Origin of the sequence: Alteromonas sp. CI.11.F.A3, from assembly GCF_032925565.1 — a bacterium.
Taxonomy (GTDB): Bacteria; Pseudomonadota; Gammaproteobacteria; order Enterobacterales; family Alteromonadaceae; genus Alteromonas.
Window position 1 is genome coordinate 3804244 of sequence record NZ_CP136708.1, and the last position, 115343, is coordinate 3919586.

General features: G+C 43.8%; 88 protein-coding genes, 1 tRNA gene and 1 pseudogene (2 of these 90 only partly in view). 43 read left to right on the top strand and 47 right to left on the bottom strand.

The annotated features are described in order from the left end of the window. The 3 genes from mutS to eno all read left to right on the top strand — a co-directional run. A protein-coding gene (gene mutS / locus R1T43_RS16405; protein ID WP_317355894.1) for a DNA mismatch repair protein MutS crosses the window boundary here: on the top strand, window positions 1–2542 show its 3' portion. Its footprint begins 86 nt before the window's first position; 2542 of the gene's 2628 nt are visible here — the last part of the coding sequence; its start codon lies off the left edge, out of view; it ends in the stop codon at window positions 2540–2542. A 178-nt stretch (window positions 2543–2720) separates the two neighbouring features. Further along, the gene (locus R1T43_RS16410; RefSeq protein WP_317350382.1) at window positions 2721–4352 is read left to right on the top strand and encodes a CTP synthase; all 1632 of its coding nucleotides are present in this window, start codon (window positions 2721–2723) and stop codon (window positions 4350–4352) included. A gap of 59 nt (window positions 4353–4411) precedes the next feature. Further along, window positions 4412–5704 (top strand): phosphopyruvate hydratase, encoded by a 1293-nt coding sequence (gene eno, locus R1T43_RS16415; RefSeq protein WP_013785244.1) that lies wholly within the window; start codon window positions 4412–4414, stop codon window positions 5702–5704. A gap of 367 nt (window positions 5705–6071) precedes the next feature. On the opposite strand, the gene R1T43_RS16420 is transcribed toward eno, so the two are convergent. Continuing rightward, the gene (locus tag R1T43_RS16420) at window positions 6072–9029 is read right to left on the bottom strand and encodes a TonB-dependent receptor (protein WP_317350383.1); all 2958 of its coding nucleotides are present in this window, start codon (window positions 9027–9029) and stop codon (window positions 6072–6074) included. Window positions 9030–9705: 676 nt separating this feature from the next. On the opposite strand from R1T43_RS16420, the gene R1T43_RS16425 reads away from it, so the two are divergent. Next, the gene (locus tag R1T43_RS16425; RefSeq protein WP_317350384.1) at window positions 9706–10500 is read left to right on the top strand and encodes a hypothetical protein; all 795 of its coding nucleotides are present in this window, start codon (window positions 9706–9708) and stop codon (window positions 10498–10500) included. A 181-nt stretch (window positions 10501–10681) separates the two neighbouring features. Here R1T43_RS16425 and R1T43_RS16430 read toward each other — a convergent pair whose 3' ends face one another. Further along, window positions 10682–11671 carry an alpha/beta hydrolase gene (locus R1T43_RS16430; RefSeq protein WP_317355896.1) on the bottom strand — a complete coding sequence of 330 codons (990 nt, stop codon included), beginning with the start codon at window positions 11669–11671 and terminating at the stop codon, window positions 10682–10684. A 502-nt stretch (window positions 11672–12173) separates the two neighbouring features. On the opposite strand from R1T43_RS16430, the gene leuA reads away from it, so the two are divergent. The 5 genes from leuA to R1T43_RS16455 all read left to right on the top strand — a co-directional run bounded on the left by leuA (window position 12174) and on the right by R1T43_RS16455 (window position 18230). After that, window positions 12174–13733 carry a 2-isopropylmalate synthase gene (gene leuA / locus R1T43_RS16435; protein ID WP_317350385.1) on the top strand — a complete coding sequence of 520 codons (1560 nt, stop codon included), beginning with the start codon at window positions 12174–12176 and terminating at the stop codon, window positions 13731–13733. Further along, the gene (leuB, locus tag R1T43_RS16440) at window positions 13734–14831 is read left to right on the top strand and encodes a 3-isopropylmalate dehydrogenase (protein WP_013785249.1); all 1098 of its coding nucleotides are present in this window, start codon (window positions 13734–13736) and stop codon (window positions 14829–14831) included. An 8-nt stretch (window positions 14832–14839) separates the two neighbouring features. Continuing rightward, window positions 14840–16240, top strand: coding sequence for a 3-isopropylmalate dehydratase large subunit (gene leuC / locus R1T43_RS16445; protein WP_317350386.1), 1401 nt, complete (start codon window positions 14840–14842; stop codon window positions 16238–16240). Window positions 16241–16243: 3 nt separating this feature from the next. Beyond that, window positions 16244–16855 (top strand): 3-isopropylmalate dehydratase small subunit, encoded by a 612-nt coding sequence (gene leuD / locus R1T43_RS16450; protein WP_317350387.1) that lies wholly within the window; start codon window positions 16244–16246, stop codon window positions 16853–16855. Window positions 16856–17006: 151 nt separating this feature from the next. Next, the gene (locus R1T43_RS16455) at window positions 17007–18230 is read left to right on the top strand and encodes an HD-GYP domain-containing protein (RefSeq protein ID WP_317350388.1); all 1224 of its coding nucleotides are present in this window, start codon (window positions 17007–17009) and stop codon (window positions 18228–18230) included. 100 nt (window positions 18231–18330) lie between these two features. Here R1T43_RS16455 and R1T43_RS16460 read toward each other — a convergent pair whose 3' ends face one another. Continuing rightward, a complete protein-coding gene (locus tag R1T43_RS16460) occupies window positions 18331–19593 on the bottom strand; it encodes a general secretion pathway protein GspB (RefSeq protein ID WP_317350389.1) in 1263 nt (420 codons plus the stop codon). Further along, window positions 19586–20497: an ExeA family protein gene (locus R1T43_RS16465; RefSeq protein ID WP_317350390.1), complete on the bottom strand. Its 912-nt coding sequence runs from the start codon at window positions 20495–20497 to the stop codon at window positions 19586–19588. The genes R1T43_RS16460 and R1T43_RS16465 overlap by 8 nt, the downstream gene beginning before the upstream one ends. 130 nt (window positions 20498–20627) lie before the next feature. Here R1T43_RS16465 and R1T43_RS16470 point away from each other — a divergent pair, with 130 nt between their 5' ends. From R1T43_RS16470 to hemW, 4 genes are all read left to right on the top strand, one after another. Then, window positions 20628–21797, top strand: coding sequence for a CCA tRNA nucleotidyltransferase (locus R1T43_RS16470; RefSeq protein ID WP_317350391.1), 1170 nt, complete (start codon window positions 20628–20630; stop codon window positions 21795–21797). A 108-nt stretch (window positions 21798–21905) separates the two neighbouring features. Then, entirely contained in the window at window positions 21906–23156 is a 1251-nt protein-coding gene (gene srmB / locus R1T43_RS16475; protein ID WP_317350392.1) for an ATP-dependent RNA helicase SrmB, read from the top strand. Window positions 23157–23438: 282 nt separating this feature from the next. Then, a complete protein-coding gene (locus R1T43_RS16480; protein ID WP_317350393.1) occupies window positions 23439–24041 on the top strand; it encodes an XTP/dITP diphosphatase in 603 nt (200 codons plus the stop codon). Continuing rightward, window positions 24034–25173, top strand: a complete 1140-nt coding sequence (gene hemW / locus R1T43_RS16485) for a radical SAM family heme chaperone HemW (RefSeq protein WP_317350394.1) — start codon at window positions 24034–24036, stop codon at window positions 25171–25173. Before R1T43_RS16480 ends, hemW begins: the two co-directional genes overlap by 8 nt. A gap of 45 nt (window positions 25174–25218) precedes the next feature. Here the strand turns inward: hemW and R1T43_RS16490 are convergent, their stop codons facing one another. From R1T43_RS16490 to R1T43_RS16525, 8 genes are all read right to left on the bottom strand, one after another. After that, a complete protein-coding gene (locus tag R1T43_RS16490) occupies window positions 25219–26028 on the bottom strand; it encodes a DUF2884 family protein (protein WP_317350395.1) in 810 nt (269 codons plus the stop codon). A gap of 201 nt (window positions 26029–26229) precedes the next feature. Beyond that, window positions 26230–26757, bottom strand: a complete 528-nt coding sequence (locus R1T43_RS16495; RefSeq protein WP_317350396.1) for a DUF1566 domain-containing protein — start codon at window positions 26755–26757, stop codon at window positions 26230–26232. A gap of 2 nt (window positions 26758–26759) precedes the next feature. Beyond that, window positions 26760–28484, bottom strand: coding sequence for a DUF1566 domain-containing protein (locus tag R1T43_RS16500; RefSeq protein ID WP_317355898.1), 1725 nt, complete (start codon window positions 28482–28484; stop codon window positions 26760–26762). Between the two features lie 209 nt (window positions 28485–28693). Next, window positions 28694–29185 (bottom strand): PAS domain-containing protein, encoded by a 492-nt coding sequence (locus tag R1T43_RS16505; RefSeq protein WP_057793560.1) that lies wholly within the window; start codon window positions 29183–29185, stop codon window positions 28694–28696. After that, window positions 29185–30180 carry a response regulator gene (locus R1T43_RS16510; protein ID WP_211069776.1) on the bottom strand — a complete coding sequence of 332 codons (996 nt, stop codon included), beginning with the start codon at window positions 30178–30180 and terminating at the stop codon, window positions 29185–29187. Before R1T43_RS16510 ends, R1T43_RS16505 begins: the two co-directional genes overlap by 1 nt. A 184-nt stretch (window positions 30181–30364) precedes the next feature. Then, window positions 30365–31084, bottom strand: coding sequence for an LrgB family protein (locus tag R1T43_RS16515; RefSeq protein WP_317350397.1), 720 nt, complete (start codon window positions 31082–31084; stop codon window positions 30365–30367). Then, on the bottom strand, window positions 31077–31523 hold the full coding sequence (locus R1T43_RS16520; protein ID WP_317355899.1) for a CidA/LrgA family protein: 447 nt from the start codon (window positions 31521–31523) through the stop codon (window positions 31077–31079). Before R1T43_RS16520 ends, R1T43_RS16515 begins: the two co-directional genes overlap by 8 nt. Window positions 31524–31884: 361 nt before the next feature. Beyond that, window positions 31885–32217: a DUF3718 domain-containing protein gene (locus tag R1T43_RS16525; protein WP_317350398.1), complete on the bottom strand. Its 333-nt coding sequence runs from the start codon at window positions 32215–32217 to the stop codon at window positions 31885–31887. 239 nt (window positions 32218–32456) lie between these two features. Here R1T43_RS16525 and R1T43_RS16530 point away from each other — a divergent pair, with 239 nt between their 5' ends. Continuing rightward, window positions 32457–33116, top strand: coding sequence for a hypothetical protein (locus R1T43_RS16530; protein ID WP_317350399.1), 660 nt, complete (start codon window positions 32457–32459; stop codon window positions 33114–33116). Window positions 33117–33137: 21 nt separating this feature from the next. Here R1T43_RS16530 and R1T43_RS16535 read toward each other — a convergent pair whose 3' ends face one another. Then, the gene (locus R1T43_RS16535; RefSeq protein ID WP_159529064.1) at window positions 33138–33467 is read right to left on the bottom strand and encodes a hypothetical protein; all 330 of its coding nucleotides are present in this window, start codon (window positions 33465–33467) and stop codon (window positions 33138–33140) included. Window positions 33468–33752: 285 nt separating this feature from the next. Next, window positions 33753–34550, bottom strand: coding sequence for an MbnP family protein (locus R1T43_RS16540; RefSeq protein ID WP_317350400.1), 798 nt, complete (start codon window positions 34548–34550; stop codon window positions 33753–33755). 337 nt (window positions 34551–34887) lie between these two features. On the opposite strand from R1T43_RS16540, the gene R1T43_RS16545 reads away from it, so the two are divergent. Together R1T43_RS16545 and R1T43_RS16550 are read left to right on the top strand one after the other, a co-directional pair. Next, window positions 34888–34964: transfer RNA gene (locus tag R1T43_RS16545), tRNA-Ile, on the top strand. 335 nt (window positions 34965–35299) lie between these two features. Continuing rightward, window positions 35300–35494: a hypothetical protein gene (locus R1T43_RS16550; RefSeq protein WP_317350401.1), complete on the top strand. Its 195-nt coding sequence runs from the start codon at window positions 35300–35302 to the stop codon at window positions 35492–35494. Window positions 35495–35581: 87 nt separating this feature from the next. Here the strand turns inward: R1T43_RS16550 and R1T43_RS16555 are convergent, their stop codons facing one another. Continuing rightward, entirely contained in the window at window positions 35582–36520 is a 939-nt protein-coding gene (locus R1T43_RS16555) for a PA2778 family cysteine peptidase (protein WP_317350402.1), read from the bottom strand. 6 nt (window positions 36521–36526) lie between these two features. After that, window positions 36527–36898, bottom strand: a complete 372-nt coding sequence (locus R1T43_RS16560; protein ID WP_410549025.1) for a PA2779 family protein — start codon at window positions 36896–36898, stop codon at window positions 36527–36529. A gap of 229 nt (window positions 36899–37127) precedes the next feature. Between R1T43_RS16560 and R1T43_RS16565 the strand changes: the two genes are divergently transcribed. Both R1T43_RS16565 and R1T43_RS16570 read left to right on the top strand, forming a co-directional pair. After that, window positions 37128–38003 (top strand): hypothetical protein, encoded by an 876-nt coding sequence (locus R1T43_RS16565; protein ID WP_317350403.1) that lies wholly within the window; start codon window positions 37128–37130, stop codon window positions 38001–38003. Window positions 38004–38105: 102 nt separating this feature from the next. Further along, on the top strand, window positions 38106–39188 hold the full coding sequence (locus R1T43_RS16570) for a patatin family protein (RefSeq protein WP_317350404.1): 1083 nt from the start codon (window positions 38106–38108) through the stop codon (window positions 39186–39188). A gap of 107 nt (window positions 39189–39295) precedes the next feature. On the opposite strand, the gene R1T43_RS16575 is transcribed toward R1T43_RS16570, so the two are convergent. Further along, on the bottom strand, window positions 39296–40975 hold the full coding sequence (locus R1T43_RS16575) for a hypothetical protein (RefSeq protein ID WP_317350405.1): 1680 nt from the start codon (window positions 40973–40975) through the stop codon (window positions 39296–39298). Window positions 40976–41606: 631 nt separating this feature from the next. Between R1T43_RS16575 and R1T43_RS16580 the strand changes: the two genes are divergently transcribed. From R1T43_RS16580 to R1T43_RS16590, 3 genes are all read left to right on the top strand, one after another. Beyond that, window positions 41607–42389, top strand: coding sequence for a PRC-barrel domain-containing protein (locus R1T43_RS16580; RefSeq protein WP_317350406.1), 783 nt, complete (start codon window positions 41607–41609; stop codon window positions 42387–42389). Between the two features lie 63 nt (window positions 42390–42452). Further along, window positions 42453–42965: a DUF6470 family protein gene (locus R1T43_RS16585; RefSeq protein WP_317350407.1), complete on the top strand. Its 513-nt coding sequence runs from the start codon at window positions 42453–42455 to the stop codon at window positions 42963–42965. Window positions 42966–43279: 314 nt separating this feature from the next. Beyond that, window positions 43280–44872, top strand: a complete 1593-nt coding sequence (locus R1T43_RS16590; protein WP_317350408.1) for an ABC-F family ATPase — start codon at window positions 43280–43282, stop codon at window positions 44870–44872. Window positions 44873–44988: 116 nt separating this feature from the next. Here the strand turns inward: R1T43_RS16590 and R1T43_RS16595 are convergent, their stop codons facing one another. The 6 genes from R1T43_RS16595 to sbcD form a co-directional block, all read right to left on the bottom strand. After that, the gene (locus tag R1T43_RS16595; RefSeq protein ID WP_317350409.1) at window positions 44989–46692 is read right to left on the bottom strand and encodes a patatin-like phospholipase family protein; all 1704 of its coding nucleotides are present in this window, start codon (window positions 46690–46692) and stop codon (window positions 44989–44991) included. Between the two features lie 99 nt (window positions 46693–46791). Further along, window positions 46792–47913 (bottom strand): N-acetylglucosamine-6-phosphate deacetylase, encoded by a 1122-nt coding sequence (gene nagA, locus R1T43_RS16600; RefSeq protein ID WP_317350410.1) that lies wholly within the window; start codon window positions 47911–47913, stop codon window positions 46792–46794. Beyond that, complete coding sequence (locus R1T43_RS16605; RefSeq protein WP_317350411.1) at window positions 47913–48929, bottom strand: BadF/BadG/BcrA/BcrD ATPase family protein; 1017 nt, start codon at window positions 48927–48929, stop codon at window positions 47913–47915. The genes nagA and R1T43_RS16605 overlap by 1 nt, the downstream gene beginning before the upstream one ends. Window positions 48930–49264: 335 nt before the next feature. After that, a complete protein-coding gene (locus tag R1T43_RS16610) occupies window positions 49265–50941 on the bottom strand; it encodes a diguanylate cyclase (RefSeq protein WP_317350412.1) in 1677 nt (558 codons plus the stop codon). A gap of 240 nt (window positions 50942–51181) precedes the next feature. After that, complete coding sequence (locus R1T43_RS16615; RefSeq protein ID WP_317350413.1) at window positions 51182–54853, bottom strand: AAA family ATPase; 3672 nt, start codon at window positions 54851–54853, stop codon at window positions 51182–51184. Next, the gene (sbcD, locus tag R1T43_RS16620; RefSeq protein WP_317350414.1) at window positions 54850–56199 is read right to left on the bottom strand and encodes an exonuclease subunit SbcD; all 1350 of its coding nucleotides are present in this window, start codon (window positions 56197–56199) and stop codon (window positions 54850–54852) included. Before sbcD ends, R1T43_RS16615 begins: the two co-directional genes overlap by 4 nt. Window positions 56200–56844: 645 nt before the next feature. Here sbcD and R1T43_RS20085 point away from each other — a divergent pair. From R1T43_RS20085 to R1T43_RS16630, 3 genes and pseudogenes are all read left to right on the top strand, one after another. Next, window positions 56845–57105 (top strand): annotated as a pseudogene (locus R1T43_RS20085) (PAS domain-containing protein); the annotation flags it as partial. A 6-nt stretch (window positions 57106–57111) separates the two neighbouring features. Continuing rightward, window positions 57112–57687 carry a methyl-accepting chemotaxis protein gene (locus R1T43_RS20090; protein ID WP_410549026.1) on the top strand — a complete coding sequence of 192 codons (576 nt, stop codon included), beginning with the start codon at window positions 57112–57114 and terminating at the stop codon, window positions 57685–57687. Between the two features lie 88 nt (window positions 57688–57775). Next, on the top strand, window positions 57776–58381 hold the full coding sequence (locus tag R1T43_RS16630; RefSeq protein WP_317350416.1) for a YigZ family protein: 606 nt from the start codon (window positions 57776–57778) through the stop codon (window positions 58379–58381). Window positions 58382–58551: 170 nt separating this feature from the next. Here R1T43_RS16630 and R1T43_RS16635 read toward each other — a convergent pair whose 3' ends face one another. From R1T43_RS16635 to R1T43_RS16645, 3 genes are all read right to left on the bottom strand, one after another. Continuing rightward, entirely contained in the window at window positions 58552–59088 is a 537-nt protein-coding gene (locus tag R1T43_RS16635) for a peroxiredoxin-like family protein (protein ID WP_317350417.1), read from the bottom strand. A gap of 137 nt (window positions 59089–59225) precedes the next feature. After that, entirely contained in the window at window positions 59226–61157 is a 1932-nt protein-coding gene (locus R1T43_RS16640) for a M1 family metallopeptidase (RefSeq protein WP_317350418.1), read from the bottom strand. Window positions 61158–61337: 180 nt separating this feature from the next. Next, a complete protein-coding gene (locus tag R1T43_RS16645; protein ID WP_317350419.1) occupies window positions 61338–61766 on the bottom strand; it encodes an organic hydroperoxide resistance protein in 429 nt (142 codons plus the stop codon). A gap of 213 nt (window positions 61767–61979) precedes the next feature. Here R1T43_RS16645 and R1T43_RS16650 point away from each other — a divergent pair, with 213 nt between their 5' ends. Continuing rightward, window positions 61980–62444, top strand: coding sequence for a MarR family winged helix-turn-helix transcriptional regulator (locus tag R1T43_RS16650; protein WP_211069796.1), 465 nt, complete (start codon window positions 61980–61982; stop codon window positions 62442–62444). A gap of 88 nt (window positions 62445–62532) precedes the next feature. Here the strand turns inward: R1T43_RS16650 and R1T43_RS16655 are convergent, their stop codons facing one another. Then, window positions 62533–65130 carry a glycoside hydrolase family 3 C-terminal domain-containing protein gene (locus R1T43_RS16655; RefSeq protein WP_317350420.1) on the bottom strand — a complete coding sequence of 866 codons (2598 nt, stop codon included), beginning with the start codon at window positions 65128–65130 and terminating at the stop codon, window positions 62533–62535. A 463-nt stretch (window positions 65131–65593) separates the two neighbouring features. Here R1T43_RS16655 and R1T43_RS16660 point away from each other — a divergent pair, with 463 nt between their 5' ends. Further along, window positions 65594–68650, top strand: a complete 3057-nt coding sequence (locus tag R1T43_RS16660) for a TonB-dependent receptor (RefSeq protein ID WP_317350421.1) — start codon at window positions 65594–65596, stop codon at window positions 68648–68650. Window positions 68651–68713: 63 nt separating this feature from the next. Then, complete coding sequence (locus R1T43_RS16665; RefSeq protein WP_317350422.1) at window positions 68714–70219, top strand: tryptophan halogenase family protein; 1506 nt, start codon at window positions 68714–68716, stop codon at window positions 70217–70219. A gap of 94 nt (window positions 70220–70313) precedes the next feature. On the opposite strand, the gene R1T43_RS16670 is transcribed toward R1T43_RS16665, so the two are convergent. After that, window positions 70314–71291 carry a helix-turn-helix domain-containing protein gene (locus R1T43_RS16670; RefSeq protein WP_247670586.1) on the bottom strand — a complete coding sequence of 326 codons (978 nt, stop codon included), beginning with the start codon at window positions 71289–71291 and terminating at the stop codon, window positions 70314–70316. Window positions 71292–71799: 508 nt separating this feature from the next. On the opposite strand from R1T43_RS16670, the gene R1T43_RS16675 reads away from it, so the two are divergent. Further along, a complete protein-coding gene (locus R1T43_RS16675) occupies window positions 71800–73485 on the top strand; it encodes a glycoside hydrolase family 9 protein (RefSeq protein WP_317350423.1) in 1686 nt (561 codons plus the stop codon). A gap of 371 nt (window positions 73486–73856) precedes the next feature. Here R1T43_RS16675 and xylA read toward each other — a convergent pair whose 3' ends face one another. Further along, entirely contained in the window at window positions 73857–75176 is a 1320-nt protein-coding gene (gene xylA / locus R1T43_RS16680; protein ID WP_317350424.1) for a xylose isomerase, read from the bottom strand. A gap of 72 nt (window positions 75177–75248) precedes the next feature. Then, entirely contained in the window at window positions 75249–76709 is a 1461-nt protein-coding gene (gene xylB, locus R1T43_RS16685) for a xylulokinase (protein ID WP_317350425.1), read from the bottom strand. Between the two features lie 172 nt (window positions 76710–76881). Here xylB and R1T43_RS16690 point away from each other — a divergent pair, with 172 nt between their 5' ends. From R1T43_RS16690 to R1T43_RS16720, 7 genes are all read left to right on the top strand, one after another. After that, window positions 76882–78096 carry a DNA-binding transcriptional regulator gene (locus R1T43_RS16690; protein ID WP_317350426.1) on the top strand — a complete coding sequence of 405 codons (1215 nt, stop codon included), beginning with the start codon at window positions 76882–76884 and terminating at the stop codon, window positions 78094–78096. 32 nt (window positions 78097–78128) lie between these two features. Continuing rightward, complete coding sequence (locus R1T43_RS16695; protein ID WP_317350427.1) at window positions 78129–79547, top strand: sugar porter family MFS transporter; 1419 nt, start codon at window positions 78129–78131, stop codon at window positions 79545–79547. Window positions 79548–79792: 245 nt separating this feature from the next. Next, the gene (locus R1T43_RS16700; protein ID WP_317350428.1) at window positions 79793–81037 is read left to right on the top strand and encodes a hypothetical protein; all 1245 of its coding nucleotides are present in this window, start codon (window positions 79793–79795) and stop codon (window positions 81035–81037) included. Between the two features lie 8 nt (window positions 81038–81045). Beyond that, the gene (locus R1T43_RS16705; RefSeq protein ID WP_317350429.1) at window positions 81046–81489 is read left to right on the top strand and encodes a hypothetical protein; all 444 of its coding nucleotides are present in this window, start codon (window positions 81046–81048) and stop codon (window positions 81487–81489) included. After that, window positions 81482–83086, top strand: a complete 1605-nt coding sequence (locus R1T43_RS16710) for a diguanylate cyclase domain-containing protein (protein ID WP_317350430.1) — start codon at window positions 81482–81484, stop codon at window positions 83084–83086. The genes R1T43_RS16705 and R1T43_RS16710 overlap by 8 nt, the downstream gene beginning before the upstream one ends. Before the next feature lie 460 nt (window positions 83087–83546). Further along, window positions 83547–84182 (top strand): PAQR family membrane homeostasis protein TrhA, encoded by a 636-nt coding sequence (trhA, locus tag R1T43_RS16715; protein ID WP_317350431.1) that lies wholly within the window; start codon window positions 83547–83549, stop codon window positions 84180–84182. Further along, a complete protein-coding gene (locus tag R1T43_RS16720) occupies window positions 84179–84694 on the top strand; it encodes a hypothetical protein (protein ID WP_317350432.1) in 516 nt (171 codons plus the stop codon). The genes trhA and R1T43_RS16720 overlap by 4 nt, the downstream gene beginning before the upstream one ends. 81 nt (window positions 84695–84775) lie before the next feature. On the opposite strand, the gene R1T43_RS16725 is transcribed toward R1T43_RS16720, so the two are convergent. The 4 genes from R1T43_RS16725 to R1T43_RS16740 form a co-directional block, all read right to left on the bottom strand. Next, window positions 84776–85687, bottom strand: coding sequence for a hypothetical protein (locus R1T43_RS16725; protein WP_317350433.1), 912 nt, complete (start codon window positions 85685–85687; stop codon window positions 84776–84778). Window positions 85688–85703: 16 nt separating this feature from the next. Continuing rightward, window positions 85704–86426 (bottom strand): hypothetical protein, encoded by a 723-nt coding sequence (locus R1T43_RS16730; RefSeq protein WP_317350434.1) that lies wholly within the window; start codon window positions 86424–86426, stop codon window positions 85704–85706. Continuing rightward, window positions 86427–86957, bottom strand: a complete 531-nt coding sequence (locus tag R1T43_RS16735) for a sigma-70 family RNA polymerase sigma factor (RefSeq protein ID WP_317350435.1) — start codon at window positions 86955–86957, stop codon at window positions 86427–86429. It lies immediately after the preceding gene. A 92-nt stretch (window positions 86958–87049) separates the two neighbouring features. Further along, the gene (locus R1T43_RS16740) at window positions 87050–87958 is read right to left on the bottom strand and encodes a hydrogen peroxide-inducible genes activator (RefSeq protein ID WP_211069814.1); all 909 of its coding nucleotides are present in this window, start codon (window positions 87956–87958) and stop codon (window positions 87050–87052) included. A 199-nt stretch (window positions 87959–88157) separates the two neighbouring features. Between R1T43_RS16740 and R1T43_RS16745 the strand changes: the two genes are divergently transcribed. Beyond that, on the top strand, window positions 88158–89156 hold the full coding sequence (locus R1T43_RS16745) for a universal stress protein (protein ID WP_317350436.1): 999 nt from the start codon (window positions 88158–88160) through the stop codon (window positions 89154–89156). Between the two features lie 135 nt (window positions 89157–89291). On the opposite strand, the gene R1T43_RS16750 is transcribed toward R1T43_RS16745, so the two are convergent. The 5 genes from R1T43_RS16750 to R1T43_RS16770 all read right to left on the bottom strand — a co-directional run bounded on the left by R1T43_RS16750 (window position 89292) and on the right by R1T43_RS16770 (window position 96172). Then, window positions 89292–90560 (bottom strand): inorganic phosphate transporter, encoded by a 1269-nt coding sequence (locus tag R1T43_RS16750; protein WP_211069816.1) that lies wholly within the window; start codon window positions 90558–90560, stop codon window positions 89292–89294. Between the two features lie 290 nt (window positions 90561–90850). Next, window positions 90851–91567 carry a phosphate signaling complex protein PhoU gene (gene phoU, locus R1T43_RS16755; protein ID WP_211069817.1) on the bottom strand — a complete coding sequence of 239 codons (717 nt, stop codon included), beginning with the start codon at window positions 91565–91567 and terminating at the stop codon, window positions 90851–90853. A 36-nt stretch (window positions 91568–91603) separates the two neighbouring features. Beyond that, the gene (pstB, locus tag R1T43_RS16760) at window positions 91604–92410 is read right to left on the bottom strand and encodes a phosphate ABC transporter ATP-binding protein PstB (protein WP_057793688.1); all 807 of its coding nucleotides are present in this window, start codon (window positions 92408–92410) and stop codon (window positions 91604–91606) included. Window positions 92411–92418: 8 nt separating this feature from the next. Continuing rightward, complete coding sequence (gene pstA / locus R1T43_RS16765; RefSeq protein ID WP_317350437.1) at window positions 92419–93996, bottom strand: phosphate ABC transporter permease PstA; 1578 nt, start codon at window positions 93994–93996, stop codon at window positions 92419–92421. Then, window positions 93989–96172, bottom strand: coding sequence for an ABC transporter permease subunit (locus R1T43_RS16770; protein ID WP_317350438.1), 2184 nt, complete (start codon window positions 96170–96172; stop codon window positions 93989–93991). The genes pstA and R1T43_RS16770 overlap by 8 nt, the downstream gene beginning before the upstream one ends. A gap of 249 nt (window positions 96173–96421) precedes the next feature. Here R1T43_RS16770 and R1T43_RS16775 point away from each other — a divergent pair, with 249 nt between their 5' ends. From R1T43_RS16775 to ppx, 3 genes are all read left to right on the top strand, one after another. Then, a complete protein-coding gene (locus tag R1T43_RS16775; RefSeq protein WP_211069820.1) occupies window positions 96422–96928 on the top strand; it encodes a glycine cleavage system protein R in 507 nt (168 codons plus the stop codon). Between the two features lie 146 nt (window positions 96929–97074). Next, a complete protein-coding gene (gene ppk1 / locus R1T43_RS16780; RefSeq protein WP_211069821.1) occupies window positions 97075–99156 on the top strand; it encodes a polyphosphate kinase 1 in 2082 nt (693 codons plus the stop codon). A gap of 23 nt (window positions 99157–99179) precedes the next feature. Continuing rightward, window positions 99180–100709: an exopolyphosphatase gene (ppx, locus tag R1T43_RS16785; protein ID WP_211070032.1), complete on the top strand. Its 1530-nt coding sequence runs from the start codon at window positions 99180–99182 to the stop codon at window positions 100707–100709. Between the two features lie 99 nt (window positions 100710–100808). Here the strand turns inward: ppx and R1T43_RS16790 are convergent, their stop codons facing one another. From R1T43_RS16790 to tkt, 5 genes are all read right to left on the bottom strand, one after another. After that, complete coding sequence (locus R1T43_RS16790; protein WP_317350439.1) at window positions 100809–102929, bottom strand: S9 family peptidase; 2121 nt, start codon at window positions 102927–102929, stop codon at window positions 100809–100811. Window positions 102930–103166: 237 nt separating this feature from the next. Continuing rightward, window positions 103167–104066: a fructose bisphosphate aldolase gene (locus tag R1T43_RS16795; RefSeq protein ID WP_057793695.1), complete on the bottom strand. Its 900-nt coding sequence runs from the start codon at window positions 104064–104066 to the stop codon at window positions 103167–103169. A gap of 122 nt (window positions 104067–104188) precedes the next feature. Continuing rightward, window positions 104189–105364: a phosphoglycerate kinase gene (locus R1T43_RS16800; protein ID WP_211069823.1), complete on the bottom strand. Its 1176-nt coding sequence runs from the start codon at window positions 105362–105364 to the stop codon at window positions 104189–104191. Window positions 105365–105441: 77 nt separating this feature from the next. Next, window positions 105442–106452, bottom strand: a complete 1011-nt coding sequence (epd, locus tag R1T43_RS16805) for an erythrose-4-phosphate dehydrogenase (protein WP_211069824.1) — start codon at window positions 106450–106452, stop codon at window positions 105442–105444. Window positions 106453–106469: 17 nt separating this feature from the next. Further along, complete coding sequence (gene tkt / locus R1T43_RS16810) at window positions 106470–108464, bottom strand: transketolase (protein WP_317350440.1); 1995 nt, start codon at window positions 108462–108464, stop codon at window positions 106470–106472. Window positions 108465–108852: 388 nt separating this feature from the next. On the opposite strand from tkt, the gene metK reads away from it, so the two are divergent. Continuing rightward, window positions 108853–109998 (top strand): methionine adenosyltransferase, encoded by a 1146-nt coding sequence (metK, locus tag R1T43_RS16815; RefSeq protein WP_211069826.1) that lies wholly within the window; start codon window positions 108853–108855, stop codon window positions 109996–109998. A 191-nt stretch (window positions 109999–110189) separates the two neighbouring features. Here metK and R1T43_RS16820 read toward each other — a convergent pair whose 3' ends face one another. Continuing rightward, window positions 110190–110717, bottom strand: a complete 528-nt coding sequence (locus R1T43_RS16820; RefSeq protein WP_211069827.1) for a hypothetical protein — start codon at window positions 110715–110717, stop codon at window positions 110190–110192. A 317-nt stretch (window positions 110718–111034) separates the two neighbouring features. On the opposite strand from R1T43_RS16820, the gene R1T43_RS16825 reads away from it, so the two are divergent. Then, on the top strand, window positions 111035–111520 hold the full coding sequence (locus tag R1T43_RS16825; RefSeq protein WP_211069828.1) for a hypothetical protein: 486 nt from the start codon (window positions 111035–111037) through the stop codon (window positions 111518–111520). A 16-nt stretch (window positions 111521–111536) separates the two neighbouring features. Here R1T43_RS16825 and R1T43_RS16830 read toward each other — a convergent pair whose 3' ends face one another. Together R1T43_RS16830 and R1T43_RS16835 are read right to left on the bottom strand one after the other, a co-directional pair. Next, window positions 111537–112067, bottom strand: coding sequence for a hypothetical protein (locus R1T43_RS16830; protein WP_410549027.1), 531 nt, complete (start codon window positions 112065–112067; stop codon window positions 111537–111539). A 213-nt stretch (window positions 112068–112280) separates the two neighbouring features. Next, complete coding sequence (locus R1T43_RS16835; RefSeq protein WP_317350442.1) at window positions 112281–113429, bottom strand: iron-containing alcohol dehydrogenase; 1149 nt, start codon at window positions 113427–113429, stop codon at window positions 112281–112283. 84 nt (window positions 113430–113513) lie between these two features. Here R1T43_RS16835 and R1T43_RS16840 point away from each other — a divergent pair, with 84 nt between their 5' ends. Beyond that, window positions 113514–114428 (top strand): AraC family transcriptional regulator, encoded by a 915-nt coding sequence (locus R1T43_RS16840; RefSeq protein ID WP_317350443.1) that lies wholly within the window; start codon window positions 113514–113516, stop codon window positions 114426–114428. 175 nt (window positions 114429–114603) lie between these two features. Further along, window positions 114604–115343: the 5' portion of an ABC transporter substrate-binding protein gene (locus tag R1T43_RS16845; RefSeq protein WP_317350444.1), read on the top strand. Its footprint extends 436 nt past the window's final position; only the first 740 of its 1176 coding nucleotides appear in the window; its start codon is at window positions 114604–114606; its stop codon lies beyond the right edge, outside the window.

Here is a 115343-nt window from a genome sequence, read left to right on the forward strand (position 1 = left end):
CGATGATGCCAAGAAAGCCGCAGAACTGCTTGATATATCGTTAACCGCACGGGGTAAATCCGGTGGCGATCCTATCCCCATGGCTGGTGTTCCTTACCACGCGGTGGAAGGCTATTTAGCACGCTTAGTTAAACTGGGTGAGTCGGTAGCCATTTGCGAACAAGTAGGCGACCCTGCTACCAGTAAAGGCCCAGTTGAACGTCAGGTTCAGCGCATCGTTACCCCTGGTACGGTTACCGATGAAGCCTTATTAGAGGAACGCCGCGATAATGTACTAGCCGCAGTATGCGGCCACAGTATGCATTATGGCGTGGCTACATTAGATGTGACCAGTGGCCGTTTTGTAGTGGTTGAGTGCGACACCGACGATGCTTTACTAGGTGAACTTCAACGAATTAACCCTGCTGAATTACTTTATCCTGAAGGGTTTGAAAGCTTACCCTTGATTGAACAGCGTAAAGGCTTGCGCCGTCGTCCCGAGTGGGAATTCGATATCGATACCGCCACCGAACAATTAACCGCTCAGTTTCAAACCAAAGAGCTGGCAGGGTTTGGGGTATCAGATTTAACCAAAGGCATTGGCGCCGCGGGTTGTGTACTTCAATATGTGAAAGATACCCAGCGTACCGCGCTGCCTCATATTCGCCGTATTCAAAAAGAACAACAAGACAGCCGTGTACAGCTAGATGCTGCAACCCGCAGAAACTTAGAACTTACCCACAATTTAGCCGGCGGTATTGAAAACACTCTATTTAGCGTAATGGATACTACCACTACCGCTATGGGTAGCCGGTTGCTTCAGCGCTATATTCATTCTCCTATCACCGACCAGCACGAATTACATAACCGACAAGATGCTATAGAAGCACTAATCGACAATGAGCCAGATGCTATTCGCTGCCATTTAAAAACCATTGGTGATATTGAACGCATAATGGCACGGTTGGCATTACGTTCAGCAAGACCTAGGGATTTCGCTAGGCTCAAAAACGCGCTAAATACCCTGCCCGACCTTCAAGAAGCGCTTGGGGAGTATAACGTTGCACAGCTTAATGAATTAAAGCTGGCCATCAGTACCTACCCAGAGCTACAAACCTTATTAAATAATGCAATTATCGACAACCCGCCTGTGGTTATTCGCGATGGCGGTGTTATTGCTGAAGGCTTTAATAGCGAATTAGATGAACTTCGAAAACTGTCTCAAGGTGCTACCGATTACCTTGACGCCATGGAGCAACGTGAACGTGAACGCACGGGTATTTCAACCCTAAAAGTAGGCTACAACCGAGTTCATGGTTTCTTTATCGAGATTAGCCGCGCTAATAGCGACAAAGCACCCGCCGAATATATTCGCAGGCAAACCCTTAAAAATACTGAACGCTTTATTACTCCAGAGCTTAAAGAACACGAAGATAAAGTACTTACTAGCCAAGGCCGTGCTCTTGCCCTTGAAAAACAGCTTTATGAAGCACTTTTTGATGAAGTTGCGCCACGCTTAAATGCGCTAATTGAAACCGCGGCGGCGCTGGCTAAACTCGATGTACTATGCTGTTTTGCTGAGCGCGCGTTAAGTCTTGATTGGCATCGCCCTACGTTAAGTATGGAAAGTGCGCTGACCTACGAAGAAGGCCGCCATCCTGTGGTGGAACAGGTTATGAAAGACCCTTTCATTGCCAATCCATTAACGCTTAACGATAGCCAGCGCATGCTTATTATTACTGGCCCTAACATGGGTGGTAAATCAACATATATGCGCCAAACCGCCTTGATTGCGCTGTTAGCCTATATTGGCAGCTATGTACCTGCACAAAACGCCCATATTGGTAAAATCGACAGGATCTTTACCCGTATTGGGGCATCTGACGATTTAGCCTCTGGTCGCTCAACCTTTATGGTAGAGATGACAGAAACGGCCAACATTCTGCACAACGCCACCAAACATTCGTTAGTCTTAATGGATGAGATTGGTCGCGGCACTAGTACATATGATGGTTTGTCATTGGCGTGGGCGTGCGCCAGCTACCTTGCTCAAAAGCTGAATGCTTACACCCTATTTGCAACCCATTATTTTGAGCTTACCGAGTTACCTGATACTGAAAAGAGCGTGGTTAATGTGCACTTAGATGCAGTTGAGCACGACGATACCATCCGGTTTATGCATAGTGTTCAAAATGGCGCGGCCAGTAAGAGCTTCGGTTTACAGGTTGCCCAGCTTGCGGGTGTGCCTAAACCTGTCATTAAAGCAGCGCAGCAAAAGCTCGCTATTTTGGAAAACGCGCATCTTATTTCTGAAACTGAATCCGGTGCTGATAATACAACTGATACATCATCTGTCACTGCGGACAAAAATGGTAAGCAACACGCTAAAGCAACCAGTAAAAAGTCAAGTTCAAAGGCGTCTACACCTGCTCAGTCTCAGTTGTTATTCCCAGATAAACCGCATCCGGTTGTTGAAGCGTTAGAAAATTTATCACCAGATGAACTTTCACCACGCCAAGCGCTAGACCTCATTTACACGCTAAAGCGTTTAAGTCAGTCCTAAAAAGAAGCGCTTGCGTCAAAAGCAGTGCTCAAATAGGTAAAAGAAGCGATTGTGTGGGCAAACAGATTGTCTGCTCACACTAACTTGCGTATACTATTAACCCGTCCAAAGTATGGGTAGTTTAGTTCCTAAACTACACTCATATTTACCCAATACAACTCAACGTTCTAGGTTTCGCATGACAAATTATATTTTCGTCACCGGTGGTGTAGTTTCATCGCTAGGTAAAGGTATTGCCGCTGCGTCGTTAGCCGCAATTCTTGAAGCTCGCGGGCTCACCGTCACCATGTTAAAACTCGACCCGTATATTAATGTCGACCCAGGCACCATGAGCCCTATTCAACATGGCGAAGTATTTGTTACCGATGATGGCGCAGAAACCGATCTTGATCTTGGTCACTACGAGCGTTTTATTCGCACCCGTATGACCAAGCGTAACAACTTCACTACCGGACGAGTATACGAAGAAGTACTAAAACGTGAACGTCGAGGCGACTATTTAGGCGCCACTATTCAGGTTATTCCACACATTACCAACGAAATTAAACGCCGTGTGGTTGAAGGCGCTGAAGGTCACGATGTGGCTATTGTTGAGATTGGTGGAACGGTAGGTGATATCGAATCACAACCTTTCTTAGAAGCCATTCGTCAGCTTGGTACTGAACTAGGCCGCGAAAAAGCTATGTACATGCACTTAACTTTAGTGCCTTACATGCCAGCTTCTGGTGAAGTAAAAACTAAGCCAACTCAGCACTCAGTGAAAGAGCTTCGTTCGATTGGTATTCAGCCTGACATTTTGGTGTGCCGCTCTGTAGGCGCATTGCCATCTACTGAACGTTCTAAAATTGCCTTGTTCACCAACGTAAACGATAAATCGGTTATTTCGCTTAAAGACGTAGACAGCATTTACCGCATTCCAGCTGCACTTAAAGCGCAAGGTATGGATCAACTTGTGGTAGACCGCTTTGGTTTAGACTGTAAAGAAGCCGACCTATCAGAATGGGAACAGGTACTTTACGCAGAATCTAACCCTACTGCTGAAGTTAACATTGGTATGATTGGTAAGTATGTTGAATTACCGGATGCTTATAAGTCAGTTAACGAAGCCCTTAAACATGCAGGGTTGAAGAACCGCTTAACCGTAAATATTCACCATATCGACTCGCAAGATGTTGAAAGCAAAGGCCCACAAATTCTAGAAAAGCTAGATGCTATATTAGTGCCTGGTGGTTTTGGTGAGCGTGGTATCGAAGGTAAAATAGCCGCCGCACGTTATGCTCGTGAAAACAAAGTACCTTATTTAGGTATTTGTTTAGGTATGCAAGTAGCACTCATTGAGTTCGCCCGTAATGTAGCGGGTATGGAAGATGCCAATAGCTCAGAGTTTGACCCTGAAACGCCTTACCCTGTAGTTGGCTTAATTACAGAATGGCTCGATGAAGCGGGTACCACTGAAGTGCGTACTGAAAATTCAGACTTAGGCGGCACTATGCGTTTAGGTAGTCAGCTTTGTCATTTAATTGAAGGTACTAAAGTGCATGAAATGTATGGCAGTGCTGAAATTTATGAACGTCACCGTCACCGTTACGAAGTGAATAATAACCTTCGTGAACAAATTGAAGCGGCAGGGCTGAAGGTAAGTGGTTTGTCCACTGACAAACGACTTGTAGAAGTAATAGAAATACCTGACCATCCTTGGTTTATTGCGGGTCAATTCCACCCTGAATTTACGTCAACTCCACGTGATGGACACACTTTGTTTAAAGGGTTTGTCGCTGCTGCTGGACAGTATCAAAAAGAGAATCATTAATTTCTAATAAGGGAACACTTTCTCCCGTTGTGTTCCCAAACAATTGTTAAGGAAAAAACATGGCGAAAATTAGTCGCATTATTGGTCGCGAAATTCTGGACTCACGCGGTAATCCTACCGTAGAAGCCGACGTGTATTTAGAATCAGGCGTTATGGGTCGTGCTGCGGCACCATCTGGCGCTTCAACCGGTAGCCGCGAAGCACTAGAACTTCGTGACGGTGACAAGTCTCGTTATTTAGGTAAAGGCGTAATGAAAGCCGTTGCTGCAATTAACGACGAAATTGCCCCTGCGCTTTTAGGTAAAGATGCCCTAGCGCAAGCTGATATCGACGCTATCATGATTGACCTAGACGGCACAGAAAATAAAGAAACTCATGGTGCAAATGCTATTCTAGCGGTATCGCTAGCGGTTGCTAAAGCAGCGGCTTTAGAAAAAGGCGTTGCCCTTTACGAGCACATTGCAGATCTTAACGGCACTCCTGGTCAATACTCAATGCCAGTACCTATGATGAACATCATCAATGGTGGTGAGCACGCTGACAACAACGTTGATATTCAAGAATTCATGGTACAGCCAGTAGGCGCAAAGAGCTTCAAAGAAGCCCTTCGCATGGGTGCTGAAATTTTCCATTCATTGAAGAAAGTACTTTCTGCTAAGGGCCTAAACACGGCTGTTGGCGACGAAGGTGGTTTCGCACCAAACCTTAGCTCTAACGCCGAAGCGCTAGCGGTTATTGTTGAAGCAGTAGAAAATGCTGGCTACAAAATGAATGAAGATATTACGCTTGCACTTGATTGTGCAGCATCTGAATTCTATAAAGATGGTCAATACGTATTGTCTGGCGAAGACAAGAGCTTCGATTCTGAAGCCTTTGGTGATTACTTAGCCGACCTTTCTGATAAGTACCCTATTGTGTCTATTGAAGATGGCTTAGACGAAAGCGATTGGGACGGTTGGGCAAGCTTAACCAATAAGATTGGTGAAAAAGTACAACTTGTTGGTGACGACTTGTTTGTTACTAACACTAAGATTCTAAAGCGTGGTATTGATAACGGTATTGGTAATTCAATCCTTATCAAGTTCAACCAAATTGGTTCACTAACTGAAACATTGAACGCAATTAAGATGGCGAAAGATGCAGGCTTCACAGCGGTTATCTCTCACCGTTCTGGTGAAACTGAAGACGCGACTATTGCTGATTTAGCAGTAGGTACTGCGGCTGGCCAAATCAAAACTGGTTCACTTTGTCGTTCTGACCGTGTTGCTAAGTACAACCAACTTCTTCGCATTGAAGAAGCCTTGGGTGATGCGGCAACTTATAAAGGTCGCTCTGAAATTAAAGGTCAGTAGCCTATTCACAGTGCACTTGAGACAAGAGTGCACTTGAGACAAGAGTGCACTTGAGACAAGAGTGCACTTGAGACAAGAGTGCACTTGATATAAAAGCGTACTAGTTACTTACCTAATTAAAAGCTGCGTAAAGACCCATAATTTTGGGTAACCTTTACGCAGTTTTTTTGTGTCTGTTTGAAGCCCTTTCCTCACGCCTCTTAAATAGCCCACTTCCCTAGCCTCCTTCAACAGCGCCCTTTCAATAACACCCCTTTCATAAAGATGACAATGATTAAGGACTAGCGAGCTTAATTTAAGACAAAAAAATACCCCAGCTCGTGCTGGGGTATTTTATTTTAGTGTTGTTAGTGAAGCTACACGCTAATTAGAAGCGGTAGTTAGCACCTAAAGTCACTCGGCGGTCGGTAAGACCTTGGAAGCACAATAACGCACCTTCATTGATACAAGACTGTTCAACTTCTGATTCAGTAATGTTTACCGCCTCAATACCTATGTTGAAGTCTTCATTAACGTCGTAGTTGATGCTTGCATTAAGCTGGCCACGATCTTCTTGAACCACTGGGAAGCCCCATGGGAAGCTTGATGTGCTACCGAAGTCATCCGAACGATACGCTTCACGCCATGTGTAACGCATGCGCGCTGATAAACCAAACTTCTCATAGTACAAAGTGAAGTTGTACGCGTTTTCAGATAAGTTCAATAGGCCTTGAACTGCTGACACTTCAATATCATCGATACCTGTAGAGGCTGCAAAGACATTTGCCGCACGACTTGTTGCTGTATTTTCAGAATCACCACCATCGAACTCTTGAATAGTGTAGTTAGCAAGTACACCGAAACCTGAAGCCCAACCTAACTCTTTCTCAAAGCTTGAAAGGTCATATTGAACCGCAATTTCGATACCTTTCTGCGTGGTTTCGCCAGCGTCGTTAATCTTAGTTTCTGTGCCTACACAAATACCTGTGCCTAGTTCAGGTCCAAAAACGTTGATATCAGCAATGGGGTTAAACACACCGCCACCTTCACAAGGCGCAGTAAGGTCACGATAGCCAGTTACTGGATCTTCAAATGGGCTCACGATTTGGTCTACGTGCAGTGCTTTACGTGTTTTGTGGAATATACCAACACTCACCACACTTGCTTCAGCAAAATACCATTCAGCCGCTAAGTCAAAAGATGTTACTTCTTCAGGCTCTAAACCAGGATTACCAATGGCTACATTTGGGTTAGGGCTGGTACTGAATGTTACTGACGTAGATAAGTCGTCAAAGTTAGGGCGACGAATATCTTTACCTGCACCAAAGCGAAGGACAACATCGTCAGCCACATCAGCAACAATATTTAAGCGAGGTAGAATGAAATCGTAATCACCGGTATTAGTTACTTGCGATACCAATTCGTTTCCATCACCGTCTACAGTAATTGAGTTACCCACAGAGGTTACGTCTGTTTGCAAATAACGTAGGCCGAAATTACCGCGGAACATTTCATATTCAAAGTTCGCTTGCGCATAAAGAGCATGTGTTTCTTCTTCAATATCGAAGAAACCAGACGAGCTAGATGTTGGGGCATTCAGGGTGGCTGTAGAACCATGCGCTTCCATGGCTTGTTGTAATGAAGCTAATACGCCATCTGGATCTGAAGCCACTAATTCAGGGTTAATGATTAAGAAATCTCGAACGTAAAGTTCGCGACCATCTGCATCGTTAAAGTTGTTCGGACCGGCTACCAGTAATTCAGAGAATAAATCACCTCGAGGGCTGTCTTCCATACTTCTTAAGCCAACACTGGTGTTAACATCGTCACGTGTACTGGTTGATTTATTGTAGCGGTAACCAAAGTCAACTGACGTAATCATCGAGTCTACGTAGTATGAAAAGTCAAAACGAATCGCATCTTCTGAGTTTTCAGTGGTATCTCTACCAATATTCACATCACGTAAAACAACGTTTGAAGGGTCTAAAAGCTGTTCTACTGTTGGCGCATATTCTGCCCCAGATGCAATACCGAACGCTAATGAGCCGCCAGATAAATCATATTCAAACGGAACACTGTTATCGTTACCACCACCAGCATCTAATGGTGCATTAGGGTTGATGAAGTTAAGCGTAGTATTAAAGCTAGGTGTGGTGGTATCTGAAGATGAAGATGCAACTTCAGCACTTACAAACCATTTCTCGCCTTGCCATTCACCACCTAATCTAAAGATTTGGCTTTCTGTAATACGAGAGTTTGTATCAGTCGACAAACGAAGGTTAGGATCGTCGTCATCGTTATCAAGATTCACTGGAATAACACCGCGAAGCGCAGCCTGCATTGAACCTAAATCAGTACCGCCTAATGAACCGAAGTTAATCGTTTCAAATGCATCAGGTACTGAAATATCGTTAAGTGCACTTACGCCTGAAGCCTGAACACGTGAGCTTTCTTGCAAACGTTCTTGGTCGTTAATAATAGCGTCGAAGAAAAACTTAGTGTTGTCGTTTGGCTGCCATTCAAAGGTACCTACGAAGTTTTTCGTTTCATATTCATAGTTGTCGTAATCTTGTACGAAAAACTGAATGGGAAGGAAGTCGAATGACTGGGCACTTGCTACGCCGCTGTCAGAGGCAATTATGTTATCTCGGTCAGCACGTGGTCTAAATGCAGATACATCTTGTTCTGAATAACTACCACTCACTACAACACCAAATTTACCGTGGTCGTTTTCCCAGTTATCACCATACGTCGCTGAAAGACGAGGCTGGAAACCGCTGTCTGTAGACAAGCTACTGTTTTCACCTTGAACGCGAATCGACGTTAATCGTTCAGTCAATTGAAGAGGACGAATTGTCTTAAGGTTGATGGTACCACCAACGGAACCTTCAATTGTTTTCGCATCTGGTGACTTGGTAACTTCTAAGCCAGCAATGATTGCTGCTGACACATCTTCAAAATCGATACCGCTTCGGCCTGCGCCTGAGCCTACCGTTGAAACGCCGTTTATCTCTGTACGGTTGGCATCGGTACCACGGATTTGCACTCCCGTACCAACACCTGCTTCACGAGTAATTTGTATACCCGTGATGTTTTCTAACACTTCCGCCAAGTTTTGGTCAGGCAATTTACCAATGTCTTCAGCTTCAATGACTTCTACTAAATTGTTTGTAAAACGTTTTTCATTTAGAGCACTGGCTAACGAGGCGCGAATACCAGAAACCTGAATAACTTCTACGTCTTTTTCGGCTTCTTGTTGAGCTTCTTGAGCAAGGGTAGAAGTGGCAAAACTCAACGATGTTGCAGACAACATCGCTAATGTGATTTTAGATAATTTGTGTCCCATGTGTGTTTCCTCTTGCAGCGTTTTGAACCGAGCCTTCAGGCTTTCAAAACAGCGTTGCTAAGTTATGTGTGGTTACATCCTGCACTATTAAAGATACACTTCATTTACAAGATGATTACAAAGCTAGACGAAAAACATACAATGGTCAACCTTTGATCACTTAAAAACTCAGAATTATTAACACCAATTGTAATGCCAATTAACAACACCATAACTAACCAATAAAAACACCCACTCCGAAAACCATACACTACCGTTTAATTATCATTGACTTAGCCATTATTGACTGCGTTTTTTAGTTATTTTTTTAAGAGGAAAATATGAGATATATTAAATAATTATTCTTTAGTATTGTTTCGTCAAATGAAGGCTTATTCAAAAGTGGTAATACTAATTGCTTATATAAATATATTCATTGCCACTAGATTGGTAATGTAAAATGTTAATGGCCATTACTCAGTCAGCTAGCTAAATACATTTTTGAGTTAGCTTACATTCATCACATTAAGGCCACTTAACACGTTCAAGACTGTGAACTGCGTGATGCTCTTTATGCTGTTGTACCGCCAACGTAGATGTTTCTATTTATTGGTAGGTCGCATTGGGTTTCTGGATACCTAGCATAAATCCTGCTAACGTAGGTTTATTGCGTCTTTTTTATTGTCTTACCAGTATTATGGCATCCGACGGACATACGTCTTCTTCACAATCAGGCTTTTTTAGCAACTCAGGCGAACTTGGTGGAGCACAACCCCAATTCACTGAAATTTGCACTGCGTTGTATGAAAGAGAGCTTTTGCTAATAGCGCATAAAGGTCCCTCAAATGTGACGATATTGCGCCGAAGATTGGCCGGCCTGCCCCACCACATTCGAAGTGTGGCACGATACCTCATAGACAATACCTCACCGCTAGATATTGATCCCCACAATGGAAGTTGGTTTATCAAGCAACCTGGAAAGTGCCCAGGGCACAGCCAACCTATTGATAAAAAGCATCAGTGGTATGGTCAATATGCAGATTACGGTTTGGTCATACCTATTTGCATAACTACGCTAGAAGGTATGCATATAGAGCTCGACTCAATAGATAGCGTGAATCACGCCACACACACGCTTCATACTAATAAACACGGATGGTTTTCTTTTGATGGCGAGATGGCACATAGTGAAGCTGAAACACGTCAGCACAAAGCAGGGCTCGGCATGACAGGGCTCGGGACGACAGGGCTCGGCACGACAGGGCTCGGCACGACAGGGCTCGGCACGACAGGGCTCGGCACGTCCAGCGTCACCGATGCAAATACGGTATTAAAGCGACAGCTTTTGAAACCTACCACGGCAATTATGGCCTCTGCGTGCAGTGGGCATATGTGGCGTCATAAATCGAAGGGGGCACCGCGAGCACTTTCATTGCGAGAAATGCGTCTGTCCACTCACATAAACTGGAAGAATTTCACCCTGAAAGGTTAAGGCTAGTGCCTATTTTAGGCATTCCTAAGGCAGGCTTGAAGTACAACGCGACCGCGATGAGTTAACTCATCACTCCACAGTTAACTCATCCCGCCACAGTTAGTTTATCCCGCCACAGTTAGTTATCCCGCCACAGTTAGTTATCCCGCCACAGTTAGTCATCCCGCCACAGCGTCGGTATTTAATCCAACGCTTCTTCGTAGCGTTTTATAAAGCGAGAGAAGGCTTCAATGTGTGGTAAGTGTCCCAAACCGTCAAGCTCTTTCACCGTTATGGCATTGTTGCGAGCTTTAACTTCAGCGCCAAGTCTATCGTAACGGCCAAGCTCCCGCGTAACACCTTCTTTTTTCCAACCTCTTCCGGGTCCGGTTCTATCTCGTGTACCTAAAATTAAGGTAACCGGTACTTGGAAGTTATCAAATTCTTCGATAACAGGTTGAGTAAATATCATGTCGTAAGTTAACGCACTCACTTTGGCTAGTTGGGGCCAATCATCACCTTCAATCCATCCCATTAAATGGCTGGCATGGAAGGCATATGTGTCATTCCAATCGCCATCATAATAATTTGTTTTCTGGTATGTGACGATATTTTCAGGCTTCTTCTTCAACTCATTTTGAAGAAAAAACGCGACATCTTTATATTCCACATATTGAAGGTAGTTTTCTAAACCAATAGGATTGATAAGCACAAGCTTGCGCACACTTTCTGGATAATTCAGTGCGAATCGCGACGCCACCATGCCGCCCATCGAATGACCTGTCACAATCACATCGTCAAGGTTCAACGATGTCAGCAACTGTTTGGTGTTGTTCGCTAATGCCGCAAAGCTATATTGATAATTAACCGGCTTATCTGATTTACCAAAGCCAATTTGGTCAGGAATAACCACTCCATACCCTTGTTCATGCAACCAATTGGCTGTGGTTTCCCAATAACTACTGGCAAAGTTCTTACCATGCAACAACAATACTGTGGGTTGCCCTTCCTTTGCCGGTAAATGCATGTATGCCATGGTTAACCCTTGCCCTTGAGATTCAAATGCCATGGTGTGAACATCAAAAGGATACTCGAAGCCAGTTAGATTTTTCGAAAAAGGTTTTGCAAAAACAATGGTTGAAAACGTGAAGATAAGAAACGAATAACTTAAAGAAAAAATAGCGCGTTTCATCATTTTGCTCTAAAGAAGATACTAGGTGATTTACCCTATCAAAATCGCTGAAACAATACGCCTTTGTTAAGCAGCGAAATTCGCTATTCCATCGTAATTTGGCAACTAAATAGACAATACAAGCGCTTTATCAATTTCACGAAATTAGTATATACATCCTAACGACCAGCTCTTCACTCGATGAATTTGAGCAACGTGAAATAAACGCATCAAATAACCCCGAAAAATAGGATAAACACCCTATTTTTAAAAAACCATTATTTATAACCAAATTTTATACCCATTATTCGAATCAAAGGTTGACCTTAAAGGCGTGGATGGGTACATTGTCGCTATCAACTGGTCGGCAAAGAAAATACGCAAATGATGCGCAATCGCTTTCTTCTAACTCTACTCCTTATGGCAGCAAGACTGCACGGGTAGATTGCGACCAGCGATTAATTACACAGAAACCCGTGCTTAGCACGGGTTTTTTTTTAACTTTTATAAACGAGAGAGCGTTATGACAAATCAAGTGAAAATCTTTGATACCACATTGCGAGACGGTGAGCAGGCCTTACCTGCAAGCTTAAGTGCCAAAGAAAAGCTGCAGATTGCGCTAGCGCTCGAACGTTTAGGTGTTGATATCATTGAAGCAGGCTTCCCCGTCTCTTCACCAGGCGACTTTCGCTCGGTACAAATGATTGCAAAAGAAGTTAAAAATTCGGTTATATGCGGCTTATCACGTGCCTTAGAAAAAGACATTGATGCGTGCGGTCAGGCCCTTGGCGTAGCCGAGCAGTTTCGTATTCACACCTTTATCGCCACTTCAGAAATTCACGTAGGTGCTAAATTACGTAAATCTCACGATGAAGTAGTCGATATGGCAGTTGCGGCAGTTAAACATGCCCGTAAATACACAGATGACGTAGAGTTTTCATGTGAAGACGCAGGTCGTACCCACATTGATTACTTATGCCGCATGGTAGAAGCCGCTATTAATGCAGGCGCTACCACAGTAAATATTCCTGATACGGTTGGTTACACTACGCCAACGGAATTCGGCGGTATTATTCAACAATTGTTTAATCGTGTTCCAAATATCGACAAAGCGATTATCTCTGTACATTGCCACAATGATTTAGGGTTAGCGGTAGCAAATTCTTTAGCTGCGGTAGAACAAGGTGCTCGTCAAGTTGAATGTACCATTAACGGTATTGGTGAACGGGCGGGTAACGCTTCACTTGAAGAAATTGCAATGATTTTGCAAACCCGCCAAGCCATGTTGGGCATCAACACAAACATCAATTCTCAGGAAATTTCGCGCACCTCTAAATTGGTTAGCCAATTATGTAATATGCCGGTTCAGGCGAATAAAGCGATTGTAGGAGCTAACGCATTTAGTCACTCATCGGGTATTCACCAAGATGGCGTATTAAAAGCGCAAAATACTTATGAGATCATGACACCGGAAAGTGTAGGTATTAATAAAAACAACCTAAACTTAACGTCTCGCTCTGGTCGCCACGTAATTAAGCATCGCTTAACCGAATTAGGCTACAAAGTAGAAGATTACGATTTAGAAGCAGTGTACGACGCATTCTTGAAATTGGCTGACAAAAAAGGCCAAGTTTACGATTACGACTTAGAAGCTTTGTTGTTCTTCGATAAGCAAAAGCACGACCATGCGCATTATCAATTACTGTACTTACAAGCCAGTTCAGGTCGTGAAATTATTCCAAGCGCTACCGTTAAACTAAAAGTAGGCGAAGAAGAAATTATCCAATCTAGTATTGGTAATGGTCCGGTTGATGCCGCATACAATGCGATTAGAGCTATCTTGGGCCATGAAGATGTTGAAGTTGTAGACTTCAAATTAGATTCAAAAGGCGAAGGGGCCGATGCCCTAGCACAAGTGAGTGTGATCGCCACTTATAATGGGCGTCGTTTCCACGGCATTGGTCTTGCCACCGATATTGTTGAAGCTGGTGTTAAAGCCCTTATTTTTGTACTAAACAACACTTATTTAGCTGATCAAATTGACCAGCAGAAAAATCAACAAGAACGCGTTGCAGGAGTTTAAATGAGCCAGTTCTCAATTGCCGTATTAGCCGGAGACGGTATAGGCCCAGAAGTAATGCAAGAGGCCAACAAGGTCTTAGATGCGGTAGAAAAGAAATTTAACGTAGCCTTTAACCGCACAGCTTACCCTGTCGGCGGTTACGCTATCGATACTGAAGGTGAAGCCCTTCCGTCAAAAACCTTACTAGGTTGTGAGCAAGCCGATGCCATTTTATTTGGTAGTATTGGCGGCCCTAAGTGGGACACATTACCACTAGAGCAGCGCCCAGAGCGTGCCGCATTATTAACATTGCGTAGCCATTTTGATTTATTCAGTAACTTGCGCCCTGCCCGTATTTATCCTGGGTTAGAAGCCTTGTCTCCACTACGTGAAGACATTGCGAAATCTGGCGTAGATGTATTGGTAGTGCGTGAACTTACCAGCGGTATTTACTTTGGCCAGCCCAAAGGGCGCGAAGGCGAAGGTGAAGAAGAGTTCGCTTATGACACTATGCGTTACAGCAAGCGTGAAATTCGCCGTATTGCGGTTGCCGCTTTTGAAGCTGCGCAGAAACGCCGGGGTAAAGTGACTTCTGTAGATAAAGCCAATGTGTTACTTACCAGCCGCTTGTGGCGTGAAGTGACTGAAGAAGTGGCAAAAGACTACCCAGACGTAGAGCTTGATCATATCTATATTGATAACGCGACCATGCAAATCATGAAGAACCCAGCGCAGTTTGATGTGATGCTGTGTTCTAACTTATTCGGCGATATCGTTTCTGATGAATGTGCCATGATGACGGGCTCAATGGGCTTGTTAGCCTCTGCTAGCATGAACGAAGACGGTTTTGGTTTGTACGAACCTGCGGGTGGCTCTGCCCCTGACATTGCAGGCTTAGGCATTGCTAACCCTATTGCACAGGTACTTTCAGCAGCCATGATGTTACGTTTTAGCATGAACCTAACTGATGCTGCCGATGCTATTGAAAAAGCGGTAATTGCCACATTAGAAGCGGGAGTTCTTACAGGCGAACTTCTTCCTGATGATAAGCGAGAAAACGCGTCTACCACCTCTCAAGTCGGTGATGAAATAGTAAAACAATTAATGGCGCAGGAGTAATTAACACCATGGCCAAGACCTTATACGACAAAGTGTGGCAAGCACATATTATCGATCAATTAGGCGAAGACAGCTTAATTTATATCGATCGCCACCTTATACACGAAGTAACTTCGCCGCAGGCTTTTGCTGGCTTAAATGAAAAAGGCCGTAAAGTACGTTGCCCTGAGCGCACTGTAGGTACAATGGATCACAGTATTTCTACTCGCTCGTTGGCGATAGATGCATGTGGTCCACAAAATGCGCTTCAACTTCATACCCTTGCTAACAACTGTGAACAACACGGCATTCAGTTATTCCCTGTTGGTCACCAAAAGCAAGGTATCGTACATGTTATGGGCCCTGAGCTAGGCCTTATTCAACCGGGCATGACAGTAGTATGTGGTGATTCCCACACTGCCACCCATGGTGCATTCGGTGCCCTAGCATTTGGTATTGGTACATCTCAAGTAGAGCATGTATTAGCTACGCAAACCCTTAAGCAAAGCCGCGCGAAAAGCATGCTTATTAAGGTTAATGGCGCGCTTCCTGTGGGCATAACTGCAAAAGACATCATTCTAGCTATTATCGGTAGAATTGGTCACGCAGGGGCCACAGGGCATGTGATTGAATACGCTGGTGAAGCTATTTCTGGTTTAACCATGGAAGAGCGCATGACCGTGTGCAACATGAGTATTGAAGCTGGCGCTAAAGCAGGGCTAATTGCCCCAGATGACACCACGTTTGAATACCTTAAAGGCCGTGAATACGCACCAAAAGGCCAAGACTGGGAAGATGCAGTAGCCTATTGGAAGACCCTTTACACTGAAGAAGGCGCAAGCTTCGACACAGTAGTAGAACTTGAGGCTGCCGACATTGCACCGCAAGTAACATGGGGCACAAACCCAGGCCAAGTTATTGGTGTTGATACACCAGTGCCAGGCCCAGATGATTTTTCTGACCCTATCGAAAAAGAAAGCGCCAAAAAAGCCTTGGGCTATATGGGATTATCAGCAGGCGATAAGCTTGCCGATGTTGCCGTAAACCACGTGTTTATTGGTTCTTGTACCAATGGTCGTATTGAAGATTTACGTGCGGCTGCCCATATTGCCAAAAACGGCAAAGTCGTCGATTCAGTTACCGCCATTGTGGTTCCAGGCTCAGGTCATGTGAAAAAACAAGCTGAAGCAGAAGGGTTAGACAAAATCTTTACCGATGCAGGCTTTGAATGGCGTCTACCAGGCTGCTCTATGTGCTTGGGTATGAACGATGACAAACTTGTAGCTGGCGATCGCTGTGCATCAACCAGTAACCGAAACTTTGAAGGCCGTCAGGGTCGTGGCGCACGTACCCACTTGGTTAGCCCAGCGATGGCCGCTGCCGCTGCGATTACTGGCCGTTTCGCCGATGTTAGAGATTTTCAGGAGTAACCCATGTCTGATTCAACACAAGGTTTTACCGCACATACAGGTTCTGCTGTGCCGCTAGACCAAGCCAACGTAGATACCGACCAAATTATTCCTAAGCAGTTTTTAACGGGTGTGACACGCGCTGGTTACGGAAAGCATTTGTTCCACGATTGGCGTTATTTGGATTTAGAAGAAAAAGTACCTAACCCAGAGTTCTCATTGAACAAACCTGAGTTTGCCGGTGCAAGCATTCTACTTACCCGAGAAAACTTCGGTTGTGGTTCTAGCCGTGAACACGCGCCATGGTCGCTGAACGATTTTGGTTTTAGAACCATTATTGCCACCAGCTATGCTGATATTTTTTATGGCAACTGCATTAACAACCAATTATTACCGGTTGCGCTTGCCAGCAGTGAAATGGATGCGTTATTTGCAGCAGTTGAAGCTAATCCAGCATTAGAAATTACGGTTAACTTACCAGAGCAAACTGTATCGTTTGGTGAGACTAGCTTCAGCTTCGACATTGCCGATCATCATAAAACCAACTTGCTAAAAGGGTTAGATGCTATCGGTCAAACCTTAGAGCTTACCGACAAAATTTCAGCTTATGAAGCTAAGCAACCTGCTTGGGCTTAAAAACTGGGTATTGAATACTAAGCTTCAAACGCTAGGTTTAAACTTTAGTGTGATTCAGCACAATTTTGCCCTCTAGTGATGGCGAAGTACTCCTACTTCGCCTAACTTTAATAAGTAGTTAACACCGCTCAAAAAGTCGAATGGAGTCTTTATGCTGAAAGCAGTACCTATTGATGATCTCAAACCTGGGATGTACATCAACCAAGTACTTAAACAAACTGGCAGCTTACGGATGCGTTCAAAGGGTCTAGTAAAACACCAAACAGTTATCAACACCTTAAAATCCCGCGGGATACAGACTGTTCAAGTAGACTTCGAGAAGTCTCTTAATCACGAACCATCGACCGATTCAGCCCCACTTTCCACACCAGAAGCAAACACTCAAGCGCCTGCTAAAGTAGAAAAAGACCAACAGGTCGCGCAAAACAGCCTTACACGTAACGCAATGAAAGAAGCCAACGGGCTTTACTTTGATGCGGTAAATATACAAAACGGCTTTTTATCCGCGCTTAACCGCGGTGCAGTAAACGACTTAAAGTTAGTGAAAGACCTAGCACAAAGCCTTATCGATAGTATATTTGATAACAAAGATGCCCTGTCTTGCTTAACCCTGATAAAAAACAACAACGCTTACCTGTTAGAACACTCCATCAACTGTAGTATTTTAATGGGCATGTTTACCCAATTTTTAGGCTATGACAGAGAAACCATAGACCAAGCGAGTTTAGGGGCGTTGTTAATGGACGTTGGAATGTCGTCCCTACCTATGGATGTTCATAACAACGTTGAGGATTTGTCAGCGGCAGATTGGGAGGTGATGAAAACCCATGTTGATATTGGTGTTGAGCTTGTGGAGCAGTGCGGTGAGATTTCGGATTTGGTGCTATCGATTATCGCGCAACATCACGAACGCATAGACGGCAGCGGTTACCCTAAAGCACTTAAAGAAATAGAAATTTCCGAATTCGCGCGCATTGCAGGTATTATTGATACCTACGATGCTATGGTGTCTAACCGCCCCCACAAAGAAAGCATTAGCCCTACCCAAGCACTCAAACGACTAACGGAAGATGAAAGACTCGATCAAACCTTAGTTAGCCAGTTTGTTACATGCATGGGAGTGCACCCGGTTGGCTCAATTGTTAGGCTAAAAAGTGGAAAACTTGCCATTGTCAGCCAACAAAACCCACTTAGCACGATGAGCCCCATTGTGATGACATTTTATAGCGTCCCTTCGCAGCAATATGACGATATTACTCGACTAGATTTAAGTGCGAATGATGACGAAATTGTGTCGGGCGTACGACCCGATGATTTCAACGTGAACTTGTCGACTTTCTTTCAAGACGTATTGGTAAATCAAGCGCCAGACTAATTAGCATCCTGACTAATTAGCACCCTGACTAATAAGCCCCCTGACTAATAAGTAAAGGGTATTAACATTCACTTCAATACTCGTTGCTTTTCCTTTGCCATTACCAGTCAGTAAGCGCCGCCATGGTGAAAAGCTCTTCTTCAAAACCTAATACCACCTGCTGCGCTTCAATATTGACAATCTGCACCTTATCGTCAATCCAATCGCCTTCAGTCATTTGTATGCCATTCACTCGCACCCAACGATCATCAGGTCGTGATGCGTACATATGCGCACTGAAATTCATAGAGGGCAACCGCGTTAATAGCCGCACAGGCAACTGATCGACACGCTGAATGTTATCTCGTACCGTCACTTTCGTTTTTGGTTCAAAATCATCATTCTCGGCTTGGGTATCTAGTGCTGCCACCGCTTGATTGAATCGGGCTAAAAGTTCTGGTGAAACTTCAATCTTGTTTTCATCTTGAACGTTCTGAGAGTTCAGTACCCGCCCTTCTTGTTCAGCCGCCGCTAAATCGAAGGTATCATCAGCGTCATTTTGATTCCCCGAAGAAGCTTGGTTTCCCGTCCGTGCGTTGCTTTGCGCCGCCTGAGAGTTTGGGTTGGTATTAGAAGCTTGCGCGATACTATCTGAACCAGCTTCTTGCGAAGCAATTTCTTTAGAAGGTGGGTTGCCGCTAGTCGTTGATACTTGATCAGATGCATTAGGCACCATTGGCGGCATATTCACTGGCGCTGTTGTTTGCCCAGCTCCTTGTACATTTTCTTGCACACTTCCTTGCCCATTTGCTTGCGCAGCTGTCTGTAAAGGAGCCTGTGCTGACTGTTGTGTAGGCTGTTGTTTAGACAACTGGGTGCCCTGCTCCAAGGTAACAGTCGTGTTTGAGGCTTCAGGTTGAATAGATTCCACAACCGACGCCGTAACCGCAGGCCACCATTCACCTCGCGTAGCAACCAGAAACCCTAAGCATAAACCACCTGCGACAATAGCAGAGTAAGTCGCAAGCTCTTTGCCGTATACCTTCCACATGGAAGGCAGCCCTTGCACAGTAGGCAAAAACAAACTGCGATTAAATTGGTCAGATAGCGTTTTGTCGAACTTTGCGCTGGTATCATGTTGGCCACGTAATAACGCTTGGGTTTGCGTGCGATGCCCAGTTCCGGCTGTAGTTGCAGGCGCAATTTCTACCGTTTGGTCAGGATCTATTTCTATTTCCTGAACACCCATTTCTGCTAAGCCTTCCACCATAGCATCGCTAGATACCAAGCCTGATTTTCGAATTTTAACCGGTCCGTTCTGTTGCGTTATTCTAACAATCACCATGCCGGGCTTTAGGTCACTAATACTAAGTATATTAGACATATAAACTCCCTAGGCCATAGCCACAGAACACAGCCACCACAAATGCGCTCGCAAGCCACCATTTGCGATTACCTTGCATACGCTGGCTTACCACATCTTCACCAAGAATTTGCTGTGCTGCGGCGAGGAAAATAGGCTTTTGCACTACGGCATGTTGTTTGGTGAAAGAAAGGGTTAATGCTCTATCACAAAGCAAGTTTATAACTCTTGGAATACCACCGGTTATTTGATGCACTGCCCGTAGGGTAGATTTGCTAAAAATACTCGCATCACCATGCGCAACACTGAGCCTATGCGCTATGTAAGCACTAACTTCTGGAGCGGTAAGTGGCAATAAATGATACCGCGCGGTAATACGCTGGGCGAGCTGTCTGAGCTCGTTTCGCTTCAACAGTTGCTGTAATTCTGGCTGGCCAATTAATACTACTTTTAATAGCTTTTCACGGTTAGTTTCTAAGTTCGTGAGTAACCGTAATTGTTCCAACACTTCTGGCAATAAATGCTGCGCTTCATCAACCATCAACACCGTATTCATACCTTGTTGGTGATTTTCTGCCAACTTAGATAAAATTAAATCGGTAAAGTATTTTAAACTGGCTTTCTCTTCTTGATACTGTAAACCTAGCTCATCACACACAGTGGCGAGTAACTCCAGCGCAGAAAGCGTTGGGTTTAAAATCATTGCGACTTGGGTATTATCGGGCAATTGCTGCAATAACTTACGAGAAACCGTGGTTTTCCCTGTACCTACCTCGCCGGTAAGCATAACAAAACCGCCACTTTCACTTAGCCCAAAAGTAAGGTGAGCTAACGCCTCTTTGTGCCGCGGGCTCATATAGAGGTAATCGGGGTTTGGCGCGATTGAAAACGGATTATCGCTTAACCCAAAGTAATTCAAATACATGGTATTCGCTGTTGAAGTTGAAAACGCGATTTAAACTACCAGAGCGTGAACAGAAGTCAAAGTGTGCTTATGTAAACTGCTTCTGTAATAATACCCATTGGCTTAAGAAAATTTACGATATAGAGGTTACATGCAGGTTTATTTAGTTGGCGGCGCGGTGCGCGACACCCTATTAGGGAGAACAGTCACCGAACGTGATTATGTGGTGGTAGGAGCAACACCAGCGCAAATGCTAGCTAAAGGCTTTACCCAAGTAGGTAAAGACTTCCCTGTATTCTTACACCCTAAAACCTCGGAAGAATACGCACTTGCCCGTACCGAGCGTAAAATGGGCAGCGGCTATACTGGCTTTGAATGTGACGCTTCTACCTCGGTTACTTTGGAAGAAGACCTAAAACGCCGCGACTTAACTGTAAATGCCATTGCCCGAGACCAAGACGGCGAACTTATCGACCCCTATCATGGCCAACAAGATTTACAAAATAAAGTGCTTCGTCATGTTTCAAACGCGTTCAGTGAAGACCCTTTACGGGTATTTCGCGTAGCTCGTTTTGCCACCCGGTATGCCTATTTAGGCTTCACCATTGCTGAAGAAACCTTAAGTCTGATGACCGCCATGGCCAAGTCTGGTGAGTTAACCAGCCTAAGTGCAGAAAGAGTATGGCAGGAAACCAAGCGAAGTTTGCTTGAAGCGACACCTGAGGTATTTTTTAAAACCCTAAAGGCATGCCATGGTCTAGATCACTGGTTTGCAGAATTTAGTAAATCTGAAAGCGCCTTTGATACTGGAATTCGGGCACTTCAACAAATTCAAACACGCACTCAAAGCCAAGGTTCCAATTATACAGCCCCGATAGAAGTTCGATTTGCTGCGCTTTGTTCAGGCTTATCACTTAATCAAGTTCAACAGCTGTGTAAACGATTAAAAGTACAGAATACGGTAAGCGACATTGCCGAAATGGTGAGTGAGCACAAAGCCTCACTTATTGGTAACGATAAACTAGAAGCCGAAACCTTGTTAACGGTGTTTAATAAAACCGATGCATGGCGACGACCTGAACGCTTTAGCCTTTTTCTCAGGGCCTTGCAACCTATTGCGGTGCAGCAGTTAAATACAAAGCACGTCGACACCGCAAATTCGTTGCGTTGGTCAGAACGCGAAGCCTTGATATCTCACGCGTTACTGGCAGCGAATACCGTAGATGTACAACAGATTATTGCACAAGGATTTAAAGGCCCAGAAATTCGCGAAGCACTGAACAACGCTAAATTAGAAAAAATAAGCGAACTCCTTTTATAAGCCAAATTTATAACACGCTTTAGTAAATGACCTATTACGTGTTTTTTTTCTACGTTTTGTACCATAAATGCTACAATACGCCCCATTCAATATAAGCGTTTTTATACTATGACTTTCGAAGATCTCGAATTAGACGAAGAACTCTGCCACGCAGTGGCAGATATGGGCTATGAGACCCCCACCAGCGTACAATCTTTGGTTATCCCCCATGCAATGGACGGGCGCGACATTTTAGCGTCTGCGCCTACTGGCACGGGTAAAACTGCCGCGTTCTTGTTACCGGTTTGTCAGTTTTTACTCGACTACCCGCGAAAGCAACCCGGTTCAACCCGCATTCTTATTCTTACGCCTACCCGCGAGCTCGCGCTACAGGTGTATGAACAGGCTGTTGAGTTAACCAAACACACTGACATTGTTAGCGGTGTGATCACCGGTGGCATTAACTATGGTACCGACAGAGAAACCCTTAGCCAAAGCATTGATATTTTGGTGGCGACTCCAGGGCGTTTGTTCGAGCACATTCAAAATGAAATGGCCGATTGTCGCGATATCGAGTGTCTTATTCTTGATGAAGCTGACCGCATGCTAGACATGGGTTTTCGCACTATTGTTAACCAGATTGCGAGTGAAGCTCGCTGGCGCAAACAGAACATGCTATTTTCTGCCACCTTAGAAGGCGGCGGTGTAAGTAAGTTTGCCAAAGACATCCTGCAAAACCCTGAAGTGATCGAAGCCTTTCCGTCACGCAAAGAAAAGAACAAAATTCATCAGTGGTATCACTTAGCTGATGACTTAAACCATAAAAAGGCATTACTTGTTCATATATTAAAAGAACAAGCGACGACTACGGTTGTGTTCGTTAAAACCCGTGAACGCCTGCAAATGCTAAAAGACTATTTAGCATCGCAAGATATTATGGTGTGTTGGTTACAGGGTGAAATGCCACAAGATAAACGCATGGCAGCCTTAACGCGCTTTAAAAGTGGCGAAGTGCCAGTACTACTTGCCACCGATGTAGCCGCACGAGGTATTGATGTACCTGAAGTTAGCCATGTTATTAACTTCGACATGCCACGTAAAGCAGACGTTTATGTTCACCGCATTGGCCGTACCGGCCGTGCTGGCGCCAAAGGCACTGCAATTTCGTTGATAGAAGCCCACGACTTTGAATTTATTACCAAAGCAGCACGCTACACCGAAGAGCCAATTAAAGCCCGTGTTATTGCAGAACTCCGTCCGCAAAATAAAGCTCCCAAGATTGGCCCAAGAAAGAAAAAGCTAACCGCGAAAGACAAAGCAAAAGCCAAGTCTAAAGCGAAGCCAAAGAATAAAACCAAAGTACGCACCAAAAAGCGCTAACGCGATAAACTGATGCGTGGATAAGTGATGCTACCGTCTGCGTGCTAGACGATGACGAGATTGGCGAAGGCAAGGTTGGCGCGGGCAATCTGGTGTATTGGCTGCTCCGCAAACACGCGGTAAATACATCCCAGTACGCTCCGCCGCCGCCCCCTGCGGCGGAGGGTTTGCTACGCAGCCAACACACCTACTTGACCGCACTAGCTATCGTCCGGCAACACTGAATTCTAGGTTTACTACATCAGCAAACTAGCCAAAAATTAAATTTGTTAAGGTATTTTTATGACTTTTCCTCAAAAGATAGTGCTCGCGTCTGGTAATCAGGGCAAGGTGCGTGAGTTCACCAGCTTGTTTGCTGAATACGGTGTAGGCGTTATTGCGCAGAAAGAATTGGGCGTGAAAGACGTGCCTGAAACGGGCACTACCTTTGTTGAGAATGCCATTATTAAAGCTCGTCATGCTGCCAAGGTAACAGGTTTACCCGCTATTGCAGACGATTCAGGTTTAGTGGTTGATGCTCTTGGCGGTGCGCCAGGCATTTATTCTGCCCGTTTTGCTGGCGAAGACGCTACCGACAGCGACAATATCGATAAGTTACTATCTGAGTTAGCCGGTTCTGATAATCGCAAAGCTCACTTCTTTTGCACATTGGTGTTTATGCGCCACGCTGACGATCCCGTGCCGCTCGTTAGCCAAGGTAAGTGGGAAGGTGAAATTCTTAATGCACGTGAGGGCGATGGCGGGTTTGGTTACGATCCTGTGTTTAACGTGCCGTCTCACAACTGCACTGCTGCTCAGTTAGATAAAACTGAAAAGAACCGTATTAGTCATCGCGGAAATGCCCTAGCTATATTATTAGAAACCATGAGAAACACCTTTGCGTAATCCTCCACTAAGTTTGTACGTGCATATTCCTTGGTGCGTACAAAAATGCCCTTACTGCGATTTTAATTCACACGGTTTAAAGTCTGCACTGCCTGAAAAAGAATACGTGGCTCACCTCCTTGATGACTTAGCCACAGATGCTAAGCGCATTGGCGATAGGCCAATTGAAACGATTTTCATTGGCGGTGGCACGCCTAGCTTATTTTCAGCCGAGGCGATAAGCGACTTAATTAAAGGGATTCGCGAGCGCGTGACATTAGCGGATAACGCTGAAATTACTATGGAAGCGAACCCTGGCACGGTTGAAAGTGGACGTTTCGCGGGCTTTTACCTAGCTGGGGTTAACCGTATATCAGTGGGCATACAAAGCTTTCAGCCTGCGCATCTAAAAGTACTTGGGCGCATCCATAACGACACGCAAGCAATAGAAGCTATTAATCAGGCGCATAGCGCTGGACTGCCCACGTTTAACCTAGATTTAATGCATGGTTTGCCAGATCAAAGTGTGGAAAATGCCATGTCTGATGTAGACAAAGCGCTGGCGTTATCGCCTTATCATTTGTCGTGGTATCAACTCACGATTGAACCGAACACACCATTTTATTCTCGCCCTCCTGAATTACCCGATGATGATATTTTGTGGGATATACAAGAACAAGGGCATGCGCGACTAAAAGCGGCAGGTTACGAGCAATATGAGATTTCTGCTTACGCAAAAGCTGGGCATCAGTGTCAACACAATCTCAATTACTGGCGTTTTGGCGATTACTTGGGTATAGGCTGTGGCGCGCACGGCAAAATTACAGATATCGCCACAGGTACTATTACGCGTACGGTCAAAATTAAGCACCCACGAGGCTATATGGAAATAAGCCGCCCTTATTTAGATACTGAGACACTTGTACCTGCTGAAGACTTACCTTTTGAATTTTTCATGAACCGCTTTAGGTTGGTAGAGCCCTGCCCTATTGAGGATTATACCGCGCTAACTGGTGTTGAACTGACAAAAGTATATCAAGACGCTTTGGATGATGCACAGGCACAAGGACTGCTTGAGATTACCAATACCCATTGGCAGGTAACCGCCAAAGGCAGACGCTACTTAAATAGCTTGTTATCTTGTTTTGTATAGATGGAATCTAGGCTGGATTGGCCTCGCTTAATACGAGGCTAACCACTATTGCGTTTCAGCTGGAGAATGGGAAGTAATAAGGTTATACGGTTGCATGGCCGGAATTGACGTGCGCAGCTTTTCTTCAGCCTCATCTAAGCGCTTTAACTTGTTACAAATCCACTCTGCTTTATTTCGCAGACTTGTTGCTTTGCTATTCATATCCCTTTCGAGCTGTTCGCCTACTGTGCCTAATTGCCGGGTAATTTCAGCCACTTTCTCACTGTTTACTTCATCGCTGTTGGTATTAATTCCACTTATCGCTGACAAGATACCGCCTACCGAGGTGGAAATAGCCTCCTCTAGCTGCGCTTCAATTTCACTATCAACAAAGTCATCTACACTTTCTAGAGAGCCTGGGCCAATAAAATAGTGATTACTAGCATGTCTAAATTTATCTTTAACTCTTACTTTTACTCGCTTCATGGCGCTATTCAAACGTTCGTAGCTATCGTGATCGCTTCCTACTAAGCCTAGGTAAACACTCTCAATAGTATCAACGGCTAAGTCAACGCCTTCGGTAGCTAACACAATCATTTTAGGCACCACATAATGAAGGCCGTGCGCGTACTCACTCAACCACTCGCTTTGTTCAGCAGTAAGGGTTTGCCAACGCCCATCTATAAAAAGTTGGGTTTGGTCGTTAATTTGCACTCGCGTGCGGGACTTTTCCATAACGCGGAGCTGGGTGTCGTTTACAGCTAAGCCGTAAGCAAAATCGATGTTGCACGTAATTTCCGCCGAGGCTGGTTTAATCCATCCAGCAAAAAGCACAATGCCTACAATGCCTAGTAAAAGGCGTTCAAAATATTTCATGAGAGTATTGTGGCTAGCTTACACGCAAATAGGAAGGTGACATGAGTCTAAACTGCGAAAAATCAGGGTGAAGTATCAAGGTAAACATGGATGCCTGTTAGCAATAAGAAAAGCGCACATTATAAGTGCGCGCTTTTACATTTCCTACCTTACAACCTTCGCACTATCCTAAAGTATAAAGCGAAGGTTTGAGCACATTCACTAATCGTTTGTGTACGTTCGCACCAATCTCACGTAAATAAAGCGATCTTTCTCTTTGATTGAATGGCTTGCATTGAAGAATGCCACTACCCAAGCTCTATCTGGATCATCAACCGAAGGTGTTGATGTCCAAAAGTCATCTGGCGGTGTTTCTGGAAACATTGTGCTGTTCACAGCGGGGCGTACACAGTCACGCTCAACAATGGTGGCAAGTTCTTTAACATTTGGTAATCGCCAACCTAATAAGTCTTCGTCACTGGCCGCTTGCGCTAACTTTAATGCTTGCTGCCACGTGTACTTCACGGCTTCGCCATCACAAGTAGAGCCGTCCCACGTTTGGCCTTCCGCACAGCGCTCCCACACTAGGTCGGTTGGCTCATGTAAAACTGTACTACTGGTGATGGTGGTAAAGTCTTCATCCGGTGTGGTTTCAAGCCCATCTGACAAACAGGTTTGTGCTGAAAGGCTAGTCGAAACTAACAAAAGAGAGGCTGCTATTGGTGCTAATACAGGTGCTAAGATTTTCATGATTATCTCCCCGCTCTTACTAAGCGCACTTTTGCCGCCGAGGATTTATTTAAAAAGTTATCTACCCCAGAATCGAAATCCAGCGCCCATGCATTTTGCGCATCATCGCTATTTACGCCGTCGGCGCTAGGTACAGACGTCCAATACCACACTGGGTTTGCTGAAAGTACGCCGGTATAAGGAAAGTAGTCTTCATCAATGGTCATGCTATCAGAGATGCCTAAATGCATGAGCGAGAAAAGCTCTTGATGGGTCGGCATACGCCAGTCGTAAAACCCACATAGCCCTTGGGCATTAAGTGCCGTGACATAGGCTTGGGTATTACAACTGGTCAGCGAGCACACCGTATCGCTACCGCTTAAGTCACCTTCATAGCCACCATTAACATCGTCGCTATACCATGAATAAGTGTAGTCTTTATCTTGCAGTGTGCCGTCGTCGGTTTTCACTTCCCACACTAAGCCCGTTACGTTGTCGCGTACGCATGACCACGTATCTGCACTGGCATCCTGTTCATCACCATTGGCATTTAAACGGGTATAATCGAAGCCCGCTTTGCCCCTTCCTGCTTTCTCAATTAATCCATTTTGCTCAACAACATCTGCGCCACGTTGCCCATCTTGACCTGGCCACTCATTTTGTTGAGCTTCAGTCAGCGCATTATTAGTTGCTTGCTGCAACACGCCAGTATCATTAATTAACGGGGTGGGCATGGGGCGTACGCCCACATTAATGGTGTCTTCTACTTGATTACCGTTGGCATCGGTCACGGTTAATGTGTAAGCCACTACGGTATATTCAGTTACCGCAGGCGCGATAGCAAAAGTAGATAAATCATCTTCATCGTCTATTGCTTGAATGTCTACGTTTTGGCTTAAGGTTGCTGCATCTGCTGCATTAACAGGTAGCGTTGTTGAAGATACGTTATTGCTGCGCTCCCAATCATAAGTAAGCGGTAACGCACTTGGAATACTGGTACTGGCATCGCCATCTAGTACGATAGCTTCACCGCTGAATACGCCTTGCGAAGAACCTGCGTCAACCACGGGTAGTGTATCTGATTCTGACTGCACAAAAATAGTCACAGACTCCGTGTCGGTGGTGCCCTCGCTGTCGGTGACTGTTAGTTCAAAACTTAGGGTCTGCGCATCATTGGCAATAGGCGTGACTATGGTAAGGGTTGATAAATTCGTTTCTTCACCGGTAATAACGTTAGTGCCGTCGGTTTGCGACCAGCTGTAATCAGAGATGGATGCACTTTCGTCGGCGGCGTCATCATCGGTACTGCTACTACCATCAAAAATAACCTCTACGCCACCAGGGAAATTATTTGCGTCTAGTCCATCCCACTCAGGTACTTCAATAATCGCCTCTGGCGCAATATTAACAGGCACTACAGTAATAACCGTTAAATCACTGGCTTCGTTACCCCCAGTGTCGTTCACCGTTACCGTAATCGTATATTCGGTGGCACTAGATACGCTTGGCGCTTCAAAGCTAGCAGCAGAATCGCTCGTGTCTTCGTGCGTGATAGTTAATGAAGGCGATGCAGACCAACGATAGGTATACTCTTCATTCCCGCCACTCACTACCGCACTCAATGAATAGCTTGCGCCCTCGGTAACCGTTGCATCGTCACCGGCGTTAATCACTAAGTCACTATTGCTATTGCTACCGCCACTGCCGCTATCTGAATCACCGCCTCCGCCGCCACATGCTGCTAACATAAAAACCGTAGCGGCTAGAATGAAATGCTTTGTCGAAGCAATAGCTTTTGCTTTCGCCTCTAAAGGCCATAAAAAGGGTGAGAGTAGAAACTGGAAAAACGTTCGCATAATGACTCCGGCAACACGGGGAACTGCAGCCACGTGTCGATTAACTCGAATAATAAATGGGGGATTGGTTCGCACGTTACTTGTAGCGATTAAAGTGAATATTAGCGGGCGAGCTGATTACGCTCTTGTGCTTCCGTCATATGCACTTGTATGGCTTCAAGTTGCTTTTTACCAACCGCAACATCTGTCATGTCGTAAATCATCATACTGATGTACTCAACATTTCCTGTAGCCGATATTAATGGCGACAGTGTGATGTTTTGATACATAAATGACTCACTACCTGTAATCGGCCGGTAGTTAGGAAACTTAAATAAATAAGGGCGCTGTTCCCAGGTCATAAAGGCTCTGGTTTTTAGCTCAAATACCGGTTTAGACTTTTGCTTAAACCAGTCTTCTTTAATGGTAGGAAATAAATCAAAAAGCGACTTATCACGAACGTCACTGGGCAACATACCACTATGACTTTCCATGAAGCCGTTCCAGACTTGAATTTTAAACTGTCGGTTTAGCACAACGATGCCAACATCAACCGTTTGCAGCATATCCATCATCCAATGGAATTCGAGTAAATCATCCAAATGCTGGCTCATTAGAAGTCCTCCAACAAGTGGGCAAGTTTCGAATTCATCATTTTCATCGACTCTTCTGTAAATAACAAAATCAAATCACATTGAACATTGTAACCTTCTAAGCCATAGCTTAGCTCGATGGCGAGGGTTCGTTTCCATCGAATCTGATTCATACTGATAATTTCAGTAATGGCTCTGTGCTGCCCTAAAACAATAGGATGTCCTTGGCTGAAGTTAACATCCATTTGTGTTGCTAGGCCAGTAAGGCAAGTGCCAATAAGAATACTGGCCGCATCCATTAAAAGCTCTAGCTGAAGCTGATCATCCACTTCGCCTTCCACATTTAAAATTTTTGCCACATCTTCAAAGCTAGAGTCACTCAAAATACAAATGGCTTCGCCACTGATTCCCGGCCCTAAAAAGCCCTGACACACGGCGGTAACTTGTTCATGACTTTCAATATCTGAAAGCATCATGTGCAATTCAGATACTTCAATAAGGTTTACGTTGGGGATAGGGAGTCGAACGAACACGTTCATGATACGCGCCAAGTGGTCACCGGCTTGACCCATGGCGATATTCGTTATTTCTTGGTAGCAGTCACGAATGTCGGGATCTAAAGGTGCGGCTTCAACGACAGGCTCTGGTTCACTGTGCAGGATGTCAAATTTATCGAGCACTTCAGCAAGGGTTTGAGGCGATACGGGCTTACGAATAAAGTCCAATGCCCCCAAGGCTGTTACTCTATCGTAGGCTTCAGGTTGAATATCGCCTGAAATTACAATGACCTTCGTGGACAAACCTTCGGCTTTAATTGCTTCTAGCGTGCCATAACCATCAAGTATAGGCATGTTCAAATCAAGCAGCAGTAAGTCACCTTTTCCTTCTTTAAGCGCGACGAGAGCTTCCTGGCCATTCTTTGCAAAATGCACAGCAACTTCCCAGTCCTGAGGCAAACATTTTGCAACTTGTTTTCGAGCGACTAATGAGTCGTCACAGACGAGTACAGAAAACATTGAATAATCTTACCACCTAGCTTTTTGATAACAGTGAAAATTACAATGTGTTGTAATCAATACTGTATCGGCGTTAATACTTCGAACTGAAGCGATAAATTTTGACGGTTCATATATTGACCTGACACGTCGTAACTAACAATAGCACTTTCGAATGAAATGCTTTTATCCATTGTAGTCAATATTAAAGCGATGGTGAGAGAAAACTAAATAATAATGGCAAAATAATAGCGGTAAATATGCCGTTCACACATAAACCGAGTGTTGCCATGGCAGCCACTTCATCGCCCATGTGTAGCGATTTCGCGGTTCCTACTGCATGGGCAACAGTCCCAAGTGCAACACCTTGAGATTGAGTATCGGATACCTTAAAAATACGAAAAACACTTGTTGCCGCAATGGCGCCAACCACACCGGTAGTAATCACAAACACAGCAGCAAGGGCAGGAATCCCCCCTATTTGAGCTGATGCTTCCATGGCCAGAGGTGTGGTAATAGACTTGGCTAACATGGTGAGTTGAATACTGATTGGCGAGTTGAATACCCACAGCGCTGCCCATGCCAAAATAGGCGCTACAATTCCGCCAGCCATAATGCTTAGCAGCAAAGGTAAACCATAGTGACGCAAGCGCTGCCACTGTCGGTAAATCGGCAATGCCAACGCGACGGTGACTGGACCTAACAACCAATGTAGCAAGCCAGCAGATTGCTGGTAATGGGTCATAGCTGTGTTGGATAGATACACAACCACCCCCACACTTAGCGCCGTAAAAATAAGTGGGTGAGAAATCGGGTAACGGTAATATTTTCGGTTTATGGCTAGCCCAATCCAATATAAAAGTAGCGTGATTGCAAGCCAAGCAATACCCGAAAGCGTAGCGGCATTTCTGATAGCCTCAATCATTTTCACTGCCCTTTTTTACGTCCTGTTGCTCGGTGCTTTGTTCGGCTATTTCTTGGTTGGCAGGTACTTGCGAAAAGTGCCCATGACGTGAGGCAAGTAGCTTTTCTGCTATTTTAGCGCTAATCCCCAAGCTAATGCAGGTAGTGAAAACGATGGCGATCCCAATAGCCCACCCGTTTTGTGCTATCTCTTTCCAATATGCGCTAACACCAAGAACCGCAGGTACAAACAATACCGACATATGACTGAGTAAGGGGGAAGCGGCACGCGCTACAAGAGGCTCTGCTTTAGGGACGATAAAAAGCACGGCCAGAAGAATGAGCAAGCCAGTAAGCGCGCCAGGCAATGGCAGCCCTGTTGAGGAAGACAGCCATGTCCCGAGGTAATAACACCCAAGTACTAATATCGCGCCGGTTATCCATTTTTGTAGTCCAACCATCACACTTCTTGTTCTCCTGAAAACACGGTAAATCTGTAGAAGAAGCACTTACCTCTTACCGAAAACAGTCTATCGGCTGAATGAATAGGACGCTAGTAAGACATTGGTCTTTATCGAGGTTTTTCTTTCTAAGCTGAATTAGGCAGAAATAGCCGGGCTATGCTCATTAGGGCTATGCGCATTAGGGTTGTGCGCATGAGAATTATGCCTACAGGATTTGTGCGCAGAGAATATGCGCGAAAAGGTATTGCTCTTTTGTTGATGGATTACGCAAACCATCAAATAAAAAAGAGCTACTGAAAAACAGTAGCTCCAAATCCAGGGATTTAAAATTCAATCATAACGTCTGATTTTCTTGCTATTAACGTTTCGCTGTTAAGACTGATTTATTAGTGTTCAGTCTGCGAGCAAGATAGTCACCTGTTAACGTCGCATTATGCGACTGTGCGAAAGAAAGCATATCTTCGCCGTTACACACTAATCCTTTGTGCAAATCTTTATAACTAATACGACTGCGTTTTACAGCTTTGTGCAATGCTAAACGATTATCTTCTTTTATCGCTTCACAAACTGCAACAAGGTCTTTTTCAGTACTTTCAGGATACCCATTTGCATTGGCTAGGCTTGCAGATAACGCAAGTGTGATTCCAAGACCAAACAAAGCAGGTAATCTAACGTGGCGTGACATATCCATATCAAGTTCCTCAAATGAGATTAGTTAAATGACGCGTCGACAACTACTTTTGTCTTCGCGAGCATAAACTAGTGAAAAAATATGACATTCGCGCTATAAAAAGGTTAAAACTCTGTTACGTGAGACCAAGCGATAAACGGACGATAAAAGCCGATAATTAACCATACTAAAACGCTTACTGGTCGCGGGTTGCACACACTTTGATACAAGTCACTCAGTCATTAGACAAGGAGGTAATCATGTTAGAACAGCAAAAATACCATCATATTAGAGAACAAATGCGCCCAGGCGATATTATCGCTTTTGGCGGAAATAGCCTTTTTTCTCGCTGGACAAAGTTAACTACGCGCTCGGCGGTGACGCACATTGCCATTGTTATGCAGACCAAAATGCGTGATGAAGCGTCTGGTCGATACTTTAATCAAGTGATGGAAGCCACCGTCTATGAAGGTAAAAAAGGCGTGATGACTAACCGATTAAGTGAGCGGGTGCATACCTATGACGGCGACATGTGGTGGCTACCGTTGGGCGAATCAGCTCGCACGATGTTCGAGCAAAATAAATGTGATTTTTTTAACTTTATGTTTGCCCAAGAAGGAAAGGCTTATGATGTGCTGCAACTTTTTGGTTCAGCGGTGGATGCATTAGATAGCCACCCTATATTAGGAAGCATTAGCTACAACCAAGAAGACTTCAGTAGTTGGTTTTGTTCCGAACTCATTGCCGAAGGACTAGAAACCGCAGGGATTATCAATAGCGTAAACGCATCAGAAGTCACGCCAGTAGATATCTGTCGATTCTCGATATTTGAACAACGCTATGTACAACTTAAAGGAGATGCACGCCCGATAGCTGGGTTTAATACTCAACTAGCAGATAACTGGGGTCAAATTTGTTGACCCCATAATACTTTCTAACAATTAGAAAATGCTATCTTGATGGATTTTGATGAACATGCTGGTACCGATTTTTGTGTAATCGATTTTATACTCTTTTCCATTTAGGGTTTGAATAAACACTAAGGTTTTTTCATCGCCGAATACATCGCTTGTTGTAATATCAACAAGTTCCATATCCATCATTTTAGCATCACGCTTATTTTCAGGGATTTTCCCCTCATATTGCTTGATACCTTTATAAGTAACAATAATGGGCGGATGTTCGTCGCCGTTCGTTACTAACAAATCTAACTTTCGAATTTTATGGATAATGGTATTTCTACCGCTTATCAAGAAGGCCTTCTCTGTCATTCTTATCTCCGCGCCAGTTCGCCTTGTTCAGGAATCATTTATTTTTAATAAGATAGCAAATTTTGACACTATGTGCACAGCATAACCAATTGGCGATAGGTTATTATCTCTGCTTAAAGTATAAGCACAAAACATCGTTCACGCGTATAAAAGCACCCAACAGTGAGTAAAAAATACTATTTAGCACGGCTAACGAATATTTTAGCCCTACGTGGGTAATATTATGACCCGCGAACCTCAAGCTCTCTAGTATCCTAAAGTCTACAATAAGTCTTTAATACGCGTTTAATCCCATTTTATCCATGGTCTATTCAGTAAGTTACGCAATAATTGCTTGCATGGTGGTGCTTCGGGGCTTCCAAATTCGCAGCTATCGGCTTCTAAAAGGTCGACCTGAGCGAGTATATTCGAAACCGAAATCTCAAGTTCCAGCTCGCTGTCGAGCTGAGTCATCGGTAAAATAAATTCTACCCTGTTTGTAAAAGCACAAGATGCTTCAGGCGCCGTATCGACGGATTCAGACACACAATTAGCACTGCCTAAATGATACTTCCACTGTTTATCATTTGCCCCCGCATGAGATAAATCTAAGCGTAAGAAACGATGTCCCGACTGTTTGTTTAAAAACATGGTGGTATCACTCAACGGTGATGCTTGAGCTAAAGGATCGGTATGGTTTACATCAAAGGGAAGCCCCATTGTAAACCGAAGGTTAGTCGCCAGCTTTAAAAGCCCTTCCGACACATCTAGCACAATTTTGTTATTTGCATTTTCAGGCGCGCTACATAACGTATGAAACTTCAATAAGGCAGTAGATTGGGTTTGCCATTGCGTTTGCTTAAATGATACTCGCTGCCATTTACCGTCGATACGCACTTCAGGCTTGGTTAAGAAGAAGCCAAAGTAATCTAATTGCCATTTCGTAGGCCCGACTTTTACCATTAATGGGCACGCGCCATTCTCTATGCCCGTAAGCGTAAAGGGTATCTCGCCCACTTCACGTTCGTTAAAGTTTAGTTTATCGCAACCAGACAGCCCTAAAATAACGGCCAATATGACACCAAAACGCGAATGCATTTTCATTTCTATTTGTACTTCCTGTTCTAATTAAATGTGCGAGTGCCTTCGCAAGTGGGGTTGCCCCTCCCTTCGCATTGCGGTGTTAACCAACAAACGGCAATCGCTATTGGTTCATAGTGCTGCTAATAAGGCTGGCTCGTCAAGGATTGAGGTTACCGAGTAAGGTAAAGAAGGTGATAAGAATGCAAATTCATCACAAATGCGCGTAAAGCTGAACAAAAATAAAGCAAACTGTTCACAAAGCCTAACCCTAGGCGTGACAAGGCAAATAAAACTGCTTATACTTGCGCTCGCTTTTCATTGATACGTTTCACGTTATCAAGTGAGCAATTTCAAATATGGCCCCATAGCTCAGTTGGTTAGAGCATCCGACTCATAATCGGCAGGTCCCCTGTTCAAGTCAGGGTGGGGCCACCATTTCTTTTGTAACTTCAATTTGTACTCTTTTACATAATCTCTATTTGCACAACTACGAAATAAAAAGTCTTCGCACGTGAATCGCATTAACGTCGTTTAACAACGACTCGTCAACTAAGCGACTTTAAACGATGTGAAGTGTACGTATTCGGTAGTAATAAAAAATAATCAAAACGAAATCAGATGAACATCAACTGGAATCTCACTCCAGAATCCACATTGCAGAATGAGTCAGCCTCACCGTCAAAAAAAGTTGGCAAGCTATTTGAAAGTTCAAGGGCAAGTATTGAACAAAAGAATGCGTAATACGCACTAAACAACGAGATTTTGACACCATGCGCTTACCTACAAAACAGCTTATCAATAAAATCGAAACGTTATCTAAGGACTTGTCTCACGACCAGCTTTCCAATTTTCTAGATATCATTAACGCGATGACAGCGCTAGTTGAAGACGCTAGCGAATTAGGTAACCCCGATAGCGCAGCAAAAATTAAAGAAGCACCTGTTATTGGGTCAGTTATGCATTAGAGCTTGATTCTGAAGCCCAAGCCTAAAAAGTGTAGGCGCTTTGCAATTAATCATCAGTTAAAGGTAACAATTGCCTACTGGCAGTAATCATTCAGCTGCTTTTATGGTTGACGCGGTTTTCTTTACATTTTCATCGTCAGGAAACCGTAATAAGGCTTCATTAATGATTGTTTGCGCATTCGTTATATTGCCACTATTAGCAAGGGCATAAGCATAATTGTTCATATAAGCTGCTTGATTTTGGCCTACCTGGTATCCCTGCTCAAACCAATGTACCGCTTTGTCTGGCTGCTCATCTAAATAGTAATTACCCAGTAAGAAATAGGCCAGCCATTGATTAGGCCACTGCTTGGTAGCGGTTTGTAAAAATGCCACTGCTTGCTCGCCTTTGCCCACTTCTAACATATCGTACGCAGCACTGACATAAGTAAACGGGTTCATGCCATCGCTGGTTTTATTCGAAGGAACAGGCGCAAGCAACCAATAATTTCCTCTGCCCCACGTTTTTTCAAATAACTCGAAGGACATCGTGTGGTTGGGAGTAACGCCTGTATGCAATGTTATAGTGCGAGAGGTTAAATCGAATCCGGTCACCACTGCATAGTGCCATTGAGGCAACATTTGAATAGATAAATTTTGAAAAACAATAACGGGTATATCACTACTTATTAGTTGCATTAATTTAGTTAGCGTTCCCCGCTCTGTATAGGGCAGAAGATTATACTGGCGCGTCGCCGTAATCATTTCTAGCTGTAAACTTCCTTCTTTATCAGGAATAAATATTTGGGGCGCTAAGTCGCTCGCGCTAACACCGTGGCCGTAATACTCGAACACTTCAGATAATGTAGTGGGGCCACAGTAATACTGTTCTTGAGCATAAAATGGGACATTGTTTATGGTATGGCTTAATGACACCCCAGAAGGTTTTTGTAGAGCGATACGGTCTGCCTGTGGCGTTCCTTGGCACCCGCTTAACAGTAAAAAGCCTGCAAAAAAGCAGGCTTTGAAACATACATTAACCTTCATGTTCGCCTAGCTATTAATTGGACGAATAAAAGGATATACGTCGGTTACGCCTACTAAATCCAAAATAGCAATAATCGCTAGCACCGTCATTACTGCGCCCACTACACCGCCCGCAGGTGCATCATTTAGTTGGTTGTTAAGCTGTGCTATTTCACTGTTAGTCATGCCGTTTATGCGAGAAACAGCATCACCTTGTGATACACCTAAGCTTACCAATTTTTCTTGCACATCAGCACGGTTAACCATTTCAAGAAGCTGCTGTTTGTTGTAAGCATGTGCTTGTGCCTGCATAACATTATGAGAAGATACTGCTTCAGCTTGCACTGTCCCCGTAGTAACAAGGATAGCGGTCGTTGCGCCAACCAGTAATTTAGACATACAATTCATAAAAATTCCTTTTGCCTTTTTACAATCTACAACATTACATTTAGTACATATAACCGGTAGTTTCGGTTCACATATCCCAAAATAACGGCATGGCCTTATTTAAGGCGATGGAGAGTTAGGCGTATATAAACCTCATATGTTTACTATCAAGTATTTTAAAAATAGTGAAATAGGTTTACCCTGCACGAATAACAAATAAGAGTAACCAACTTTTCTCACTATGCGCTTTTTCGCCCTTTCGGTCGTTTTCTTTCTTAGCTTAGTTATTTCAGGATTGGTAAGTGGAAACGATATCAACACATCATCGATAACGCTTCATACTGACGATCACAATTTAACGAGCAGAATTAATCAACCACATGCCCCTTTTTCGGCAAGTGTTGATACTGCACAGCTATTGGTTGATGCCATAGGCTACGATAAGCCTATATTAGAGGTCTCACTTAAACGTTCTTTCCAACAGATAGAAAATGGCGAATCGGTTTGTGTTATCAACAAGATAAAATCAGCCGAGCGAGAAAAGAAGTATACTTTTTCTTTGCCGCTAAACTTCTTTCAAACGCAACAACTGTATCAGCTCGCCTCACTTGTGCCTTTGGCTCCAGAATTACTAAACGAGAATGGCGAAGTAGTCAGCATTCACAAGGCTTTAAATGCATTTAACGCATCAGCTATTGTGCTGCCAGAAACCTATTCTTATGGCGAGCGGGTGGATAAGGATTTACGTAACATTGATGAGAAACAGATAATAACGTTAAGCAACTCTACATTTTTTGCTCGCTTCATGACAATTATTTCTGCAGGTAAAGCGGACTTTGCCCTGATATTCCCAGCCTCGTTGTATCAAGCATTTGGCGACAGTATGCCTGTTAAAATGAGAAGTTATAATATTGCAGACAACCCTACGTTTGTCTCTGGTCATGTCATATGTGGCAAAACACCAGAAGCGCTTGCCTTCATTGATAGGGTAAACGCGGCCATCAAAAGTATTTACGTAAACCCAGTGTTTGTCGAAACACATACAAAATATCTTCCCGCAAAATCAAAACCCTTCATCGAGCAAGTAATACAACAAGAGGTTGCTAGCTTTTTGTAGGTTTTTTCCTATCAGAACGATTCATTCTTTCAATTTTCGCCGCACAGGTACGTCCGTTAAACTTGGTTAAATCAACTAAATAGATTTACACAGGTAACCGTAATGAATTCCTCTGCTGCGCCCACGTCCTTTCCTCTTTATGCCACCAAGTGCAATAAAGTTGCACTTATCGCTGAAGGTGGTGGGCAGCGAGGAATTTTTACTGCAGGCGTATTGGATGCATGGCTTGAAGCGGATTACGACCCTTTTGACATGTTCATAGGTACATCGGCGGGTTCACAGAACTTAACCAGTTTTTTGGCGCGGCAAAAAGGCTACGCAAAACGATTAATTCGTGGCTTATCCAGGCACAAACGTTTCTTTCAGTTAGGTCGCGGGCTCGTGGGTAAGCATATTGTTGATTTAGATTGGTATTTCGACAAAACGAAAGAAGCCAATCGTATGTTAGATTTCAATGCTGCAAAAGAAAACTTAGGTGATCGAGAGCTACTCATTACCGCCACAAATTCTCGTGATCGTAAGCCTTATTTTTTAACCCCTAAAGGTAGCGGCAATCAGTGGCGTGAACTATTGAAAGCTTCTAGTGCACTCCCCTTCCTATACAAGCAGGGAGTAAAACTCACCACCGAACACAATGCGGTTTCGGTAAGTGAAAACATAGCAGCAGCGCTTACTCAAGTACAATCTGAATCAGACTACTACTTAGATGGTGGTTTAGGCGCGCCTTTACCTGTGCGTGAAGCTTATGCCCGAGGAGCCAGAAAAATTGTAGTTATTCGCACTGCTGATGTGAATTTTCAAGCGCAATCGGCATGGTTACATAAATTAAAATCGCTAGTATGCGCAACAGGTCACTGCCCCAAAACCATCAACTACTTGGTTCAACATGAACACGCTTATCAGCAGGAGCTAGCCTTTATTGCTAATCCACCAGCTGATGTAGAAATTATTCAAATATTTGCGGGTACTAAACTACACAGCAAATTGTTAGGTAGTGCCGATAGCGATCTACGTCACGATTATAAAATAGGGGTTGATGCGGGAAAGCAGTACTTAACCCAGCATAAGGGCATAGACTCAATAGCTGTAAACGAATATGCGAAAGGTTCTATTTCAGATTTAGCCGACGTTGCAGGTGCTCAAGTCGCTATTAAACAATTAGAGTCTCAACGCTTATCAGCATAAGCCACCACAGCCGTTCTTCAACGATTAGACAGTAAACTTATCTAGGATTGTAAAGAAAAAAGCGTTTACCTTTCGGTAAACGCTTTTGTATGTACCTCGGTTATTTATTAAATAAGGTTAGTTGCAATTGCACCTGCTACCGTTGCTGAAGCAAGTGACATTAGGGCACTTGCAAACAACCACCACGCTGCTGAAGCAGCAGTGGCTCTAACCGCTTCTGTTTCTCTAAGCGCAACCGTTTTAAGTTGCTCTACACGATTATCAATCTCTGCCTTCATTGCTTCTAATTTCGCAATAATCTCTTTACGCGCGTCTTGGTATTGGGCGATATAAGCATCAATATCATCGTTTGAAAGACTACCGTTATTGGTTAGTAGCGCGCGAAGCGAATTTTCATCCATTTTCTTCATACGACTAAGTGCAATTTCTGGTGCATCACTTGGATTATCTAACATTTCCATAAAGTCAGCTTTAAGGTTTCGGTATCTAAGCTCTGGTCTATCTAAATCATCAAACCAATGCTGAATACGTTGTTCAAGCTGACTGCGTTTTGCAGGAAGGTTATCCACTTGTTCTTCATACGACGCATCATCGCTTTTAAACGTCGACAGCACTTTATCGTAAGTATTAAGCAATTTTTCAGCCTTTGTAGCATCCATTTTTTCATGGTTCTGGATAAGCGCTTTTAGCGAATCTCTATCTAAATTAGACGCTCTATTTAAAATAACCCGCTGCGCATTTTTTGGATTTTCAAAAATAGCATTCATATCATCCTGTAATTTTTCAGGTGTGATATCGTCTTGCTCAGACTCACTAAGATAAGATGTCAATTTAGCGCGATATTGACGCCCCTTCTCTTCATCACCTGGCGACAACTTATCAAATATGGCTGTTGCTCTATCCTGATTAGAACTGTTGTTACTGATAGCGCCTTTAATGTCGTCGTAAGTAGAAGCAATTTGTTTCTTCTGGTTTTCATCTAAAGAAGGTCTACCACTGGCAATATCAAGAATGAGTTTACGGGTAGCGTTTGGATCGTTAGTCGTAAACTCTTCCTTTAGCTCAATCTCATCTATTAGCGTTTCCATTTCTTTACGCAAATCTTTAGCGGTGAACTGAGATTGCGTGGCTTTATCTATGTATTGTTTTACTTTCTTATCAAAATCGGTGGTATTGAATTCGCTTTTCACTTCATCGTGAATAGCTTTAACGGTTTCTCTAGCAAACCCTTGCGCCTTTGCCTGTTCGCTTTTTGAAAAGCCACTCACAACCGTATCGCTTGCACTTGCAATACCTTTACGTAAGAAACTTAAAAGGTTTCCACATACTGCCGTTGTAAGTTTTATATCTACGAATACTGCCGTAATAAAAAATAACGCCCACACAACTACGCCGACAATCGCGCCATTTAATACCGTACCAACTAAACTTAACTCAATAGCTAAGTAAGTAGCGATGAAAAGTGAAATTGACATAGTTACAATGGTAAATACACCTAAAGCCGCTGATAGCTTTTGACCCGCTTTTTTAGTCGAATAAGATGAGTCGCTTGAACTGCTGCTATCACTTGTGTCTTGAATATCGCCTATTGCGCTAATGCCTGAAGCAATAGCCAAGTTGCTTAATAAAAACTGAATACCTATAGCAATAACAACACCTGCAATAACACTTATAAAAAAGTGGCCAGATAAAGAAGTAGTAGAGCTAGTCACAACGGTTTGTGCCGCTGCTATGCTAGGCAGCATTGTTAAAAAAAGAGAACAGAGTAGTAGACCTATTTTGCGCATGGTGAATCCTTATTCCAATGAGAAAAAATCCAATTAAAGAAAATGTAACGTGGTTCAGTCTCTGAGCAGCAAATTCAATACCAGCGCATATCTAAAATTCACATAAAGCGATACATAGTAGCTAAAACCAATATTTTATATAGGGTATAGCGAACTGGAAAAAGTTAATTTTCATGATAGATATTACATGTGGTTACGGCTAACCCTGAAAACTTGAAATATTTACATGAAGCAATTGTAATATTTTTAATTCGATAAATTGAATACACTAATTAATTAAATTACAACCACACCTTTTCCAAAAAATACTTGTAACATAAATAAACCCAGTAAATGTTTTATAAAACCCCGTGAAATATACACACACTCGCAAATTAAAATCTAAAAAATCTAAAAAATTACTCATTTAAAAATTCAATAATTAAAGCTAAATTCAAAAAGAACACTTCACAAAACAAATTTAAAATACAACAAAATCAATAAATTAACACTGTAAATGCAACTTCTAAAATGTCTGTTTTTGGATTATAGAGAGTGTCGGTATATATGTTGCTTTTTCTTCTGTGTCTAAACGATGTAGACAATGAAGATTTTAAAGGTAGTTAAATTTATTTATATAAGGACTCATCTAATGGATATTCGAAATAGACATGGTAAATCAAATTTTTTAAAACCGACTATGTTAGCGAGCATTGTAGCATTCGCAGTAGGCGGTAGCGTATTTTCAGCATCGGCGCAACAAACAAATGATGCGGCAACGAATTCAGAAATAGAAGTGATTAAAGGAAAAACGGACGTGGAAGTTACACAACCGGCTCCTTCTGTACAGGTTGATCAAAAAGACCCCAAAGTAGATGTAGAAGTAGGTCAAGCTGAAGTAAATGTGGAATACCAAGATCCTGAAATCAATATTCAACAACAGCAACCTGAAATTGAATTTGTTCAAGCTGAGCCACAAGTAAATATTAATAGTGCAGAGCCGAAAGTGACGGTTAATCAGGCTGAACCTGAAATTATCATCGAAAAAAGCGAGCCTGAAATTAATATCGTCAGAAGAGATGAGAATGGGGATATCAGGAAAGACAGTGACGCTGCTTATGTAAAACATTTAACCGTACACCAGTTAGAAGAAAAAGATGTAATGAGTGCCAATGGAGAAGAAATTGGCTCAATTGAAGAAGTTGTTCAAAGTAGTCAAAGTAATGAGCTTTCGTTAATCGTAGAATCTGGCGGCGTAATGGGCGTAGGCTCGCGTAAAAGTGTACTGCCTTTAAGTGAAGTTTCATTAGAGGAAGGCGATATTGTATGGGGTTCTGAACGCGATGTAGAACAGCTCCCAGAATACTCTGAAGCTCGGTTTGTTTCTATCCAGCAAAAAAATCAGACAATTGAAGACTTTTTAAGTGAAGAGTAATAGCGGTGAATAGCTAAGCATTTGCAAGTTAGTCATTTTATCAACTTAAGAGGAAATCAAATCATGAAATTACGTAAATTAAATACTATTTTAGCCTTCACATTAGCGGCTTCTTCAACGGTAGTGGTAGCGCAGGAAGTCTCTGGTAGCCAATCAGAGATGAGCGACTACAACGCAGTGATAGAAAAGTACGACGTCAACAATAACGGCGAACTCGACAAAAATGAACTTCAAAATTATATGATGGAAAAGCAGCCTGAGGCTGCAGCGCGTAACGGTGATAAAGTATCGGTAACTCAAAGGCCTGCTATCGTTACGATTAATCAAAAACCTGCGCAGATTACGGTACGTCAGCCTAAGCCTGAAGTGTCGATTACTACCAACGATCCAGATATCTCTATTGAGCAGCCTGAACCAAAAGTTACGGTGTCACAGGCACAGCCTAAGGTAAACGTTAAGTCTGGTAAACCAGCGGTTGATGTTAGACAGGAAGACCCAGACGTTGCGATTAGTCAGCCAGATCCTACTGTTAATATTGAACGTGAAGATGTGGTAGTTGATGTGAACGATAAATAATTATTGTGAAGCTAATAGACCTTTTTAATGACGGGTCTGTTAAACACCATATCGCAAAAACCTGCTTATTTTTCACAACGCCTTACGTTGTAGAATAAGTAGGTTTTTTCTTTTCATTAATCTTAGTTATGGTGATGATGCAAAAGTAATTCACTACAATTATGTGAAGATAAGCCTAATAGCTCAAAATTCCCTCGACACAGCAGCCTTAATTCCTTATAGTGCGCGCCCAAAGCTTACTCGTGTAAAACCTCTATTTTATGTTTATCGACAAGCTATCTTTTTTCTTCTGATTTACCCGCTGGATACCTGTTTTGATTACCACCGCCAATATCACCATGCAGTTTGGTTCTGCACCCTTGTTTGAAAATATCTCTGCCAAATTTGGTAACGGCAACCGCTATGGCCTTATCGGCGCAAACGGTTGCGGAAAGTCTACCTTCATGAAAATTTTGAGCGGTAAGTTAACCCCAAGTGCGGGTAACGTTTCTATGGCGCCAGGTACTAAATTAGGTATCTTAAGCCAAGATCAATTCGCGTTTGAAGAGTTCAGCGTAGTTGACGCCGTGATCATGGGTGACCGTGAATTGTGGGAAGTGAAAAAAGAGCGTGACGAAATATACAGCAAGCTAGATATGAGTGAAGAAGACGGCATGCGCGTTGCCGATTTAGAAACTCAATTTGCGGAAATGGATGGTTACACCGCTGAAGCGCGTGCGGGTGACATATTGAATGCCGCTGGCATTGAAGAACATTATCACTTTGGTTTGATGAAAGAAGTGGCGCCGGGTAAAAAAGTACGTGTATTACTAGCTCAAGCCTTGTTTGCTGACCCTGATATTTTACTACTCGACGAACCGACCAACAACTTGGATATCTACACCATTACCTGGTTGGCCGATGAGCTAAACAAACGTAAATCGACCATGTTGATCATTTCGCACGATCGTCATTTCCTAAATTCAGTATGTACCCACATGGCTGATATCGATTACGGCGAATTACGTGTTTATCCTGGTAACTACGATGCATTCATTGAAGCGTCAATGATGGTTCAAGAGCAGTTGCTTAATGAAAACGCAAAGAAATCTGCTGAAATTGAAGAACTTCAAGGCTTCGTAGCGCGTTTCTCTGCAAACGCCTCTAAAGCGAAGCAGGCTACGTCTCGGGCTAAGCGATTAGAAAAAATCGAGCTTGCTGAAGTGAAAGCTTCAAGCCGTCGTAAGCCTTATATTGTGTTTGAACAACATAAGAAACTTCACCGCTTAGCGATTACGCTAGAAGATGTAGGCCATGGCTACCCTGAGCTTCCATTATTTAACAACGCCAACCTGTTGTTAGAAGCAGGTTCGCGCCTTGCCATTATTGGTGAAAACGGCGCTGGTAAAACTACCCTATTGAAATGTTTAGTTGATGAATTATCACCTGAGCACGGCACTATAAAATGGGCTGAAAATGCCGCTATTGGTTATATTCCACAAGATAGTACCAAAGACTTCGATTGCGATTTAAGCTTGTTTGATTGGATGAGCCAATGGCGCTTACCTAAGCACGACGACCTACAAGTTCGTGGTATGTTAGGCCGCTTATTGTTTAGCTCAGACGACTTTAACAAGAAAGTAGCGGTATGTTCTGGTGGTGAAAAGAACCGGTTGTTGTTTGGTAAGCTTATGCTGCAAGACATCAACGTATTGGTTATGGATGAGCCTACTAACCACTTAGACATGGAATCTATTGAAGCGCTTAACAATGGGCTTTATAAGTTCGACGGCACGGTTATTTTTGTAAGCCATGACCGTGAGTTTGTTTCATCATTGGCCACGCAAATTATCGAAATAAAAGATAATAAGCTTAACCACTTTGAAGGTAACTACGAAGAGTTCTTAGCGCACAGCGAAGGCAAGTAACCCTTTATAGAGTTAATCTTATTGTTAAAGCCCAGCAAGGTAAATTTACCTTGCGGGGCTTTTTGTTTATTGCCTTAAACACACCTTTGAACTAGCTGTCAAAATGGCTTTTTACGCTATAACACCAACACTTTTTTCACCGTTTTTCTAACGATGAAATTCCATGCAAAAAAACGAGCAATACTTGCTATACCGGCGTCTTTTGCGAATGCAAAAAAGCGCGCTTTAACGCGTTTATACGCCAGCTCTCTGTTTTCGTATTTCACATCAGCCATAGATGCATGATTTAAATGCGATGAATCTAAAAACTGCTGAATACTATAATGATCACGCTTCTCAATGTTCAGTGGTAATTGCTTTTGAATAACCGCTTCGTCTTTCTGTTTATCTAAAATACCGTTAATGGTTAGCATGGCGTTTAATCTGCCGCGTTCGTAGTCATACTGGCGAAAGCGCTCGTCAAAAAAACCTAAGAAAGCGCCTAGTAACTCTCCACTAAGCTCATCTTTCTTCGCGGTAATGGTATAGATGGTTTTTAAATTGGTGGGTCCTAACCCCGCGGCATGTTCTAGTACCGCAATCGTATCTATCCAGAGTTTGAAATGGCTTGGCGGAAGCGGTTTCTCTTCAACATCAACGCGATATTGTGTCGCAAGTCGGGCGACATCAGCAGCATATTCAGATGTATTACCACCATAAACCACCGCAATCATTGAATCTATAATAGCCTGTTCTGCAGAAACCTGTTCGCTGGTAACGGTGTACAGTTTTTCGCGTAACGTGTCGGCTTGTTTATCTAACTTGAGAATTTTTTCGTTATCTTGCTCTTGAATCAACCACTCTTGAAACCCGCTTTGTAAAAACACGCTATTAAGCATTTGCTTGGCACTGTCAGCGAAGGACGCTATGCTCGCATCAAACTCTGGATTAGCTGCACTTTCCCTAGGGTTAGGTGAAATGTAAAAGTAAAAGCGGTTTTCGTAATCGGTATAGTTTGTATCATTTTGTTCAGCCAAAGATACTGCCATTCCAAGAGGATAGTTATTAAATGCCCCACCATCCATAAAGCTAAAGGTACTGTTTTCAAACTTAACAGCGCCGCGGCCACTGTAGTCACCGTGTATCCAGTCTCGCGTAAGCGATACCGGTGAAAACGCCACAGGAAAAGCACCGCATCCTCTCGCCGCCGAACTTATCTCACTCCAAATAGCTTTATTATCGGTTGTATTATCTAGCGTAGCGGTATACCTATCTTGATGGCGAGTTTGGATGAACTTCCCCTGCCCCAAGGTTTCAGTTAAATACGCGTACGTATCTACCTCGTAATCTACACCGTTTAAATTAGACATGGCCAACCCCAATTTAATGGAGGTCGCACTGGCAATATGCGGTGTTTGCACTATCGGCGGGGTTTGCTGGGTTTGCTCAGCGCTCAGCGATGGTGACTTCACGTACCGACTATTAATGAGCTTATCAGCAATGGTTTTTACAAAGCCATTTGAGAGCAGTGAGTTTTTGGCATTGTCGCCGGGTAAAGGGGTTAACAATCCGTTGATATCAACCGACTTCACCCATGCCTCATAACCTACATTAGTGTTTTCACCCGATAAAGCATCACCATCATACAAGAGTTTTTGCGCTATCATTGCGGCAGTCATGCCACCCGCGCTAGCGCCTGTAAGTACATCTATTTCAATTTTGGGATTGGAAGGATTTTCGTTGTGTTCTTTAAGCGCGTTGATAATTTCATAAAGCGTACCCGCTTCATAAGAGCCCAAAGAAACGGCGCCTGATATGGCAATTGCAACGCGGTAGGTCATGTTACGCTCCTGAAAATTCAATATTTTTGAATCACCGAGAAAGCAGTCTCAGAACGCTGTTCCACAGCAAACAGGAGTAATATACCCTTGAAGCTTGTGTTATTGAAGCCTTCCTTTCACCCAAATTTTGACCAAGTTAACATTATCATCTACTAATAATACATTCGCATATTGCCCTGCTGCGAGACTGCCTAGCTTATGCTGCATACCCATAAACGTTGCAGGCGTACTACTGGCCATTGCACTTGCTTCGGTTAAGCTTGCGCCCAAGTCATGACAGGTATTTACAACGGCCCCATGCATATCTAAACATGAACCGGCCAAGGTACCATCTGGGGTGGTGAGTTTACTGCCACTACGCTTAATTTCTGTATTGAAAAACGCAAGCGTGTCTAGGTTGCTTCCCACGTGCGCCATGGCATCGGTCACCAACATTATCTTTTCTTTGCCTTTAACCTTTATAGCCAACTCGGCACTTTTAGGGTGTACGTGGTGATGATCCACAATTAACCCACAATACGCATTATCAAACAACAATGCGGCGCCCACAGCGCCTGGCGCGCGAGACGTAAACGCCGACATTGCATTGTATAAATGGGTGAACCCGGTTGCCCCAGCGTTAAGCGCATCGCTCACTTGTTCAAAACTGGCATTGGTGTGCCCTAGTGCAACCACTATCCCTTCTGCCACCATTTCTTTAATAAAACTGGAGCTTACACTTTCAGGTGCCACAGTTAACAGTACCTTGCCAATATCCTTTCGGCACAAGGTTGCCAGTTCACTATCACTAGGCGTACGAATAAAGCTTTCTTCATGCACGCCTTTTTTCGCTGCGCTTAAAAAAGGACCTTCATAATGAATACCTTCAATATTAGGATGGTTGCTGGCAATGGCTTCACTAACCGCATCGGCGGCGCTAGCCATAGTCTGTGCATTATCAGTAATGAGCGTAGGCAACATACTGGTCGTGCCGAACTGCAAATGCGCATTCGCCATAGTTTTTAACGCATCGTACGTGGGCGTATGGTTAAACAGTATTCCCCCGCCACCATTTACCTGAGTATCCACGTACCCCGGAATAAGCGTACCTTCGTACTTATCTGCAAGCTCTTGCTTTGTGGCATCTCGAATGCTTTTGATCACGCCCTGCTCTATGCATAGCGTTTTATTAAACTGAATGCCTGATATGGTCAGTACTTTGTGTGCGGTAATTGTTTCCATTAAGCCAGTGCTGCCTGTTGTTTTACGTATTGAATAACCCCTGCCTGAGGTGACGATTTGGGTTCAATTAGCCTAGCTTGAAGATCAGCACTTATTAATGGCTGATACACATGGCTTAGCCCACCCACTAAACAAAGGGGCAAGTCTTGATTATTGAATGCTTTCTCCCTCGATGTCTTATCGACAATTGTCTTGCCGGTAAGAGTTACAGCAACAGCGTTGAGGTAGCTAGCACCTTGTTGAATAAGTCCCTTAGCTGCGGGGCATCCTTTTTCATAGGCCGCCACAACAGATGGTGCCAGTGCGCCAAACTCTTTTCCTTTAAACCCCGCCACTTTTGTTACCAATTCGTGTGCATTTGTTACGGCCAAGCTATCACAAACTGATGTAAATAAGAGGCTCTGAGGAATAAGTTCATCGAGCACCAATAAGCAGTGCTTAACCGCTTCAAGGCCTAACCAACCACCACTTGCATTGTCGCTAATTGAAAGGCCATAGCCGCCCTTATCATTAAACTGGTGCGAATTAGTGCGGGTGCTAGAGCCACTAAAAACCGTAGCCGCCGACCCAGTACCGCAGATAATCAATGCACCTGGTTGGCCGTTATGCGCCCCAAGGCATGCGGCATGCAAATCGCTGATGACGGTTATGCTTTTGAAGGGGTGGTGTAACCTTAGAAACTCGTTTAACGCGCTGGGGATATTTGCGCCAGCAAGCCCTGCGGCAAGATGTATTTGATTGAGCTTGATTGCTGATCTTTCGCGCTCGCCTGTTGCGCTATCGTGCTTATCTACTGCGCTAATGGGCTTACTTATTGCGCTAATGGGCTTACTTATTGCGCTAATGGCTTTTTCACTAGCGTTGATAATTGACTGCATTGCGACAGCAGCGTTGGTCATGATATTGGCAGAACCTGCTTCGGCGCAGCTTAATACGTTACCTTGCTCATCTTCTAACTGCACTCTGCAGTGAGTGCCGCCGCCATCCACGCCAATGTAATAACTCTGGTCTACCATTTAGTTTCCATTTTCACTTTTATTTTCGTGCTGTCATCAGTGGCAATAGGGTGTGCTCAATGAAGCCATGTGCGTGCTAATATTCTGCGCCGCACTTAATTTATGAAAGCTTCAATTTACGGCATTTTATCATAGCTTTACTCTCAACCAACAAAAAGCAAAAGCCATCCAATTACGCCATTCTCGCATTATTGCGGCAAAAGAAATGCTACCTGAAGATTATTTTAATGGATTGTACAAGTTTGCCGTAGTGAGAAACCCGTGGGACTTACACGTCAGCTCGTATCATCACATAAAGCGCGAACGTCCTCATGTTATGAAAGACCATGAACCTTTTAAATGGGTTGCGCCATTGCACTTTGATGTGCCTTTTTTTGCTCGTACATCAGTGTATCAGCCTGGTCGAGTAACGTCTCTAGGTCGCTACAATGCATATCTGTAATTAAGCCCCCGACACTGGCCGAAACTGGAATTTGTACGTTAAGCGTTTGTATAACTAAGTCACTAAACCTGTGCTGAATACGCTTTACCAGACGCTCAGATTGGCTTCGGCTGTGGCAATAACTTAGCACTACAAACTCATCGCCCCCTAGTCTTCCCACCACATCTTGCTCGCGGCATTGTCCTTTAAGAATTTTTGAAATAATACGTAGTACATCGTCGCCTGATTGATGCCCAAACGAATCATTAATTCGTTTGAAATTATCCACGTCAATGAACATCAAGGTAATGAAGCCGCCATGGTGATTGAATTCATCAAGCAGTACTTTCGCAGACCCTTCCCATCCATCTCGATTAAGAATATGACATAAGGGGTCGGTAGCTGCCCGTTTAAACGCGGCCATCCTGTCGTCATCTAACTTTTTCACTTTTTGCGCGGCAGCAAAAGCAAATATTAAAGCTTCTATCGTGACGGCAATAATAAGCCCGTACCGCTGAAGGAACGGACTATAGTCTTTCAAATAAAACCTGGCGAGCATGGCAAGCATTATCGTCGAGACCCCCAGCAATACTAATTTTGCGCAGTGGACTTTATGATACGCCGCGTAAAGTATTGCTGATAAAATACCAGCCATGATAACCAACGTTAATTTCGACATGACTTTGTTTACCATCATGCTTACATCACTACTTAACACTAACTGCACGCTCACCAAGACTAATATTATTAGCGATAAATAGTGTAGTACGCTGCGTTGCCACTTTTTCAGCAACGCTTTAAAATCGAGTAATTGGTCTAAAAAGCGCAAAGAAGCAAAAATGGTTAGCCCTGCAAAAAGCACACTTAGCTGTACGCTATTTAGAAACTGTATATTGGGTAACAAGGTGTAAAAAATGCCTTCTTGCAACAAGAAAAAGATGGCCGCACTTGCCACGTAAAAACTGTAAGAGTAGAACCCAAAACTTCGCATACTATTACCTAACACCCCAACATAGATAGCCAACGCAAAGCAAAACCCAGCAAATGCACTTAGCGTTAAGGTATGAATAGTATTAAATAAGTGGAAGTCAGGTACTGTGGATAGGCTCGGGTACAGTGCCCTAGCGAATTGCGCATCCACCTTTAAGATGTATGAAGCCGCGCCGGTTGGAAGCATATAAGCCTGCCGGGCGCTAGGCAGCTCGATTGCTGGAGTTAACGTGGGCACTTCTAAGCTCTCTTTTTCGAAGCTGACTATTTGAGAGCTGGCTGTTTCGAAGTCGGCAGTCCCAAAATGATTTGATGTCGGACTATCTGTTTTAGAAGCATCTGTTTTAGAAGCATCGGTTTTAGAAGCATCGGTTTTAGAAGCATCAGCCTCTAGCCGATACAGCACGGCTTTATTCACAAAGTTACGAGGAAAATGAAAAATATGCGGGAGGGCTAAATCACAGTTTAGTGTTAAATGCTGCTCGCCTTTCACCATTGGTATAGGTGTGCCCACTTTGCTTTTTAATGGTGAGGTAATAACGCACGACGCGAACACACTCTCACTTATCAAAATACACAAAGCGGCAATCAAAAATTTCACTCGCCATCTTGCATTCAGGTCGCACATGGAAGGTTACACGCCCCCAACAATCTGTACTTATGCAAGATCCACTTTGCGTGTAATTACCTTATAAACTTCACCCTGACTAAACGATATGCGCCGTTGAAATTACAACACAGCGTAGTCGGCATCACCTTTAAGATCGCAGTGTTGTATGCGATAAATCACTAAAGGCTAAGTTTAGTGTAGTTTCAAAAATTAAAACCTGCCAAATTTCCGTCAAATTTCTGTCGCTGAGTAACATTTTTCCAACGCACTTAACCCTACTCCATTTCGTTTTATTACTTTCAGCTGGGTAGGAATACGCTCTTTCATTGCTTCAATATGACTAATAACACCAATCATTTTACCGCTAGCATTTAGGTTATCTAATGCATCTAACGCAATGTCTAAGGTTTCGGCATCTAGCGTACCAAAGCCCTCATCTAGGAACAGAGAATCTATGCTTGTTTTAAAGCTCACTAAATCAGACAGCGCCAGCGCTAGCGCTAAACTCACCAGAAAACTTTCCCCCCCTGATAACGTTTTAGTATCTCGCACCACATCACCCTGCCACGTATCTAATACACTTAAACCTAAACTGTCTTTTGTGTTGCGGGTAAGTTGATACCGTCCGTGCAACCTATCGAGCTGTTGATTGGCAAGCCGAACTAAATTATCTAGCGTTAGGCCTTGCGCAAATCGCCTAAATTTATCGCCACTGGCTGAACCAATAAGCGAGTGTAGATAAGCAATATCGTCATAAGAGGTTTCAAATTCACGCATTTCATTGATTAAGCTTTGCTGTTTTTCAACCGCTTGCCTATTACTCTCTAATTGTTGAGATAGTTGCCCTTGTTGCGCAAGTAACCGATCTTTTGCCTCACCTTTCTGACTCAAACTGACCTGTGTCGCTTCAACTGCCGATTGCTCCCATTTTGCGGCGCGTTCGTGTGCTAATAGGGTGTTGTGCTTCTGCGTAACGGTACTCAGTAACAACTGTGCATTCTGTTGCTCGCGCTCAATCAACTGTTTCTTTTGAAGTAAACGCTGGCGTTCCTCATAGGGTAATAATGCATTTAAAAACTCGTTTTCATCAGCAAACGGGCTTTGCTGTAATGCGGTATCGAAGGCGACTTGTTTTACTTCTTTAGCTTGTTGTTTCTCTTCTAATTCTACGGTAAGTACTTTTAGCTGGGCGGTAGCATTTTCTAGCGCTCGTTGCGCCTCACGAAGGTGAGTATCACATTCTTTATATAGCTGCTCTTTTGCCGAGAAGGTATGTTGAATTTCACGTCTAGCAACGCCGATATCTTCTTGGGGGAATAAAGCATAACGTTTAGTACGCAGTACTTCACGCTGCGCCTCAGTCTCTTGAATACGCGTGTTGTATAATTGGGTTTCTTTATCCGCAGACGCTTTAGCTTCGCTTAGCTCAACCAATTTGCTTTCAAGGGCTTTTAACTCGTGAGACAAACTATTGTGTAAATGGGTTTTCTCTTGAAACGCTTCCACATCGTTGTGCTTTTGAGTAAGCCACTCAGTTATGTTTGCATCAGGTGTTGACCCCACCCTTTCAATCTCGTCAATAAGTGTGCGACGGTTATTGGCAAGTGCACTTTCAACATTAGATTTTGTATTGTTTAAGTCGTGTAACTGCCCTTCCAGCTGCGATACTTTTGCTGTTAACAGCGCTATCTCACTGTTAATAGCGTCTATTTGCTGTTGATGCAAAAGCGTATCGTTTTTGGCATCGGCCAATTTAGCCTCGCTAGCTTGTAAATTACTAAGCTGTGCGCTTAAACGAGATTGACGCTCTTTGCAGCTACGTTGAAGCTGATTGAAGGACTCAACATCTGAAATTTCAACCCTCGCATTTAACGTTAACATAGCCTGTTGCCAGTCAGCTTCTAGTTGAGAAAAGGCAGCTTTTGCCTCTACCATAACATTCTCGCACTGCTGTTTTTCGAACTCTGCGGTACTGATTTGCTCCCGTTTTTGCGTACCCAACTTTTCGATACCCTCAAGTGTACGGGTTAATTCGTCGCGCTTAGCAATGGTTTCAGGCACATCAATATTCATTAAAGAAGCATCGTGCTCAGTTGCACCGCACAAAGGGCAAGCGTCGCCTGGCGAGAGCGCTTGACGCAAATGCGCAAGCTCGGCATCTAACTTAATTAACGACTCAACATCTTTTAAATGACTTTGCGTTGCTTTATAACTTGCCGCTAACTCTGCCCGCTCTTGTTTAAGGGTTTCAATACTTGATAACAACGTGGTCAATCTTTCGGCTTTGTCTGCATGGCTATTTGTGTAACTGACATAAAGCCGCTGCCATTGTTCACAAGACGCAAGAACAGGCCAGTTGTTATTGAGCGCAGTGATGTCGGCATGAATACTGGCCGCATCGCCATTGCTAAGTAGTTGATTGAGGTTAGCCTCACACTGTGAAACGTTCTCTGCGCTTTGTTGATGTAGCGCCACCACGTTCGTTTTGTTTTGTTGTTTCGCAGTTAGGTCAGCCACCGCGCTGTCTTTAAGCTGCTGCGTTGTTGTTATTTTTTGGGTTAATTCTGCCAAGGTATTTTCGTCATGGCTAAAACGGGCCGCTTTTTCTTTCCAACCACTGATTTCACCTGCCATTTTACCATTTGCCGCATGGGCCTTGAGGTAGGTGGTTAGCTCATCTAGCGTGCGCTTTTTATCTTCAAGTTCATCAGAGTATGCTTGATGGCTTTCTTGCGCCTTGCCCTGCTTTACTTTCGCATCCGCTAATGACTGCTGATTTGTCTCTATACGATCAGTAAGCTTATTGATTTCAGTATCAATCGGAATGACTTGTTCGTTAATCAGAGTTTCAAAGCGCTGCTGGTGGGCTTTCGCAGTCGCAAAGTTCGTTTCACTGTTTTCAAGCTCGGCCTGGCGTGTGTGTTGCTGGCTTTCTAAGTCAGGCACTTGCTGTTGCTTCACCGTGAGATTTTTAGCAATACGCTGCACATCTTCACAAAGCTGACTAAGCGCAGAATGCGGCAAACGGAGTAATTCCGCCGGCTCGCCGGTCTCTAATAGCGCTAATTCGTCTTTTGCCTGTTCATAAACGTTATTCGCTTCAACTAATGCGGCCTTCGCCTTAGTAAGTTCATGTTGATTTTGCTCATACGCCTGTTGCCATTGAAGTTGCTCTTGGAGCGAGACAATCTCTGTATTTATAGTAACTAGCTGGGTTTTGAATTGGTCTAGCTGCGCACTAAGTTCACTATGCTGCGTTTCACTGAGCAAAGCTACGCCTTCTAGCTTTAGTTTGAATTCCCGTTTTGTCGTTTCTGCTGCTTTATATTTCTCGTGAATCGCTTGAGATAACTGGCCATAAATTTCAGTGCCGGTAAGCTCTTCTAGTAATTCAGCCCTGTCGCCTTCGTTTGCATTTAAAAAGGCAGCGAAATCACCTTGGGATAGCATCATCGATTTTGTAAAACGCGCAAAGTTAAGCCCAGTAAGGCGCTCTATCTCTTCGCTTTTAGGCCTCACTTGGGTGGCCAATACTTTGCCAGATTCTACTTCTGCTAATTCCACATCGGCAGATTGCAAATTACCATCAGCCTTTCCTCTAGCACGTCGCATACTCCAAAATGCGCGATACGCTTTGCCCTTTATATCGAACTCAACTTCTGCCAAACATTCTGACGTACCGCGAGTCATAATATCGTTCGAGGTAGCCGAAATAGTGCCCAAGCGTGGTGTTTGGTGATAAAGCGCCAAACATATAGCATCAAGTAACGTTGTTTTACCCGCTCCAGTAGGGCCGGTAATAGCAAACAAACCGTTGTCGATAAAAGGAGACTGGGTGAAATCTATCTTCCATTCTCCTTTTAAAGCATTTAAATTTTTAAGCCTAAGGGTAAGAATCTTCATAGGTTACCCTCATTGGCAGATGCGTTAGGGCTGTTAACATCAGTAGCGTTGATCTCATCAGTAGCCTTGTTCACATCAACTGCATTGGCTTCGTCTGCATCTTCGCTGTCCTCGTGGGATAACTGCACATCGTCCACCACCTGCTCGAACAAGGTTTGAATTCTCTGTTTGCGTTGTTTATCTTCGTCAGACTCAAAGGCTTCCAACGATAGTCTTGCATCAAAAACCTCGCGTACAGACAACTCACTTAAATTAACATTTTCTTCTGCTGAAATAGCGCTGGTTCTTTGTTTGCGCATTCGCTTTAATTGCAAAATTTCGGCAGGCTTGTCGTCTATTAGTGCTTGAATGCGCTGTTGCAGGTCGGTTAAGTAATCTTGGGTTTCTACTTCAATACACAGCCAAGCTGGGTGTTCAGCGCTTGCGCTTTTTACCGCCTCGTTGTGCTGTAAGGCAAGCTCAATCTCTTCTAAGTTGCCTCGCAACACTGCCATCGCTTGAAAACGAGGAATAGGCATACTTTCTACTTCAACTAATGTTTTGTTGTCGAATGTGGCTATCAGTACCTGTTTTTGTGACTTCAGTTCATCAAAGCTTAACGGAATAGGCGAGCCGGAATATCGAATATGATCGCACCCTGCCACTTTTTGCGGGCGGTGAATGTGCCCAAGCGCAATATAATCTGCCGGAGGAAACCCCTCAGCTGAAAAACCTTCTAGCGTTCCTATATAAATGTCGCGCACACTTTCACTCTGACTTACCCCTAGGGCCGTTAAGTGTCCGGTGGCAATAATGGGTACATCGACGCTTAGCTCGCTGCGTTTATCTAATGCGATTTGATAGAGGTTGGCATAGTGCTGCTTAATGGCCTCGCCCAGCGCCTGACGCTTTTCAATCGCTGATTCTCCAGCTTCGCTTTTTAAAACATCCCTAGCACGAATAAAAGGTACAGCGCACAATATTGCGCCTATTTCACCACCTCGGGTACGCAAGGGTAAAACTTGCGTTTCAGTATTGCCATAGGTGCTAGCAATAACGTGGCAGTTTAGATAAGACAATAATTCCTTGCTTTCATTTAATACCGACACCGAGTCATGATTGCCGCCTAACACCACCAAGGTGCACCCCATCCCCTGAAAGTCCCCTACAAGTTGATGATAAAGCTCCCGCGCGTAACTTGGCGGTGTGCCGGTATCAAAAATATCGCCGGCTACCACAACGGCATCTATACTTTCTTGCTCAACCACCCCAAGCAGCCATTTAAAAAACTGCTCGTGTTCATTTTTACGGCTTTTGGTGAAGAAGCTTTGACCTAAATGCCAATCTGAGGTGTGAAGAACTTTCATGTAAATTGACTCTGAAATGCTGATAAGAATGGTTCAAAAAGTGTTCAAGTATGAAAAAACGGTCATCTTGAATATTTAGTTATGAAATGACATACCAAAAAAAGCACCAATTTCACCTATTGTCTAAACGCGCTTTAAAATTAACCGTTCTATACTTCTCTTACTTTATTAGAAGTTAACGGAGCCGTCATGTTTGTATCCAGTTCACGATATAATAAGGAAGTTTCCTCACTCACGGACGAGAATACTGGCTTAGCTACAATGCTAAGTACATTAAAAGATAACCTTGCTTACGCAGTTTATTCTGAAAGAGGAGATTGCCTATATGCATCATCTCCGCTTCTAAACATATTAGCCCGCCCAAATACGGGAACGCCCTCTTTCAACCACACAGATCTTCGTGTTCCAGGTATTCAGAGCGACAACGATTATCGTCTATTTTGGCAGTCTTTGTTAAACGGTGGATCTTACACGAATACCGTTGCGATGAAAGCAGAGACGGGCGAGACAAAGTGGCTGAATGCCAGCTACGTAAATGTACCAAGCGGTACTAACGTTGAAATTCATGCAATTTATCATGATGTTACCGAGCAAGAAAACGCTGTTTTTTCTGGTAGAGCGATTACCGATGCGCTGAATAAATCGATGGCGGTTATCGAGTTTGAACCAGATGGCACCATTGTTACCGCCAACGAAAACTTCACCGCGACAGTGAAATACAGTCTTGATGAAATCAAAGGCAAGCACCATCGCATGTTCTGTAAAGATGACTTTTATCAGAATAACCCTCAGTTTTGGCAGTCCTTAGCAAGCGGCCAATTCTCTTCGGGTACCTACGAACGGATTAATGCTGACAGAGAGACGTTATGGCTTGAAGCCACTTACAACCCAGTGTTTGATGGCAGTGGGAAGGTGGTTAAAGTTATCAAGTTCGCTTCTGATGTAACCGCGCAAATTCAAGAAAAGCATGCTATTTCACAGGCCGCTGAACTTGCCGTGTCAACCGCTGAAGAAACGTCACAAATTGCAGCAGACGGTACAACATCGCTTCAACGCAGTATTGATGTGTTCCAAGTTGCACTAGATGAAGTAGACCAAACCAATAAGCTAATGCACGAACTAAGCGAGCAATCGCTTAAAATTGAAACTATTGTAACCACCATCAGCGGTATTGCAGATCAAACTAACCTATTGGCACTTAATGCAGCTATTGAAGCGGCCCGTGCAGGTGAGCAAGGTCGTGGTTTCGCCGTGGTTGCTGATGAGGTTCGTCAACTTGCACAGCGTACCAGTGATTCAACAGTAGAAATTGAATCGGTAGTTGCAGAAAACCGCAAACTGGCGAATAAATCTACCAGTAAAATGGCGGTAGTGAAGGACAACGTAGATTTAAACAGTCAGCAAATTACCCAAGTTCAAGGTGTGATGGATGAAATCCTTAAAGGTGCGACAAACGTATCGGAAACGGTTTCAGGCATTCTACGTTAATGCCAAGTAGCTTCTAGTAAAGTAGTAAAGCGCAAAACGCTGTTGTACCTGTATTTAGCCAAAGGCGAAACTCAGGTATAATGGCGGTATGTCGTATCCCGTCCCCGCTCAACAGGTTGAAAACCTGTACGAGATTAAAAAAAGCAAGTTTATTGCCTTTGCCGCCTTTGCAGATAGTCGCGAAGCAGCGATGGCACACCTCGCAAATGTGAAGCAACAATATCCAGATGCCCGTCACCATTGTTGGGCGTACTTACTTGGTAACCCTCATTCCCCATCAAGCGCAGCAATGGCCGATGATGGCGAACCGAGTGGCACTGCCGGAAAACCCATTCTCAATGTTTTACAGCACAAAGGTGTGGGCGATGTCATGGTTATAGTTACCCGCTATTTTGGTGGCATAAAGCTGGGTGCAGGTGGGTTAGTGCGAGCTTACTCAGCCTCAGCACAGCAAGCTATGGAACAGCTTCCCACCCGTGAAGAAGTGCGCCTTTATGATATCTCTATTGATATCGACTTTAAGCACGAGCAATTCATCCGGCATTTATGCGAACAATTTTCAGGCAAGATAGTTAGTTGTGACTATGCACAACACGTTACTGTAAATATGCAATTGCCACATCAAGCTATCGATGAGTTTCAAGAAAAAACCGCTGCCATGGCGATTAATTTTACACGCCCTGAGAATAGCTAAGCATTACTGGTATTCCGGCGATTTTCTTGAATATATAACGAGCATTTGTGACCACGTATAAAAAAGCCCGCTGCGCGGGCTTTTTGTTTTTAAACATTCTATATAAGCTGCGATATGACTATCTTTTACAGCTATCTGTTAGAGCTATTCACTAAAGCTAACCATTAAAGCTAGCCATTAAAGGTGCCGCGAATTGGGTAGTCATTTTCCGGGTCGCGAATGAATTCCAAACCGGATACTAGTTGCTCTAAATCAGGGCGTACAAAAGGCGCATTAGCCAACTCACTAATCTGAATAGTGTTATCTTGATTTAGAATAAACAACGCGGGCTCAGCGAAATTGTGATCGGTTTCTTTTTCGCTGCGAGGCACAGAAATATATAAACCCAGCCCTTTCATATCGTCTTCACTCAAACCCGAAGCAATAGGGAACGTAATTGATAAGTCTTCAAGATGCTCTTTCAACTGAGATTGACTGTCAGCAGATACCGCTATTACATCAACGCCAAGTTCTAACAAACGCCCTTTGTAGTCTTCAAGCGCGTTTAAATACTTGGTACAGATAGGACAGTGCTTACCACGGTAAACAACCACCATCTTCCAATCACAACCTTCACGTTTGTTGCTTAATGAAACAGCCTCGCCGGTGCTTAGCGTTACTTGCACATCGGGAAATGAAGAATCAGGTTGTAGTTTTTGCGTATACATACAGTCTCCTTAATTGCGTATTAGCTACATGAACCAATTACATCGGTAATATGCGTCATCAGTAGCGCTAACCATCCCGTTAGTGCTACCGATGATACCTAATTAGTTCTACGCCTTAAGGCTTGTAAAGATCGCTTTTATTCCACAAAGCCTTCGTTGGCTCGAATGGTTAAAGGGTGATAACCCGGCTTTGCTTCTTCAAAGGCACGTTTAGCAAACGCTTTGCCTTCGGGTGTTGCAGAAAGCGAACGATATAGCGGCTTAACTAACTTATTACGGCCAATGTTAACCAGGTACTCGTACAATCGGTCGTAGGCCGGCTTGTATTCATTTGCCACTGCAATCATTAACCAACTGTGGGCTATTTCGTTATTTTGCGTGGTGGTTAACGAGAACGCAGCATCTAATGCAGCCAGTTGCTCTGCGGATAGTTCCTTTGGCATATTGTTCAGGAAATACAACCACTCATGCACTGTCCATTGCTCGGTATCTATATTTACCGCTTCTACCTCACCGGCTAACCAAGCCTTGCGAGTGGTATCGATTTTATCAAAGGCATCCGACTCTGGCACAGGCGCTCCTTCAGGAATACCGGGCTCAAACACCCATTTTTGAATGCGCGCTTTGCTTAACTTATCTGGGTATTGCGCCAACAAGGTTTCATCCAGGTAGGCTAAAAACGTATCAGTGGTAATGCTTTTAAACGCGAAATCTTCAAAGTACTGCATCAAAAACGCATCAAAATTTTCACGACCAATTTTGTTTTCAATTTCACGTAAAAAGAGCGCGCCTTTTTCGTAAGGAATATTTGAGAAAACATCATCTGGATTTCTTCCGCGAAGATCGATAGCTAGAATTTCATCTTCTTCGTTGAGGGCTTGTATATCGTTTTGTAAATCTTGGTATCCCAAAACCGCTTCTTTTTTAAATCGGTCGTGGCCGTATATCATTTCCATAATACGGTAAGTTAAATAGGTGGTGAAACCTTCGTTTAACCACAGATCGCGCCACGTGGCGTTGGTCACCGTATTGCCCGACCAGCTATGCGCCAATTCATGCGCAATCAGTGACACTAAGCTTTTATCGCCAGCGATGACAGTAGGGGTAATAAACGATAAGCGTGGGTTTTCCATTCCGCCAAAAGGGAAAGACGGCGGTAAAATCAATAAGTCGTAACGATCCCATTGATATGGGCCATAGGTTTTTTCCGTTACTTCTAACATGGCTTCGGTATCTTCGAATTCTTTTGCTGCTGCGTCTAACATACTAGGCTCGGCATAAACCCCTGTGCGCTCGCCCATTGGTTTGAATTTCAAATCACCAATTGCTAATGCGATTAAGTACGAAGGTACAGGCTGCGGCATAGTAAACGAGTACTCACCATCACGAGCCGTAGCAGGATCGTTAGAGGCACTCATCACTGCCAATAAAGCTTCAGGTGTATGTATAGTGGCTGTGTAGGTTACTCGTACTTGTGGAGAGTCTTGCAGCGGAATAAAGCTTCTTGCATGCATAGCTTGCGCTTGGGTAAACAAGAAAGGATGTTGCTTTCCTGCGGTTTGTGCTGGCGTTAACCATTGAACACCCGATGCTTCAGGCGAGGTAGAATAGGCAATGGTTAGCTTATCTGCGCCTTCAGGCAATTCAACAGAAAGTGGTGTGCCAAGTTCAGGATCAGCGCTGCCCATATCAAAAGGTACGGGATTGCCGTTAACCGTAACCGATATAATATCCAATGCACGAGTATCAAGAACAACCGTATTAAAGTTAGGCGCACTGCGCTCAACGGTTAACGTAGCACTGCCGGACAATTTTGATGTTTCAAAATCTGCAGTTAAGTCTAAATCTAAATGAGTAACTCGCACTTCTGATGGATTGGCGAATGAGTGGTAATCTTTACCCGCCTCTATTTCACTGAGCACATCTACTTTAGATACTGCGCTCTCGGCAGCAATTTTGCTATCAGCACTATCAGAAACAGCTGATGGTGTTGTCGGTTCTTGTGAGGGTTGTTCGCTACACGCAAACAACATCGGCGCACAAATGGCTACCCAGCTTATATTTTTCATAATACTTCCTGTTATAATTCTGTCTTACCCATAATTCTGTCTTATCTATAATAACAAAGAAGTACCTGAATGCTTAAACCCAAAACGACAAGCAACGACACCAGCGGTTAAATTAACGTTTCCCCCCTTCCCTACCTTTAAAGCGGCTCGAGTGATCTTGGGGAAGAGAGGTATTGACGTCTAGGCTACTGAAATTTGTACATCAATATTGCCACGAGTGGCATTTGAATACGGGCATACTTGGTGCGCTTTAGCCACCAAGCTTTCTGCTGCAGATTTCTCCATATCACCTAAGTCGACGCTTAGTTTTACAGCAATAGCAAAACCGACTTCGATAGGCCCAATAGACACATCACCAGTTACGCTTATATCGCTGCCCAATTTAATTTTTTCAGCCGCAGCCACATGCTTAAGTGCACCAATGAAACACGCTGAATAGCCAGCTGCAAACAATTGCTCTGGGTTAGTGCCATTACCACCCGCTCCACCTAATGCTTTTGGTGTTGAAAGCGTAACATCTAAGTTTCCGTCACTTGATTTTGCTGTGCCTTCACGACCACCTGTTGCAGCTGCTGTACCGGTATAAACCACTTGTTGAAGTGTATGCATTATATAAATCCTCGATTGCTTCGCTCAACTTGAGCATTCTTTATTGAAGCCCAGTAATGAAATTGTGTAATGAACCCGTGTAGTGAAATGTCTAATAGAAAGTAAATGCAATTTATTTTGCATGCAAAATAAATTAACACTAATGCCGCTTGTAGATCAAGTCCTTTGCATGCAAAATATTATTCATGCCTTTTACCTCTTCTAGGAACGCTCATGTCTGACGAAGCTAAGCTTGATGAACTTGCACCCGATACGCTTAAATTAGAAAGCCAGTTGTGCCACCGCTTTTACACGCTGTCTAATGCATTTACTCGTGCCTATCGCCCAATGCTTAAAAGCCTTGATATTACGTATCCACAGTACGTAGTGATGATGGCCTTATGGGAACAATCTAACGTCACCATTGCAGAATTACTGGATAAAACTGTGATAGATGGCGGTGCTATGACGCTGATTTTAAAAAAACTAGAACAAAAAGAGCTGTTAAACGTGGTTAAAGATGAACAGGACAAACGGGTGCGCCGGGTAGTGCTGTCAAAATCGGGGCAAGATGCCAAAATAATAGCACGGGATGTTCCCACCCAAATGTTATGTAAACTAGATGGCATGTCGAAAGCTGAAGCAAAGCAACTTGTTGTATTAATGGACAAACTACAAGGGTGTTTCAACGCTGATTAAAAAGTCAGTGCCATAGCTATAGCACTGACTACTGCAATATAACAAGTATGTTCGTTCATCCATTGACTATGGATAAACGAACATAATATTAGGGAAGATTAATACTGTGTTGCACAACGTTATCGCTACGTTTCACCCCTTGTCCCCCACCAAGCGTCACGAGCAATTTACCTTTATAAGGTTGGCGCTGCCCCTGCGCATCAACATAAACAAGTTGCGATTCATTAATGGTGAACTTCACTGACTGGCTTTCCCCACCCGCTAAGTTTACACGCTTAAAGGCAACCAACTCTCGCTGAGGCGTACGAATTGGTGCATCGGGCATTCCAAGATAAACTTGAACAACTTCTTGAGCACTTATATCACTTTTATTAGATAGCGTGGTGGCAATATTAAGACCCTTTTCAGAGCGAGTGACCTTTAGCTTATCGTAACGGAAGTCTGCATAGCTAAGACCATAACCAAATGGATAAAGCGGAGTTCCCTCGTAATACTTATAGGTTCGATTTACCATACTGTAATTTTTAAAGTCGGGTAAGTCGTTAACCGACTGATAGAAGGTTACCGGTAGTCGGCCGGAAGGACTGGTATCACCATAAAGAAGGTTCAGTAGTGCTGGCCCAGTTTGCTCACCAGGATAGAAGCCTTGAATAATGGCGTTGAGGTTTTTATCTTCCCAGTTTAGCGCTATTGCGCTTCCGCTCATGTTAACCATAACGATGGGTTTGCCCAGTTTATGAAGCGCTTTTAATAGTGATGATTGGCTCTTGGGCAATTTGATATTCGTTCTGTCCCCATGGGAGAACCCATCAATCTCAAGAGGCATTTCTTCCCCCTCCAATTCAGCGCTAATACCGCCGACAAATACGATAACATCAGATTCCTTTGCCACTCTAAGCGCTTCACTCTCTAGATTTTTATCCTCTATTAACCATTTGAAGCTTATTTCTGGTTCTATCACATTACTGTGCCAAAAACGCTGAATAAGTGATTCAGCCTTGAAGTCATAAGACTTGCCTGCTTCAAGATAGCGCCTTTCGTCTGTAAGCTCACCGTCTAGGTAGACCTCGACATCTTTCATTTTAAAGTAATAATTTCCAGATTTTTGAGGGGTAATTTTGCCCGTCCATCGCACCGCGAATTCTTGATTTGATGCTTTGTTGAAAGGTATGTCTTCGCTCGTCAAATTGATGTTCATTTCAACGTGCCGTTTGCTTGGCTGAAGATTGAAATGACTTGAGGGGTAATACTTAGCAACTAAACCTGGTTTTGATTCGCCTAGCATGTTTACATGGGTGAAAACGCTAGAAGGGACAGGACTAAAATGCGTAAAAATGTTTTCAGTTATACTGCTTCCTGGCGCGTAACCAAGTTGGTTTGAAGGTAGTGCCTGCGAAAAGGCTTCTTTCGGTGTAACAGGCTGCACGGGTGTGCCATGATAATTACCCACAAGTATGGCGGGATTGTCAGCATTCGGCCCAATAAGTGCTATTTTACTATTGCGTTTCAGGGGCAATACACCATCGTTTTTAAGTAAAACCATGGATTTCTCTGCCGCTTCTCGTGCCAATTCAATATGTTTTTTTGACCCAACCACTGACATAGGCATTTTGGTATATGCATGTGTACTGCTGTTATCAAACATTCCCAGTTTCATGCGTGCAGTAAGTAGCCGGGTAAGCGCTTGGTCAATATCACTTTCCTCTACCAAATCTTCGCCCACGGCTTCTATTAGGTAGCTAAATGTATTGCCGTGATGGTCTCCGCAGTTTAAGTCTGTACCTGATTTTAAGGCACTGGCGGCTGCGTGAGCAGGGCTATCTACTACATGATGGGAATTTTCATCATAAAAGTCAGCAATAGCGCCGCAATCTGAAACCACGTACCCGGAGAAATTAAATGTATCTCGTAGCGTATCTTGAAGAAGCGCTTCACTACCACAGGCGGGGGAACCATTCACTCGGTTATATGCGCACATGACAGATGATACATTTGTAGCTGTAATCGTGTCTTCAAATGCTCTAAGGTAGGTTTCCGTTAAATCTTTTTCAGACGCTGCGTAATCGTCGCTGTGTCTAGATACTTCCGGGCCACTGTGAACTGCATAATGCTTCAACGTGGCGACCGACTTAAGGTACGTGGGATCATTTCCTTCAAGGCCTTTCACAAAATTGACCGCCATTCGAGAAGTTAGAAACGGATCCTCTCCGTAAGTTTCTTGGCCTCTGCCCCATCTAGGATCGCGAAAGATATTAATATTAGGCGACCAATAAGTAAGGCCTGTGTACATTGCATTGGTATCTTCTCGTAAAAATTCGTGATGCTTAGCACGCCCTTCATCTGAAATTGTAGACGCTATACGATAAATAAGAGGCTCGTCAAAGGTTGCCGCCATACCAATAGCTTGTGGAAATACGGTTGCTTTACCTGCTCTTGCTACCCCATGCAATGCTTCGTTCCACCAATAGTATTCGGGAATGGCAAGGCGCTCTATTGCTGCTGACTTATCAAATAATTGACTCACTTTCTCTTCCAAGGTTAAGCGGTCAACTAAATCTGCGACACGAGTCTCAACCGGCAGTGATTGGTTTTGAAATGGCAGTGTTTCACCATGACTGTGGGAAGTAAGTAAAAAGCAGGCGGATATAAGAATTCGCTCAGGCAGTTTTTTGATTATTCGATTCATGAATTTAAATGTCTCATGGCTTTTCCTAAGGGATGATTACGCTAACCACTTGAAAAATAGAAATCGTCAAACCAATGTCACTTTTGCGTATTTGAACGTTCAATTCACCGCTACTATAGAAGAAAGCGCAATAAATAAACCTACGCTGGCCCTATAGGCTGCAACCCCAATAAAACCGGCACTCCCAACCTATCGCTATGATAAATAAATGTAACAAATATGTTTATTTATTGCCTCACTCAATTTTAAAGGCGTTCATCTATGCGTTTTACATAAACTTGAACCCAAAATTTAAACCAGCAAAATCATTAGGTTGAAGTTAAAACCTTACATTAGAGTAAATTTTTGCGTTCAAATTAGCCAATCGCGACTATGCTGGGCGAATTGTTGTATTTATGTTGTTATTTTTTAAATGGAGATTAAGCACTTCGGTGTTTATTGGAAATGTGACTAGGGAAAAAAAATGAAAACACATAATAAATCAACAATAACTAATACAGTGAGAAAGCCTAGCTTTAAACGCTCACTTGTATCCAGCGCCTTGTTAAGTACGCTATTAGCTTTCCAACCCCAACTCGCTTTTGCGCAGTCGAATTTACCTTCAGAAGACGTTAAAAAAAACCAGACTGACGACGACGTAGAAGATGTTGAGGTCATTGAGGTTCGAGGTATAAAGGAAAACTTAGCAGACGCACAATTACTTAAGCGCTACGGTGATACCTTTCTTGATGCAATATCAGCAAAGGATATTGGCGCATTGCCTGATAGGAGTGTGCTGGAAGCTATCGTTCGATTACCTGGTGTTTCCATTGAACGTTTTGCGGGCGCCAACGACCCAGACCATTTCGGCGTTGAAGGAAGTGGCGTTGTGGTCAGGGGGTTAACCCACACTAGAAGTGAATTTAACGGTCGCGATACCTTTACTGCCGACTCTGGAAGAGGACTTAGTTTTCAGGATGTTCCTCCTGAATTAATGGGCGGCGTAGAGTTGTATAAGAATCAATCGGCAGAGATGATTGAAGGAGGTATTGCGGGTACCGTAAATTTAATTACTCGCAAACCCTTTGATAGTGACAAGCGTATTTTAGCGTTTTCAGCCGATGCCACCTATAGCGATTTTATTGAAAAAACTACCCCAACCTTTTCTGCATTGTATTCGGATGTGTTTGAAAGTGACTATGGCAGATGGGGCTTGCTGCTAAACTTTTCAGATTCCACACTTAAAGCGCAATCGGACGGTACCCAAGTCGGTCGATTTGAAACACAAAACCAATTAGTTGATGGCGAAAGTGTCATGGTGCCTCGCACCACTCGTTTAACCCGGAAACAAGACCTTCGAGAGCGTCAAGGGCTAGCAGCAGCGCTGCAATGGGAAAACGTAGATGACACCATACTCGCTACGGCACAGTTTATACGCTCCGATTCATCTTTGTCGTGGACCGAGCGCGCTATTGAACTGGCAGATGATGCGGTCATAAATGACCTTGTGCCAGCAGAGGGCACAACTTTTGATATCGACGAGCAGGGTTTGTTCGAATCGGGATTAATTACGTCTAACGCGGGTTGGAGAGGAAATGATGCCGAGCGTCAGCCCGGCGGCATTTTCGGTGCTCAACACGCAATGATTACACGTGCCAGAGAGCAACACTCTGTGGTAGATGATATTGGATTAAATGTGCGCTACCGCCCTAATGATGAGTGGGCGTTTAGCGCGGATTTGCAATACGTAGAGTCAACCTCAGATATTGTTGATTTCTCGGTAATGGGCGCTACTCGTACCGTGGTTGGAATTACCAATAACGGAGACAGCACCCCTGATATATTTTTAACCGACCCCGCTAACGCCAACGACGAAATGCATTTCACCAACCCTTATAATTATTTTTGGCGCAGTGCGATGGATCATGTGTCGGCCAACGAGGGCGATGAAGCGGCAGTAGCGTTAGATGCTAAATATACGTTCGAAGACGGTTTATTTACATCTGTAAAAGTGGGCACCCGCTATGCCAAAAGACAACAAACCACCCGCCAATCCACATTTAACTGGGGCTGGTTGTCTGAAGCGTGGGCGGGGAACGGCAATGCTTGGTTCGACGCCCAAGGTGATGAACTTGGCGCAGGGCTAGGTGATTTATACGAAGCCGTGTCATTCGATGACTTCGCAAGGGGTGGTGTTTTGACGACACCTGGCGGCAATACCTTTCTTTTTCCTAATGAGTCGGTTGCCGATAATTATCGTGATGCAGAGTCTACATTCGCAAGCCTTATGCCTGGCTGGGTGGCCTTAGCAAGCAGATCTGGTGCTATCGGTGACTTTTTGCCCAATGAAATAAACGAAACTACTGAAACGAATAACGCCTTTTTCATACAAGGTAATTTCGAGGGGGAAGTGAAAGGGCTTTTTTTCAGCGGTAATGTGGGGGCACGCTACGTTAAAATTGAAAATGAGACGGATGGGTTTATTACATTCCCCGATAATCTGCCTGTTCAAGATGATGATCCTGAGAACTTTTTACCCTCTGATCAAGCCGCGTTCGGTAATGCTGCCTCTACGGAACAAACAGCAGTAAGTGATTACAGTAAGTTACTACCAAGCTTCAATCTTAAACTAAATTTGAACGACGATATGCTGTTGCGCTTTGGTTACTCTAAGGCCATTGCGCTGCCTGATCTTGGAAACCTTCGCAATTACGTTGAAATACAGGGCGATAATTTACAGATTGAATACTCAGGGGAAGGCGACGATAGAGAGATAACCCGTGCGCAATACCAGCGCTATACCGCAAAATCTGGTAATCCCTTTCTTAAGCCGATGGAAGCCAATAACTACGACTTCGCCTTTGAATGGTATTTTCCAGAAACCGTTGGCTCGTTAACCACATCATTCTTTTATAAAGATTTGAGTAACTACTTTATCAACGGCTCCACCGATCGCGTTTATGAAAATAATGGCGTGACGCAAGTCGTCCAAGTTGATGGCGCCACTAATGGCGATGAAGGCAGTGTGAAAGGTGTGGAGATTGCTTATCAGCAGTTTTTTGATTTTCTACCAGGCGCGTGGAGTGGACTAGGGCTTCAATTCAACTACACGTATGTGAAAGATGAGGGCTCACCGAATCCTGGGTTATCGCCAGACAAGCCAGACTCTTCTGAAGGGGAAGGCATTGCCTTTGACAACTTACCGCTTGAGGGGCTTTCCAAAGATAATGTGAACATTGTTGCTATGTATGAGAAGAACGGGTTTAACGCTCGCCTAGCTTATAATTGGCGCTCTGAATACCTGTTAACCACAAAAGATGTTATTACTCAGCTTCCTATTTTCAATGAAGCAAATGGGCAGCTTGATGGTTCGTTCTTTTACCGGTTCTCAGACAACATAGAGTTGGGTTTGCAAGGCACGAATTTAAGCAATACGGTCACACGTACCTCGATGCAAGTTGATGCCGAAGGGAATCAAGTGGGCCGGTCGTGGTTTGTTAACGACCGTAGAATAAGCTTGGTCGCTAAAGGGACCTTTTAACCATTTTGAGAATGAATCAGGTATGCCACAGAAGTGGCATACCTAAAACGTTATGAGGTAGTTATGTCTCAATCAATGTCTATTAAGTCTATCGTGATTGTAGGCGGTGGGTCGGCAGGTTGGATGACCGCAGCAACACTTAGCAAAGTGTTAGACCTCTCAAAATATAGTGTCACGCTTATTGAAAGCGAGGACGTTAAAGGGGTGTCTGTGGGTGAGGCGACCATCCCTCAAATTACACTATTTAACCGAATTTTGGGTATCGATGAGGCGGACTTTATCCGTGCTACTAATGCGACTTACAAGCTCGGTATCGAATTTAAAGACTGGAAACGCAAAGGTCACGCCTATTTCCATCCCTTCGGCACCTTCGGTATTAACATGGAAGCATTGCCGTTCCATCATTTTTGGCTTAAGCGTTTCAACGAAGGTGCAGGTGGCGACCTTTGTTCGTATTCAATTGAAGCGATGGCGGCTAAAAGTGGGCGGTTTGGCAAGGTTAATGCGCAGAACACTTCTCCCCTAGCCAATATGAGTTATGCATATCATTTTGACAGTACCTTATACGCTAACTTTTTACGCGACTTTGCAGTAATGCGTGGAGTTCGGCATATCAAGGGCAAAGTCGAAGCGGTTTCCAAGCATCCAAATGGTCATATCAATACGCTAACGCTTCAAAATGGGCACTGTATTGATGGTGAGTTTTATATTGATTGTAGTGGTTTTCGAAGCTTGCTCTTAGAAAAAGAAATGGGCGCAACGTTTAATGATTGGAGCGACCTATTGCCCTGTGATAGTGCCATTGCTATCCCGTGTAAATCTGCCGATAGCATGTTAAAACCTTACACCCAATCAACAGCGAAAACCGCTGGTTGGACATGGCGAATTCCGTTGCAGCATCGAATTGGAAATGGTTATGTGTACGCGAGTAAGTTTACAGAAAAGGAAGCTGCGCTAGATGAGCTGATGGCGCAATTAGAAGGTGAACCTTTAGCTGAGCCCAATTTCTTAGCTTGGAAAACGGGAATGCGTCCTAGAAGTTGGATAAAAAACTGTTTAGGTATAGGGTTATCGGCTGGATTTGTTGAGCCGCTAGAGTCTACCGGACTGCATTTGATTCAATCTGCGATAGCACGATTGATGACACTCTTTCCTAGCAACCGGTTTTGTCAAAGTGACATTGATATGTACAACCGGCAAACCACAAAAGAGTTTGAACAGATTAGAGACTTTATTGTGTTGCACTATGCTTTAACAGAAAGAAACGATAGTGAATTTTGGCGTTATTGTCGCAACATATCATTGAGTGATTCGTTGGAGCAAAAAGTACAATTGTACAAAGACTCGGGCCGTATTTTCCGCATAGACAATGAGTTATTTAATGAGACATCCTGGCTTGCCGTTATGCATGGACAAGGGTTGCGAAGTGAAGGATACCACCCGCTAGTCGATAGAATGAGTACATCATTAATTGATGAGCGACTTAGCCATATTGCAAGTGTAATAGATAAGTCAGCGTCTGTACTTCCAGAACATGCACACTTTATTGCACAACTTAATGTAAAGTAGCAGTTAGTGGCAAAGTAGCGTTTCAAGTGACGTTCGTGCCACTTACCCCTTGCTACTCAGTTGCATAGCTATGTAGCGATGAACGTATTGCCGTCTATTCCCAGTAGTCTTTTCGATACTGGGTAGGTGTTTTCTCAGTCAACTTCTTAAAAAATGTATTGAACGTGGCTTTACTGTTAAAGCCCGCAGAATCCATTATATCTAGCATAGTCGCCCGGCGATTCGACTCGCTTTCCAATAGCAATTTACTCTCTTCTATTCGGTAATGATTAATAAACTCAAAAAAGTTTTTATTAAAATGATGATTAATAATGTGAGACAGCACCCGTGGTGGAATATCCAGCTGGTTAGCAAGATTTTCTAATGTGAGTAGATGGTTTAAATAGGGTTTATTCAAACGCATATATCGGGTGATTTTATCAACCTGGCGAAGGTCGATTTTCGGCTTTTCTTTTGTGGCTGCAGGCGTCAGTTTACTGTCAATACCTCTAAATATAGTGGAATACCCTGCACTAAAGAATATCAACCCAGATATCATTAACAAGACAGCATAGTTTGAACTTAAGCCTAAAAACTCATGGTCGATGTAGACCCCCAATTCATACGCAGAGATAATGGCAAGCGCTGTTAATACTGCCACAACTCTAACGATTAAAAAGCCCACTACCAGCGCTTTTAACCACGTCAAATCGACACTCTCTGTTTCTGCTACTTGTTGTTTCAGCTGCTTCTGGTAATTATTCAGTTCTATTAAACACAGCACGCCACATGCTACTCGAAAAGCTTCACGAAACAAATGTATTGCCCGTTCTTCGAAGGGAGTATTAGCAATGGTATCTCCCTGCAATGCAGCAATTTTTACTAACTCTTCTTCTAGCCACCAGGTATTCGCAAAATAAATGCTATAGGCAACGAAAGGCAGTAGGAAAAGCAGGTCATAACGCCTGAATTGGTAGTCTTTGTATATTAGGCTTCGAATGTAAAAAAGTAATAATGGCGCTTCCACCCAGTAAGCTAGCCCGAATGAGTAGAAAAGGTTAGGTGAAAAAGACAAAGCCGTAGACCGGAACATTTCACCAAAGTTGATGAGATTATCTAAAGGGATTGCAGCTTGTGAAAGTAAGAAGGCGGCAAGCAATAAATGTGTTTTTCTTTTGCCGCGCTTAAGAGTTACTAAGAAAAGAGCAAATAAAAAACATTGATAAACAGTAAATAGCAACACCAGATCATGTATGTTAAATAAGACGGCTTTCATTAATAACCAAATACTTTTTTGTTGTTTTATAACGTGTTCAATACCGTGACGCAAGAAGCGAATTAACCTAAAGCGTGTAAATAGAATGTTTTTTCTTAGCCTTCAACTAAACATGACTAAATTCGTTTAAATACAGGTATCAAGCGTTTATTTTTACGTTTACTGCCTTTAAAAAGACGACATTTCGTTACATTTTGACAAAAATGTAACAACTAAAAACTATATAACACTAGGGTCTCTCATGTATCGCTTTTTATCTGTTAGTTTGCGTTTTAAAAGCCGAACCTTTTTACTTTTGCTATTCGCAGGTCTGACTAGCTTATTTATGACCGGATGCTCAGATGACAATCGCAAATCCAAATTTCAACAAGCCCGTTCAGAAAAACCATTGAGTATTAAACTTAATCAGGTGGGATACCTGCCAAGTGGGAAAAAGCATGCTCTAGTGCCAACCTCTGCATCAGGAAACTTTGCAATAAAACGCTCAACAAGCGATGACATTGTCTATCGAGGAGAGCTGGAAGAATCGAAGACGTGGGAGCTCAGTAATGACCCATTTTTAAAATTAGCCAGTTTTAGTGACTTCAATGAAGTTGGAGAGTTTTACATTGACGTTGAAGGTGTACCGCCCTCTTTGCCATTTACAATAAGCCCAACCATTTATGACGACGCCCATCGCGCTGCATTAAAGTCTTACTATTTTAATCGTTCTGGTATGGCGCTAAGTGAAGAATATGCAGGGCAATGGAAACGACCAGTTGCTCATCCGGATACTCAAGTAAACGTGCACGCCTCTGCAACTACCTCTTCAATGGATGCCCTTACCACGTTGTCCTCTGAAAAGGGCTGGTATGATGCAGGCGACTACGGGAAATATAGTGTTAATGCTGGCATTGCGACTTACACATTACTTGCTGCCTACGAACATTACCCTCAATACTATCAAGCAGTAGACGTCGCTATGCCAGAATCAGATGACGGGGTTGCCGATTTACTAAACGAAATACGATGGAATCTAGACTGGATGGCCAGTATGCAGCGACATGATGGCGCTGTTTTTCACAAACTCACTACGCTGGAATGGGCAGGGATAGAAATGCCCCATGACGATAAGTCGCAGCGCTTTATGATTGGCGTATCGACGAGCGCTACGTTAGATTTTGCGGCCACTATGGCCATGGCGAGCCGTATTTATAAAGACCTAGCTCCTGATATAGCTAACCAATGGTTACTGCAGGCTGAAGCCGCTTGGCAATGGGCTATGCTCAACCCAGATGTTCGTTATGTTCAACCTGACGATGTACAAAGTGGCGAGTATGGCGATGACAAGTTCGTTGACGAGTTTTTCTGGGCGGCGTCCGAGTTATTTATTGCCACAGGGAATACCCGCTACGTCAGCCCGATTAAAGATAGTGAAGTGAATTTTGGTGTACCTGGGTGGGCCGATGTTGAAACATTGGGCCTCATTTCATTATTAAAGAATGCACAGGACATGCTGTCAGTTTCAGAATTTGCTCGGCTAGAATCTGCTTTTATAACGCTGGCCGAGAATATTACCGAGCAGATACCTACTTCACCTTATTTAGTGCCAATGCAAGAAGATGATTATGTATGGGGGAGTAATAGTGTGCTGCTGAATAAAGCCTTAATTCTATTAACCGCCTACGAACTCAACGGCAATGCTAAATATAAAGATGCCGTCTACGACAGTATTTCTTATATTTTCGGTATGAACCCAACCGGCTATAGCTTTGTTACGGGCTATGGAAGCCTCACGCCTATGTCGCCACATCATCGCATATCAGCAAGCGATGGGGTAAAAGCGCCCATACCCGGCATGCTGGTAGGTGGCCCGCATGCCGGGCGTCAAGATGAATGCGATTACCCCTACCCTAAACCAGCAGACTCCTACATTGACGATTGGTGCAGCTTTTCTACCAATGAGATTGCCATTAATTGGAACGCCCCTTTGGTATATGTGCTAGGTGCTATTAACGCGTTATCAAAGTAAACCTGCTTGGGGATACCTAAATCAAACTGAACGCGCACGGTATCGAATGCCGATTCCGCTGCGCTTTTTGTACTTCACTTGGTGAATGCGACTGCACTAATCTCTGCTATCAAGGTTGTCGAGTGCTCTGTTATTAAGCGCTCTGGCATGAAACGCCCTAAACAACGGTGAGCTTGCGCCAGAGGCCGCGTACCACTAGGTAGGTGTTTTTAATTGGTATAGTAAGTATGAGTTAAAACAACATTTCATAAGCCGTTCTAGGCTAAGGGCTTTCTTATAAGAGCTTGTCAGCTAAGGCTTCTCAACTAAACACTTCTCAGCTAAAAGCAAAAAAAGCTGCCATTGGCAGCTTTTTAAGTTTTCACACCAATTTATTTGTAAATAATTCGGTTTACGTAATTCTCCAAGCCCTCTTGTTTACCAGAGACCGGCTTAGGTTCTATTCCATTGGTTTGCGCATGTTCAGCTAAAGATGCTAAAGACATATTACCATCTAGAATGTTACGCCCCACGGCTGAATCCCATTCAGCATAGCGACTTTTCACATTCTCTGAGAGTACGTCATTTGAAAGCATTTCATAGGCTTTCTTTAAACCTAGCGCACAGGTGTCCATGCCACCTATATGGCCTAAGAACAAATCTTCAGCATCTAAACTTTGGCGTCGTAATTTGGTATCGAAGTTAAAGCCCCCTGATGTGTAGCCGCCATTTTTCAATATCTCGTAGCAAATGAGGGTCATTTCTTCTACCGAGTTAGGGAATTGATCGGTGTCCCAGCCCAATTGCGGATCACCACGGTTCGCATCAATGGAACCAAAAATATCTAGCGCAAACGCTGTCGCTATTTCGTGGTGGAAAGAATGCCCAGAAAGTGTGGCGTGATTCGCTTCGATGTTAACCGCAAACTCTTTCTCTAACCCGAACTCTTTTAAAAATCCATATACGGTAGCCGTATCGTAGTCGTACTGATGCTTAGTAGGCTCTTGCGGCTTTGGCTCGATGAGCAGTAGCCCTTCAAAACCAATTTTGTGTTTATGTTCAACAACCATATTCATGAAGCGACCAAACTGCTGACGCTCTCGTTTAAGATCTGTGTTTAGCAGTGTTTCATAGCCCTCTCGACCACCCCACAATACATAGTTCTCACCGCCAAGTGTCTTTGTTGCATTCATGGCGTGATAAACTTGGGTCGCGGCACGAGTGAATATTTCTGGGTTCGGGTTTGTTGCAGCGCCAGACATATAACGTGGGTGGCTAAAAACATTCGCTGTACCCCAAAGTAACTTCATACCCGTCTCGTCTTGCTTAAGGGCAAGCACATCTGTCATCTCTGAAAGATTGCGAATGTATTCGTTGACTGAATCACCTTCAGGTGCGACATCAATATCGTGAAAGCAGTAGAAAGGTGCGCCTAGCTTTTCAAAAAAAGAAAAGGCCACATCGGCTTTTTGCTTGGCACGCTCCATGGGATCGCCCGCTGCAAGCCAAGGTCTATTGAACGTACCAGCGCCAAATACGTCAGCACCATCCCAACAGAAATTATGCCAATAGCACGCCGCAAACCGCAGGTGCTCTTCCATCGTTTTCCCACCAATCTCTTCTTTCGGATTATAATGTTTGAAGGCAAGAGGGTTTGTCGATTCTGCACCCTCATACTTTATGGCTGGGATATTTTCGAAGTAGTTATTCATATTTTTTTCCTTTCTCTAGAATGCGTAAAAAATGACAATAGGATTTTAATTTTATGTGGCTCGCGTGCGTTGCTACGAGAAAAAAGGCTCTACTGCGTAATAAAGTTCTCTGAATTGTTGGCGCTTGATGAGGTATGCATTGTGAATTTCTTTCTGAGGTGTGTATGACGCCTCAAGATTCGGCTTAAAACAAACTTCACTGGGTGATAAATCCGGGTTGGCAGCAAGCTTTGCTAATCGTGCTGCGCCCAATGCTGGCCCGACATCGCCACCCTCTCGGTACTCTAAGTCGTACCCGCTAATGTCACTGAGAAGCTGTCGCCAGAATATACTTTTAGCGCCCCCTCCAATGAGACTAATAGACGTTGTCGTCACGCCACTTTGGTGTACGGCATCAATGCCATCTGCAAGCGCCATTGATACTCCTTCAATAACAGCGCGAGCCATATGTACACGGCGAGTCGAAACAGATACTCCAAAGAATGCGGCCTTTGCTGCTGGGTTATTGTGAGGTGTTCTTTCACCTGTTAAGTAAGGTAAAAATAGTGGGATTTGAGTATCTAAGTGGGAAGTATTATTCTGCACGTCTGTAATCATTTCGGCTACATTTTCGTAGCCACTTTGCATGCAATACCATTCTAAACAACTTGCCGCACTGAGCATGACGGACATCATGTGCCACCTGTCGGGCAATGCATGACAGAAACTATGAACAGCTTGAGCGGTATTTACTGAAAATCTGTCGGTAACGGCGAAATAAACCCCAGAGGTTCCAAGTGACAACATGGCGTGTCCTGGCTCAAAAATACCACAGCCTATCGCACCGGCGGCATTGTCCCCTGCGCCACCTGCAATCACGACATCATGCATCCCCCAACGCTTAGCCAGTGTAGCTTTCAGTGTGCCGGTGACTTCATTTCCTTCAAAAAGTGCGGGCATATTATCAATACTGAGACCACATGCAGCGAGTAACACTTCATCCCATTGACGAGTCTCGGTATTTAGCCACATGGTGCCGGCAGCATCGGACATATCAGAAGCAAACTCGCCGCAGAGTTGATACCTTAAAAAATCTTTGGGTAGTAGTACTTTTCTTACTTTCGCAAATACCTCGGGTTCGTACTTTTTAACCCAAAGCAGCTTTGGTGCAGTAAAGCCCGCCATAATAATGTTGCCAGTGCGCATAGCTGAATCAGGTACGGCCTTGCTTAGCTCCTCACATTCGGCAACGCAACGTCCGTCGTTCCACAAAATTGCAGGTCTTAGCACGTTTCCTGACTGGTCAAGCAATGTTGCGCCGTGCATCTGTCCACTTAAACCTATTGATTTAACGTTGGACAATTTAATCTGTTTAGATAACTCATCCAAACAATCACACGTTGCCTGCCACCACTCGCCAGCATCTTGTTCGGACCATAACGGCTTAGGCATGGATATATTAAGCGGTCTACTTACTGAGACCTCAATTACCCCCTCCTCATCCATTAACACTGTTTTTACACTGGATGTGCCTAAATCTATTCCTAAGTACATAGTCTTTCCGCGTTTATATGTGGCTATGTCTTAAATATTGATTATTAAAAGCGTCAATATCAATTATGAAATTTTGTAATCGTTTTGTTAATTACCGCTTAGTCGTTTAGTATATTTAAAACCAATAAACGTAATGAAATTTACGTAATTTGTTTATATGCAGGAACTAATTATGGTTGAAAAAGCGCACAGTATTACGCTGCTTTTAAATGCAAGTAAGATATTTGATAGGCAGATAATTGAAGGTATCGGAAGCTATCTACAATCATCAAATGCCGATTGGGATTTGTATTTAGAAGAAGACTTTTTAACTCGTCTTGAACATTTCGAAGAGTGGAGTGGCGACGGCGTTATTGCAGACTTTGACAACCCTGCTATCGAACAAGCGCTGAGTAACACCAAAGTACCGGTAGTGGCGATAGGTGGCTCTTACCAAGATGACGCTAGCTATCCAAATGTGCCCTATGTAGCAACAGACAATTACGCTTTAGTGGAAGCGGCTTTCAATCATTTGCGGCACAAGGGAATTGAAAGGTTTGCATTCTACGGCTCGCCAATCAGTAAAGCGCAGAGATGGGCACAAGAAAGAGAGCAAGCCATGCTGTCTCTCGCGAAACATTATGGCTACGAATGCTATGTTTATCGGGGTCATGCAGTAAGAGCCGAAACGTGGCAATATTCTCAGAAGCGCCTAACCGATTGGCTCAAAAGCCTGCCCTCACCCACCGGTATAGTGGCGGTGACAGACTCCCGCGCGCGCCACTTACTTCAGGCGTGCGATCACCTTGGCTTTCTTATTCCCGAAAGATTTGCCGTCATAGGCATTGACGACGATGAACTAACACGCTTTTTAAGCAGAGTTAGCTTAACGTCTGTGCGACAAGGCAGCTTGGAAATGGGGTATCAGGCAGCGCGATTACTGCATAAACAATTAAACGGAACGTTAATAAAAAATAAGCAATTGCTAGTGCCACCTGTAACGGTAGCAGAGCGTCAGTCTACCGACTTCAAAGCGATAAAAGATCCACTTGTGATGCAAGCATCCCACTTCATACACATGAATGCGTGTAAGGGAATTAAAGTAGACCAGGTGCTAGATCATGTAGGCATCTCGAGATCTAACTTGGAAACGCGATTTCGGGAAGAAAGAGGCCACAGCATTCATACAGAAATACACAACGAGAAACTAAACCGCGCATGTCAAATGCTCAAAGAAACTGATGCTAATAGTGGTGCTATAGCCCAGCGATGCGGCTACCCGTCAGTTCAGTATATGTATGCCTTATTTCGAAAGCACTTTGATAAAACCCCCGTTGAGTACCGCCAGGATTCACAGCCAAATCATTTTGAAAATGAGCCTTGCTCGCCAGTCATAAAAGTCATTTGAAATCGGAACCTCACCTTAAAGAGAATAATAATATGGACACTACAACAAATATTGACCTGCCTATCGAAGCCTCGGGTAATGGCTTCGTTTTATTTATTACTATCGTGGCTACCATAGGGGGCTTCTTATTTGGGTTCGATAGCGGGGTCATTAACGGAACGGTAGAAGGGCTAAGCGTCGCGTTTCAATCACAGAGCGTCGGTACAGGATTTAATGTATCCAGCATGCTACTTGGGTGTGCAGTAGGTGCATTTTTTGCCGGTCGCTTAGCTGATAGATACGGAAGAAAGTCATTGCTCCTTGTCGCAGCGGTCTTTTTCCTTATCAGCGCCTGGGGCTCAGGCATAGCAGGCAGCGGGCTAGAATTCGTTGTATTTCGCATTATTGGAGGCCTTGCTGTAGGTGCTGCGTCGGTCATGGCACCGGCTTACATTGCAGAAGTCTCACCGGCAAAGTATCGCGGTACGCTTGCGTCTATTCAACAAATAGCCATTATTAGTGGCTTGTTCGCTGCTTTCCTAAGTAACTATTTTCTTGCCGACTATGCATCAGGCTCTACGCAAGTGCTTTGGTTAGACTTTGAAGCTTGGCGTTGGATGTTCTGGATGGAAATCATCCCAGCGTTGCTTTTTTTCCTGATGTTACTTTTTATACCAGAGAGCCCTCGCTTTTTAGTGGTTAAGAAAAAAACAGCGCAAGCGAGTGAAGTGTTGCACAAACTTTACGGGGCTAGTGGACAAAATAAACTGGCTGAAATTGAGGCCTCTTTGTCGCAAGATCATAAACCACAATTAAAAGACCTTATCCATAAAAACTCTGGAAAAGTAAGGTCAATCGTTTGGGTAGGGATTGGGCTAGCTGCACTTCAACAGTTAGTCGGCATAAACGTTGTTTTCTATTACGGAGCCGTATTGTGGCAAGCGGTTGGCTTTTCAGAAGCAGATGCACTACTTATTAATGTTATAAGCGGGGCTATCAGCATTGCTGCATGTGTTGTGGCGTTATCTGTTATTGACAAAATTGGAAGAAAACCACTGCTAAAATGGGGCTCTATAGGCATGACAGTGTCTCTTGCCGTGGTCACGTTAGCGTTCCTAAATTCAGAACAACATGTTGATGGAAGGTTGGCGTTGAATAACTGGGGGCCTGTTGCACTTATCGCTGCCAATCTTTATGTTTTCTGCTTCAACTTTTCTTGGGGCCCGGTAATGTGGGTGATGCTAGGCGAAATGTTCCCAAACCAGTTAAGAGGCTCTGGCTTGGCCGTAAGTGGGTTAGTGCAGTGGTTTACTAATTTTGTTATCACCTGGTCTTTCCCAATGCTTCTTGCGGGAATAGGGCTTGCGGGTGCTTACGGTCTGTATGCTTTCTTTGCCTTGCTGTCTATCGGCTTCGTCCTTCGTTATGTTTACGAAACAAAGGGCTTAGAATTAGAAGAAATGAAGGGGTAACCGCTCCGGTGCCTGTATATTCACGGCCGGTTTTAGGAACAAAAGGCGCTACTGGTAAGTTCATACGCTCTTATTTGGTTTATTAATATTTACAATATGATGTAAGTAAGGAAAAAACGGCTGATTTATCAGTCGTTTTTTTTCGTTTCTTTACTATGCTTGAAGTAGCAACAATACTAAAACTTAAGAGCTTACAGGGTGTGTTGGACCACCTTCCACGCTAGGTAAGATAAAGGTAAAGATAAATGATAAAAAAGCAGTTTTCTCTCATTGCCGTAATGATGAGCTTGCTGACAACTTTTAGCGTCTTAGCCGAACAAGAAAAACTCAAAATTAGCGGGTTTGGTACGTTAGCTTCAGCAACCGCCGATACTCGAACTTATCAATTCCGTACCGACCGCTCACAGGCAGAGGCAGCTAAAAAAGACGGTTTGGCCTTTAAACCTTTGAGTTTAATTGGCTTGCAAATCGACTACAGCTTTTCAGCTAACCTCGATTTTGTTGGCCAATTTGTTTATCGAGAGCAAGATGAACAAAACCTAGACTCCATTGCGCAAATGGCCTTTCTAAGATACGACATCACGCCTTCATGGCAAGTAAGAGCTGGAAGACTCGCCGCCGATATCTTTCACTTTAGTGATACCAGAGACGTCTCGATTGCTTATCCTTGGGTGAAAGTGCCTACAGAAGTTTATGGCATTGTGCCAGCCAGAAGTTTTGATGGAGCGGATATCAGCTACCTCAAACCCTATCGCGATTTTAATTTACTAATCAAAACCTTCTGGGGCCAAGGTGAAAGCGACTATACCAGAAACGATTATAGCCCAGTAATCTTTAATGATTTGCGCTCTGTAGGTATTGAACTTGCCTCATTTGATTGGAGTGTTGCATTTAAACACACACGAATTGAAGCTGAAAATGATAACGCAGATATAGCATTTGTTACCTCTGGCGTGGAACAGTTACAGCCGTTCTGGAGTGGTGCCACCGCCTTCGCAGATTCATTGAGCTTACGCGGTGCGTCTATTCAATACACCTCTGTTTATCTAAATCGCTTCTTAGGCGACTGGGAAGTCTCTGGGGAGCTATCTCATATCGATTCTGACTCAATTGCATTGCGGGACTCTTTGAACGGCTTTTTAAATATAAGCTATTTCTATGGGGCACATACTTTCTATGGCTTAGTTTCATTTTCAAAAACAGACACCTATTACTTAAGTGAAGAACAGCCCGGCTTTCCCATTAACGCAAATACAGCCGAGTTAGCCGTTTACGTGGAAGAAGTCGCTAGTACGTTGGCTCATTATCAACATTCGCTCTCGTTAGGGTGGCGTTGGGATGTAAAAGAAAATTTAGCCTTTAAAGTACAAGTTGAAAGAACCGATATAGAAGCGAGAGGCGGCGGCCTTAGAGCCCGAGATGGGTTAGTTGTTGATAGTGGGGACGACGTTGCACATACACTGTTCCTCGCACTAAGCTTTAGCTTTTAGGGGGGGATATGAAACTTTATCGCCTCAGCTCTCTTATTTTTATTGCATTAATAGCCTTTCACAGCTTCACTTGCTTTGCGTACACGCCAGATAAGATTGTCGTCGTTACAAATAAAAAAAACGATGTGGAAGTATTGGATAAAAAAGGCTTAATTAATCTTTTTATGGGCAAGTACTCTGCGTTTCCAAACGGAAAACAAGCTACGCCCATCGACATTGAAGTCGAGGCTAAACTTAAAGCGCAATTTTACCAAGCATTAGTCGGCTTGCCTCCCGCTCGCGTTAATGCCTATTGGGCTAGGTTAAAGTTTTCCGGTCGGGTTAAACCACCTGAAATCGAACTGACAATAGATGACGTTAAACAGCGACTCGAAAAGGATGAGTCCGCCTTAGCTTATGTATACGAGTCGTCTGTTACCGACAAGATGAAGGTAGTGTATCGCTTTGATTAATATTCGTGGTCTAGGTTTTCGTTTTGCGCTTTTCTTGGTGGCTGCCGCCATGTTGGTGGTTTTTACCACCGCGGAGTTTTTTTATCGCGTCACGTACGAGAACGAGATCACTGAAGCGAACTACGATATCGAAGAACTCTATCGAACCGTTGGTGCAACCGCGTCCATAGCTTCATTTCTAGAAGAAGAAGATTTAGCCAAAGAGGCGATAAATGGGTTGGTTAAGAGTGAAAAAATTCTTGCAGCATCTATCAGAAGTGACGCTTTGTATTACCAGCTTAACGTTACCGATGCGATTAACAAAGGCACTGAGCCTCGGGTATTTTTAGTTCGACACCCTTTCATACCCGAAGAATCGTTAGCGGAAGTTAACATATACCCAAACTTTGACCATATCATCCATCAAGCCGAGAAAATCAGTACCGACAATAGCTATTCCCTATACGTAGAAGCGCTTGTAGTCGGTATTGTTGCCTTGATCATTACTTACTACATCATTATTTCACCCATGCTTCGTGTGGGGCGTTCACTACATGAAATTACCCCAGGTACAGCGCAGCGTATTGCTGTGCCTGATTACCACACTGACAGTGAAATTGGTGCATTAGTGCATGATACCAATCAGCTGCTAGGCAAAGTTGAAGAACAGTTCTCTCAAGAACGGCAATTAAGAGAAGAAATAGAATTTCTGGAAAAGCGTTTTAGGATGCTTTTTGAAAATGCGAAGTCAGCCACGGTATTAATGACTGAAAAAGGCATAATTGAACTTAGAAATAAGGCTTTTATCGACCTCGTTATAAAAATCGGTCTTGAAGAAAAACAGGACTATGGCGAACTATTAGAAGAGTTATTTGAAAACCCTGCTGCAATAAAAACCTCACTTCCAGAGGCATTTTCGCGTAACGAGTTTGCCACGGGCGAATTCAAATTAAAGTCAGGAGCCAATAAAACCGCCATTTGGGTTCAGTTGATTGCCAGCCCATTAATTACTGACGACGGGGAGCGTTTTTATCAAATCACCTTCAACGATATTTCAACGCGAAAACGTGAACTGCAAAATCTGGCATTGCAGGCGGACTTCGACTCACTAACCGGAATATACAATCGAAATGGCGGTGAGAAGCTTATTGCTAAGTTGATGAACAAAGGACACCACTTTGCACTAGTGTTAATTGACCTAAACGGATTTAAAGCCGTGAATGATATTTTCGGTCACGATGCGGGCGATGAAGTGCTTATTTTTGTATCTGAGCAATTAAGAGACAAAATCCGTAAAGTTGATGTGGCGGTCCGCTGGGGCGGAGATGAATTTGTACTGCTTTTACAGGCTGAAGACGAAGAGTCTGTTGAAACAGTCATATCTAAGGTGAATGAAGGGGTCAAGCAGCCGTTTTATTTTAATGATGATACTACCCCCACAGTGGTCTCTATGAGCGTGGGCGTGGCGTTTTACCCTCGCATGAGTCGCAATAAGAATACCTTAATAAAGTTGGCAGATATCGCTATGTATAAGGCCAAGCAAAATAAGGTATCTGCCCCAGACGACTATCTGATTTTTGCTGAACCTGAAGGATTAGATAGCAGCAATAACCAGTAAAACGACGTTAATTGAGTTTACCGCTTTACCAACAGTGACCCCCACTCCCAAATAGCTAATTTAAATACTTCTCCTTAATCGCTAGCTCAGACAACCTAAATATCTGGGTCAAATGCCTAATCTTAATACCTAACGTTAATATTTAACCCTAATGCCTAACCTTTAGACTTAAACAAGACGCTGCGTTGAATACTTTTGGTGATTGCCATTCACACGCTATGAGATACGTGGCGAATACTTTTATTATCTAAGATACTAAAAACCACGTTTTGATCATCGCGCCATTTAAAATTGTGATACTCGCTGACTACGCTTCTGTTATACTTGAGCGAACAAGTGTACGCTGAAAGCGTGTGCGCTATATGAATGACAAGCGCCGAGATACCGAAGTGTTAATAAGCACGAAGCAGTACACATGAATCATTATGGGCGCTAGATTAAAACAGAGTTGGAGGAAGTCATGACAAGCATTACGGCAAAAGCCTATTCTGTATTAGAAGAATGGCTTAATAGTATTAGTCATGGTGTGGGTTTTATTGCTGCCATAGTAGGTATGGTATTTTTACTCTACCGCGCAGACAACACCCTAACCATTAGCGCCGCCGCAATATACGGCGCTACGCTCATTCTTATGTTTTTGAGCTCTACCCTTTACCATGCAACATCGCACCATAGAGCAAAGGGTTGGTTGAAACTATTCGACCACAGCGCAATATATTTATTGATAGCGGGTACTTACACACCTTTACTATTAGTGTCGATTGGAGGTGTGCTCGGAATTACTATGACAGCGGTAATTTGGTGTTTGGCACTGGGTGGTGTGGCCTTTAAACTTGTTGCGCAGCACCGCTTTCCAAAAATATCCGTGATGACTTATTTGTTGATGGGGTGGATTGCCATTGGCCTTATTTACCCGCTTTATATTGCGCTACCCAGTGCTGGATTGTGGTTACTGGTCGCGGGTGGTTTATGCTTCAGCCTTGGGGTGTGTTTTTATGTGGCGAAAAAGGTAAAATACACCCATGCTATCTGGCATGTATTCGTATTGGGCGGGTGCAGCTGCCATTACTTCTCAATATATTATTATGTGGTATGAATAAAATCGAATCATCATCTGTATCTAAAGGGGCAAATAGCCAAACTTCCTTGGCGTGGTTTTCACTTAGCGCGGGAAAAATCTGTCTGGGACAAAAACCGACATCAGACACCTATGCAAGGTTGAAAGGGTTGGGTGTTAGCCACCTTGCCACGTTACAAACCGGTGAGGAAGATGCCCCAGTTATTCGCGATGGTGCTAAAGCCGCTGGGTTAGAATGGATTTGGCTGCCTTTTTTGCATCCTTCCGCAGAATCACCTACCGATGATGTTCACTTGCATCAATATCTGCACGAACTGTCGCAGATGCTAACTGAAGGTGCCAGCGTGTATTTACATTGTGATGGTTCACAGCATCGCTGTAGCTTACTGTTTTATGCGTTGTGTCACTACTGCCGCGTACCGTCAAACAGTGCTTACAGTGCTTTGCATAGCTTTGGAGCTAGTTCGGCTAATGGGTTATCCCGTGGTGAACTACAATGGGCGGCTGAGCTTGGTCATACCGCCCCTTAACGTCGCTTTGTTCTCGGTTCGCGCTGTTAGTTAAACGCCGATGTCGAAGCCATAGCTTATGGGTTTAGCTAAAAGCTACAGTTAGAACGTGTAGATAGTGGCACTGGTCAATAGCGCTTCAGCATCAATCCGCTCTTGCACGCAGGCTTTTATATCCGCTTTGCTAAACACATAAATTCGGTCGTGTTTGTTGTTGTCATCGCCGTATTCAAAGTCTTTCAATATCATGCTGACGTGCTCTCCTTCAGGTAACCCCCGAAGTCCTGAGCCGAATCGGCAAAATGTGCTGCCAATACTGGCTTCAAAATTAGCCAAAAATGAACGATAAGCTTGCTGACGGCTCTCCTTTTGTTTAGCTAGCTTCGCCTGTTGCTCACCTTCTAATTGACGCGCTTGCTCTTCCATTTCCGCCGACTGAGCGCTTATGGATGCTAAAGATGACTCGAGTTCCTGCATTTCTTTTTGAAGCGCTTCTTTTCTATCATCGTCGGCTTGTCGTAACTCAAAAGACACATCGCGCTTGCGGCGCTCTAGCTCGCGGGTTTCCCATGCTAATTCTCTAGAGCGAGAGCGGATATCACGTATTTGGTCGTGGTTATCTTCAAAAACTTTGGCAATTCGACGGCTGGCTTCACCAGCAAAATCTTCCCATTCACGGCTTAGCTCAAAAACAATACCACCACCTTCTGGGGCAACTGGTGCTGCTGGAGGGGTTGGCATGCCTTCCACCATGGTTTCAATATCGCGGATCCAATCAGCACTTTTCCCACGAACAGATAGGGTAAACACTGCCCCCTGGCCTGCCAGATAACTGCTTTCTAGTCGCGATACCCGCCACCCTTTTGGGTTGGCGTTTTGACGAAACGCGGTGTTCATTACGCCCGACATAATTTCCAATTCATCTGACAAAGAATCATATGAAGTGGCATTGCTTTGTGCAAAGGTTAAGGTACTAACACTCGTTAGTAAGCATAAATATAATAGTCTTTTCATAAGGGCTACCTATTGGTTATTCGTCTTCTGTAGACACTGAATTTGAATTGGGAAGCACAACGCTATACCCCATACCTATGCCATCAATTTCATCTTGTAATTTACTGAACTGACGGACGTAAAATCGCTGATCATCAATACGCTGATCGTTAATAAATTGAAGTAACTCAGCAAAATCTTGCTTACGTGCATCTCGACTAGAGGCCAATAAATACTGAGTAAGATCGGCACTCGTCTGCTGTTGCTGTACCGCAAGTGATTGCGCATATTCTTTAAACAACACTTGATTCGCTTCTTGGTACATTTCCCGCTGTTTTTCTACTTGCTGCTGCACTTGCACACGTACTTGCTCAGCAACCAAGTTCGATAGCTGCTCAGCATCCACAGTGTTTGGTGCCTGCACCGTTAATGACTTCCCATTATCTTTATTCGGCATACCCGTAAACACTAATACAATAGCAACGGCTGATAGCGCACAAGCCAGGGCGGGGAAGCCTTGCCACTGAAACCAGCTCGATTTATCTTGTGCCGGAAATAGCTGCGCTTTATTCCAATCAGGCACTGGAGGTGCTACAAATTCACTGGCGCTGCCAGCCAGTAAACTGGCATTATCAGCCGCCGCCGCAAAAACGCTATCTTGGGCGTATTTTTTAGAAAACGAGGCTTTTTGTTCTTCGGTAAGACTGTTTGTTACCCACGCGATAATTAATGCTTCATTGCTATGGTCAGGTTGATTCATTTATTCCAACTCCAACTTTAATTTGGTTAGTGCGCTATACAAACGCGACTTGGCAGTATTCACTGAAATATCCATTTGCTCTGCAATTTCTTCAAAGGTGAACTGCCCAAAGAATTTGAGCTCTACCACGGCTTTTTGTGCCAACGGCAAAGCCTGCATAGCTTGCGTTACCGCCCGACTTTGGCGGTCGCTCGTAAGCTGCATTTCAGGGCATGATGTCTCGCACAAAGGCTCTGGAATATCATCAATGTCGGTAAAGGCTTTTCGCTTTCGGTACAACTCCATGCATCGGCAATGTGCTATACGATACAGCCAGCTTTTAAATGTGCCGTCGCCGCGATAATTCGCTAGGCTTCGATAAACCGAGACAAAGATATCCTGCATCAAATCAGAGGCGTCATGGCTACTTCCGGTCATGCGAATACCGTATTGGTACATGGCCGTTTCATAGCGTGATATAAGCGTGAACCACGCTTTTCTATTGCCTTTTAATGCTTGTTGTACGAGCTTTTCATCCCGTTTTATGAACACTGCGTTCCCCGCGATATAGGTGTTTTTTATATTCCCTACTCTTAGAGTCGAAGCAGTGGGCGAAAAAGTTTGAAACTTTTTCGCCAAAAACATTATTTAAGGGTGGGGACAGGTAGAAGTGGAGAGATGATTTCGCCAATACGACGGAACAATTGCATACGCGTGGTCCCTGAACGCCACACTAAACCTATTTCTCTAAAGCCTTGCTCTTCGGCGGCAAAACTTTTTAAGTTGGTATGAGCCAAGATAGATTGGTTAATGGCAAGTTCGGGTAAGAAGGTATAACCCATTTTACTGTTTGCTAGCTGAACCAAGGTGTACAAGCTGCTGGCCGCTACCGAGCTAATTTGATCGCTGTGCTGCAGGTTGCACGCGCTTACCGCGTGGCCGGTCATACAGTGCTCTTGTTGCAGCAAGAAAATACTTTTCTTGGGTAAAGAAGCGATATCGACGGGGTCGGGCAGTTTGTCAGCCATTTCTTCATGGGCCACAAGATGGAACGGGTCGTGCCCCAATACCATTTGCTTACATCCAGGGGTCTCCATGGGTAACGCTAAAATAAGTAAATCTAATCGCCCATCTATTAACTGCTGAAGCAGCTTTTCTGTGGTGTCTTCTTGCATCTCTACGTTGATGTCAGGCAAGAATGCGTTAAATGCTCCCAGCATACCTTCAAACAAAAAGGGCGCGATGGTTGGGATAACCCCTAACTTAAGTGTACCTCGTTGCCAATTTCCCGCATTTTGTGCGTATTCCACCAGCTCACCGGCTTCTTGCAGCAACAACTTGCTTCGCTCAACAATATCTAACCCCAAAGAAGTAAACACAAAGGTTTTGTGTTCCCGTTCAAGCAACTGGCTACCAAAGTGTTCTTCTAGGTTTTGAATTGCCGTGCTCAATGTAGATTGGCTTACATTACAGCGCTGGGCAGCCCGGTGAAAATGCTGCTCTTGATATAGGGTAACTAGGTAATGTAAGTGTTTGAGATTAGGCCACTTCATAACAACTCTTTACTGATTAGAAAATTAAGTTTTAATCTAGCACAAAGATTACAAAGACCCAATAAGAATACGGTTATTACCCTTTTATGAAATCGACCTTTGTTATGATGTAAATCATGCTTTCAAGGTAGCAAGCATGCAATTCAAGCGTTAGGATGAAGTATAAGAACATATAGCGCATTAATAGCTAAGGATTTCTATGGACAGCCATTTTACTAATATTTTATGTGTACTTAGTGACTCACACCGACAAGACGATGTAGTTGCCCAGGCCATTCATATTGCAAAGAGTAATCAAGCATCTTTAACTATCATGCTTACCTTAGAAGCTTTGCCGCCTAATGCCAATATGGTAATGGAGTCTTTTGCCTATATTGACTCACACCAATCTATGGAGTCTCAGGCAAAACATTGGCTAACTGAGCAGGAAGAAACCTGGTCGAAAGAGTACCCCGTGCAAACCGTGGTTAAAATTGGTCACCCACTGATTGATATTGTAACTGACGTGCTAAGGCACGATTACGACTTGGTTATTAAACGAAGTGAAGAAGGCTTTTTAGACCGCCTATTTGGTGGGCTAGATATACGCTTGTTTCGTAAATGCCCCTGTCCGGTTTGGGTGTTGAGTAAGAAGAGCCGTAGCCAATATAAAAACGTGGTGGCGGCACTCGATTTAAATTACCACTACCCTAAACACGAAATATCAATTCGTAAAAAGCTGAATTTAGACATATTACGTCATGCTGCCCGCATCGCCATGTTGGAGTTTGCGCAGCTTCATATTGTGCACGTTTTTGATGCGGTTCCTGAGAACATTGTACGAGATGGTTTTATTAGCGTAGACAACGACCAAATGGAAACCGATCTCGCAAAAATTCATGATGAAAGAGAGCAAGCCCTTGAATCGTTATTGAGCGAATTAGAAAGTGAGCTAGCTCCTGACACTATTGATTTCTTGCAACCTGAAAAACATATCGTGCATGGGTACCCTCGAAGAGAAATAGCGGCTACCACAAAATCACTTAACACTGATGTGATTGTTATGGGTACAGTGGCTCGCATTGGCGTGCCAGGCTTTATTATGGGCGGTACGGCAGAAGAGACTATTCAACAACTTAACTGCGCCGTGGTAGGCATTAAGCCTGAAGGGTTTGACTCTCCCATCAAGCTTGATGAATCTGAACAAGCTGAAGAATAGGCGCTTAAAAGTAGCCACTTAAGCGCAAGTCATACAAAAAGCCCAGGCTACCGCGCTATTCAAAAATAAGCGTTATTTAGAAAAACAAAAAACCGCGTTTAACGCGGTTTTTTGTTTTCAAATTTTAATAGGCAATTAAACGCCGAAGGCTGCCTTTAGTGCGAAGAAGAAAATAATAGAAAGGATAGCACCTGCAGGCAGGGTAACAATCCACGACACCACGATATTTCTTACTATCCCAAGATTAAGCGCAGACACCCCTCTAGCAAGCCCAACACCTAATACTGCACCTACCAAGGTTTGCGTAGTCGAAATAGGAAGGCCAGTGCCTGACGCTATCACTACCGTAGTGGCGGCGGCTAATTCAGCGGCGAAACCACGGCTTGGTGTAAGGTGAGTAATACCTTGGCCGATAGTTTTAATTACGCGATGACCGAATATGGCTAAACCAAGCACAATACCTAAGCCACCAAGCGGTAAGATCCACCATGCTAGGTTGGCACTAGCATTAATTTCACCGCCAGATGTCACCACACTCACTACCGCAGCCAATGGCCCAATAGCGTTAGCAACATCATTTGAACCATGCGCAAAAGCCATACAGCAGGCAGTAACAACCATCAGTAAGGCGAACACTTTTTCCACATTAGCAGCTTGTAAATCAGCGTCTTCTGAACCACTGAACTTCATACGGCCAATAAACCATTTACCAACTATGGCCAACACAATAGCGATAATCACAGCCAATATATAACCGTTAACAGCGCTCACTTCCAAGCCTACATGCTTTAGTCCTTTTTTAATGGTAACTAGCGACATAATGAAGCCTGCTAGTGCCATATAAAACGGAACATAACGCTTGGCATTTTCAAACGGAGATTTGGTTTCAAAGATAAGTTTATGGGCGCTCATGAAGATGAGATAAGCAATAATGCCCGAGATAGCTGGCGTTACTACCCAACTACCAACAATACCACCTACTTTACCCCACGCTACCGCGTCCATACTTACGCCAGTTGCGGTGAAACCGATAATAGCGCCAATAATAGAGTGAGTGGTAGATACAGGCCATCCCAACCAAGATGCAAAGGCTAACCATATACCCGCTGCAAACAAGGAAGAAATCATACCGAGCACAAGGTACTCAGGGATAGCAGAAAAATAATCTGGATCAATAATACCTTTACGTATGGTAGAGGTAACTTCCCCACCCGCTAAGTATGCTCCGGCGAATTCAAAAACCATAGCAATAATAATTGCCTGTTTTATCGTTAACGCTTTAGAACCAACAGATGTTCCCATTGCATTGGCGACGTCATTTGCACCAATACCCCAAGCCATAATGAAGCCGACACCGGCAGCAAGGAGAATAAGAATGAGACCATAACTCTCGAAAAATTCCACGGATAACCGCTCCTGATCTTTACGCGATTTAAGCTAGCTACTGCCACATCACCCGACAAATATGCGGCTGTGATGTAGACAAAAAATGATAGTTACACGGCAAAACGTTTCTTAGCATAGGCTTAGATTATTTTTTGCACGAATTATACTTTGCTGCGGCGCATGATAGCGTAATCGTCTGCAGAGCCATAGTGAAAATCTACGAAAAAACAGAAAACGCAACGGAATTAAATTCATACGATGATAATTTGGGCAAGTATTGCGGTTTTGTGACAGTTTTTGACCAATTTTTAAGTCAAATCTTCTAACTTTTGATGAATGTTTTCTAGTGGCGTATGCCTTACATCTGTCCCTCTGGTTAAATAAACCACGTATTCGCACACGTTTTTACACCTATCACCAATACGCTCTAATGAACGCATAGCCCACAATACGTCTAGCCAATCTTGCATATCTTCTGTGGTTTTTTCCATTTCTGTGGTGGTGTAAGTGAGTAAGCGTTTATACTCGCTGTCTATTCGGTTGTCTTGTTTATATACCGCCAAGGCCGCACTTTCATCCTGACGCGCAAAGGCATCGAACGTACCCCGCATCATCGCCGCTACTCGTTCGCCGATTAACAACATGCTGCTTTTGATAGTGTCAGAGCTAGGTAATTTGTTGCGGGTGACCAGCTTAGCAATACGTTCTATTTCATCGCCCATTCTTTCAATGTCAGTAATGGCTTTAGATATGGTCATGATTAGGCGAAGATCGCTTGCGGTAGGATGGCGCTTGGCAATAATCCGAATACATTCTTCGTCTATCTGAATTTCCATAGAATTAATCTTAAGGTCATTCAACACCACTTTTTCAGCCAAGCCAGGGTGATTTAATTTAAGCGCTTTTAAGGTATCTAGTAATTGCTGCTCTACTTCGCCGCCCATGGTTAACACCGAGTTTCTTAAGTTTTCTAACTCGATATTAAAGGTTCCGGAAATATGGGTATTCAGTGCAACCTGACGCATTGTATCGCTCCTATTCGCTACTGCTGATTTGGCTCATTAGCCGTAGCGGCCAGTAATATAATCTTCAGTCTGTTTCTTCTCTGGCATGGTAAATAGCGAATCGCTGTCTGCATATTCAACCAATCGCCCCTGATGGAAAAACGCCGTGTAATCTGAAACTCGAGAGGCTTGCTGCATATTGTGGGTAACAATCACGATCGTACAACGCTTCTTAAGCTCAGCCATTAATTCCTCAATAAACAAGGTCGTTAATGGGTCGAGCGCCGAGGTAGGCTCATCTAGTAACAAAATATCGGGTTTCAGGGCTAGTGCTCTGGCAATAACTAAGCGCTGCTGCTGACCGCCTGATAACGCATTAGCCGATTCAAACAATCTGTCTTTAACTTCATCCCATAATGCTGCTTCTTTTAATGCACTTTCTACTGCATCGTCTAAGTGGCGTCGGGTTTTGATGCCTTGCAGGCGAAGCCCGTAACAAACATTATCGTAAATACTCATGGGAAAAGGGTTAGGCCGCTGAAATACCATACCTACCTGCGTACGTAGCCGCGATACGTTCACCTTTTTACTATTGATATTACGACCACCAATAATAATTTCGCCTTCGTATTTGCAGCCGTCGTACAAATCGTTAAGTCTGTTAAAGCAGTTTACTAGGGTAGATTTACCGCACCCACTTTGGCCAATTAATGCGGTGATCTTATTTTTTGGAATACGCATTGAAATGTCGTTAAGCACATGCTTATTTCCAAACCATAAATTGAGGTTACGCACATCGATAGCCGTGGTGTCATCTGTGATGTCAGCCACGTTGAGCGTATTGCGTTCAAACAACTTCAGCATGTAAAAGGTTACCCTTGTAAATAGCGCTTTCTTAACCGCGTTCTTAGTATAACTGCAAGCACATTCAATACAAATACCACGATTAGTAGCAGCAAGCAGGCGGCAAACATCATTGAAGAATTCTTCGCATCAGTATGACTATGAAAGGCGCCGTCATAAATGAGTACGCCCAAGTGCATGAATTGTCTTTCTAGATGCAGATACGGGAACTCGCCGTCTATAGGTAGCGTAGGGGCAAATTTCACCGCCCCAACTAACATTAAAGGTGCGACTTCACCAGCTGCCCTCGCAATCGCTAATATAACGCCTGTCATTATTCCAGGTGACGCAATGGGCAGAATGGTTTTAGCGATAGTTTCAACCTTGGTGGCACCAAGGGCATAACTCCCCCGTTTTAACCCCTCGGGTACTCTTCTCAAGCCTTCTTCGGTGGCAACGATAACCACCGGCAAGGTTAAAATAGCCATGGTTAAACTCGCCCAAAATACACCTGGGGTTCCCATGGTGGGTGCAGGCAATTTATCTGCAAAGAAAAGTGCATCTATATTGCCGCCCAAGGTATAAACAAAAAAGCCTAAACCAAAAACCCCATAAACAATTGAAGGGACGCCGGCCATATTACTAACGCTTATTCTTATGGCGGTGGTAAACGGCGTATCAGGGGCGTATTCACTTAAATAAATCGCTGCCAGCACGCCAAACGGCGTCACTATAATGGTCATTAAAAATACCATTAGCACAGTGCCAAATAGCGCGGGATACACCCCACCAGACGTATTCGCCTGTTTGGGTGAATCAGTCAGGAAGGTCGCGATACGACGCAATGCCACCTGCCACTTTTCAAAATAGTTAAGCTGGCTTACATAATCGACGCTTTTAATTTCAGATACTCGAATAGCGTACGCTTGCGCATTGGCAAAAGTAACACTGAGTTCATATTCGTCTCGCTCTTCCTCTAAGTGGATAACTTCGTGCTGCCAGCGTTCGAACTGCGTCTCTAAGCGCTTTCTTGCCGGCGCATTTTGATCCACACCTTTGCTATCTAGTGATGCCAACGACTCATGAATGGGCGATAGTCGCTCGCTTCTGATTTTCTCTATTTGCGCACTTAGTGCCGATACTCTGTCTTGAATGTCTGAAAACAGCGATAAATCTTCCCGCCGACTGTCCGGTGTGGTTAAAAATTCAGGCTGCCCCAATACGAAGCGCCCATCTTTAATTTTTATTTCGGCACTGCCATAAGCAAGTTCTTTGTTGATGATATGCGCGCTGGCCAACTGCATTTGTGAACCATACGGGCTTTTCTCGTCAGCAAAGTGAACTTGATATATTTGCTCGTTTTCGTCAGCCATATAAAGCTGAGCGAACATCCTATTGTCAGACAGAGCGCTTTCATTGGTTGCCGGAACTTTATAAGTCACATTGTAAATGGGCTCGGGCCAAAAATACGCACCGCCACGAAAGGTGATAAGGAATAACACACTGACCAAAGCAATTAATAATAAGCTCGTGAAAAACGCCGTTAACGATATAACTAACGACTGACGATGAACGGCGTTAAAACCTCCATTGAAAATATTATTCATAATAAGATCTACTGCGTAGGCGTTGACGAGTAAATTCAGCAATCGTATTTACAACAAAGGTGAAAACAAAGAGTATGCCAGCGGTAAAGAAAAGAATTTGATAATGCGCCGATGACACATCGGCTTCGGGTAATTCTATGGCTAAGTTGGCCGTTAATGCACGTAAGCCCTCAATTAAGCCCCAACTAGATATCGGCGTGTTCCCTGTCACCATAAGTACAATCATGGTTTCCCCAAATGCGCGACCAAATCCAAGCATTATCGCCGCCATAATGCCCGGAAAGGCAACATGCAATACCACATGCTTGAGGGTTTGAAGCCGCGTAGCCCCTAACGCAAACGAGGCGTGCTTTAATTCATCGGGCACACCACCAATGGCATCTTCAGCAATAGAGTAAATACTCGGTGAAATAGCGACGCCCAGTGCTAGCGCCACCACTATCGTCGTTTTACCTATAGGGCTATCAGACTCAGCGGCTAGCATGTCAAAACCATCTACATTAATGACGCTAAAGAACCACTCTGGCGCCCATACCACACTGATATAACCCAGTATAAATACGCCAAGTAACGCAAAGCCTAACTCAGCACCATGTCGAATTTTAGCCGGCAAGCGATCGGCAACGGGGCGTTGAACAAAGGCTACTGCAATTAATACAAATGGAATAACAATAAGAAAAAAAGCAAAAGAGAAAAGAAATTGTTCGGCCATGGGTGATAGCCAAATGGCGGCGATAAAGCCAATAAGTACACTGGGAACCGCTTCTAGCATCTCAATGGCGGGTTTTAGCGCATGGCGAAGTCGCTCTTTGGCAAAAAAGGCGGTGTAAATGGCTGCGCCGATTGCTACTGGAATGGCAATAAATAACGCCAGTAGCGATGCCTTCATGCTACCTATTATTAATGGCGTAAGACTAAACTTCGCTTCTTGGAAGTCGGTGGCGTTTGTGGTTTGCCACACCGTATCTGCGTCGGTATATCCCTCATAATGTTGCGGTGCAAATAGCGAGCGCCACGTAGTAATACCGCTTAGGTGGTTTGCCTGCCAAATGAAAATAGCGTCATCATTATAGCCGTAAAGTCGGTTACCGAACCAAGAGACTGATTGTATAGGTTCGGGTAAATCTATGGTTGTGACCACTTCACCTGATACTCGGTTGATAAATAGTAGGCGTTGTTTATCAGTAAGCGCTGCCACCACATTAATACTGGCATGCTCTTTTATATCAACCAACCGTTCGCCCACATTTAACGAGAACTGGTAAGTTTCAATGAAGCCAAGCTTGTTAGCATCGCGATGTAATACCCACCGGCTAACCTGATTTGCGTCATCTTGTAAGAAAAAGGTCCTGTCTTTTTCTAGGCTTAAAATAGAAGTGTCGTGGCTGTTGGACTTATTGAAAGACGTTAATAGCGAGAGTTCTGATTCATCCTCAAAAAGACGTGAAAGGAACAAATGCGCTTCTTTTTCTACCAACATCATTTGTGCTCCAGGCAACAAATGTACTTTATCAACATTGGCAAAGAACTTATCAATCATTTGCGTGGGGTTAAGTTGATTGACCCAGCGAATAAAAGTACCCGATGGTGTATGTAGCGCTATTGCCGCCCACTTCGATGACAACGCAAAATGCCAGGACGAAGTTTGTGACCAATATTTGCTCGGTAGTGCAAAAGATATTGTTGAGGATGCTAGGCTTGAAGACTGACCTATAGGATCTGAATTATTCGCAATCAATACACTGCGATACGCTAACGACCTGACGGGCACCACGCGAACTTGTCCACCAGCGGAGATATCCACAATTGCATTTTCGCCCATTAATGAGGTAGTCGACAATTGATGATCACAAGGGCGAATATAGTCATGATGCTTAGTGATATTACTATCATTGTAGCCAAATAAGCCAAAGCGGCATTCCTCGCCGCTAATTACCACTAACTGGCCGCCAAGCAAATCGCCGGCGTTTTCAACATGGCTGCCTTGGGGTAATGCGAACTGGTGCTCTTTCTCAATATTAGGCACTAACGCCAAGGGTAAAGCCTGACTGACTAGGTGCGAAATTAAGATAACCAGCGTCAGCAATACCAAACCACCAAAGCCGGTGACGATATACCGCCCCCACCTATCGTTGCGCTGGCGTTTTCTATTAATGCTATCGCTGTAGGAAGTCATTCTTATTTAATAATATTATCAGGTGTAAATTACACTGGTGAGCAGTGTAAGTTTTGTTATGCTAATAGCAAGCGAAAACTTTTAGGTTAATTCGGGTGAATACGCCTAAAGTAGGCTGCCTCAAACACTATTGTTATCAAGGTTTATTAGCAATACTAACCAGTAGCGCTTTTTCAGTGTGACTTATGGTATTACCGTAAAACCACAGTAGCAAACGTATTTCTACAGATTCTGAAATAGGAGTTTCTCATGCAATCGCTCATTATCAGTATTATGGGTAAAGACAAGCCGGGTTTGGTTGATGCGCTAGCTAAATGCATTTACCAGCACAAAGGCAATTGGCAAGGTTCAAGCTTTGCGCATATGGCAGGCATGTTTACCGGTTTTGTTGAAGTACACGTTCCCGCTGACGAGAACGAAAAACTGGTTGATGCCCTAAATGCCATTTCCGATTTATCGGTTCAGTCTGTGGCCGTGAATACCGCAACCAATACATTAACGAATCAACTTACCGTTGATGTCATGGGCAACGACAAAGCAGGCATAGTGCAAGAACTAACTTCAGTGCTAAACCAATTTAACCTTAACATCCTCAACTTTTCATCACGTTGCGAAAGCGCGCCTAACTGGGGAAGTTTAATTTTTAAGGCCAATGCGGTTATTGCAGTACCTGAAGATTTTGATGACGATGCATTGCAAGATGCCCTTGAATCGTTGGCGAACGACTTGGTAGTGGATATACAAGCCAAGCAGTAAGGCCCTAGCGATACAAGAAGATTTCAAACCACCTCGTTGAGGTAAAGGACTACGAATTAACCCTATTATATCTAGGGGTTGTCACAGTAATGTCACTGACTGATGTCAGTCTTTGGCCATTTTAAGAAGTGAAAAAACGATAAATTATGGATAACCCAGAATTATATTATCCCAAAGAGCTTAGTTGGCTAGCATTTAACGAAAGGGTTTTGCAGGAAGCTGCAGATAAAAACAACCCTGTTGTAGAACGTATTCGGTTCTTAGGTATTTACTCCAATAATCTTGACGAATTTTATCGTGTTCGTGCTGCTGACGTAAAACGCCAAATTACCATTGCCCAAAATGATGGCAACGAAGAAGAAGCTGAAAAACAAACAGCGTTAATGGCTATTATCCAGCAGAAAGTAGTACAGCTTTCCGACAAGTTCGACCATATCCACAAAGACGTATTAAAAGCGCTTGCACGTTACAACATTCATATTTTGCGAAAGCATGAATTAAATGACTATCAAAAGCAGTGGGTGCGCAATTTCTTTGTAAATAAGGTGCTTCGCCATATAGCCCCAATTATTATTGATAAGAAGATGGACTTGTTAAGCCGACTCAATGGCACATCGGTTTATTTATACGTCGCCCTTCGACGTAAAGACCGCAATACTCGCTATGCGGTTATTCAGGTTCCTACATCTGACATGTCTCGCTTTATGCTTATTCCGCCGGAAAAAAGCCGGAAGAAAAAGCATATTATTATGCTGGATGACATGATTCAGCTTTGCTTAGAAGACATCTTCCGCGGCTTTGTAAAATTTGACGAGGTAGAGTCGTTTTCATTCAAGATGACTCGAGACGCCGAATACTCTATTAATGACGAAATTGACGAAAGCTATGTAGAGAAAATGTCTGAGAGCATGAAACAGCGCTTAATTGCCGAGCCTGTTCGGGTTATTTACGATAACGATATGCCTGAAGATATGATGCAGGATTTGCGTAAGCGTTTACGTATAACCAAGCTCGATACCATGCATGCTGCAGGGCATTATCGTAACTTTAAAGATTTCATTGGCTTTCCAAACGTGGGGCGCGAATACTTAGAGCACGCACCACTACCAGCTATCGACAGTAATGCCTTTTCTAAATTCAATACGGTATTCGATGCCATTACCGCCCACGACATTCTGCTCTACTACCCGTATCACCGATTCCTGCATGTGACTGAATTTGTGCGCCAAGCGGCATTCGACCCTAGCGTAAAAGCTATTCGTATTAATATTTATCGTGTGGCCAGCAACTCTCGTATTATCAACTCGCTAATTGATGCGGTAGATAACGGTAAGAAAGTTACCGTAGTCGTTGAACTTCGCGCCCGTTTCGACGAAGAAGCCAACATTGAGTGGTCTAAACGCATGACTGATGCAGGAATTCGTGTAGTCCTTGGTGTACCTACCTTGAAAATTCACTCAAAGCTTTGCGTGATCACTCGCGAAGAACGTGGCGCTATGATTAACTATGCGCATTTCGGTACGGGCAACTTCAACGAAAAAACCGCGAAAATCTATACGGACTACAGCTTGTTCACCAGAAACCAAGAATTGGCCAATGAAGCAGTAGCCGTGTTCGATTTAATTCAATACCCGTTCCGCCGGTATAAATTCCAGCATTTACAAATTTCACCTTTAAATGCCAGAACCCGTATTCAGTCGCTGATTCGCCAAGAAATTCAGCATTTGAAAGAAGGCCGTCCAGCGCAAATCACCTTCAAGATTAATAACCTTGTTGATAATGAATTGATGGATGATTTATATCGCGCCAGCCAAGCTGGGGTGAAAATTCGCGGTATCGTGCGTGGTATGTGTTCGTTAATACCTGGCTTAAAAGGTATTAGTGAAAACATCGAAATAATATCTATTGTAGATAGGTTCTTAGAACACCCTAGGGTGATGGTATTTGAAGGCGGCGGCGAGAGAAAAGTGTTTATTTCCTCTGCTGACTGGATGACCCGTAACATGGATAATCGCATTGAAGTCGGTTGCCCTATATACGATAAAAACCTGCAACAGCGCATTGTCGATATTATGGATATACAATTCCGTGATACGCTGAAAGCGAGAGTGATTGACAAGGAACAAAGCAACAAGTACGTTGCCCGAGGCAATCGGAAAAAATTACGTTCACAAATAGAAATTTACGACTATCTTGTGAAAGAAGAAGAAAAAGAAGCAGGAAAATAGAACCCTTAATGACTCAGCATGAAATGACTCAGCATGAATCCGTTTTTGATACCGTTGAAAGCCGTGAGGTTAATAAAGTAGCCGCGTTAGATATTGGCTCGAATAGCTTTCACCTTGTGGTAGCGCGTATTGTTGCAGGGTCTGTTCAAATTCTGCACCGAGTTAAGCAAAAAGTGCGGTTAGCTGAAGGGTTAGACGACGATAACATCTTGTCTGACGAAGCCATGGAGCGTGGCCTAAAAATGCTACGTATTGTGGCTGAAAGTCTACGCGGTTTTGAACCCGACTCGGTGCGTATTGTGGCCACGCACACACTGCGCAAAGCCAAAAACGCCCACAACTTCATTAATGCTGCAAAAGATATTCTGCCCTACCCCGTAGAAGTAATTTCAGGGGTGGAAGAAGCCCGCCTAATTTACTCTGGCGTAGCACATACTAACCATGCTGATGGTCAGCAACTAGTGGTAGATATTGGCGGTGGGTCTACTGAGTTTGTTATTGGCGAAGGGTTTAACCCACTTATTTGTAGAAGCTTACAAATGGGCTGTGTTAGCTACACTAAGCGCTTCTTCCCAGATGGGACTTTAAAAAACAAAGCTTTTGAGCTGGCCATTACTGCCGCTGAACAAGAGCTTGAATTTATTCAAGATAAGTACCGAAAATTAGGTTGGGTGCAATGTGTAGGTACGTCGGGCACGATTCGCTCGTTGTTCACACTGTGTCAACAAGATAAACCCAACGATCACGATATACCCGTTACGCTAAAAAGCCTGCGTAACCTAATGAAGCAATTTATTAGTGCAGGCCATATCGACAAACTTAGCTACCCTGATTTAACTGAAGATAGACGCGTGGTTATTGCCGGCGGCTTGGCTATTTTAATTGCAGTATTTAAAGCCTTAGAAATAGATACCTTAGTTTATTCCCCTGCCGCCTTGCGCGAAGGGGTGATTTACCAAATGGAAGATGAACTGCATCATGCCGATATACGGGGCAGAACTGCTAGCAGCTTGGCCACCCGGTATGATGTTGATACCGCACAAGCCACACTAGTGCTTAACACGTCACTTAATCTATTTAGCCATGCTGAAAAGGCATGGAAACTTAAACATCACGACTTCAAAAGTATGTTGGGTTGGGCGGCGTTGTTGCATGAAGTGGGCATTCAAATTAACTCTCGCGGTGTACAGCGCCACAGTGCCTATATTCTGGCTAACGTAGATATGCCTGGGTTTACGCAAGAACAACAAGAGTTATTAGCTACGCTCGTGCGCTTTCATAGAAAGAAAGTACGGGCTAATGACCTTCCTAATTTTAACTTGTATGATTTAGCCGCGGTTAAAAAGCTTATCGCCTTGTTGCGCATTGGCGCGTTGCTTAATATTAAACGCCAAGAGGGCTTCTTGCCCGATATAGAAATTGATGTAGATAAGAGCGGCTTAAGCCTTACTTTTCCTAAAGATTGGTTAGAAGAAAAGCCCATTTTAGCAGCCGATTTGATTCGAGAAAGTGCCTATTGGAAAGCGTTAGACTTAACGCTTTCTATTAAATAAGCCGGTTTCCGTAGGTCGGGTTACGAATAATTAAAAAGGGAGCATTAATGCTCCCTTTTTGCGTTTTACGCTTTAGGTTTTACAACAGCGTGAAATCAATTATTCCTCTTCTTTCTGCTCGGCGGAATACTTCTTAAACCATGCCAATATATTCTCTACCTTGCCTATCATTCGGGAAGGTTTTGAAGCGATGCCATGAGGAGAGCCTGGCACTTTCACTAATACCGTATCCACTTTTTGAAGCTTAAGCGCTTGGTAAAACTGCTCGGCTTCAGACGAAGGCGTGCGCTTATCCTCTGTACCGGTAATCAACATGGTTGGCGTTGTTACATTCCCCACTAGAGAAAGCGGAGAGCGTTCCCAGTAATGCGCGATATTTTCCCATGGTTTAGCGGGAAACTGAAAAGGAATTTGATATAGCCCTGAGTCAGCGGTGAGTACTTTTGAAAGCCAGTTAATAACCGGTTTAGCAACAACAGCGGCTTTAAAGCGGTTAGTTAACCCTATAGCATAAGCTGATGCTATTCCTCCTGCAGAGCCGCCTGTAATAAAGAGCTTCTCAGGGTCGACTAGGCCCTTATCGATAAGCGCATCAACACCAGACATATGATCGGCAAAATCGTACTTAGAACTGTACTTACCTTGCAGTAACAGTGCAAAGCGCTCGCCATAACCCGTGCTACCGCGATGATTATCATAAAATACAATATATCCCTCAGCAGCCATTCGTTGTAGCTCGGCAGTGAACACAGGGCCGTAGGCTAGGTTTGGGCCACCGTGAATCTCTAGAATAAGCGGGTATTTTTTAGTTTCATCGTAATTAGGCGGCAAGATATACCAGCCTTGAATTTCCTCATCGTCAATCGACGAGCGATATACAATTTCATTAACTTCACCAAGCTGCTTATGACCTAGCGCATCTTCGTTCAAAAACGTGAGTTGTTGTTCGTTACGAGTGGTAACAAATACATCTGCGGGGCGATCGGTACGCCCTTTGGTATAAGCCACTACGTTGTCGGCAGCATGGTACATACCAAATACGTAAGGACGCCCTAGCGTGGTGCCCCCTAAGCCTTTAGCAACAGATTTAACCTTGCCAGATAGCGTAACAATATCAACCTGAGCAAGGCCGCGTACCGATTGCTGAAAGTAGATACTCTTGTTGCCTTTCCATTGAAAGTTAGACACCGAATTATCGATATCAGCGGTAAGGTTTTTGTGATCAGTACCATCTGCATTCATGATGTATAAATAGCGGTTTTTATACATCACTTTATCGTCACTACGACGTGAGTACGCCACATACTTTCCATTCGGTGATACTACCGGAGCGGACTCCGTGCCTTTAAAGTCGGTAAGCTGCTCAATATCACCTTGCATATTTACCGTAAAGATATCGGATTCCACCGGCTCATATTCCCAGTTATCACTGCGATTGGCCGAGAAGTATATTTTTTGCGAATCAGGAGAGAAGCTTACACCTCCCCTATGATGATAATTACCAGAGGTTAGTTGCCTAGCCGTGCCACCATCAGTTGAAACTATAAATATATGCGTATAAGCAGGTTCTAAAATGCCTTTACCGTCAGCTTGATAACGGGCTTTGGTAATGTACTCAAATTTAGGTGCCCACTTCGCGTCTTTCGGCTTCTTAGGCAAATTGACTTTAAGGGGCTTTTCTTCAACATTCACACTCATGGTAAATGCGATATGTTTACCGTTAGGAGACCAGGTGATATTGCCAAGGGATGAAGTTACATTGGTGATTAGGGCTGTTTGCCCCGTATCCATCCAACGCACGTAAAGCTGAGGCTTGCCTTCTTCATTAGACAAATAGGCGAGTCGCTTACCATCTGGCGACCACCTTGGAGAATAGTAACTTTTCTTAGATGATAATAATGGCCGATGAGACTTTCCATCCACTGATGCCAGCCAGATGTTCGAGCGTGTGCTGTCCGACATAATGTCATTGGAGCGGCGAACGTAGGCGACTTGTTTACCATTGGGCGATACCCGTATATCACTCACGTACTCTAAATCAAATATATCTTCAGATTGAAAAAACATATCATTATCAGTGTCTTCTTTCTCATCCTCGGCGTATGAGAATGATGAAAGGCCTGTAAAGATGCATAGCAAGAATACGGTTATACGCGTTGTAACACGAAAACCTCGTCTACCTTGCCTGAGCTGGCAATTAACAATTTGAGTTGAAAACATGGAACCCCTGATATTTTTATTGGTGTTTCTTTATCTTACGGAATAAATCATCTGTTTTAAAAATAAACGGTGAGTAAACGTGGTTGTAAGATGAATTTGGGGCCGATTTGGTAAGATTTTTGACCTAAACAGGGGGAATGAGTACAAGGGAATCGGAACAGCTAGTAAAAAAGATAGGGGAATGGGTGTAGCTAATAAAAAAGGGGCGCTTTTAGCGCCCCTTTCAATAAAAAAAACTTATGCTTTTGAAGCTTGGTAAATACCTTCAATTGCACCATCTAGTGTAGCTGCAAACTCGTCATCAGATTGTTTGTCAGAAACACCTTCTGTTAGCGCTCTAGAGAAACTTGCGATAATGCCTTGGTTTTCTGAAAGCTTCGCATTGGCTTCTTCACGGTTGTAACCGCCAGACAACGCTACCACTTTAAGTACACGAGGGTGATCAACAAGCTCTTTATAGAAGTTAGCTTCATTAGGCAGTGTTAGCTTTAACATCACTTCTTGGCCTTCGCTCAACAAATTAAGCTGAGTAAGAATTTCAAGTTTAAGCAGTGCTTCTGCTTCAGCTTTTTGAGGGCTATGAATATCCACCTCAGGCTCAATGATAGGCACTAAACCTGCTGCGATAATTTGCTTACCTACTTCAAACTGCTGCTCTACCACATCTTTGATACCTTGATGATTTGCCAGTTTTACCACTGAACGCATCTTAGTACCAAAAACATCTTGGGCAACGGCTTTAGCCAGTAACGCATCTAGACCAACAATCGGCTTCATCACCTGTACACCGTTGCTCTCTTCAACAAGCCCTTTATCCACTTTCAAGAAAGGAATAACGCGCTTCTTCTGCCACAGATAGTGCGCAGTAGACATGCCTTCAATTTCACGGTCTAGGGTATTTTCAAATAAAATAGCGCCTAAAACCCGCTCGCCACTGAAAGGGGTGCTGGTGATAATACGTGTACGCATTTGGTGAACAAGGTTAAACATTTCTTCGTCAGAACTGTATTCTGACTCTTCAATGCCATATAAACGTAGCGCTTTTGGTGTACTTCCGCCGCTTTGATCCAAAGCTGCAATAAAACCAACCTGCGTTTTAAGTTTATCTAGCATGGCCTGCTGTGCTTGTGATGCCATTGCAACACTCCTTTTTTATAATACTGCTCTAAGAACAGGTGTAGGGTTTATCGTTATATGCCGACGTACTTCAATGTATCGCCGGCGAAAATCGGAATCGATTTTTTAGTAGTCTGCTAATTTTATTTGTTTTTTTCTTCTAGCATGGCTACTGCAGGTAATGTTTTGCCTTCTAGAAACTCTAGAAATGCACCACCACCTGTAGAGATATAAGATATCTTATCAGCGATTTCATATTTATCTACTGCTGCCAGTGTATCACCACCACCTGCAATTGAGAACGCATCGCTATCAGCAATAGCCTCGGCTAACGCCTTTGTACCTGCACTGAACTGTTCAAATTCAAATACACCTACTGGGCCATTCCATACAATCGTACCCGCATTTTTAATAATGCTTTCAAGGGCTTTTGATGAATCAGGGCCGATATCAAAAATCATATCATCGTCAGCGACATCACTAACGGCTTTAAGTGTTGCTTCTGTATTTTCATCGAAAGCTTTACCCACTACTACATCGGTAGGTACTGGAATATTCCCGCCATTGGCGACTGCATCGCTCATTAACTGCTTCGCTTGCTCAGTTAAATCCATTTCTACCAAAGACTTACCTACGTTATGACCTTGCGCGGCAATAAACGTATTGGCAATACCGCCGCCAACAATAAGTTGGTCAACTTTTTCAGCTAAGGTTTTAAGTACGGTAAGTTTCGTCGAAACTTTAGAACCGCCTACAATGGCTACCATTGGACGTTTAGGGTTGTCTAATGCTTTGCCTAGTGCATCTAGCTCTGCCGCAAGAAGTGGGCCTGCACACGCTTTAGTGGCAAATTTTGCCACACCGTGGGTAGACGCTTGTGCGCGGTGGGCGGTGCCAAATGCGTCCATTACGAAGATATCGCAAAGGGCTGCATATTGCTTTGATAGGGTTTCGTCGTCGCTTTTCTCGCCTTCATTAAAGCGTACGTTTTCTAGAATAACCAAAGAACCTGGTGCTACATCAACACCGTCTAAATAGTCTTTTTCTAGGGTAACCGGTACGTCTAACGCGTCGTTCAAATAATTCACAACAGGCTGAAGTGAGAATTCTTCCGCTGGCTCGCCTTCTGTAGGGCGGCCTAAATGTGACATTACCATTACCGCAGCACCAGCATCTAGCGCCGCTTTAATAGTTGGGATGGAAGCTTTAATACGCGCATCAGAGGTCACTACGCCATCTTTTACTGGCACGTTTAAGTCTTGTCTAATTAATACGCGCTGACCGTTTAAGGCCAAATCACTCATACTTGGAATTGCCATTGTCTTTCCCTTGTTAATCGAATAACTGTGAAAGCTGCCAAGGCTGGCGCTACCAACCTTGGCAGCAAAATTCTTAATTAGCTTGCGTCATACATTGCTTGCGCGGTGTCGAGCATTCTGTTTGCAAAACCCCATTCGTTGTCACACCACACCAGTGTTTTTACCAGTTGCTTATGACTAACGCGGGTTTGCGTACCATCCACAATACAAGAATGAGGATCGTGATTGAAATCAACAGAAACTAGCGGCTCTTCTGTATAATCTAAAATACCCTGCAATCGCCCTGCTTTCACTCGCTTCAATGCCTGATTAACGTCAGCAATGGTTACTTGCGTACTTAAGGTTACACTTAAATCCATTGCAGTAACATTAATGGTTGGCACCCGTACCGCAATAGCTTCAAATTTACCTGCAAATTTAGGCAAAATACGTTCTATTCCCGCGGCTAACCGTGTGTCTACTGGAATAATAGACTGACTGGCTGCGCGAGTACGACGTAAATCGGGGTGGTAAGCATCGATAACTTGCTGATCGTGCATAGATGCGTGAATAGTGGTAATCGTTCCGCTTTCAACCCCAAAGGCTGCGTCTAGCGCTTGAATAACCGGCACAATGCAGTTGGTTGTACACGACCCATTAGACACCAACTTATGCTCGGCTTTTAGCGTGTCATCGTTGGTACCAAAAATCACGGTATTGTCTAAATCGGGGGAACCCGGAGAAGAGAAGAGCACTTTACCTGCCCCCGCATTAATATGCGATTGACCTGACACCCTATCATCAAACTTACCTGTACATTCCAGTACAATATCCACCCCAATTTCTCGCCAAGGCAGTAAGTTAATATCAGGTTGTGCTAACAAGCGAATAGCATCGCCTGCTACGTTTAGTGTGTTGTTATCTAGTGCCACATCAAAACCGAACCGCCCATGGGCGGTATCGTATTTTAATAAGTGAGCAATACCTTCTGGCTTAGCGACATCATTAATCGCAACCACGTTGAAGTGGCTATTGCGTCCGCTTTCATAAAGCGCACGCAATACATTGCGACCAATACGACCAAACCCGTTTATGGCAATGTTTACCATAGACTGCGGCGACCTCGTTAGCTAAGAGACAATGCTGCCTCTACCACTGCATCAGTAGTAATATTAAAGTGTTTGAACAAGTCACCTGCAGGTGCTGATTCACCAAACGTATCCATACCAATGATGGCGCCGTTGAAACCTACATATTTGTACCAGCTTTCTTTCGATAGTGCTTCAACTGCAACACGCTTAGTTACGCTAGAAGGCAATACGCTTTCACGATAATCTGCCGATTGGCGGTCGAAAACGTCGGTAGAAGGCATAGAAACTACGCGAACTGCTTTACCATCTGCACTTAGTTTATCTGCTGCTTCAACGGCAAGTTGAACTTCAGAACCAGTGGCAATAAAGATGTATTCAGGCGTACCTGCACAATCTTTAAGCACATAACCACCTTTAGTAACATCGGCTAATTGCTGTTCGTCGCGAGGTTGCTGCGGCAAACCTTGGCGAGTGAAAATCAATGTTGAAGGGCCATCGTTACGCTCAATCGCGAACTTCCATGCAATAGCTGATTCAACTTGGTCACATGGACGCCAGTTATCTAGGTTTGGTGTAGCACGTAGTGCTACTACTTGTTCTACTGGCTGATGCGTTGGGCCATCTTCACCCAAACCGATTGAATCGTGAGTGTATACGAAAATAGCAGGTTGCTTCATTAGTGCCGCCATACGTACCGCATTACGAGCGTATTCCATAAACATTAGGAAAGTTGCGCCGTAGGCTTTAAAACCACCATGAAGGGTAATACCGTTCATCATGGCTGACATACCGAATTCACGTACACCGTAGTAAATGTAGTTACCTGAAGCATCAGTGGCTTCAACGCCTTTACTGCCATCCCAAATGGTAAGGTTTGAACCCGCTAAGTCGGCAGAACCGCCTAGCAGCTCTGGTAGTAATGGGCCAAATGCATTTAATGCATTTTGTGATGCTTTACGTGACGCAATGTTTTGCGGGTTAGCTTGCAAATCAGCAATGATTTTGTCGGCTTTATCGCTGAAGTCTGCTGGCAAGTCGCCATTGACACGACGCTTGAATTCAGCCGCTAATTCAGGGTAAGCACTTTCGTATGCTGCGAAGGCATCGTTCCACGCACTTTCAGCGTCGCCGCCTTTGCCTTTCGCATCCCAACCGGCATAAATGTCGTCTGGAATGTCAAATGCACCGTGTTTCCACCCAAGCTTTTCACGAGTAGCAATAATTTCGTCATCACCTAATGGTGCACCGTGACAAGACTCAGTGCCTTCTTTGTTTGGCGAACCAAAACCAATCACGGTTTTACAGCAAATAAGCGTAGGCTGAGCGCTGTTCGATTTAGCTTGCTCAATGGCTGCTTTAATTTGCTCTGGATCATGACCGTCAACACCTTCAATCACTTCCCAGCCGTAGCTTTTAAAGCGTGCTGGCGTGTCGTCGGTAAACCAACCTTCAACTTCACCGTCAATTGAAATGCCGTTGTCATCCCAGAAACCGATAAGTTTACCAAGGCCTAATGTGCCAGCAAGGGAACAAGTTTCATGAGAAATACCTTCCATAAGGCAACCATCGCCCATGAAAGTGTATGTGTAGTGATCGACAATATCGTGACCGTCACGGTTAAACTGCGCCGCTAATACTTTCTCGGCTAGCGCCATACCCACGGCGTTACTTACGCCTTGACCTAACGGGCCAGTAGTTGTTTCAACACCAGGGGCGTACCCATATTCTGGATGCCCTGGCGTTTTAGAATGTAGCTGACGGAAGTTCTTAAGCTCTTCAATAGGCAGTTCATAGCCTGAAAGATGAAGCAAAGAGTACAACAGCATAGAGCCGTGACCGTTTGAAAGCACGAAGCGGTCTCTGTTTGCCCAAGACGGATTTGCAGGGTTGTGTGATAGAAAATCACCCCACAGTACCTCGGCAATATCAGCCATCCCCATAGGGGCGCCTGGGTGACCAGATTTGGCCTGTTGAACAGCGTCCATGCTTAAAGCACGGATGGCATTGGCAAGTTCACGACGAGAGGGCATGTTGTCTCCTGATTTATTTTGTAGCTGAATTTCGCTAAGGGAACACTGTGGGCAAAATCCCTTTGTTCAACCTTAAAGCGCTGCATTGCTGTATATCTTAATGTGGGCGTTATTCTTACCCATGCCACCATTCAGTTCAATGGCTTTTCATTGCCATTACCGAAAGTTGGCTAAAATAGTGAATATTCACATCATTCCTTTGCTAACCATTATCGCTTCTTTGGGCAAGCGTGGCTAAATTTACTCAATTATCTGTAAAAGTGATCCGCCACTGTCAACAAATCGTAACGAAAGGACTTTTAGACGTCTAGAAGTAAAGACTGGTATTTATACCTTGTTTTAGTACAATACTCACCTATTTTGAACAATAAACGCTTATGGAGCATGTATGGCCACGCATTTATTCACCTCCGAGTCTGTGTCTGAAGGACACCCGGACAAAATCGCCGATCAAATTTCAGATGCGGTTCTAGATGCTATTCTAGAGCAAGATCCTCGTGCCCGCGTGGCCTGTGAGACCTACGTTAAAACCGGAATGGTATTAGTAGGTGGTGAAGTCACTACCTCAGCGTGGGTTGATATTGAAGAAATCACACGTAAAACCGTAAGAGACATAGGCTACGTTCATTCTGATATGGGTTTCGATGCTGACTCTTGTGCAGTATTAAACGCCATTGGTAAACAGTCGCCAGATATCAACCAAGGTGTTGACCGCGAAAGTCTAGAAGAACAAGGTGCGGGCGACCAAGGCCTTATGTTCGGTTACGCCAGTGACGAAACTGACGTACTGATGCCAGCGCCAATTACTTACTCTCACCGCTTGGTTCAAAAACAAGCTGAAGTAAGAAAATCTGGCAAGCTAGACTTTTTACGCCCAGATGCAAAAAGCCAAATTACGTTTAAATACGAAAACGACAAGCCTGTAGGCATTGATGCGGTAGTACTTTCTACGCAGCATTGTGACTCTGTTTCTACTGCACAAGTACGTGAAGCAGTAATGGAAGAAATTATTAAACCGGTGCTTCCTAGCGAATGGCTTAATAGCAACACTCAATTTCACATTAACCCTACCGGTCGCTTTGTTATAGGTGGTCCAGTTGGTGACTGTGGTTTAACTGGCCGTAAAATCATTGTAGATACCTACGGTGGTATGGCCCGTCACGGTGGTGGTGCTTTCTCTGGTAAAGATCCATCGAAAGTTGACAGAAGCGCGGCATACGCGGGTCGTTATGTGGCTAAGAATATTGTTGCCGCTGGCTTAGCTAAGCGTTGCGAAATACAGGTTTCTTACGCCATTGGTGTTGCCGAACCAACGTCTATCAGCATTGATACTTTCGGTACTGGTGTGGTTGATGAGAAAACCTTAGTGGCGTTGGTGCGCGAACACTTCGACTTACGCCCTTACGGTTTAATCAAAATGCTTGATTTAGAACGTGCTATCTACTTACCAACGGCTGCCTATGGTCACTTCGGCCGTGAAGCATTCCCGTGGGAAGCGACTGATAAAGCTGAAGCACTCCGTTCAGCAGTATAATTTACTCAGCGGTATAACCGCTCAAGGCTGCTTACATAGCTCAAGGCTGTTGAAAGCTAAAGGCAGAAAAAGGGGCGCTTTACTATATAGTAAAGCGCCCCTTTTTAATTTCAGATATTTATCTATTTGGCCTTGGCTATCTCTATGTCCTATCTAGGCAGTTTCTATGCTGCATAGTAGCTATATAATGGCTATATAGACCCTGCAAACATAGAAGCACTACTCGTACTACCGCTCGCAATAACCATATCAGGCAAACCAAATCGCGCTAACGCGACATTTTGAAATTCTTTCTTATGGGTCACCTCGGTTTCAGCGAAATCAGGTGGTAAAAATTGTCGACTACTCATTTCACTGTCAAATTCTACTTCCACCACTTTCAAAGGTGCTAAATTACCGGTGAAAATGTCTACCACCAGCTGAGCACCAAAAAAGTCGATACGATATCGCTGCTTTTCCACCCGCATGTTTTGGGTTAACGGCCATAAATCAGCAAATTGCTCAGAGTCCAACGCAATTCGCGTATCTCTGCGTTTAAGGCCAACACCTTGTTTAACGGCCATGGTGTAGTTACCACCTTCGTCCCTAATTCGAATATGCTTATCCGGCTCGGTGGCCAAATAACCCTGTCTTATTGCCACAGGTTTTCGTGTATCTAACAAACCTTCTGGCACATAACTTACTAAAAACTTTCGTTCAAATTCCCATTCCGTTTGCATCACTCACCTCCGGCCATGTTCCCTATTTGAAAGTACTGCTTTGCCCACTAAATTGAAGTAAGTCTTACTACTACCCTTTAAAAGTTAGTTCACAATGGAAATATCTAACAAGTTTATTTTTCACCTTTTAGATAAAAGACTACACTTACTATTCAGCACCTATTTTTTGTTTCAGTTTTGTGTCATTTTTTAAGATAGAGATAGGCACTTAGGGCGAACAAAACACCTTTGTGACTTTGAAGCTACCACTTAAATTTATAATAATCGGTAGTCATAAGAACACGTTTACGCTGTCTCACTCGACTAGGAATTTATTCATGAAAACTTACCCAACTTGCGTGGTTTGTTTAATATTGCTTGCCCCTTTGAGTGCCACTTACAGCAAGGCCGCTGATTGGAAAGCTGCTGATTGGGATGGCTACTACGGCCCCATCGTGTTCAAAAGCGAAAAAATAGCAAAATGGAAAATTAAAAGTCGCTTTAATGAAACGCGCCTTGAATCCGTACCTGGCTATGATAATCATTTTAACGCCAGCAAAAACAGTCAACTCTCTATTCGCGCCCAGCGTGCATTAACACTACTTTTTAAACAGCAAATATATGCGTCGTTTAATACGACTCACTCACCTTTACAATACTATCCAGAATGGCGCTACATACCCGAAGACTTAGGCACGTTTACTCGATTAGGTTGGCTAGTTGGTGACGAAAGCGGTTTGAATATGGCGTTAGAATTTGAACATCGTGAGGTGGGAGACAAAGAAAACAATGCGCTTACGTTAGGTGTTCAATACTTTTTCTAATTTAAAAAAGCTGGTGCTAATTTTGGTGCTTTGCCGCTTCAACTTTATTACGCGTTTCCACATACGTGCTTTGAATAACCTTCGCATCGGTACTTGCTCGATGGCGACGATCGTCGCTTTGCGATTCAATATTAGTTTTTACATCATGCCAAAGCGCCATTTGAGGTTCGCTCAAGACATACTCCAACGCACGACATGAAAAAGACATTTGAACCGAGGCTGCTGCAAAAAGTTTAATAAGCCAAGGGTTATCTACCACCCATCCGTCGCTATACACAATGGTATTGCTTAAAAAGGCATTAAGCTCGTGGCACACTTTAATCGGACAAACGCCGTAAGTGTTTAACATGGCTCTGGTGATACCATGCAACGATTCTGCTTCTTGATCCCAATGAACCCAACTATCAAAGGGACGAATGAGTTTGCACCATTTTGCACCATCATAGCGCACTATCCCTATTTCAATAGGATAACTACGGGCACCAAACCCACTGGCTTCCACATCAATAATGGAAGGGGGATAATTTCTTTGCAAGCTAACTCCCATCTGCGCTGGCGTGATATACGCCTTGCCTTCTTTAAACCTAATAAACGAACTCAGAAAGCGCAAACGGAATTGAAAATCATACTTTGGTTGTATAATTAAAAAACAAACCGACACTTTATCTTCCTTGTTAATAGTAGAATCGTGCCAGTTTGTATCAATATACAATCAGAAGGCGGGCTGAACATAAAGTGACAGCCCGCTTTTAGGTAGGTATTACTCAGCCACTGCCAAGTTAAGAATTTGCTCACTGACCTCTGGGGTAATAGCCCCCGTTTCGCCAAGAGAAAGCATTTTGTTTCCTTTTAAGTTTTCTAGTACGGCATTCACTGCACTTTGCTTGTCGCCTGCATGCTCGGTAAGCTGGGTAGCCACTTCAAGGCTTTGATAGAACGCTTCGATAGCATCGATAGTGCGAAGGGCAATATCATCGCTTTGTGCTAAACCAAACACGTTTTGGCCCATCTGCGTTAACTTCGCTGATTTGGTCTCAAGTTGAACCCGTAGTAGTGACGGCTGAACAATCGCCAATGAACGAGCATGATCTACGCCATAAAGTGCCGTGAGTTCGTGGCCTATCATATGCGTAGCCCAATCTTGCGCAACACCTGAACCAATAAGGCCGTTCAGTGCTTGGTTTGCTGACCACATAAGGTTAGCGCGCCATGCGTCATCTTTGTTATCAATTTTTCCGCCAAGTTGAATTAGGGTTTTCAGCAAGGTTTCAGCGTAACCATCTTGAACCGGTGCATTTTGCGGAAAGGTTAAGTACTGCTCGCAAACATGAACAAAAGCATCCACTAAGCCGTTAACTACCTGGCGATGCGGAAGGCTTTTTATTACATCTGGATCTAATACAGCAAACTGCGGATAAACTAACGGAGACATAAACGCCAATTTTTGCTTTGTCGCTTTCTTACTAATAACAGAGCCGCCATTAGATTCAGAACCTGTTGCCGGCAAGGTTAAAATAGCGCCAATAGGCAGTGCCTTATCAACCTTGTGCTCACCAGTTAGAATGTCCCATCCGTCGCCATCGTATACTGCGCTAGCGGCCACATACTTGGCACCATCAATCACGCTACCACCGCCTACCGCGAGAATATAGTCAACGCCGGTTTCTTTAATTAGGGCAACAGCTTTGTCTAGGGTTTCAATGGTTGGGTTAGGTTCAACGCCGCCGAAAGATTCCCAGTTATAGCCTTCCAATGCTTTTTCTACTTGGTCGTAAACGCCGTTCTTTTTAATCGAACCGCCGCCAAACAACACGAGAACGTGGCTGTCTTTTGGAATAAGGGTGTTGATTGAGCCAATTTGTCCTTGGCCAAATTGAATGCGAGTTGGGTTACTGAATGAAAATTTCATGGTCTTTCCTCTATCATTACATGCCTGTGTTAATGCATAATAGTGCCATTATGTGTAAACAAACCGTCTATTTCTGGAAAAAATTTGCCTATTTCTACAAAAAATCCAGTTTCCACTTCTGATCTGGCTTTTTTAAGTCAAATTCTAAAACAGTTTTTAAACGCTAAAGGTAAATCGGCACTGAATGGCGTGAGCAAAACGGATATAGAAGGAGTGCGAGTTTTTCGCGATCCTCACGGAAGTCCTAAGCAGCCTCTACTTTATCAGTCGGGCATCATTATCATGTTACAAGGCACTAAACGCTTGTATGTTGATAATCGTGAAATTGAATACAAGAAAGGTGATTACATTGTTTTCGGTGTGCCTTTGCCTGCGCAGTGTGCAGCCACCTTAGACGATGACGATTGCATATTAGGTTTGGTCATTGATATTCCCGCATCGTTACTGGTAGAGCTTTCCCAATGGCGGGACGACAGGGCAAAAAACAGCCCTGCCCCTACGTTTACAGTAAGTCAGCAGTCATTAGATGAAAATATTACCGATGCTACACGCAGGCTACTACAAGCGTTAACACACGGTAATTGTGCACAGGCACTGGGAGCAGGTTTTGTGCGAGAAATTGTATACTATATCCTCAATGGCCCAGCTGGTCATGTATTATGTGGATTAACAGATAACGGCCACTATGCGAGAGTCGCACAAGCATTACGAACGATTCACGATGGCTATGCATCGATGTTAAATGTAGATTCACTTGCTGCAAGTGTGAACATGAGTGTATCTGGTTTCCACCGCGCATTTCGCGATGTCGTGCTGGATTCACCCGTTCAATATATAAAGAAATGTAGATTGTCTAAAGCCAGAGAGTTAATCGCGCGAGGTCATCGAGTGGGAGACGCTGCCGAAGCGGTGGGTTACAACAGCCTATCTCAATTCTCTAGAGAGTTTAAGCGCTACTACCAATTCACGCCAGTCCAAGATCGTCAATCTGCGAATTAATTGCAGCAATACAAATCACTTAACGCTGTTTTTCACCTAACAAAACCTTGCTAAAAGTGCAGTTTATGCATGACTAATAATTAAACAAAAATAGACGAAAGAATAAGGTTTGGAAGGTAAAACTAACCAATTAATGCTATACAATTACTAGCCTTATCCTCAACTTCAAGATTTTATGCGCTTACGTTTCACATTTTGGCTGTTAACGTTATTGACGTTAAGTCTTCACTCCAACGGCAGTGAGGCGTCTACACCACTTTATATTGGTATAGATGCTGACTTTTCGGCTGTCGCCGTGGACGGTGGTGTAGCCATTAAACGAGGCGTTGAACTTGCGGTAGATGAAATTAATAAAAAAGGGGGCTTGCTAGGCCGTCCAGTTGATATCCTCTTAAAAGATCACCGGGGCAACCCTGCCCGCGGTATTCACAATATTAAACAGCTCGCCACCAACAGCGATTTAATCGCGGTAATAGGAGGCGTACATACCCCTGTGGCATTAGCCGAACTTGAGACTATTCATCAACTTAACTTGCTTTATCTTGTTCCTTGGGCGGCGGGTACGCAAGTGGTAGACAACCAATATACTCCTAATAATGTATTTCGCGTGTCAGTCCGTGACGCCGAGGCGGGAAAAGTACTAATCCAGCATGCTGCTGCTCGCGGTATTAAACGCGTTGCACTCGTTTTAGAGCGTACTGGGTGGGGGCGCTCTAATGAGGCATCGCTAACCTTAGCTGCGGCCGAAGTGGGGCTCACTATAACCACTACCCGCTGGATTAACTGGCAACAGAAGAAATTTGAAGAAGATATATCTGCTATCAAGTCAGACAAAGCAGAAGCCATCATTTTAGTTGCAAATGCACCTGAAGGTGCGGTGGTAGTGAACGAATTAGCCGCCCAAAACCTCACAGC

What these genes read in the sequence shown, in the direction of transcription:
- R1T43_RS16410 (WP_317350382.1), top strand. Translation starts at nt 2,721, where the DNA reads ATGACAAATTATATTTTCGTCACCGGTGGTGTAGTTTCATCGCTAGGT.
- eno (WP_013785244.1), top strand. Translation starts at nt 4,412, where the DNA reads ATGGCGAAAATTAGTCGCATTATTGGTCGCGAAATTCTGGACTCACGC.
- R1T43_RS16420 (WP_317350383.1), bottom strand. Translation starts at nt 9,029, where the DNA reads ATGGGACACAAATTATCTAAAATCACATTAGCGATGTTGTCTGCAACA.
- R1T43_RS16425 (WP_317350384.1), top strand. Translation starts at nt 9,706, where the DNA reads ATGGCATCCGACGGACATACGTCTTCTTCACAATCAGGCTTTTTTAGC.
- R1T43_RS16430 (WP_317355896.1), bottom strand. Translation starts at nt 11,671, where the DNA reads ATGAAACGCGCTATTTTTTCTTTAAGTTATTCGTTTCTTATCTTCACG.
- leuA (WP_317350385.1), top strand. Translation starts at nt 12,174, where the DNA reads ATGACAAATCAAGTGAAAATCTTTGATACCACATTGCGAGACGGTGAG.
- leuB (WP_013785249.1), top strand. Translation starts at nt 13,734, where the DNA reads ATGAGCCAGTTCTCAATTGCCGTATTAGCCGGAGACGGTATAGGCCCA.
- leuC (WP_317350386.1), top strand. Translation starts at nt 14,840, where the DNA reads ATGGCCAAGACCTTATACGACAAAGTGTGGCAAGCACATATTATCGAT.
- leuD (WP_317350387.1), top strand. Translation starts at nt 16,244, where the DNA reads ATGTCTGATTCAACACAAGGTTTTACCGCACATACAGGTTCTGCTGTG.
- R1T43_RS16455 (WP_317350388.1), top strand. Translation starts at nt 17,007, where the DNA reads ATGCTGAAAGCAGTACCTATTGATGATCTCAAACCTGGGATGTACATC.
- R1T43_RS16460 (WP_317350389.1), bottom strand. Translation starts at nt 19,593, where the DNA reads ATGTCTAATATACTTAGTATTAGTGACCTAAAGCCCGGCATGGTGATT.
- R1T43_RS16465 (WP_317350390.1), bottom strand. Translation starts at nt 20,497, where the DNA reads ATGTATTTGAATTACTTTGGGTTAAGCGATAATCCGTTTTCAATCGCG.
- R1T43_RS16470 (WP_317350391.1), top strand. Translation starts at nt 20,628, where the DNA reads ATGCAGGTTTATTTAGTTGGCGGCGCGGTGCGCGACACCCTATTAGGG.
- srmB (WP_317350392.1), top strand. Translation starts at nt 21,906, where the DNA reads ATGACTTTCGAAGATCTCGAATTAGACGAAGAACTCTGCCACGCAGTG.
- R1T43_RS16480 (WP_317350393.1), top strand. Translation starts at nt 23,439, where the DNA reads ATGACTTTTCCTCAAAAGATAGTGCTCGCGTCTGGTAATCAGGGCAAG.
- R1T43_RS16490 (WP_317350395.1), bottom strand. Translation starts at nt 26,028, where the DNA reads ATGAAATATTTTGAACGCCTTTTACTAGGCATTGTAGGCATTGTGCTT.
- R1T43_RS16495 (WP_317350396.1), bottom strand. Translation starts at nt 26,757, where the DNA reads ATGAAAATCTTAGCACCTGTATTAGCACCAATAGCAGCCTCTCTTTTG.
- R1T43_RS16500 (WP_317355898.1), bottom strand. Translation starts at nt 28,484, where the DNA reads ATGTTAGCAGCATGTGGCGGCGGAGGCGGTGATTCAGATAGCGGCAGT.
- R1T43_RS16505 (WP_057793560.1), bottom strand. Translation starts at nt 29,185, where the DNA reads ATGAGCCAGCATTTGGATGATTTACTCGAATTCCATTGGATGATGGAT.
- R1T43_RS16510 (WP_211069776.1), bottom strand. Translation starts at nt 30,180, where the DNA reads ATGTTTTCTGTACTCGTCTGTGACGACTCATTAGTCGCTCGAAAACAA.
- R1T43_RS16515 (WP_317350397.1), bottom strand. Translation starts at nt 31,084, where the DNA reads ATGATTGAGGCTATCAGAAATGCCGCTACGCTTTCGGGTATTGCTTGG.
- R1T43_RS16520 (WP_317355899.1), bottom strand. Translation starts at nt 31,523, where the DNA reads ATGGTTGGACTACAAAAATGGATAACCGGCGCGATATTAGTACTTGGG.
- R1T43_RS16525 (WP_317350398.1), bottom strand. Translation starts at nt 32,217, where the DNA reads ATGGATATGTCACGCCACGTTAGATTACCTGCTTTGTTTGGTCTTGGA.
- R1T43_RS16530 (WP_317350399.1), top strand. Translation starts at nt 32,457, where the DNA reads ATGTTAGAACAGCAAAAATACCATCATATTAGAGAACAAATGCGCCCA.
- R1T43_RS16535 (WP_159529064.1), bottom strand. Translation starts at nt 33,467, where the DNA reads ATGACAGAGAAGGCCTTCTTGATAAGCGGTAGAAATACCATTATCCAT.
- R1T43_RS16540 (WP_317350400.1), bottom strand. Translation starts at nt 34,550, where the DNA reads ATGAAAATGCATTCGCGTTTTGGTGTCATATTGGCCGTTATTTTAGGG.
- R1T43_RS16550 (WP_317350401.1), top strand. Translation starts at nt 35,300, where the DNA reads ATGCGCTTACCTACAAAACAGCTTATCAATAAAATCGAAACGTTATCT.
- R1T43_RS16555 (WP_317350402.1), bottom strand. Translation starts at nt 36,520, where the DNA reads ATGAAGGTTAATGTATGTTTCAAAGCCTGCTTTTTTGCAGGCTTTTTA.
- R1T43_RS16560 (WP_410549025.1), bottom strand. Translation starts at nt 36,898, where the DNA reads ATGTCTAAATTACTGGTTGGCGCAACGACCGCTATCCTTGTTACTACG.
- R1T43_RS16565 (WP_317350403.1), top strand. Translation starts at nt 37,128, where the DNA reads ATGCGCTTTTTCGCCCTTTCGGTCGTTTTCTTTCTTAGCTTAGTTATT.
- R1T43_RS16570 (WP_317350404.1), top strand. Translation starts at nt 38,106, where the DNA reads ATGAATTCCTCTGCTGCGCCCACGTCCTTTCCTCTTTATGCCACCAAG.
- R1T43_RS16575 (WP_317350405.1), bottom strand. Translation starts at nt 40,975, where the DNA reads ATGCGCAAAATAGGTCTACTACTCTGTTCTCTTTTTTTAACAATGCTG.
- R1T43_RS16580 (WP_317350406.1), top strand. Translation starts at nt 41,607, where the DNA reads ATGGATATTCGAAATAGACATGGTAAATCAAATTTTTTAAAACCGACT.
- R1T43_RS16585 (WP_317350407.1), top strand. Translation starts at nt 42,453, where the DNA reads ATGAAATTACGTAAATTAAATACTATTTTAGCCTTCACATTAGCGGCT.
- R1T43_RS16595 (WP_317350409.1), bottom strand. Translation starts at nt 46,692, where the DNA reads ATGACCTACCGCGTTGCAATTGCCATATCAGGCGCCGTTTCTTTGGGC.
- nagA (WP_317350410.1), bottom strand. Translation starts at nt 47,913, where the DNA reads ATGGAAACAATTACCGCACACAAAGTACTGACCATATCAGGCATTCAG.
- R1T43_RS16605 (WP_317350411.1), bottom strand. Translation starts at nt 48,929, where the DNA reads ATGGTAGACCAGAGTTATTACATTGGCGTGGATGGCGGCGGCACTCAC.
- R1T43_RS16615 (WP_317350413.1), bottom strand. Translation starts at nt 54,853, where the DNA reads ATGAAGATTCTTACCCTTAGGCTTAAAAATTTAAATGCTTTAAAAGGA.
- sbcD (WP_317350414.1), bottom strand. Translation starts at nt 56,199, where the DNA reads ATGAAAGTTCTTCACACCTCAGATTGGCATTTAGGTCAAAGCTTCTTC.
- R1T43_RS16630 (WP_317350416.1), top strand. Translation starts at nt 57,776, where the DNA reads ATGTCGTATCCCGTCCCCGCTCAACAGGTTGAAAACCTGTACGAGATT.
- R1T43_RS16635 (WP_317350417.1), bottom strand. Translation starts at nt 59,088, where the DNA reads ATGTATACGCAAAAACTACAACCTGATTCTTCATTTCCCGATGTGCAA.
- R1T43_RS16640 (WP_317350418.1), bottom strand. Translation starts at nt 61,157, where the DNA reads ATGAAAAATATAAGCTGGGTAGCCATTTGTGCGCCGATGTTGTTTGCG.
- R1T43_RS16645 (WP_317350419.1), bottom strand. Translation starts at nt 61,766, where the DNA reads ATGCATACACTTCAACAAGTGGTTTATACCGGTACAGCAGCTGCAACA.
- R1T43_RS16650 (WP_211069796.1), top strand. Translation starts at nt 61,980, where the DNA reads ATGTCTGACGAAGCTAAGCTTGATGAACTTGCACCCGATACGCTTAAA.
- R1T43_RS16655 (WP_317350420.1), bottom strand. Translation starts at nt 65,130, where the DNA reads ATGAATCGAATAATCAAAAAACTGCCTGAGCGAATTCTTATATCCGCC.
- R1T43_RS16660 (WP_317350421.1), top strand. Translation starts at nt 65,594, where the DNA reads ATGAAAACACATAATAAATCAACAATAACTAATACAGTGAGAAAGCCT.
- R1T43_RS16665 (WP_317350422.1), top strand. Translation starts at nt 68,714, where the DNA reads ATGTCTCAATCAATGTCTATTAAGTCTATCGTGATTGTAGGCGGTGGG.
- R1T43_RS16670 (WP_247670586.1), bottom strand. Translation starts at nt 71,291, where the DNA reads ATGTTCCGGTCTACGGCTTTGTCTTTTTCACCTAACCTTTTCTACTCA.
- R1T43_RS16675 (WP_317350423.1), top strand. Translation starts at nt 71,800, where the DNA reads ATGACCGGATGCTCAGATGACAATCGCAAATCCAAATTTCAACAAGCC.
- xylA (WP_317350424.1), bottom strand. Translation starts at nt 75,176, where the DNA reads ATGAATAACTACTTCGAAAATATCCCAGCCATAAAGTATGAGGGTGCA.
- xylB (WP_317350425.1), bottom strand. Translation starts at nt 76,709, where the DNA reads ATGTACTTAGGAATAGATTTAGGCACATCCAGTGTAAAAACAGTGTTA.
- R1T43_RS16690 (WP_317350426.1), top strand. Translation starts at nt 76,882, where the DNA reads ATGGTTGAAAAAGCGCACAGTATTACGCTGCTTTTAAATGCAAGTAAG.
- R1T43_RS16695 (WP_317350427.1), top strand. Translation starts at nt 78,129, where the DNA reads ATGGACACTACAACAAATATTGACCTGCCTATCGAAGCCTCGGGTAAT.
- R1T43_RS16700 (WP_317350428.1), top strand. Translation starts at nt 79,793, where the DNA reads ATGATAAAAAAGCAGTTTTCTCTCATTGCCGTAATGATGAGCTTGCTG.
- R1T43_RS16705 (WP_317350429.1), top strand. Translation starts at nt 81,046, where the DNA reads ATGAAACTTTATCGCCTCAGCTCTCTTATTTTTATTGCATTAATAGCC.
- trhA (WP_317350431.1), top strand. Translation starts at nt 83,547, where the DNA reads ATGACAAGCATTACGGCAAAAGCCTATTCTGTATTAGAAGAATGGCTT.
- R1T43_RS16720 (WP_317350432.1), top strand. Translation starts at nt 84,179, where the DNA reads ATGAATAAAATCGAATCATCATCTGTATCTAAAGGGGCAAATAGCCAA.
- R1T43_RS16725 (WP_317350433.1), bottom strand. Translation starts at nt 85,687, where the DNA reads ATGAAAAGACTATTATATTTATGCTTACTAACGAGTGTTAGTACCTTA.
- R1T43_RS16730 (WP_317350434.1), bottom strand. Translation starts at nt 86,426, where the DNA reads ATGAATCAACCTGACCATAGCAATGAAGCATTAATTATCGCGTGGGTA.
- R1T43_RS16740 (WP_211069814.1), bottom strand. Translation starts at nt 87,958, where the DNA reads ATGAAGTGGCCTAATCTCAAACACTTACATTACCTAGTTACCCTATAT.
- R1T43_RS16745 (WP_317350436.1), top strand. Translation starts at nt 88,158, where the DNA reads ATGGACAGCCATTTTACTAATATTTTATGTGTACTTAGTGACTCACAC.
- phoU (WP_211069817.1), bottom strand. Translation starts at nt 91,567, where the DNA reads ATGCGTCAGGTTGCACTGAATACCCATATTTCCGGAACCTTTAATATC.
- pstB (WP_057793688.1), bottom strand. Translation starts at nt 92,410, where the DNA reads ATGCTGAAGTTGTTTGAACGCAATACGCTCAACGTGGCTGACATCACA.
- pstA (WP_317350437.1), bottom strand. Translation starts at nt 93,996, where the DNA reads ATGAATAATATTTTCAATGGAGGTTTTAACGCCGTTCATCGTCAGTCG.
- R1T43_RS16770 (WP_317350438.1), bottom strand. Translation starts at nt 96,172, where the DNA reads ATGACTTCCTACAGCGATAGCATTAATAGAAAACGCCAGCGCAACGAT.
- R1T43_RS16775 (WP_211069820.1), top strand. Translation starts at nt 96,422, where the DNA reads ATGCAATCGCTCATTATCAGTATTATGGGTAAAGACAAGCCGGGTTTG.
- ppk1 (WP_211069821.1), top strand. Translation starts at nt 97,075, where the DNA reads ATGGATAACCCAGAATTATATTATCCCAAAGAGCTTAGTTGGCTAGCA.
- ppx (WP_211070032.1), top strand. Translation starts at nt 99,180, where the DNA reads ATGACTCAGCATGAATCCGTTTTTGATACCGTTGAAAGCCGTGAGGTT.
- R1T43_RS16790 (WP_317350439.1), bottom strand. Translation starts at nt 102,929, where the DNA reads ATGTTTTCAACTCAAATTGTTAATTGCCAGCTCAGGCAAGGTAGACGA.
- R1T43_RS16795 (WP_057793695.1), bottom strand. Translation starts at nt 104,066, where the DNA reads ATGGCATCACAAGCACAGCAGGCCATGCTAGATAAACTTAAAACGCAG.
- R1T43_RS16800 (WP_211069823.1), bottom strand. Translation starts at nt 105,364, where the DNA reads ATGGCAATTCCAAGTATGAGTGATTTGGCCTTAAACGGTCAGCGCGTA.
- epd (WP_211069824.1), bottom strand. Translation starts at nt 106,452, where the DNA reads ATGGTAAACATTGCCATAAACGGGTTTGGTCGTATTGGTCGCAATGTA.
- tkt (WP_317350440.1), bottom strand. Translation starts at nt 108,464, where the DNA reads ATGCCCTCTCGTCGTGAACTTGCCAATGCCATCCGTGCTTTAAGCATG.
- metK (WP_211069826.1), top strand. Translation starts at nt 108,853, where the DNA reads ATGGCCACGCATTTATTCACCTCCGAGTCTGTGTCTGAAGGACACCCG.
- R1T43_RS16820 (WP_211069827.1), bottom strand. Translation starts at nt 110,717, where the DNA reads ATGCAAACGGAATGGGAATTTGAACGAAAGTTTTTAGTAAGTTATGTG.
- R1T43_RS16825 (WP_211069828.1), top strand. Translation starts at nt 111,035, where the DNA reads ATGAAAACTTACCCAACTTGCGTGGTTTGTTTAATATTGCTTGCCCCT.
- R1T43_RS16830 (WP_410549027.1), bottom strand. Translation starts at nt 112,067, where the DNA reads ATGGGAGTTAGCTTGCAAAGAAATTATCCCCCTTCCATTATTGATGTG.
- R1T43_RS16835 (WP_317350442.1), bottom strand. Translation starts at nt 113,429, where the DNA reads ATGAAATTTTCATTCAGTAACCCAACTCGCATTCAATTTGGCCAAGGA.